This is a genomic window from Paraburkholderia tropica, from assembly GCF_014171495.1.
GTDB lineage: Bacteria > Pseudomonadota > Gammaproteobacteria > Burkholderiales > Burkholderiaceae > Paraburkholderia > Paraburkholderia tropica.
The window spans coordinates 230,220-345,562 of sequence record NZ_CP049138.1 but is presented as its reverse complement, the minus strand read 5'-3'; the positions used below and the strand labels follow the sequence as shown (position 1 = coordinate 345,562).

General features: G+C 59.9%; 99 protein-coding genes, 6 pseudogenes and 1 other annotated feature (1 of these 106 only partly in view). Of the genes and pseudogenes, 69 read left to right on the top strand and 36 right to left on the bottom strand.

The features are described 5' to 3' along the window. Positions 1 to 455 precede the first annotated feature (455 nt). On the top strand, positions 456 to 1,556 hold the full coding sequence (locus tag G5S35_RS38695) for an alcohol dehydrogenase catalytic domain-containing protein (RefSeq protein WP_183040749.1): 1,101 nt from the start codon (positions 456 to 458) through the stop codon (positions 1,554 to 1,556). Positions 1,557 to 1,695: 139 nt separating this feature from the next. Here the strand turns inward: G5S35_RS38695 and G5S35_RS38690 are convergent, their stop codons facing one another. After that, positions 1,696 to 2,130: a winged helix-turn-helix transcriptional regulator gene (locus G5S35_RS38690; RefSeq protein ID WP_011488822.1), complete on the bottom strand. Its 435-nt coding sequence runs from the start codon at positions 2,128 to 2,130 to the stop codon at positions 1,696 to 1,698. A 106-nt stretch (positions 2,131 to 2,236) separates the two neighbouring features. Here G5S35_RS38690 and G5S35_RS38685 point away from each other — a divergent pair, with 106 nt between their 5' ends. Together G5S35_RS38685 and G5S35_RS38680 are read left to right on the top strand one after the other, a co-directional pair. Beyond that, positions 2,237 to 3,016, top strand: coding sequence for an SDR family oxidoreductase (locus G5S35_RS38685; RefSeq protein WP_183040748.1), 780 nt, complete (start codon positions 2,237 to 2,239; stop codon positions 3,014 to 3,016). Between the two features lie 26 nt (positions 3,017 to 3,042). Then, complete coding sequence (locus tag G5S35_RS38680; RefSeq protein WP_116611353.1) at positions 3,043 to 3,930, top strand: alpha/beta fold hydrolase; 888 nt, start codon at positions 3,043 to 3,045, stop codon at positions 3,928 to 3,930. A 172-nt stretch (positions 3,931 to 4,102) separates the two neighbouring features. Here the strand turns inward: G5S35_RS38680 and G5S35_RS38675 are convergent, their stop codons facing one another. The 3 genes from G5S35_RS38675 to G5S35_RS38665 form a co-directional block, all read right to left on the bottom strand. Beyond that, entirely contained in the window at positions 4,103 to 5,395 is a 1,293-nt protein-coding gene (locus G5S35_RS38675) for an ATP-binding protein (RefSeq protein WP_183040746.1), read from the bottom strand. Further along, complete coding sequence (locus G5S35_RS38670; protein WP_183040745.1) at positions 5,392 to 6,159, bottom strand: response regulator; 768 nt, start codon at positions 6,157 to 6,159, stop codon at positions 5,392 to 5,394. The genes G5S35_RS38675 and G5S35_RS38670 overlap by 4 nt, the downstream gene beginning before the upstream one ends. Before the next feature lie 478 nt (positions 6,160 to 6,637). Next, positions 6,638 to 7,159: a response regulator gene (locus tag G5S35_RS38665; protein WP_183040744.1), complete on the bottom strand. Its 522-nt coding sequence runs from the start codon at positions 7,157 to 7,159 to the stop codon at positions 6,638 to 6,640. A 325-nt stretch (positions 7,160 to 7,484) separates the two neighbouring features. Here G5S35_RS38665 and G5S35_RS38660 point away from each other — a divergent pair, with 325 nt between their 5' ends. From G5S35_RS38660 to G5S35_RS38635, 6 genes are all read left to right on the top strand, one after another. Continuing rightward, the gene (locus G5S35_RS38660; RefSeq protein WP_116611350.1) at positions 7,485 to 7,826 is read left to right on the top strand and encodes a hypothetical protein; all 342 of its coding nucleotides are present in this window, start codon (positions 7,485 to 7,487) and stop codon (positions 7,824 to 7,826) included. A 46-nt stretch (positions 7,827 to 7,872) separates the two neighbouring features. Then, positions 7,873 to 9,417 (top strand): efflux transporter outer membrane subunit, encoded by a 1,545-nt coding sequence (locus G5S35_RS38655; RefSeq protein ID WP_183040743.1) that lies wholly within the window; start codon positions 7,873 to 7,875, stop codon positions 9,415 to 9,417. Positions 9,418 to 9,509: 92 nt separating this feature from the next. Continuing rightward, positions 9,510 to 10,721, top strand: coding sequence for an efflux RND transporter periplasmic adaptor subunit (locus G5S35_RS38650; RefSeq protein ID WP_183040742.1), 1,212 nt, complete (start codon positions 9,510 to 9,512; stop codon positions 10,719 to 10,721). 12 nt (positions 10,722 to 10,733) lie between these two features. Further along, positions 10,734 to 13,988, top strand: a complete 3,255-nt coding sequence (locus tag G5S35_RS38645; RefSeq protein WP_183040741.1) for an efflux RND transporter permease subunit — start codon at positions 10,734 to 10,736, stop codon at positions 13,986 to 13,988. 154 nt (positions 13,989 to 14,142) lie between these two features. Beyond that, on the top strand, positions 14,143 to 14,970 hold the full coding sequence (locus G5S35_RS38640) for an SDR family oxidoreductase (RefSeq protein ID WP_183040740.1): 828 nt from the start codon (positions 14,143 to 14,145) through the stop codon (positions 14,968 to 14,970). Positions 14,971 to 14,990: 20 nt separating this feature from the next. Continuing rightward, positions 14,991 to 15,944 carry an HTH-type transcriptional regulator ArgP gene (locus G5S35_RS38635; RefSeq protein WP_116611346.1) on the top strand — a complete coding sequence of 318 codons (954 nt, stop codon included), beginning with the start codon at positions 14,991 to 14,993 and terminating at the stop codon, positions 15,942 to 15,944. 439 nt (positions 15,945 to 16,383) lie between these two features. Here G5S35_RS38635 and G5S35_RS38630 read toward each other — a convergent pair whose 3' ends face one another. Further along, complete coding sequence (locus tag G5S35_RS38630; RefSeq protein ID WP_183040739.1) at positions 16,384 to 17,664, bottom strand: SLC5/6 family protein; 1,281 nt, start codon at positions 17,662 to 17,664, stop codon at positions 16,384 to 16,386. After that, the gene (locus G5S35_RS38625) at positions 17,657 to 18,598 is read right to left on the bottom strand and encodes a fatty acid desaturase (RefSeq protein WP_183040738.1); all 942 of its coding nucleotides are present in this window, start codon (positions 18,596 to 18,598) and stop codon (positions 17,657 to 17,659) included. Before G5S35_RS38625 ends, G5S35_RS38630 begins: the two co-directional genes overlap by 8 nt. Positions 18,599 to 18,807: 209 nt before the next feature. Between G5S35_RS38625 and G5S35_RS38620 the strand changes: the two genes are divergently transcribed. The 21 genes and pseudogenes from G5S35_RS38620 to G5S35_RS38520 all read left to right on the top strand — a co-directional run bounded on the left by G5S35_RS38620 (position 18,808) and on the right by G5S35_RS38520 (position 38,436). Continuing rightward, positions 18,808 to 19,206: an ACT domain-containing protein gene (locus tag G5S35_RS38620; RefSeq protein ID WP_309147651.1), complete on the top strand. Its 399-nt coding sequence runs from the start codon at positions 18,808 to 18,810 to the stop codon at positions 19,204 to 19,206. A 201-nt stretch (positions 19,207 to 19,407) separates the two neighbouring features. Continuing rightward, complete coding sequence (locus G5S35_RS38615) at positions 19,408 to 19,950, top strand: hypothetical protein (RefSeq protein WP_224042243.1); 543 nt, start codon at positions 19,408 to 19,410, stop codon at positions 19,948 to 19,950. Positions 19,951 to 20,065: 115 nt separating this feature from the next. Further along, on the top strand, positions 20,066 to 20,305 hold the full coding sequence (locus G5S35_RS38610; RefSeq protein WP_110329418.1) for a helix-turn-helix transcriptional regulator: 240 nt from the start codon (positions 20,066 to 20,068) through the stop codon (positions 20,303 to 20,305). Then, positions 20,298 to 20,582, top strand: a complete 285-nt coding sequence (locus G5S35_RS38605; RefSeq protein WP_110329417.1) for a hypothetical protein — start codon at positions 20,298 to 20,300, stop codon at positions 20,580 to 20,582. The genes G5S35_RS38610 and G5S35_RS38605 overlap by 8 nt, the downstream gene beginning before the upstream one ends. 443 nt (positions 20,583 to 21,025) lie before the next feature. Continuing rightward, positions 21,026 to 21,520, top strand: coding sequence for a hypothetical protein (locus tag G5S35_RS38600; RefSeq protein WP_237182013.1), 495 nt, complete (start codon positions 21,026 to 21,028; stop codon positions 21,518 to 21,520). Then, positions 21,520 to 22,173, top strand: a complete 654-nt coding sequence (locus G5S35_RS38595) for a lytic transglycosylase domain-containing protein (protein ID WP_116611343.1) — start codon at positions 21,520 to 21,522, stop codon at positions 22,171 to 22,173. The genes G5S35_RS38600 and G5S35_RS38595 overlap by 1 nt, the downstream gene beginning before the upstream one ends. A gap of 52 nt (positions 22,174 to 22,225) precedes the next feature. Continuing rightward, positions 22,226 to 22,567, top strand: coding sequence for a TrbC/VirB2 family protein (locus G5S35_RS38590; protein WP_110329414.1), 342 nt, complete (start codon positions 22,226 to 22,228; stop codon positions 22,565 to 22,567). 16 nt (positions 22,568 to 22,583) lie between these two features. Next, positions 22,584 to 22,904 carry a VirB3 family type IV secretion system protein gene (locus G5S35_RS38585; protein ID WP_183040736.1) on the top strand — a complete coding sequence of 107 codons (321 nt, stop codon included), beginning with the start codon at positions 22,584 to 22,586 and terminating at the stop codon, positions 22,902 to 22,904. A 1-nt stretch (position 22,905) separates the two neighbouring features. Beyond that, a pseudogene (locus G5S35_RS38580) lies at positions 22,906 to 25,398 on the top strand (VirB4 family type IV secretion/conjugal transfer ATPase). Next, positions 25,395 to 26,549 carry a TrbL/VirB6 family protein gene (locus tag G5S35_RS38575; protein ID WP_183040735.1) on the top strand — a complete coding sequence of 385 codons (1,155 nt, stop codon included), beginning with the start codon at positions 25,395 to 25,397 and terminating at the stop codon, positions 26,547 to 26,549. The pseudogene G5S35_RS38580 and the gene G5S35_RS38575 overlap by 4 nt, the downstream one beginning before the upstream one ends. Positions 26,550 to 26,572: 23 nt before the next feature. Next, positions 26,573 to 27,268 (top strand): P-type DNA transfer protein VirB5, encoded by a 696-nt coding sequence (gene virB5 / locus G5S35_RS38570; protein WP_116611442.1) that lies wholly within the window; start codon positions 26,573 to 26,575, stop codon positions 27,266 to 27,268. A 180-nt stretch (positions 27,269 to 27,448) separates the two neighbouring features. Beyond that, entirely contained in the window at positions 27,449 to 28,153 is a 705-nt protein-coding gene (locus G5S35_RS38565) for a VirB8 family type IV secretion system protein (RefSeq protein ID WP_116611339.1), read from the top strand. Continuing rightward, positions 28,150 to 28,974, top strand: a complete 825-nt coding sequence (locus tag G5S35_RS38560; RefSeq protein WP_116611338.1) for a TrbG/VirB9 family P-type conjugative transfer protein — start codon at positions 28,150 to 28,152, stop codon at positions 28,972 to 28,974. The genes G5S35_RS38565 and G5S35_RS38560 overlap by 4 nt, the downstream gene beginning before the upstream one ends. After that, entirely contained in the window at positions 28,967 to 30,196 is a 1,230-nt protein-coding gene (virB10, locus tag G5S35_RS38555) for a type IV secretion system protein VirB10 (RefSeq protein ID WP_116611337.1), read from the top strand. The genes G5S35_RS38560 and virB10 overlap by 8 nt, the downstream gene beginning before the upstream one ends. Continuing rightward, positions 30,193 to 31,311, top strand: a complete 1,119-nt coding sequence (virB11, locus tag G5S35_RS38550) for a P-type DNA transfer ATPase VirB11 (protein WP_116611336.1) — start codon at positions 30,193 to 30,195, stop codon at positions 31,309 to 31,311. The genes virB10 and virB11 overlap by 4 nt, the downstream gene beginning before the upstream one ends. A 9-nt stretch (positions 31,312 to 31,320) precedes the next feature. After that, entirely contained in the window at positions 31,321 to 31,695 is a 375-nt protein-coding gene (locus tag G5S35_RS38545; protein ID WP_183040734.1) for a hypothetical protein, read from the top strand. Then, on the top strand, positions 31,692 to 33,419 hold the full coding sequence (locus tag G5S35_RS38540) for a type IV secretory system conjugative DNA transfer family protein (RefSeq protein WP_116611334.1): 1,728 nt from the start codon (positions 31,692 to 31,694) through the stop codon (positions 33,417 to 33,419). Before G5S35_RS38545 ends, G5S35_RS38540 begins: the two co-directional genes overlap by 4 nt. Then, a complete protein-coding gene (locus G5S35_RS38535) occupies positions 33,416 to 35,278 on the top strand; it encodes a PriCT-2 domain-containing protein (protein ID WP_116611333.1) in 1,863 nt (620 codons plus the stop codon). Before G5S35_RS38540 ends, G5S35_RS38535 begins: the two co-directional genes overlap by 4 nt. Positions 35,279 to 35,334: 56 nt before the next feature. Continuing rightward, entirely contained in the window at positions 35,335 to 36,873 is a 1,539-nt protein-coding gene (locus tag G5S35_RS38530; protein ID WP_183040733.1) for an LPD7 domain-containing protein, read from the top strand. An 8-nt stretch (positions 36,874 to 36,881) separates the two neighbouring features. Next, entirely contained in the window at positions 36,882 to 37,421 is a 540-nt protein-coding gene (locus G5S35_RS38525) for a plasmid stabilization protein (RefSeq protein ID WP_110329402.1), read from the top strand. A gap of 1 nt (position 37,422) precedes the next feature. Next, positions 37,423 to 38,436 carry a relaxase/mobilization nuclease domain-containing protein gene (locus G5S35_RS38520; RefSeq protein ID WP_116611330.1) on the top strand — a complete coding sequence of 338 codons (1,014 nt, stop codon included), beginning with the start codon at positions 37,423 to 37,425 and terminating at the stop codon, positions 38,434 to 38,436. Between the two features lie 229 nt (positions 38,437 to 38,665). Here the strand turns inward: G5S35_RS38520 and G5S35_RS38515 are convergent, their stop codons facing one another. Continuing rightward, positions 38,666 to 39,583, bottom strand: a complete 918-nt coding sequence (locus G5S35_RS38515) for an AraC family transcriptional regulator (RefSeq protein WP_110329400.1) — start codon at positions 39,581 to 39,583, stop codon at positions 38,666 to 38,668. Between the two features lie 101 nt (positions 39,584 to 39,684). Between G5S35_RS38515 and G5S35_RS38510 the strand changes: the two genes are divergently transcribed. The 4 genes from G5S35_RS38510 to G5S35_RS38495 all read left to right on the top strand — a co-directional run bounded on the left by G5S35_RS38510 (position 39,685) and on the right by G5S35_RS38495 (position 44,025). Beyond that, positions 39,685 to 40,596 carry an SDR family oxidoreductase gene (locus G5S35_RS38510; RefSeq protein ID WP_116611329.1) on the top strand — a complete coding sequence of 304 codons (912 nt, stop codon included), beginning with the start codon at positions 39,685 to 39,687 and terminating at the stop codon, positions 40,594 to 40,596. Positions 40,597 to 40,618: 22 nt separating this feature from the next. Beyond that, complete coding sequence (locus G5S35_RS38505) at positions 40,619 to 41,584, top strand: SDR family oxidoreductase (protein ID WP_183040732.1); 966 nt, start codon at positions 40,619 to 40,621, stop codon at positions 41,582 to 41,584. An 81-nt stretch (positions 41,585 to 41,665) separates the two neighbouring features. Further along, positions 41,666 to 43,462 carry a CocE/NonD family hydrolase gene (locus G5S35_RS38500; protein ID WP_183040731.1) on the top strand — a complete coding sequence of 599 codons (1,797 nt, stop codon included), beginning with the start codon at positions 41,666 to 41,668 and terminating at the stop codon, positions 43,460 to 43,462. A gap of 2 nt (positions 43,463 to 43,464) precedes the next feature. Continuing rightward, positions 43,465 to 44,025, top strand: coding sequence for an SAM-dependent methyltransferase (locus G5S35_RS38495; protein WP_183040730.1), 561 nt, complete (start codon positions 43,465 to 43,467; stop codon positions 44,023 to 44,025). A 39-nt stretch (positions 44,026 to 44,064) separates the two neighbouring features. On the opposite strand, the gene G5S35_RS38490 is transcribed toward G5S35_RS38495, so the two are convergent. Together G5S35_RS38490 and G5S35_RS38485 are read right to left on the bottom strand one after the other, a co-directional pair. Next, entirely contained in the window at positions 44,065 to 44,580 is a 516-nt protein-coding gene (locus tag G5S35_RS38490; RefSeq protein ID WP_116611325.1) for a DUF2867 domain-containing protein, read from the bottom strand. Positions 44,581 to 44,720: 140 nt separating this feature from the next. Further along, positions 44,721 to 45,314 carry an FMN-dependent NADH-azoreductase gene (locus G5S35_RS38485; RefSeq protein ID WP_116611324.1) on the bottom strand — a complete coding sequence of 198 codons (594 nt, stop codon included), beginning with the start codon at positions 45,312 to 45,314 and terminating at the stop codon, positions 44,721 to 44,723. 90 nt (positions 45,315 to 45,404) lie between these two features. Here G5S35_RS38485 and G5S35_RS38480 point away from each other — a divergent pair, with 90 nt between their 5' ends. From G5S35_RS38480 to G5S35_RS38465, 4 genes are all read left to right on the top strand, one after another. Beyond that, the gene (locus tag G5S35_RS38480) at positions 45,405 to 45,809 is read left to right on the top strand and encodes a winged helix-turn-helix transcriptional regulator (RefSeq protein ID WP_011488778.1); all 405 of its coding nucleotides are present in this window, start codon (positions 45,405 to 45,407) and stop codon (positions 45,807 to 45,809) included. Positions 45,810 to 46,859: 1,050 nt separating this feature from the next. After that, entirely contained in the window at positions 46,860 to 47,321 is a 462-nt protein-coding gene (locus G5S35_RS38475) for a hypothetical protein (RefSeq protein ID WP_183040729.1), read from the top strand. Between the two features lie 10 nt (positions 47,322 to 47,331). Beyond that, entirely contained in the window at positions 47,332 to 48,024 is a 693-nt protein-coding gene (locus tag G5S35_RS38470; protein WP_183040728.1) for a nucleotide-binding protein, read from the top strand. Beyond that, complete coding sequence (locus G5S35_RS38465) at positions 48,017 to 48,787, top strand: hypothetical protein (RefSeq protein ID WP_183040727.1); 771 nt, start codon at positions 48,017 to 48,019, stop codon at positions 48,785 to 48,787. The genes G5S35_RS38470 and G5S35_RS38465 overlap by 8 nt, the downstream gene beginning before the upstream one ends. On the opposite strand, the gene G5S35_RS38460 is transcribed toward G5S35_RS38465, so the two are convergent. Both G5S35_RS38460 and G5S35_RS38455 read right to left on the bottom strand, forming a co-directional pair. Beyond that, positions 48,782 to 51,004, bottom strand: coding sequence for a ParB/RepB/Spo0J family partition protein (locus G5S35_RS38460; RefSeq protein ID WP_183040726.1), 2,223 nt, complete (start codon positions 51,002 to 51,004; stop codon positions 48,782 to 48,784). The genes G5S35_RS38465 and G5S35_RS38460 overlap by 6 nt on opposite strands. Before the next feature lie 124 nt (positions 51,005 to 51,128). After that, positions 51,129 to 51,962: a DUF932 domain-containing protein gene (locus G5S35_RS38455; RefSeq protein ID WP_183040725.1), complete on the bottom strand. Its 834-nt coding sequence runs from the start codon at positions 51,960 to 51,962 to the stop codon at positions 51,129 to 51,131. A gap of 440 nt (positions 51,963 to 52,402) precedes the next feature. Here G5S35_RS38455 and G5S35_RS38450 point away from each other — a divergent pair, with 440 nt between their 5' ends. The 5 genes from G5S35_RS38450 to G5S35_RS40410 all read left to right on the top strand — a co-directional run bounded on the left by G5S35_RS38450 (position 52,403) and on the right by G5S35_RS40410 (position 58,862). Then, the gene (locus G5S35_RS38450) at positions 52,403 to 53,476 is read left to right on the top strand and encodes a DUF3732 domain-containing protein (protein WP_183040724.1); all 1,074 of its coding nucleotides are present in this window, start codon (positions 52,403 to 52,405) and stop codon (positions 53,474 to 53,476) included. Positions 53,477 to 53,690: 214 nt separating this feature from the next. Further along, on the top strand, positions 53,691 to 54,926 hold the full coding sequence (locus G5S35_RS38445) for an ATP-binding protein (protein ID WP_202035070.1): 1,236 nt from the start codon (positions 53,691 to 53,693) through the stop codon (positions 54,924 to 54,926). After that, the gene (locus G5S35_RS38440) at positions 54,923 to 55,582 is read left to right on the top strand and encodes an HNH endonuclease (protein ID WP_202035069.1); all 660 of its coding nucleotides are present in this window, start codon (positions 54,923 to 54,925) and stop codon (positions 55,580 to 55,582) included. The genes G5S35_RS38445 and G5S35_RS38440 overlap by 4 nt, the downstream gene beginning before the upstream one ends. A gap of 505 nt (positions 55,583 to 56,087) precedes the next feature. Further along, positions 56,088 to 56,915 (top strand): hypothetical protein, encoded by an 828-nt coding sequence (locus tag G5S35_RS38435; RefSeq protein ID WP_183040723.1) that lies wholly within the window; start codon positions 56,088 to 56,090, stop codon positions 56,913 to 56,915. Between the two features lie 1,788 nt (positions 56,916 to 58,703). Further along, complete coding sequence (locus G5S35_RS40410) at positions 58,704 to 58,862, top strand: hypothetical protein (protein WP_183040722.1); 159 nt, start codon at positions 58,704 to 58,706, stop codon at positions 58,860 to 58,862. 211 nt (positions 58,863 to 59,073) lie between these two features. Here G5S35_RS40410 and G5S35_RS40235 read toward each other — a convergent pair. The 8 genes and pseudogenes from G5S35_RS40235 to G5S35_RS38390 all read right to left on the bottom strand — a co-directional run bounded on the left by G5S35_RS40235 (position 59,074) and on the right by G5S35_RS38390 (position 68,384). Beyond that, positions 59,074 to 59,898: pseudogene (locus G5S35_RS40235) on the bottom strand (GGDEF domain-containing protein). 815 nt (positions 59,899 to 60,713) lie between these two features. After that, positions 60,714 to 61,967, bottom strand: a complete 1,254-nt coding sequence (locus G5S35_RS38420) for an arsenic transporter (protein ID WP_183040721.1) — start codon at positions 61,965 to 61,967, stop codon at positions 60,714 to 60,716. Further along, a complete protein-coding gene (locus tag G5S35_RS38415) occupies positions 61,964 to 63,196 on the bottom strand; it encodes an MFS transporter (protein WP_183040720.1) in 1,233 nt (410 codons plus the stop codon). The genes G5S35_RS38420 and G5S35_RS38415 overlap by 4 nt, the downstream gene beginning before the upstream one ends. 15 nt (positions 63,197 to 63,211) lie before the next feature. After that, positions 63,212 to 63,763 carry a hypothetical protein gene (locus tag G5S35_RS38410; RefSeq protein WP_183040719.1) on the bottom strand — a complete coding sequence of 184 codons (552 nt, stop codon included), beginning with the start codon at positions 63,761 to 63,763 and terminating at the stop codon, positions 63,212 to 63,214. A 45-nt stretch (positions 63,764 to 63,808) separates the two neighbouring features. Further along, positions 63,809 to 64,606 carry a hypothetical protein gene (locus tag G5S35_RS38405; protein WP_183040718.1) on the bottom strand — a complete coding sequence of 266 codons (798 nt, stop codon included), beginning with the start codon at positions 64,604 to 64,606 and terminating at the stop codon, positions 63,809 to 63,811. Between the two features lie 147 nt (positions 64,607 to 64,753). Further along, positions 64,754 to 66,124 (bottom strand): sigma-54-dependent transcriptional regulator, encoded by a 1,371-nt coding sequence (locus tag G5S35_RS38400; RefSeq protein WP_183040717.1) that lies wholly within the window; start codon positions 66,122 to 66,124, stop codon positions 64,754 to 64,756. Then, positions 66,109 to 67,077, bottom strand: coding sequence for an ATP-binding protein (locus G5S35_RS38395; protein WP_237182010.1), 969 nt, complete (start codon positions 67,075 to 67,077; stop codon positions 66,109 to 66,111). The genes G5S35_RS38400 and G5S35_RS38395 overlap by 16 nt, the downstream gene beginning before the upstream one ends. Before the next feature lie 278 nt (positions 67,078 to 67,355). After that, positions 67,356 to 68,384, bottom strand: coding sequence for an IS110 family RNA-guided transposase (locus tag G5S35_RS38390; protein ID WP_110329834.1), 1,029 nt, complete (start codon positions 68,382 to 68,384; stop codon positions 67,356 to 67,358). 255 nt (positions 68,385 to 68,639) lie between these two features. Here G5S35_RS38390 and G5S35_RS38385 point away from each other — a divergent pair, with 255 nt between their 5' ends. Together G5S35_RS38385 and G5S35_RS38380 are read left to right on the top strand one after the other, a co-directional pair. Further along, positions 68,640 to 69,371, top strand: a complete 732-nt coding sequence (locus tag G5S35_RS38385; RefSeq protein ID WP_183040716.1) for a hypothetical protein — start codon at positions 68,640 to 68,642, stop codon at positions 69,369 to 69,371. A 1,119-nt stretch (positions 69,372 to 70,490) separates the two neighbouring features. Beyond that, positions 70,491 to 71,198 carry a hypothetical protein gene (locus G5S35_RS38380; protein WP_183040715.1) on the top strand — a complete coding sequence of 236 codons (708 nt, stop codon included), beginning with the start codon at positions 70,491 to 70,493 and terminating at the stop codon, positions 71,196 to 71,198. Between the two features lie 136 nt (positions 71,199 to 71,334). Here the strand turns inward: G5S35_RS38380 and G5S35_RS38375 are convergent, their stop codons facing one another. After that, entirely contained in the window at positions 71,335 to 72,510 is a 1,176-nt protein-coding gene (locus G5S35_RS38375; protein WP_183040714.1) for a hypothetical protein, read from the bottom strand. Between the two features lie 156 nt (positions 72,511 to 72,666). Further along, the gene (locus G5S35_RS38370) at positions 72,667 to 73,440 is read right to left on the bottom strand and encodes a protein NO VEIN domain-containing protein (protein WP_181441153.1); all 774 of its coding nucleotides are present in this window, start codon (positions 73,438 to 73,440) and stop codon (positions 72,667 to 72,669) included. A gap of 1,049 nt (positions 73,441 to 74,489) precedes the next feature. Here G5S35_RS38370 and chrA point away from each other — a divergent pair. From chrA to G5S35_RS38340, 6 genes are all read left to right on the top strand, one after another. After that, positions 74,490 to 75,725 (top strand): chromate efflux transporter, encoded by a 1,236-nt coding sequence (chrA, locus tag G5S35_RS38365; RefSeq protein WP_183040713.1) that lies wholly within the window; start codon positions 74,490 to 74,492, stop codon positions 75,723 to 75,725. A 391-nt stretch (positions 75,726 to 76,116) separates the two neighbouring features. Then, positions 76,117 to 77,019 (top strand): LysR substrate-binding domain-containing protein, encoded by a 903-nt coding sequence (locus G5S35_RS38360; protein WP_183040712.1) that lies wholly within the window; start codon positions 76,117 to 76,119, stop codon positions 77,017 to 77,019. Positions 77,020 to 77,128: 109 nt separating this feature from the next. Then, positions 77,129 to 77,878: an SDR family NAD(P)-dependent oxidoreductase gene (locus G5S35_RS38355; RefSeq protein ID WP_110330097.1), complete on the top strand. Its 750-nt coding sequence runs from the start codon at positions 77,129 to 77,131 to the stop codon at positions 77,876 to 77,878. A gap of 134 nt (positions 77,879 to 78,012) precedes the next feature. Then, positions 78,013 to 79,341, top strand: coding sequence for an MFS transporter (locus tag G5S35_RS38350; protein WP_110330096.1), 1,329 nt, complete (start codon positions 78,013 to 78,015; stop codon positions 79,339 to 79,341). Positions 79,342 to 79,366: 25 nt separating this feature from the next. After that, positions 79,367 to 80,218, top strand: coding sequence for a transketolase (locus tag G5S35_RS38345; protein WP_110330095.1), 852 nt, complete (start codon positions 79,367 to 79,369; stop codon positions 80,216 to 80,218). Continuing rightward, the gene (locus G5S35_RS38340) at positions 80,215 to 81,216 is read left to right on the top strand and encodes a transketolase family protein (protein WP_110330094.1); all 1,002 of its coding nucleotides are present in this window, start codon (positions 80,215 to 80,217) and stop codon (positions 81,214 to 81,216) included. The genes G5S35_RS38345 and G5S35_RS38340 overlap by 4 nt, the downstream gene beginning before the upstream one ends. A 343-nt stretch (positions 81,217 to 81,559) precedes the next feature. Here the strand turns inward: G5S35_RS38340 and G5S35_RS38335 are convergent. Together G5S35_RS38335 and G5S35_RS38330 are read right to left on the bottom strand one after the other, a co-directional pair. Then, a pseudogene (locus G5S35_RS38335) lies at positions 81,560 to 81,748 on the bottom strand (IS5/IS1182 family transposase); the annotation flags it as partial. Between the two features lie 3 nt (positions 81,749 to 81,751). Then, a pseudogene (locus G5S35_RS38330) lies at positions 81,752 to 82,517 on the bottom strand (IS3 family transposase); the annotation flags it as partial. A gap of 62 nt (positions 82,518 to 82,579) precedes the next feature. Here G5S35_RS38330 and G5S35_RS38325 point away from each other — a divergent pair. Further along, positions 82,580 to 83,703, top strand: a protein-coding gene (locus tag G5S35_RS38325) for an IS3 family transposase (protein WP_202035068.1) whose coding sequence is annotated in 2 segments (ribosomal slippage) — positions 82,580 to 82,838 and positions 82,838 to 83,703 — 1,125 coding nt in all. Because the reading frame shifts where the segments join, the coding sequence is not laid out codon by codon here. Positions 83,704 to 83,720: 17 nt separating this feature from the next. After that, the gene (locus tag G5S35_RS38320; RefSeq protein ID WP_183040866.1) at positions 83,721 to 83,924 is read left to right on the top strand and encodes a hypothetical protein; all 204 of its coding nucleotides are present in this window, start codon (positions 83,721 to 83,723) and stop codon (positions 83,922 to 83,924) included. 257 nt (positions 83,925 to 84,181) lie between these two features. Here the strand turns inward: G5S35_RS38320 and G5S35_RS38315 are convergent, their stop codons facing one another. After that, complete coding sequence (locus G5S35_RS38315; protein WP_146230156.1) at positions 84,182 to 84,532, bottom strand: hypothetical protein; 351 nt, start codon at positions 84,530 to 84,532, stop codon at positions 84,182 to 84,184. 238 nt (positions 84,533 to 84,770) lie between these two features. On the opposite strand from G5S35_RS38315, the gene G5S35_RS40230 reads away from it, so the two are divergent. From G5S35_RS40230 to G5S35_RS38290, 6 genes are all read left to right on the top strand, one after another. Next, complete coding sequence (locus G5S35_RS40230) at positions 84,771 to 85,157, top strand: hypothetical protein (protein WP_110330092.1); 387 nt, start codon at positions 84,771 to 84,773, stop codon at positions 85,155 to 85,157. Further along, complete coding sequence (locus tag G5S35_RS38310; RefSeq protein ID WP_110330091.1) at positions 85,055 to 86,161, top strand: IS5 family transposase; 1,107 nt, start codon at positions 85,055 to 85,057, stop codon at positions 86,159 to 86,161. Before G5S35_RS40230 ends, G5S35_RS38310 begins: the two co-directional genes overlap by 103 nt. Positions 86,162 to 86,405: 244 nt before the next feature. Next, on the top strand, positions 86,406 to 88,103 hold the full coding sequence (locus G5S35_RS40150) for a methyl-accepting chemotaxis protein (RefSeq protein WP_202035067.1): 1,698 nt from the start codon (positions 86,406 to 86,408) through the stop codon (positions 88,101 to 88,103). A 358-nt stretch (positions 88,104 to 88,461) separates the two neighbouring features. Then, positions 88,462 to 89,268 carry an IS5 family transposase gene (locus G5S35_RS38300; RefSeq protein ID WP_183040711.1) on the top strand — a complete coding sequence of 269 codons (807 nt, stop codon included), beginning with the start codon at positions 88,462 to 88,464 and terminating at the stop codon, positions 89,266 to 89,268. Between the two features lie 140 nt (positions 89,269 to 89,408). Then, complete coding sequence (locus tag G5S35_RS38295; RefSeq protein ID WP_146230136.1) at positions 89,409 to 89,807, top strand: hypothetical protein; 399 nt, start codon at positions 89,409 to 89,411, stop codon at positions 89,805 to 89,807. Between the two features lie 420 nt (positions 89,808 to 90,227). Continuing rightward, entirely contained in the window at positions 90,228 to 90,488 is a 261-nt protein-coding gene (locus tag G5S35_RS38290; RefSeq protein WP_146230135.1) for a hypothetical protein, read from the top strand. Here the strand turns inward: G5S35_RS38290 and G5S35_RS38285 are convergent. The 4 genes from G5S35_RS38285 to G5S35_RS38270 all read right to left on the bottom strand — a co-directional run bounded on the left by G5S35_RS38285 (position 90,485) and on the right by G5S35_RS38270 (position 94,330). After that, the gene (locus tag G5S35_RS38285; protein ID WP_110329869.1) at positions 90,485 to 91,288 is read right to left on the bottom strand and encodes a sulfite exporter TauE/SafE family protein; all 804 of its coding nucleotides are present in this window, start codon (positions 91,286 to 91,288) and stop codon (positions 90,485 to 90,487) included. The genes G5S35_RS38290 and G5S35_RS38285 overlap by 4 nt on opposite strands. 225 nt (positions 91,289 to 91,513) lie before the next feature. Then, positions 91,514 to 92,413, bottom strand: a complete 900-nt coding sequence (cysW, locus tag G5S35_RS38280) for a sulfate ABC transporter permease subunit CysW (protein WP_183040710.1) — start codon at positions 92,411 to 92,413, stop codon at positions 91,514 to 91,516. Next, positions 92,410 to 93,291: a sulfate ABC transporter permease subunit CysT gene (gene cysT, locus G5S35_RS38275; protein WP_110329876.1), complete on the bottom strand. Its 882-nt coding sequence runs from the start codon at positions 93,289 to 93,291 to the stop codon at positions 92,410 to 92,412. Before cysT ends, cysW begins: the two co-directional genes overlap by 4 nt. Positions 93,292 to 93,310: 19 nt before the next feature. Further along, entirely contained in the window at positions 93,311 to 94,330 is a 1,020-nt protein-coding gene (locus G5S35_RS38270; protein ID WP_110329867.1) for a sulfate ABC transporter substrate-binding protein, read from the bottom strand. Between the two features lie 121 nt (positions 94,331 to 94,451). On the opposite strand from G5S35_RS38270, the gene G5S35_RS38265 reads away from it, so the two are divergent. Beyond that, positions 94,452 to 94,700 (top strand): hypothetical protein, encoded by a 249-nt coding sequence (locus tag G5S35_RS38265; RefSeq protein ID WP_146230134.1) that lies wholly within the window; start codon positions 94,452 to 94,454, stop codon positions 94,698 to 94,700. A 49-nt stretch (positions 94,701 to 94,749) separates the two neighbouring features. Then, a complete protein-coding gene (locus G5S35_RS38260) occupies positions 94,750 to 95,085 on the top strand; it encodes a hypothetical protein (protein ID WP_146230133.1) in 336 nt (111 codons plus the stop codon). 11 nt (positions 95,086 to 95,096) lie between these two features. Here the strand turns inward: G5S35_RS38260 and G5S35_RS38255 are convergent, their stop codons facing one another. From G5S35_RS38255 to G5S35_RS38235, 5 genes are all read right to left on the bottom strand, one after another. Then, the gene (locus tag G5S35_RS38255; protein WP_183040709.1) at positions 95,097 to 96,812 is read right to left on the bottom strand and encodes a peptidoglycan D,D-transpeptidase FtsI family protein; all 1,716 of its coding nucleotides are present in this window, start codon (positions 96,810 to 96,812) and stop codon (positions 95,097 to 95,099) included. Between the two features lie 78 nt (positions 96,813 to 96,890). Continuing rightward, positions 96,891 to 98,183, bottom strand: coding sequence for an N-acetylmuramoyl-L-alanine amidase (locus tag G5S35_RS38250; RefSeq protein WP_272904531.1), 1,293 nt, complete (start codon positions 98,181 to 98,183; stop codon positions 96,891 to 96,893). Between the two features lie 92 nt (positions 98,184 to 98,275). Beyond that, positions 98,276 to 99,493, bottom strand: coding sequence for a D-alanyl-D-alanine carboxypeptidase family protein (locus G5S35_RS38245; RefSeq protein WP_110329864.1), 1,218 nt, complete (start codon positions 99,491 to 99,493; stop codon positions 98,276 to 98,278). Positions 99,494 to 99,581: 88 nt separating this feature from the next. Further along, complete coding sequence (locus G5S35_RS38240) at positions 99,582 to 100,610, bottom strand: sterol desaturase family protein (RefSeq protein ID WP_183040708.1); 1,029 nt, start codon at positions 100,608 to 100,610, stop codon at positions 99,582 to 99,584. 20 nt (positions 100,611 to 100,630) lie between these two features. Continuing rightward, the gene (locus G5S35_RS38235) at positions 100,631 to 101,620 is read right to left on the bottom strand and encodes a YVTN family beta-propeller repeat protein (RefSeq protein ID WP_183040707.1); all 990 of its coding nucleotides are present in this window, start codon (positions 101,618 to 101,620) and stop codon (positions 100,631 to 100,633) included. Positions 101,621 to 102,693: 1,073 nt separating this feature from the next. Here G5S35_RS38235 and G5S35_RS38230 point away from each other — a divergent pair. The 3 genes from G5S35_RS38230 to G5S35_RS38220 all read left to right on the top strand — a co-directional run bounded on the left by G5S35_RS38230 (position 102,694) and on the right by G5S35_RS38220 (position 107,211). Then, the gene (locus G5S35_RS38230) at positions 102,694 to 103,731 is read left to right on the top strand and encodes a PAS domain S-box protein (protein WP_202035065.1); all 1,038 of its coding nucleotides are present in this window, start codon (positions 102,694 to 102,696) and stop codon (positions 103,729 to 103,731) included. A gap of 92 nt (positions 103,732 to 103,823) precedes the next feature. Next, entirely contained in the window at positions 103,824 to 105,560 is a 1,737-nt protein-coding gene (locus G5S35_RS38225) for an EAL domain-containing protein (RefSeq protein WP_183040706.1), read from the top strand. A 103-nt stretch (positions 105,561 to 105,663) separates the two neighbouring features. Then, entirely contained in the window at positions 105,664 to 107,211 is a 1,548-nt protein-coding gene (locus G5S35_RS38220) for a methyl-accepting chemotaxis protein (RefSeq protein WP_110329861.1), read from the top strand. 364 nt (positions 107,212 to 107,575) lie between these two features. Here the strand turns inward: G5S35_RS38220 and G5S35_RS38215 are convergent, their stop codons facing one another. Further along, the gene (locus tag G5S35_RS38215) at positions 107,576 to 108,052 is read right to left on the bottom strand and encodes a winged helix-turn-helix transcriptional regulator (protein WP_237182003.1); all 477 of its coding nucleotides are present in this window, start codon (positions 108,050 to 108,052) and stop codon (positions 107,576 to 107,578) included. Positions 108,053 to 108,447: 395 nt separating this feature from the next. On the opposite strand from G5S35_RS38215, the gene G5S35_RS38210 reads away from it, so the two are divergent. The 4 genes and pseudogenes from G5S35_RS38210 to G5S35_RS38195 all read left to right on the top strand — a co-directional run bounded on the left by G5S35_RS38210 (position 108,448) and on the right by G5S35_RS38195 (position 113,509). Beyond that, complete coding sequence (locus G5S35_RS38210; protein WP_237182001.1) at positions 108,448 to 109,506, top strand: NmrA family NAD(P)-binding protein; 1,059 nt, start codon at positions 108,448 to 108,450, stop codon at positions 109,504 to 109,506. Positions 109,507 to 110,135: 629 nt separating this feature from the next. After that, positions 110,136 to 110,984, top strand: a complete 849-nt coding sequence (locus G5S35_RS38205; RefSeq protein ID WP_183040705.1) for a CPBP family intramembrane glutamic endopeptidase — start codon at positions 110,136 to 110,138, stop codon at positions 110,982 to 110,984. Positions 110,985 to 111,114: 130 nt separating this feature from the next. Beyond that, a pseudogene (locus tag G5S35_RS38200) lies at positions 111,115 to 111,614 on the top strand (transposase); the annotation flags it as partial. A 657-nt stretch (positions 111,615 to 112,271) separates the two neighbouring features. Next, a protein-coding gene (locus G5S35_RS38195; RefSeq protein ID WP_183040409.1) for an IS3 family transposase occupies positions 112,272 to 113,509 on the top strand; the annotation gives its coding sequence in 2 pieces (ribosomal slippage) (positions 112,272 to 112,563 and positions 112,563 to 113,509; 1,239 coding nt in all). After that, positions 112,553 to 112,669: a sequence feature (AL1L pseudoknot), on the top strand. (Overlaps the previous gene by 117 nt.) 270 nt (positions 113,510 to 113,779) lie before the next feature. Here the strand turns inward: G5S35_RS38195 and G5S35_RS38190 are convergent. Continuing rightward, positions 113,780 to 114,088: pseudogene (locus G5S35_RS38190) on the bottom strand (transposase); the annotation flags it as partial. Between the two features lie 276 nt (positions 114,089 to 114,364). Here G5S35_RS38190 and G5S35_RS38185 point away from each other — a divergent pair. Next, positions 114,365 to 114,850 (top strand): winged helix-turn-helix transcriptional regulator, encoded by a 486-nt coding sequence (locus G5S35_RS38185; RefSeq protein ID WP_146230131.1) that lies wholly within the window; start codon positions 114,365 to 114,367, stop codon positions 114,848 to 114,850. Between the two features lie 47 nt (positions 114,851 to 114,897). On the opposite strand, the gene asd is transcribed toward G5S35_RS38185, so the two are convergent. Next, positions 114,898 to 115,343 carry the final stretch of an aspartate-semialdehyde dehydrogenase gene (asd, locus tag G5S35_RS38180; RefSeq protein WP_110329857.1) on the bottom strand. 670 nt of this gene lie beyond the right edge of the window, so 446 of the gene's 1,116 nt are visible here — the last part of the coding sequence; its start codon lies beyond the right edge, outside the window; it ends in the stop codon at positions 114,898 to 114,900.

Below are 115,343 nucleotides of genomic sequence, written 5' to 3'. Positions count from 1 at the left end.
GCACGGGTGGAACGTCGATGCGCATCTCGTCGTTGAGGAAACCGCGAGACTGTTGGCAGTTGATCTGAGCGAAGCAGTCGGGATTCCGATAGTTGTGAAAGCCGGGGATATGAGCAACCCCGTGGCACGGTCGAAGATATTGGGTAAGTCATACGAAGTGGTGATGGAGGCATTGATGTCCCGCCAACTCAGGAAACTCCCGAGAACGCTGTTTCAGATGATACCCGGGCACATTGCCTGAGGTGCTGTCGAAGTCGATCGTGATGACAAATGGAGTCGTTTGCGCCGGGCACCAATCGGTGCAGTGGATTCATTTCCAGCACGAGTTTGCGTCTTGAGGCCCGACTGATTCGCGCTGTGGTGCAGAAGGCAAGCGCGAGCAGACGTATTTCCGAAATTCACGTTCAGCCTCAAACAACTCTAGTGAATTTCACCTGACATACAGCGAGGCTCCAATGAAAGCTGCTCTTCTCAATGCATTCGGTACTCCGCTCTCCATCGAAACATTACCCGATCCGGTTATTGGAACAGGCGAAGTCATCGTTGACGTCGTTGCGGCAGGAGTGGCGAGCTATGCACACGGCGTCTTCTCCGGCGCCCGGAATTACCTGCTGGAGCCGCCGCTCGTGCCGGGTGCGGGCGCTATCGGCCGGGTGCGTGCGGTGGGTCCGGATTCCACACGGCTCGCAGTTGGCGACTGGGTCTACTGCGACCCGACCATTCGCGCGCGTGACAATGCCATTAACCCGGACACGATTCTGCAAGGGTGGACCGCACGTAATCCAGCGGCCCTTTCTCTGCATCGCTTCTATCACCACGGTTCCTTTGCGACGCAGATGCTGGTGCCGACCGAGAATGTTACGCCTATTGGTGATCTGGACGAGCGCGATGCGGGGAAGTGGTGCGCGTTGAGCCAATTGCTGGTGCCGTTCGGCGGACTGCTCGCTGGAGAACTGCAGCCTGGCGATACTGTGCTTGTTAACGGGGCAACGGGGGGGTTCGGCAGCGCCGGAGTCGTCGCGGCGCTCGCTATGGGTGCAGCAAAAGTTGTGGCCGCTGGTCGAAATCAGCAGAAGCTGGATGAACTGGCTCGTCTGCTCGGTCCGCGAGTGAGTTGCGTACGCATGACAGGAGACGTGGACGATACACGACGAATCTGCGAACTCGCGGAAGGGGAGATAGACCTCGCGTTGGACATATTGCCCCGTGGGGCGTCTGCGTCGCAGGTGCTGGCGGGTGCGAAGGCGCTCAGGCGTGGTGGCCGCCTGGTGCTCATGGGGGGAGTCAGGAAGACCGGAGACGACGAGCCTGCACTGCCATATGTCTGGCTTATGCACAATGAAGTCACGCTTCGAGGTCAATGGATGTACCCGCGTGTGGCGATCCCGCAAATGGTTTCAATGATTCGTGCCGGGCTGGTCAGCCTGACGAAGTTCAACGTCACCGAATTTGCTTTGGACGATGCCAATGAAGCGGTTGCCTTCGCAGCCGATAACGCTGGTCCGCTCTCGCTGGTCGTGATAAGACCCTGCAGGCGAAAATATACTCATGGCTAGTCGAATCAGCGCTCTTACCGTGCGCCGTTAGCCCGGGACGCCGGAGTGCCGCTACCTGCCGCACCGGTCGCGTTTTCTCCGGGGCTGGACCATACGCAATGAAGCGGTGATCGATCATCGACGCGTACCGTTCATTGGTTCATTGTGTCTGTCCATCGTCAAAGGCGTTGCGTGCCCTTTCGACCGCGTCCAGATTGTTGGCGGCCCAAATCCATACGCCGCAAAACGCCGCTCCCAAAGTGATTCCCAGGTCTGTAAGCTTGTACTCCACCTTCGGTGGCACGACCGGATACACAGTACGCTCGATTAGCCCATCGCGCTCCATCGCGCGCAAGGTCTGGGTGAGCATCTTCTGACTGATACCTTCGACCCGTTCGCCGAGGCGGCTGAAACGCAGCGGCGATTCTTCCGCGAGGACGTCGAGAATCAACATCGTCCATTTGTCTGCAACGCGACCTATTAGATCTTTGACCAGGGAGCCAATCCGCGGATCGAGGTCAATCGGCGGTGTAAGGCTGGCGTAGTACTGCGCGGCTGCAACTTGTTCCTTGGTAAATGCCGGACCTCGTCTCATGGTCACACTCTCCATTTGGTAAGTATCTGACTTTCAGGTGCCTTCTTCCTCTTTGACAGTATGCACGTCAAACTACGTCAATGCTCAATTCAACTGGAGATGACGGGTGAAACTGAATGGAAGGACCGTTTTGATTACGGGAGGAAGCAGTGGAATAGGCCTCGAGCTGGCGAAGCAACTGATCGCGCGGGGTAACAGCGTGATAGTCACCGGGCGCAATCGCGCCAGGCTGGAAGCCGCACGGCAAGCCGTACTAGGCCTCCACGCTTTTCAAAGCGACGTTAGCGATCCGGCGAGCATCGAGTTGCTTTATCAAAAGGTGTCAGCCAGTTTTCCTCTGTTAGACACCCTTGTGAACAACGCGGGCGCGATGCGCAATATCAAGCTTGATCAGCAGTATCAATTGAACGATCTGACAGCCGAGATCAACGGGAATCTGAACGGCACCATTTGGATGGTCCAAACGTTTCTCCCCCTACTCTTGCGTCAGAAGGGCAGCTTGATTGTGAATGTGTCGTCTGGCCTCGCGTTTGTTCCTTTTCCGGCGGCTCCGATCTACAGCGCGTCCAAAGCTGCGATCCACGCATATACACGGTGTCTGAGGGCGCAACTGGAAGGCTCCTTCGTGTCAATCGTCGAATTGGCCCCTCCCGGCACCGAGACACCGCTGTTCAGGGGCGAGTTCGCCGAGGAAATGAAAGGGGAGAAAGGCATGGACGTCAGTGTGCTCGTTAAACACACCATCGACGGTATCGAAGCCGGGAAACAGGAAGTTCGTCCGGGCCTGAGCAATGTGCTGAAAATCGCCAGCCGCGTTGCGCCGCAATTCATGTTTCGGCAGATGGTGAAGCTCGGTCGTCCGCGATCGTCCAGTGTCCGAAGATAGCGAACTTAGTAAGCGACAGCACTGCCATGATATTGGAAACATCGATTGCAAACGGGCGGGTGACGTCGTCCGACGGTACGTCAATCGGATACGAGTCATTTGGTGATGGGCCTGGTGTTGTCCTCGTTCAGGGTGCGATGGGGACCACACGGAATTACCATCAGCTCGCTCTCGCGATGTCCCACAAATTTACCGTCCATGTGCCGGATCGGCGCGGACGTGGATTGAGCCCGCGCCCCTACGATGCTCAACATTCGATTCAAAAAGATGTCGACGACATTCGGGTCCTTCTCGAGCATACGGGCGCTCAATTCCTCTTCGGGCTAAGTTCCGGAGCGATGATAGTTCTTGAAAGCCTCCGAAGAGGCCTGCCGATCGAACGCGCGGCAGTGTACGAGCCACCGTTCTATCTGGGCAGGATGGCAACGCACCTCGTCGCGCGCTTTAATACGCAGGTTGAACGCGAACGACTGGACGACGCGCTCGCCACGGCGATGCGCATCGTCGGTCTGGGACCCCGGATTTTGCAGTTTGTGCCTCATTGGATTCTTCGGCTCGGTGCGGCACGCGCGTTGCGCGTCGATGATAGTCGGTCGACTTCGTATGCATCGTTAAGGGAGTTGATTTCCGCGATGCGTTACGACTTCAATGTCGTGTCAAGCATGAATCAGCATCTACACGATCTTCGCGCAGTGAGTACCCCTGTGCTACTGATCGGTGGAAGCAGGAGTCCGGACTATCTTAAGAAGGCACTCGTTGCATTGAAGGCGACATTACCTTATTGCGAATGTATCGAGCTCGCCGGAGCCGACCACTCGTCGCCCTGGAACGAAGATCTGAACGGAAAACCAAAGCTGGTGGGGAGCATCCTGGTTGAATTTTTTGCGACGACTCAGGCCGGCAAGACTCCGTAGACAAGAGATGCTACCTTTGATCTAACTCTTTTCTCCGATATGTTAAGTGATTGGCATGCCTGCGAATTAAGTCGTTGTGTCCCGACAGCGTCATGACGGTAATTGGCGTGCGCCGTGAAGAGGTGGCGTTCCAGCGGGTACAAAGCCCAATGGAGTCCGCCCCGGACACAGGTCATTTAAGGGGAAGACGCAGCGTCGCCGCGAGGCCACCTTCGGTTCGCAGGCTCAGATCCAGCCTACCTCCGTGCCAACGGATTATGCGCTCGGCTATCGCGAGGCCAAGTCCGGTACCGCCCGCCTTGCCCGGTGAGGCAATACGCCGGAACGGCTGTTTGAGCAATGGCAGTTGTGCTTCCGACACTCCTGGCCCCTCGTCTTCCACGCTGAGCACGACGTAACCGGGCTCTGTCCATGTGCGGACAGCGAGTCCGATCCGGCCATGGATTACCGCGTTGTGCATCAAATTCATCAGCACCCGCTGCATGCCGACGGGCCGGAAAGGGATCGATGGCAACGGCGCCAGTGATACCTGGAAGATGTATCCGAGACCGACATAGTCAGCCGCGAGTTGATCGACCAGCGCGTTAAGATCCCCTTGCGCAACTGGCTCGCTGTCCCAACTGCGTCCGAAATCAATAAATTGCTCGACAATGACGTCAATCTCTGCGACGAAGTGCTCTGCACTCGCAGACGGAGCCTCGAATGCCTCGGGCGCTGAAATCGCCATCCTCAGTTTCGTGAGCGGAGTACGGATGTCATGTGAAATGCCCGCAAGCATCTCTGTTCGGGTTGCATCCATTTCCGCGAGCGACGCGACCATCTGATTGAACGTGCTCGCTACTGTAATAAACTCGACGGGTCCGTCGACGGGCACCGGTTCGGGCCACCCACCATGTGTGACCGTTGTCGCCGCACGTGCGAGGCGTTGCAGTCGCACCACTGTGTACCGCTGGATGAGCCATGCGCCGAGTGCGGGGAATGCGGCGATGGTCAGCAGTTGCGCAATCAGACTCCACGGCAACTGGTGACTGATTTCGGCCGGGACCGGCAACATTACCCACTCGAGCCCCTCGCCGATCCGAAGCTGAATCCATATCCGGCGGCTGTCCTTGCCGCCTTCCAGGCTAACCAGCGTACCGGATGGCAAGTGCTGCGTGAGGGTCTGCAAGAACCGGTGAGCTGAAAAGCTGTGGGTATCCGTATCCGTATCCGCACTTGCCGGTGGTGCCTGTTCACCGCCGTTGATGGCTACGAGCTCGTTGTATCGGACCTGAGGTGGCAGCGCCCTCAGCAACCGCTCGACCTGTCTCGTCTGAGATGCAAACAGCGATGCGGCCTCATCGATGCGAGGAGTCTCGATGAAAACAAAAAATATCGTGAACGTTGAAATGTCGCTGGCGACGACGAGAAGCAGGAGAAGCAGGAGGTTGCGTCCTAGCAGCGAACGTGGCAACAATCCGGTCATACATCGAACCTCGCGACAAGCATATATCCGACGCCCCATACCGTGCGGATATTGCGTGGCGAAGAAACATCTGTTTCGACAATCTGACGGATTCGCCAGATCTGCATATCGACGATCCGTCCAGACGCGTCGGACCCGGCGCCCCTGGCCCGTTCAATCAGCTTCGCCCGGCTCACCGGGCGATTTGGCGTGCGCGCGAGCGCGCACAGCAGTTGCATATCACTGTTGCCGATATCGACCTGGAGGTTGTCATAGCGGGACAGAATCCGCCGTCCGATATCAAGCCTGAACGGGCCAAAGCGCAACAAGGCAACATCTTTTCCCGGCATCGCTCCGTCGGTGGCGTCCAGCTGCTGCCTCAGCATGTCCCGGCGACGCAGTAGGGCACGTACGCGAGCCAGCAACTCGTTCGGCAGAAACGGCTTCGCCAGATAATCGTCCGCGCCGAGCTCAAGGCCTATCACGCAGTCGACAGGGTCACCGCGCGCAGTCAGCATCAGGATCGGCAGTGTTTCGCCCTCTGCTCGCAGTCGCCTGCATATCGAAAGCCCGTCCTCGTCCGGCATCATCACGTCGAGAATCAGTAGATCGTACGAGTGGCGTTCGAGAGTCGTCGCGAGCTGCATGCCGTTGCGTACCGCACGCACTTCAAAGCCATGTGAGATGAGGTATCGCTGGAGCATGTTACGGATGACCGCTTCGTCGTCGAGAACGATAATGCGGCCCTGCCGGGTATCGGTGACCCTGGAAACGACATTTGGCATGATGTGGGCACTGCTGGCCGGTACATTGAAGAGCGCAGATTCAGCGTTTATTGGGGGATGCCAAGCGTGCCGCTACCGCTAGTTCCCGCCGTGATGGTACCCACCGTGAACGGCTACTACTCCTACTCTTGGGCGCGCGGCCACTACTGCTACCCGTGTGGGCGCGGCCACCACTGCGATCCGTGCTGGCGCGATCACCGGCGCCGCCACCACCACCGCGGGAGGCGGTGGTACATAAGCTGGGACCACGGCAACTGGTGCTGGGACCACGGCAGCTGGTGCACCGACGGAAACGCCGACGGCTACGCCCGCAAATGCGGGACAGTCGGCACAAACCAGTACGGTTGCTGCGGCAGACAAGGCAAAAAGCCGGATTTTCATGGGTATCGTCCTCTAGGTTGAAGCCGCGCCAAAGTAGTTTGGCCACGACAAAGCCAGTGTAAAAATGCGTCGCGTTCCTGTCTGTTTAAAAATTGTCTCAGATGTCTCGTCGCTGTCTTTCCGCGAATGAATGCCCGGGATCTGGAACATTCCGGATTGCTGACGGTTGCCGGTGGCGCGCTTCGGATGTGAATACGTGCATTGACGCGGCAGCGAAGATTTTGACCAACGCGAACTCGCGCTCAGACAGTCTGAGTAACCTGTCTTCGTGACTTAGCTTGCGCGCCAGCAGCTCGCGGGGATTGCTGGATTTGCCGAGGTAATCGTCGGCACCGGGTTCGACTCCCACGATGCTGTCCTCTACGTCCACGCGGGCGGTCAGCATAACGACAGGAATCTCATCGCCCGCTGCGAGCAGGTTACGCAGTGCCGTCAGGGTGCCTGCGCCGGGCATCATCACATCTAGCACAATGAGGTCGGGACGATTGCGCCTGAGTTGATGCTGTAAAGAACCCGCGTCGCGCAATATGGAGATCTCGAAGCCCTGGTTGGCGAGATAGCGGTTTGCCGGATCGCGCAGTCCGGCGTCAGCGTCGACGACAAGTATACGAGGGGGCATGGGACGTGCAGTTCCGTTAGCACGGCTTCAATAGACCAATCAGTTCGGTTCGGGTAACTGGACAACTCCACGACGGCCATTCAATTATCAGTTCGACAGTCTTACCCGATACTTACCGGCCTGATCTCAGTCAGACGGACTGGCATCCTGGTAAGTGAGCGGTAAGTCGAGTGCTCCTAAACTGGTGCCACTTTTCGCCCGATCTTAGGACCCACTTGAAGGCAACTCCTTCCCTGCCACACGGCATGGCGCTGGCGACTGCGTTGACGACAATGCGCCGGAGAGTCATCCCCCGTGCCATCCGTCAGTCTCTGCAGCGTTCCCGATGAAGCGGAGTCTTGCGACGAGCCTGCGCGCGCATTTCGTGCTGCTCGCTGTTTTCCTGCTGATCGCGGCCGTTCCGGGATGTGCTCTCTACGTAATGTTCGATCTGCTCGATGCAGGCGAGCCTCCGACGAACGTTCGGGCCGCGTTAGTGCTGCTCGCGCTGGCGGTCGCACTCGCGCTACGGTTGTTCGCGCTACGGGCATTCCGGGCTGCTTATGCGGTTGGTCATGTCAGGCTGCATGGCACGGGCGAAGACGGGACATCGATCGAGCTCGACTGCGAGCATAGGTGGTTCGTTCAGCTGCATCTCGAACTGATGGGTTACGACTGTATCGACTGAGCGCGATACCTTGAAGCTGCATTGCAAAGAGAGAAGGAAGCGTGACATGAGGATGCCGTTTATCGATTCCGAGGCGAGCCGCCGGGAGGTACCGTGGACAACACGGACCCTGCGGCTTGGCTGCTTGTTCGCTGCCACACTATTCGTGGCAGCCTGCGCCGTCGGCCCCGACTATCACAAGCCACCCCAGGACATCCCTGCTACCTTTAAGGAAGGCACGGACTGGCAGCGGGCTCAGGTGAACCCGCAGGGCGCCATTTCGAGCACCTGGTGGCTCGACTACCACGACGACACGCTGTCGAGCCTCGTGAATCAGGCGCTCAGGGCCAACCAGTCGATCGCCTCTGCGGAAGCCGCATACCGGCTGGCCCGGGCCACGATCGATGCAAATGTCGCGAGCCTCTTCCCGACAGTCGGGTTGGACGCCTCCGGATCGCGCGCGCGCACGGCCGCGGTCGAGAGCGTCACGGGGCAGCCGTACATGAGCAATCTCGCGAGTGTCAGCGCTTCCGCTAGCTGGGAGGTCGACCTGTGGGGCAGTGTTCGGCGCGAGATCGAGTCGGCCAAAGCCAGCGCTCAGGCAAGCGACGCCCAGCTCGCCGGCGAACGCCTCTCGATCGCCGCCAGCGTCGCGGTGGACTATTTCTCGCTGCGTCAGGCCGATGTCGACATCGCTTCACTGAAGCAGCAGCAGGGCATCGACGCGCGGATTCTGGAGATGGACCGCGCTGGCTTCGTACAGGGAACAGTGTCAAACGACGAAGTCCTCGAGGCGCAGGACACGCTCGAACTCGTGATCGCTGAGCTGCAAGCCACGGAGACTTCACGCGAGCAGGACGAGCATGCCATCGCAGTGCTGACCGGTACGCCACCGGCCAGCTTCGCCCTGCCGCCGCAGCCCGGCTATGTCTTCACGACACCCGTCGTGCCACCGGGATTCCCGTCGCAACTTCTGGAACGGCGCTATGACGTCGTGAGTGCGGAGCGCACGGCCGCCGCGGCCAACGCCAGGATCGGTGTAGCAAAGGCCGCGTTCTTCCCGACCCTGACGCTGTCGGCGCAAGGCGGCTTCGAGCATAACGCGCTGGCGAACCTGTTTTCGGTGCCGAACCGCTTCTGGACACTTGGACCGGATCTCGCCGCCACGATCTTCGACGGCGGCGCGCGCTCGGCGGCCGTCCACGAAGCCGAGGCCACCTACGACGAACAGATCGCCACATATCGCGGAACCGTGCTCTCGGCGTTCCAGAGCGTTGAGGATAGCTTATCGTCTTACAACCACCTGTGTAAGCAGGAGCAGGCGTACGCGAACATCTACGAGCGCAATCAGCGGCTCTTCTCTAGCCAGCAGGCCCAGATGCGGGCCGGCACGACAAGCGAACAAGCCCTGTTGACCCAACAGATCACGTTGCTGCGGGCCGGGCAGAGCCTGAGAGATACGCAGGCGGCATTGACTGAGAGCAGCGTCACGCTAGTCAAGAACCTTGGCGGCGGATGGCAGTGGGATGACGCCAGGGGTGCGGCAGTCAGCATCAGTGCGAACGCTGCGCAGCAATCCTCGGATCAAAAATCGGGGGAAAGGTCGCAATGAAAGATCGCCTTGAACTTAGCCGCTTTGGGGGGCGAAGCATCGAGTCCAGCGATAGCCGGTTGCGTCGGGAATTGGGAAAAACTGGAGTCTTCATGAAGTCACTACCGTTGCTGTGCGTTGTCCTTTTCATACTGTCAGCGCTTTCCGGCTGCGCAAAATCCAGTCACAGCTCGGCAGCTCCGCGGCCGCAGGTCGGCGTGATCACCGTCCAGCCGCAGAGTGTTGCCCTGACGCGCCATCTGGTCGGACGTCTTGCGCCGTATCTCAGCGCCAACGTCACGGCGCGCGTGTCCGGTGTCCTGACCAAACGGGTCTATAAGGAAGGTAGCGACGTCCAGGCCGGACAGGTGCTCTTCGAGATCGATCCTGCGTACTATCAGGCGCAGCTCAACAACGACCTCGGCATCCTCGGCGAAGATCGGGCTACCTGGATGAACGACAAGGTCAACGCGGCGCGTTATCACCAGCTGCTGCCGGTCGGCTCCGTGTCGCAACAGACAGTTGACAACGCCGATGCGACAGTGCGCAGTGACGCGGCTAAAGTCAAGGCCGATGAGGCGATGGTGGAAAGCGCGAAGGTCAACCTCGGCTATACCAAGGTGACCTCGCCGATCCGCGGCATTGCCGGTCAGCAGCTAGTGACCGTCGGCGCCCTCGTGGGTAGCGGTACCTCCGATGCTGGCTCCGGCGGCACCTTGCTTACCACCGTGAACGACATCGACCAGCTCTACGTGAACTTCACCATGAGCGCCGCGGATCTGCTGATGCTGCGAGAAGCAGGTGCCCGCGGCGACGTCGCGCTCGCCGAGCCAGACAGGACGACCGTGCAGATCACGCTGCCAGACGGCAGCGCGTACGCCAAACTGGCCACCCTCGACTTCTCCGACGTCTCCGTGAATGCCACTACGGGTGCGGTCAATCTGCGTGCACTGGTACCGAACCCTCAGCGCACGCTACTCCCGGGCATGTATGTGACGTTGAACGTGACCTTGGGCCAACAGCGCAACGTGTTCCTGGTGCCACAGGAGTCGCTTCAGCGTGACACCGTAGGCGCTTATGTATTCGTTGCCGATGCGAGCGGCAAGGTGGCGCGCGAGGATGTGGCCGCCAACGACAGCTTGGGCACCAACTGGATCGTTACCACAGGCCTTACGGCCGGCGATCAGGTGATTGTCTCCGGTCTGCAAGGCCTGCATGAGGGCGATCCTGTCAAGTCTCATCCATGGCATGCGCCGTCGGCGGCCGCGCCGCAAGACGGATCAGCATTGGCTGCAGGCAGCCGGACTGCCGTCAACGAACACTAAGGAAGCTGCCCCATGCCTCGATTTTTTATCGATCGCCCCGTCTTTGCGTGGGTGATCCCGATTCTGATCTGCATCATCGGTGTCATTTCGATGATGCATCTTGGCATCGACTCTTATCCGGACGTCGCGCCACCTCAGGTCACCGTAACGGCCACGTATCCTGGCGCGAATGCCGCGACCATGGAATCGACTGTGACCCAGGTGATCGAGCAGCAGCTCACCGGCATCGACAACCTGCTATATTTCAGTTCTACCTCGAACTCCAACGGCACCGTCACAATCACCTTGAGTTTCGAGACCGGCACAAATCCGGACATTGCGGAAGTGCAGGTTCAGAACAAGGTCAATCTGGCCCAACCGCTGCTGCCGGCCCAGGTGACACAGCAGGGTGTGGTCGTCGCCAAGGCGAGTCCGGACATCTTGATGTTCCTTTCCCTGCAGTCGAGCAATCCGGCCATCGACGCCGCGCGCCTGAACGATATCATCGCGTCGCAGATCCAGCCGGTGATCGCACGGGTCAATGGCGTTGGTAACACGCTCTCGCTGGGCTCTGAATACGCCGTGCGCATCTGGCTGAATCCGGACAAGCTACAAGGGTATGGCCTGTCGACCACCCAGGTGCTCCACGCTGTAAGCGCCCAGAACGCGCAGTTCGCAACGGGCTCGCTCGGTTCCGATCCGGCCGTGAAGGGGCAAGTGTTTACTGCTTCGGTATCAGGTGACACGCTCTTCTCTTCACTGAAGCAGTTTCGCGACATCATCCTGTTGACCAACAGCAACGGCACCGTGGTCAGGTTAAGCGATGTTGCACGCATCACTTTCGGTGCGCAAAGCTACGGCTCGGCCTCTGTCTATCAGGGCAAAGCGGCCGGCGGCATGGGCATCTATCTGCTGCCGGGCGCCAATGCGCTTGCGGTGGCCAAAGCGGTGAAGGCCGAAATGGCTACACTCGCCAAGGATCTTCCGGCTGGCGTCACCTGGAATGTGCCTTATGACACGACGCCGTTTATTTCGGCTTCGATCGCCGATGTGGTGCGCACGCTGCTGGAGGCGATTGCGCTCGTCTTTGTGGTGATGCTGATCTTCCTGCAGAACCTGCGCGCCACCATTATTCCGACCCTCGTGATCCCTGTGGCGCTGCTGGGTACCTTTATCGGCCTCTCGGCGCTGCACTTCACACTCAATCAACTGACCCTGTTCGGGATGGTGCTGGCAATCGGCATTGTGGTGGACGATGCGATCGTCGTGATCGAGAACGTCGAGCGCATCATGAGCGAGGAACATCTCGAACCCAAAGAGGCTACCCGCAAGGCGATGGGGCAGATTACCGGTGCCATTCTCGCAATCACCGTGGTGTTGGCCGCCGTGTTCATTCCGTCGGCGTTACAGCCGGGAGCCACCGGCATCATCTACGCTCAGTTTGCGTTGACTATTGCGGTTTCGATGTTGGTGTCGGCGTTCCTTGCCATGTCGTTCACGCCGGCGCTCTGCGCGGCGATTCTCAAGCCCACGCACGAAGAGAAAAAGAACTTCATTTTCCGCTGGTTCGACAAGGGGCTTGCGCGGATCAACGAGCGTTACGCGCGCCAGATCGGCGGTGCGGTACGTCACGCGCCGCGCTGGATGGTGGTGTTTGTATTGCTCTCCGTGCTGGCTGGGTTTCTATATGTGCATCTGCCGACCAGCTTCGTGCCGGATGAGGATCAGGGTTTCATGCTCGCACTCGTCAATCTGCCAACTGGCGCCACGCTCCAGCGTACCGAAGACGTCATGGACGCGATGTCGGACAGGCTCAAACATAGCCCGATTGGCAGGGACATCGCTGGTGTTTACCAGGTGGAAGGCTACAGCTTCGTGGGCAGTAGCGAAAACGTGGGGATGGCGTTTATCCAGTTGACCGACTGGGACAAGCGCTCCGAGAGCGCGATGCAGCTCATTCCGCAGGCGAACCGTATATTGCATGGACTCCAGGACGCGCGCGTCTTCGTCGTCGATCTTCCCACCATCCGCGGGTTGAGCCAATTCGGCGGAATCGACATGTACCTGCAGGCTCGTGCGGGTCAGTCGCGCGCGGAACTGGCGCAGGCCGGACGCGTTCTGCTTGGTAATGCCGCAAAAAACGCGACGCTGTATGGTGTTCGGCCCAATTCGCTTCCCGATGCGCAGCAACTTGAGATGTCCGTCGATCGCGTGCAGGCGCAAGCAATGGGGCTCTCGCTGACCGATGTCTATAACGCCATCCAGATGGAGCTGGCTCCGTACTATGTGAACCAGTTCACCTATGCGGGTCGTGTCAAGCGCGTGTATCTGCAGGCCGATGCACCGTACCGGATGGGGATCGACGCGTTCCAGCATATCTACACGCCCAGCGGGATCAGCAGCGCGTCAACCGGTGCCACCAGTACTTCTGGTGAAACCACCAACACCAGCGGGTACCTGACCCAGGTCAACCCGACGGCGACCAATAGTTCGCTGAGTCCGTACAACATGGTTCCGTTGTCGAGCGTGGTGAAAACACATTGGGATGTTGGTCCCGTCGCATTGCCGCGTTATAACGGCTATTCGGCCATTGAGATTGTGGGCAATCCCGCGCCTGGCTATTCGACCGGGCAGGCCATGCAGACACTGCAGCATATTGTCGATACTCGGCTGCCACCGGGCTTCGCCGCGGACTGGACCGGTCAGTCCTACCAGGAAGTTCTCTCTGGCAATTCGGCGACGTTGCTGATGATTCTGTCGATCGTCGTGGTATTCCTGTGCCTCGCGGCACTCTATGAGAGCTGGTCGATACCGGTGGCCGTTCTGCTCGTGGTTCCGCTCGGTATGCTCGGCATGCTGACCTTCTGTCTGCTACGTGGCATTCCAAATGACATTTACTTCAAGATTGGTCTGGTGACCGTGATTGGTCTTGCAGCAAAGAATGCGATTCTCATTGTCGAATTCGCCGTCGACGGACAGGCCAGGGGCATGACTTTATACGACGCTGTGTTGACGGCCGGAAAGTTGCGGCTGCGACCGATCCTGATGACATCGATGGCCTTCATCCTCGGGGTTTTCCCACTCGTGATTTCTACCGGAGCGGGAGCGTCATCCCGGCACGAAATCGGTACAGGGGTAATAGGCGGAATGTTGTTCGCGACCGTCCTCGGTTTGCTGCTGATCCCTGTGTTCTACGTGGTGGTGCGGCGTATTCTCGGGGACAAGCTCGATGAGATCCCTAACAGGTTGCCGCACGGTGGCAACGACCGGACAGACATCGTCGCATGACCTGGAGCCAGGCGAACGTCGATTGCTGGCATCAACGAAGAGCGAGAACGTGGGCCGCTGTCGTTCCTTCAACGGCTCATGCTAATTGACAGTGGTTCACACACCAATCACATCGCCTTAGCATGGATCGCGGACTCGTTTAACGGAGAGAGCAATGACGAAAAACTGGCTGATCACAGGTGCTTCGAGCGGGCTCGGGCGCGGACTGACCGAGCGCTTGCTGGCGCGCGGCGACGCTGTGGTGGCGACGCTGCGCAAACCCGGCGCGCTTGACGATCTGAAGACGCAACACGGCGATCGCTTGAAAATCGTCGCGTGCGACGTGGCCGATGCCGATGCGATCCGGGCTGCGGTCGCAGATGCCTTCGCGGCTCGCGAACGGATCGACGTCGTCGTCAGCAATGCGGGTTACGGCTTGTTCGGCGCGGCGGAGGAATTGAGCGACGCGCAGATCGAACGGCAAATCGCCACCAACCTGACCGGCTCGATCCAGCTGATTCGCGCCGCCGTCGCGCGTCTGCGGTTGCAGGGCGGCGGACGCATAGTACAAGTGTCGTCGGAAGGGGGGCAGATTTCCTATCCAGGCTTCAGTGTGTATCACGCGACGAAGTGGGGCATCGAGGGTTTCGTCGAAGCCGTCACGCAAGAGGTGGCAGCGTTCGGCATCGACTTCGTGATCGTGGAGCCCGGGCCCACGCGCACCAACTTCGGTGCGGGACTGGATCGAGCGGCGCCGCTCGACGCGTACGACGGCACGCCAGTGCGCGAACTGCGGCGCACGATCGACGCGGGTTATTTCGAATTGGCCGATGCGAGCAAAACGGTCGATGCGATGCTTGCAGCGATCGACAGTCCGTCTCCGCCGTTCCGGGTGGCGCTCGGCAGGTCCGCCTACGAGTCGGTCCGCACCGAGTTGGCCAAACGCCTCGCCGTGCTGGAGCCGCAGAAGACCGTCGCGCTTTCCGTGATGGAGCGCGCATAACGAGCGCGCAGAATCTGGTCATGAATTTTGATCGACAACAGTTGGAGGCATTTTCCGCCATTGTGGAGACGCGGCATTTCGGACGTGCCGCCAAGTTGTTGAGTATCACTCGTGGTGCGGTGTCTCTTCGGCTCAAGGCACTTGAGGAGGAGTTCGGTACTCCACTGGTTGTGCGAGATGGAAATGTCCCCACGCCAGCAGGCGAGGTCCTGCTGAGGCATATCCGTGTGCTCAAGATGCTCGAGGCGGAAACGCAGCAGCAGATTAAACCAACGGACGGCATGCACCCACGCGTGGCTATCGCTGTGAATGCGGATTCCCTCGCAACGTGGTTCGAGGCTGTCGCCTGGGAAATCGCGGAAAGAAACGTAGCTCTCGAACTGATCGTTGACGATCAGGATTACACCCTACCACTGCTGACCAAGGGAGAGGCGATGGGCTGTGTTTCGACCTCCAGCAATCCCCCGACTGGTTTTCTCGCTGAACCCATTGGCATGATGGAGTATGAGTGTGTCGCGAACGTGGAGTTCGCCGCAAAGTTCTTCCCGCAAGGCCTGGGGTTGCATGGCGTCCTTGCCGCGCCTGCGGTGCTCTACAACCGGAAGGATGGATTGCACACGCTGTTTCTCGAGCGACTTCTGGACCTTGAGGTACGGAACTACGCGACGCATTACTTTCCGTCACCGTCGGCATTGCTGGCTGCGATCGAGAAGGGGATAGGGTACGGACTCGTTCCCTGTCTGCAAGCCAGCTCTCTGATCGAAGCGGGCAAGCTGGTGCGCCTCGCGCCTCAGCATAAGGTGGAAGTCAACCTCTATTGGCATCATTGGGAAACTGCCCCGTCGAATGCCCAGGCGATTAGCGAACTTGTGGTGCGTCATGCGCGCCGGGCGCTCATTCAGGCGGGTGATCATGCTATGTCGTTCAGCGATGATGATGAGTCTGTTGACACTGATCATCCCAGTGAGCGTTGATGCGGTTCTGCCGGAGTTAGGCACTGAAATCTTCTCTGGCTGATTGGGGCGCGAAATCGCAGGGATGCAGCGAACGCAAGGCCATGCCGGTATTAGCGGCGTTGCTTCCGGCATGTGGATGGTGTCGGTCCACTCGGTCTGGACACGTAGTGCCGATACCCAAGCGCAAACCTGCAACGATTGCTTTGCGGCTCGGTCCTGAATCGGGTGGCCAACACCGAGTCGCCGGTATGCTTGGTGCGGCGACAGTCCTGCCCGTCTGGTGATTGTTTTTTTCTCACTGCCAAAGAAGAGCGCCACGCCGAGAACATCGCAGACCGTTTTCATTGGTCGTCCCCGGGCGGTCAACACGAGCGCGCAACTTGGTCTTCCACAAGCGGCCGTAGGCCATCATGCGATGTTATGCACCGATGGCCGGGAATCCATGGACCACCCATCCCTATGAGCGTTGATGGACTTCTCGCGCACCGACGCGGTCAGGTTTGGTCTGGATGATTGCGGCGCGCGATCGCAAGGCCGCAAATAGCGCGCAGGGCCATCCCAGTATGAGCGGTGTCGCTTCCGGTAGGTGGATAACACGTGTCCATTCAATCAGCGCACACAGGGCGGACACGCCTGCGCCGACAAACATGGATCGCCTCGCAGCCCGGTTCAGAACCGGATAGCCCAGCAACGTCAATATGAGCAACGGGACCACCGCCGCCAGATAGACGACGTTCAATGTCACCATCACGTTGATAATGCTTTGTCCATAGATCGCGATGAGTGTCGCTGCGAAGATGGGCAGCATCCGGTGGAAGCCAGGTGGAATGGAGACGCCGCGAGATACGGCGGCCGTCGCGTCGCTCATGGCGCGAAGAATCGAGCAGGCCGAACCAAGGGCCGTTATTATCAAGACGCATGTGACCGCCCGCGACATGACATGACTGGAACTGCCGATCACTCGAATGAGCAGTGTGGGGACTACTTGCGCTTGATCGGCCAGATGGCTGAGATGCCACAGATTTGCTCCGGCGATGACCGCAGTGGCGGGTAGAAATCCGATTCCCAGCACGATTGTCGCAGCAATCAGACAGCCGGATCGAGCGTGCGCCGAAGTTCGCGCCATCGCAGGAAACTGCTGATAGTCAGCGCCGCACAGGACTAGCACGGCAACGGATAGTAGTACCAACGCCGTGTGCTCAACCGGTTGCATGTGTATCGACTTCTCGAAGATCACCGGCGCGCGAAGCCATAGGATCAAGTTGTGCGTTTCCGCCAACGCAAGGACCAGCACGGCGGTGCATCCGCACATACAGAGCGCGAAGATGCCGGAGAGCCATGAGATCCTGAGAAACGAAAATGCGAGCACGAGGCAATCGACCGAGATAATCGAGGCGGCTTGCGGCATGCCCGACAGCGCCAGTATTGATGATGCTCCGCGAATCTGGGTGCTTAGCACGCCAGTCATCCAGATCAACGAAAATGCCGCGACCTGCTGGCTGATGGCGGGACCATATAGTGAGCCGAAATATGTCCAGATGGACTGCCCGGTCCTCTGGAGGCGAGCCGCTGAAAGCGCTAGTGCTAAAAGACCGATTGCTGTCGCGACAGCGTACAGGCAGGCGGCCATGCCTTGTCGCAGTGCGAGTTCGCCTGTTCCCAGGAAGAACCCGATTCCGCAACTGGTCGACACCAGCAGGCTTGCGACTTCCCAGACATTCAATGTTCGATCAGCCATGACTCACTCCCCAACCGAAGACGCTGGAGTGTTGCCCGACGAGGTACGACGGACATACGATGGCGTGCTCATTGAAGACCGGCAGGCTCATCAGCTGAGCATGTAATGCAGGCAACTGGTGATACGGCACGGCCGGGAAAAGATGGTGCGTGAGATGGTAGCCGTTGTGATGTGGGTGGATCAAAGTCGACGACACCCCGTTATCTGGAATTTCGCGCGTAGAACTGAAGATACCTCCGGGTTTGAGACCGTAATGGTCGGTCATCTCCCGGAAGGTCGTGATGGCATGGAAAACGGTGATACGCGCGCCGAGCCACAGCGCGAGGAATATCGTCCCGAGATGGGCATTGACGACGAACAGCGGCGACGTCGTCACCGTCCACCACGCCGCAATATATAGCTGCTGGCGACGGCGACAATGGCCGTTCGTCAAATGACCCATGATCGATCCACGAAGGATCGGGAATTTGACAAGATATCGGGTGTAGACGCGAAGCCAAGAGTCTCCTTCGTGTGCCAGTGGAGGCAGCAGGTCGGGGTCGCGCTGTACGTCACCCAGCCATGCGTGGTGGCGTGCGTGCAGCTCGCGGTAGACAGTCAGACTGTTCAATAGAGGAGGGGCAAGCAGGAGATGCGCAAGGGAATCGTTGATGCGACGATTCTGGCTCAGGTTGCCGTGACTGGCTTCATGCAGAAGATTGCCCAGTGCGCGCTGTCGATTCCCTATAGTGACCAATGCGATTGGAGCGATCGCCCATCCGAGTCGATATACGACGAGGACAGAGAGGGCGATTATCATCCAGTCCACGGCGATATCGGAAACGGCGCGCCACGTATCCGCTTTCGGCGATTGCCAGGCAGGATTGCAGGCAAGAAGGGACTGCCTGATTGAGATTCGGTCCATCAGGATCGACGATGTAACGCCGTGACTCATGTCGGCCTCCGTCGGAAGCGTGAACTCCCCGCGGTTCGGATTGATGGAAGTATTTAATTTTATGTATGTGGTGACCTGAGGATAGACAGGATTCAGCTCGTCATCGGGGCGGTTAATAATTTTCCGGGGTATTTAATTTTTCTGGCGGCAGGAAGCGGTAAGCGGTGGTGTAAGGTTCAGTTGAGGCACCTCAACTCATGGAGGAATCATTGAGCGAGAAAAACCTTGCGACGCTATGTGCGACGATCGAGCCGGAGATGGCTGAGCCGGTTTACGTCTACTGCTCCTTTCCCGATTTCGCGCTGCCCGAAGGCTTGTCGGCGCTTTTCACTTTCAGGGAAGTCGAAGGGTTGACCGCTGTGCTGGATTTGCGGGATGCCGACAATTACGCATTGGCGTACACATTCAAGGCGCGGCTCATTACGCTCAAAGTGCATTCGAGCCTGGAGGCGGTTGGTTTTCTGGCCGTCGTATCGGCACATCTCGCCAAGGCAGCAATTCCCTGCAACGCAATCGCCGGTTACTACCACGATCACATTCTCGTTCCCGTTGATCGCGCGGACGAGGCACTTTCGGTGTTGACGGAGATACGCGGGACTACCGTTTGAGCCCCGGGGATAGCTCGGGATTAACGCCGATGCGGTGAGTTTTGCTGATGGCCGGATAGTTAACGTGCCGGCCACTTTATCTGTCTTGCGTCCGAGCAGTTCCCTTTCTAGATTGCTTTTGTAAGATCATATATAAGAGCAATTGTGAATCGGGGATTCGTTACCGTCCTGCTGATAATGCACGGAGGGGAAGGAGGGCAGATGTGCCATTCCAGGAGTGGTGATCTTCACACCGCAGACAGCGAGGTTCTCACTGAATCGGTCGAGTACTGGCGAACCCGTTTCGAAGACGCCGAGGCTCACGCATCGCGTCTCGCATGCCGTCTGCGCGGACGTGACCAGCGAATTCTGCAGCTCGAGCGCGCCCTCGCGCGTACCGCTGCACTTCATCATGCGCTTGAGGACAGTCTCGAGCAGCGCCTCGAACAGTATTCGGGACTGCTGGAGTACACGACGGAGCGGGATCGGTCGCTCCAGGTTCCATCGGACCATGCGGGCAGCAGCGTCATCGTCCGGCTGCCGCACCTGACGCGCACGCTTTCTCTTCTCTTTGAGGTTATGTGGGAGCACTGGGCACAGTGGGACCCGGAGCGTCCACCCAAGTCGTCAACCGTTGCACGCGCCATTGATGCGAAGCTCGGGCTCAAAGGGCAGGCCGATGGGGAGGCCTCCCGCAACGCGCAGTCGTTTGCGGCTGCACTGCGCCCCGACTCCCTCGGCGATGCAGATGGCCGTCACCGTTGAAGCCAAACCCCGACGGATGATTCCGCCGGCATGACGGGATTTTCCGCTCCGTCTCCTGCTGCTTGAATCGGATCTGTGCCGGTCAGATCCGGGCAAAGCCAGGAGGACGGAAATCATGTCGGATTCGATACAGGTGGCAGGCGCGATTTTGCGTCGCAGGCAGGTCGAGCAGCTTGTCGGGTTGTCTCGTTCGACGATCTATCAGCGGATGCGGGACGGCACGTTTCCCCGGGCGATTTCACTCGGCGGGAGAATGGTTGGGTGGCGTGTATCGGAGATCGAGTTATTTCTGGCGGACCCGGCCGGATACCGGGTGTCGTCCACCACGCCCAGCGAGGGGAACGGCGATGATTGACGTATCCCGTACCTCGCTCGAATCCCGGCTGGATAACTGGGCAAACGCCGCACGCGGTCCGCATGATGCGGTCGACGCGGCGAAGATCGAGGCTGCATGGCGATGCCTCGAGCCTCATCACAAGGAGTTGCTTCGCATGGTGTACCTGTGGCACGCTGGTCGCGAGGTGGTGTGCCGTCGCCTCCGGATTCCCCGTCATCCGCGCAGCCGGTATGAGCTGGAACTGGCGTCGGCCCGGCGCGCGCTCGCACGCCAGCTCGAGAAAGGCACGACATAAACTTTTTTTCGGATCTTGCCGGATCGCCCAGGAACTCACGGGACGACGCCCCATAAAACCCGGCAATTTCGACGCTTGATTCGCCGCAGAGTCGAGTCTAGAGTGCAGTCAACAACCTGTTCCGGTCGATGCACAAACGCAAGACCGAGTACGCGTTAGCGGCCCGATGTACCGACGTATGTGCGTTGGTGTGGTGGCCGGGATGCGAATAAAGCCTGCCAACCCGATGGTCGCAGGCTTTTTTATTGTCTGGTGCTGATCCCCCTTGAACCCGCGGCGTGCCTCCCCGGCCCCGCGGGTTCCTTTTTCCGCGCACATCCGTTTCGGTACTTCGGCTTGATGGAATGGATGGAGGGTGGATCGTGAAGACGGGTCGGACTGTTCCCCGGTGTCCCGGACCGCGTGCGATACAACGTATCGCGCGCCGCTGGTCGATGGCGTTGATGCTGCTTTCCAGCACCTCGATCTTCGCACCCGGTGTGGCCCACGCAGATGACTGGGGCTGCCAGGTGCTCCTGTGCCTGTCCAATCCTGGTGGCCCGGAACAGTACGGCGAGTGCGTACCACCGATCGAGAAACTGTGGAGTGCACTGCGTCACGGCGAGCCGTTTCCGACCTGCGACTTCGGCGCCGGCGGTTCCCAGGGCACGTTTGCGACCAGCACCTTCGCAAGCGGTGGGTACTGCCGCGAAGACCTGCTGTACTGGGGCGGCTCCGAGCAGAGCGAGTTGCTGTGCCGCGCCACCGGGGCGATCAACGTCGAGATCGACAACCAGCTCTACACCCGCGTCTGGTGGGACGTGAGCGGTCAGGATCGCACGCTCACCGAATTCTACGGCGCGGGCAGCACGCAGGTCACATATGACCCGTCGCAGTCCTCCTCGAGGTTCCTGCAGCAGATGGAGCAGCAGGACGGCGCGAGCGGTGGGGGCCAGTGATGTTGCCGCTCGACTTCATCGCGCTCGCGCAGCAGTGCGCGCCGCAGGTTTCGCCGTTGACGATGGCTGCAATCGTGCGAACCGAATCGGGCTTCAACCCGTATGCGATCGGCGTTGTACATGGCCGGCTTGAGCGTCAGCCCGCAAACGAGGCCGAGGCCGCTGCAACGGTACATGCGCTGGAGCGCGGCGGCTGGAATTTCAGCGTCGGGCTCGCGCAGGTGAACCGCTCCAACTGGCCGGTCTATGGCCTGGGCGAGCGCAGCGCGTTCGACACGTGCCGCAACCTGGCCGCAGGCGCCGCGATTCTCCAGGGCTGCTTCGAACTGGCGCGGCGGGCACATGCGCGTGCATCGGCCGATGCCCAGTCGGACCTCCGCGCAGGCCTGTCCTGCTACGCCAGCGGCGATTTCTCGACCGGCTACCGGACGGGCTATGTACAGCGTGTGGTTGGCAACGCCAGCGCCGCGTCGACGCCCACGACGTCCGTCGTCGTGCCAGCCATTGCGCCGATCCCGGTCATTCCGGTCGATGTCGGTGCCCGCAGATCGCCGGAGCAATCCCAAACGGAACCGCATTCCGCATCGAAACCGGCAGATACGTCATCCCCGAGTTCCGGCGCCGATCCAGACGGTAGCGCCGTGGTGTTCTAGCCCGTCAGCCGGGCAGTAACGGAAAAGGATTCAGTGCGTAGAGGAGCCGTAAATGAAATCAGGATATCTAAGTTGTCTGACGCGTATCCGCACCAATCCAGATGGGGGACGGGGTGCTCGACTGGTAGCCCGATGGGTAATCACGGCATCTGTGGGACTGCTGGCTACGTCGCCCGCGTGGGCCCAACTCTCCCAGGTCAACACGCTGCTGACCACGATCCAGACGACGCTGCTCGGTGTCGGCGGCGTGATCTGCTCGATCTCCATCATCTGGGCCGGCTTCCGGATGATGTTCCAGCACGCCCGTTTCGGCGACATCGCCAACGTGTTCATCGGCGGGCTCTTCGTCGGCTGCGCGACCGTGATCGCCGGCATGCTGATTCCGACGAGCTGATCCGGGAGCGCGAACCATGAATCCGCTCAAGGATCCTGTCTTCAAGGGTGCCACGCGCCCCGCAATGATCTGGGGCGTGCCGCTGGTGGCCTTCCTGATGATCGGCGGCGGCATGCTGATCCCGGCCATCTGGGCGTTGCTCGCGAGTCCGCCGCTCGGCGTCGCGATCCTTTTCCTGATGATCCCGGTGTTTGTCGTGATGCGTGTGATCACGCGCCACGACGACCAGCGCCTCGCGCAGTACCTGTTGCGCCTACGTATGGTGCCGCGCCAGCGCAACCGCCGCTTCTGGGGCGGGCACGCCTACGTACCGATCCGCCTGAAGAGGAGGACGTGACATGCCGGCCGAACCGCAACTTGTGTCCGTCGCCAACCGGGAAGTGCCGCTCGCAGGCTATATCCCGTACTCGACGCACGTCACCGACTACGTCGTCAAGACACGCGAAGGCGACTACCTGCAGGTCTGGAAGATCGCCGGCATCGCGTTCGAGGCGGCAGACCCGGCCGATATTCTCGCGCGGCACGACGGCTTCAACCAGTTCGTACGGGGCCTGGCCGGCGGCCATGTGGCGCTGTGGTCGCATCGCCTGCGCCGGCGCGTGACGGACCGCTTCTCGACGGAGTACCGCAACCGCTTCTGCGAGGAACTGGCGACGCGCTACTACGCGAGCTTCGCGGGCTACCGGATGATGGCCAACGAGCTGTACCTGACGCTGGTCTACCGGCCGAACCGCACCCGGCTCGGGCGGGTTTTCAGTCGCGCCGCGCGGCGCACGCGCGACGATATCCGGCGCGACCAGCTCGATGCGCTGAAGGTCATGGCCGAGCTGGCCGCCCAGGTTGAATCGAGCCTCAAGCCCTACGATCCGGTCGCGCTCGGCGTCTATACGCGGCAAAGTCCCTTCACGCCACACCCGCGCCGCTATTCGTCGGCACTGGAACTGTTCGGTTATCTGGTGAACGGCGTCTGGGAGCGCGAGCCCGTACCGTCCGGCCCGATCCGCGAGGCGCTGCCGACCTCACGCCTGTTCGTCGGTGCCGAGAAGATCGAGATCCGTATGCCGGCCGCAACGCGCTTCGCCGCGATGCTCGACCTGAAGGACTATCCGGAAGACACCGAACCAGGGATGCTCAACGGCCTGCTGTACGGCGACTTCGAGTACATCGAGACGCAGTCGCTTACGATTCTCGACCGGCCCAGCGCGAAGGAAGCGCTGGAGCGGCAGCGCAACCAGCTGATCGCGGGCGAGGATGTCGCCGTGTCGCAGGTCGAGGCAATGGACCGCGCGCTCGATGAACTGGTCAACGGCGATTTCGTCCTCGGCGAACATCACTATTCGCTGGCCGTGCTCGGCGACACGCTGGATGACGTATCGCGCAGCGTGGCGAAGGCGCGCACGCAACTGGCCGATGCCGGCTTCCAGACCGCACTGATCGACCTCGTCTCTGATGCGGCCTAGTTCGCGCAGCTACCGGGCAACTGGCGCTACCGCCCACGCGAAGCGAAGCTCACCTCGCGCAATTTCTGCGGCCTGTCGAGCCTGCACAATTTTGCGACGGGAAAACGCGACGGCAATCCGTGGGGCGAGGCGATCACTATCGTCAAGACGCCGAGCGGCCAGCCGCTCTACCTGAATTTCCACGTCACGCCCGACAAGCAGGATTCGCTCGACGAGAAGGCGCTCGCCAATACCCAGATCATCGGCCGTGCCGGCGCGGGCAAGACTGTGCTCGAACTGTTCCTGCTCGCGATGGCGACGAAGTACGGCATCACGGCCGTGCTGTTCGACAAGGACCGCGGCACCGAGATCGCGATCCGGGCGATGGGAGGCACCTATACGGTGTTTCGTCGCGGCGAGCCGACCGGGCTGAACCCGTTCCAGATGGAACCGGGCGAACCTGTGATCGATTTCTGGGAGCGGCTGCTCCGCAAGCTCGTTGACATCGGCGTGGCACTGTCCGCGAAGGACGAACTCGACATCTCGCGCGCGGTGCGCGAGGTCGCGCGCATGGACAAGCCGCTGCGGCGTCTCTCGATGGTCCGGCAACTCCTGCCGAACGTGGGCGAGAACAGCCTGCATGCGCGGCTCGCCAAATGGTGCGCGGGCGGCCGCCTGGGCTGGGTGCTCGACAACCCGACCGACCGCATCGATCTTGCGCACGCGACGCTGTTCGGCTTCGACGATACCGAGCTGCTCGACGACGCGGAGGTCGCCACGCCTGTCACGATGTACCTGCTGCACCGGACCGAAGACCTGATCGACGGCCGGCGTTTCGTGTACGTCATGACCGAATTCTGGAAGCGCCTGGGCGATCCGGTCTTCACCGACTTTGCCCAGAACAAGCAGAAGACGATCCGCAAGCAGAACGGGCTCGGGATCTTCGACACGCAGTCGCCGGCCGATGTGCTGCGCAGCCCGATTGCCAGTGCGCTGATCGAGCAGAGCGCGACGTTCTTCTTCCTGCCGAACCCGCGCGCCGATTACGACGACTACGTACGCGGCTTCAAGCTGACCGAGGCCGAATTCAACATCGTGCGCAATCTTGGCGAGAACAGCCGCATGTTCCTCGTCAAGCAGGGACATCGCTCGGCCATTGGCCGGCTCGATCTCGCGGGTCTGGGCGACGTGCTCGACGTGTTGTCCGGCACGACCGACAACGTGGAACTGCTCGACACGATCCGCGCCCAGGTCGGCGACCTGCCGCAGAACTGGTTGCCCATCTTCCACGAGCAGCTGGCGAAGCGCCGCGCGGCGCAGTCAGAACAGGCCAGTGCGCGCCAGTCGAAGCACTGGCCAGGGCCGGAGTCAGGGCAGGGAGGTGTGCGATGAGCGGCCTCTTCACCGCTGTCGGCGGCACCCTCGAAAACGGCATGTCGACCTACGTCACGAACGTCTCGTCGGCGCTGTCCGGCGCGCTTGTGCCTGTTGTGACTACTGGCGTCACGATCTGGGTGCTCGCCTATGGTCTCGCGGTCGTGCGCGGTGAAGCACACGAAGCCGTGCCGGCGTTCGCGTGGCGCGGACTTAAAGTGGCGATCACGCTCGCGTTCGCGCTGAGCACCGGCATCTACCAGCAGCAGGTCGTGACCGCTGTTGATGGTGCGACGTCCGGGCTAGCGCAGACGATCCAGAACGCGGCGAATACCACAGGTGGCGGCAATCCGGGTTGCGGCTCAGTCAACGGCAGCAGCGTGATGGGGCAGGGTGCTGCGACCAGCATCTACCAGACGCTCGACTGTTATGACCAGCAGATCGATCTCGTGATGGACGCCTACTTCGACAAGGCGACGCATGAGGGATTCAGTCCGAGCGGCCTCGCCGCCGCCATTGGCGACTTTACGTGCGGTCTGATAGCCGCGCTCGGCGGCTCGATCTTCCTGATCGTGCTCGCGTTCGAGGTCGTGATGGCGCGGATGCTGCTCGATCTCGTACTCGGCCTGGGCCCCGTCTTCATTGCCTGCGCGGCGTTCTCTCCGACCGCCCGCTTCTTCGAGGCATGGACCGCGAAGGTCGTCAATTACGCGCTGCTGCAGGTGCTCGTTGCTGCCTTCCTCGGCATGGCGCTCACGGCGTTTTCTTCCGATCTCACCACGCTTCATGCGACTGCCTCGCCCGGCGCCGATGCGTCGGTCGTGATGCAGGGCATCTCGGCCGCGCTCGACGACGCGGCGGCGGCCGCCACGGCGCTCGGCCTGTTTGCGACCGGCGTGTTTCTCGCCATGGTCGGCTGGCAGTTGCCGTCTGTCGCGTCGGGCCTGTCAGGTGGCGCAACGCTTTCCGGTTTCGGCGCGTTCGTGGCGGGTGTTGCTTCGCGCAGCGCCATGACGGCCGTCGGCCGCGCGCTCAGGGGCAACGGACGCGGCCCGCGTTCCGGCGGCGAGATTCATGACCGGACAGGTTCCGGTGGCGGATCGGGTGGTGGAACGACGCCCGCCTATCAGCGCGCGGCGCGCGCGAACCTGGGCCAGCAGGGCGATTGAATACGGACGGTGAGGTGATGACGATGAGCGGACGAAACAGATGGATCGGTGCGGTGTTCGTACCGGCAATGTGGTGCGGCGGCGCGCACGCGCAGGGCATCCCGGTCTTTGACGCGCAGAACGTCGCGCAGGCCATCGCGACGGTCGCCCAACTGGAGCAGCAGGTGCAGCAGGAAATCCAGATCTACCAGTCGACGGTCGGCACGCGCGGTTTCGGTGCGCTGATGAGCAATCCGGTCGTGGCGAAGTCGCTGCCGTCGAACTGGCAGAGCGTCTACACGGCGGTCCAGAACGGCGGCTACGCGGGCCTGACGGGCAGTGCGCAGGCGCTGCGTTCGGCGAGCCAGATCTACAACTGCGAGGACCAGACCGGGATCGACCAGCAGGTCTGCCAGCGTGCGTTGAACAAGCCGTTCCAGGACAAGGCGTTCGGGCAGCAGGCGTACCAGACCGAGCTGCAGGAGCTGAACCAGATCCAGAGCCTCGCGCAGCAGATCGATGTGACCCAGGATCCGAAGGGCATCGCCGAACTGCAGGCACGCATCCAGGCCGAGACGACGACGGTCAACAACGAGATGACGAAGCTCCAACTGTTCCGGATGCTGTCCGACGCCGAGGACAGGCTCGTGGCCGAGCAGCAGGGTGAACTGGTACTAAGTCGCGCGGGCAAGACCAGCCGCCTGCAGGACCAGATGGTTCCCGCGTCGTTCGGGAACTGAGGAGGAAGCCATGTCCGTGCCGACTCCCCTGATCCTCGCCGGCTGCATCGTCTGGAGCTTGGCCGCGTGCAGCAGTAGTCCACCGAAACCGGTTCTGCCGGATGGCCTGCACCGTGTGCCGGTCAATCGTGTGCTGCCTGTTCCCGATGTACCGGCTGCACCTGAAACTGGAGACCGGTCATGAGCGCGCCGCACGACTACGGGCGCGTGCTCGACATCGAGGCGTCGCTGACCTGGCTGCAGGAACGCTCCGAACGGCGCGCGTGGCATGTCGCCTATGCGGCAGTCGGCGTCGCCGTGCTGAGCGTGACCGCACTCGCGGTGATGGTGCCGTTCTACCGCGTCGTGCCTTTGCCGATCGAGGTCGATCGCCTGACGGGCGAGTCCCAGGTGATCGACGTACTCGATGCGCGCCATGTGCGTACGAAGGAGATCCAGGACAAGCACTGGGTCGAGACCTACGTGCGCGAGCGCGAACGCTATGACTGGGGCCTGCTGCAGATGGACTACGACAGCGTGCTCGCGATGAGCGATGACGTGGTCGCGCGCGACTACCGCGGCATCTACAGCGGTCCCGATGCGCTCGACCGGCAGCTCGGGGCGGGTACCGAGCGGCGTGTGCGGATTCTCTCGGTCACGCTGCCGCCCGATGAACCGGGCCACGCGGTCGTGCATGTCGAGCGCACCTCGTTTAAAAACGGCCAGGCCGACGCCGAGCCGACGCAGCGTTTCGTGATCACGCTGGCCTATACCTACCGGCCACCCGTGTTTACGCGCGAGAGCGTGGCCATCGCCAATCCGTTCGGCTTCAAGGTCACGGCCTACAGCCGCGATCCCGAATATACGCCGCCAGCCTCCGCTGCGGCGGTGGGAGGCACGCCATGAGAATGCTTCTCTCCACTATGGCGATGGCGAGCCTACTGTTTTCGGGGATGGTCCACGCGGTCGATCTGCCAGGCTGGAACGACGACTCGCGCGTGCGCCAGGTGATCTATCACGCGGACGAGGTGGTACGCGTCGAGGCGCAGCGCGGTTTCGCCACGCATATCGCGCTCGATCCGCAAGAGCAGATCCAGGTGGTCGCGCCCGGTGACCGGGACGGCTGGCAGATCGTTGCGAACAGGGGCGATCACGACGTGTACCTGAAGCCGCAGCTCGCCGCGCACGACTCGAACCTCGAGATCCGCACGGACCGCCGCAGCTACAGCTTCGATCTGGTGGTGCTGCCGCTCCAGTCGAAATTCGGCAACGACCGTGTGATGTACCGCGTGACCTTCGTCTACCCGGACGAACTGGCGAAGCAGGCTCATGCGGATTCGGATGCCGGGCTGGTCGGGAAGCGACTGGCTCAACCGCCGACTGTGCGCAATGCACGGTACTCGATGCAGGTCATGCGGGATTCGGACGATATCGCAGCGACCGCCGCATGGGACGACGGGCGCTTCACCTATCTGCGCATCCCGAACAACCGTCGCATGCCGGCGGTTTTCCGGGTGGCGGACGACGGCACGGAGAGCGTGGTCGACAGGCACGTCGAGGGCGACACGATTGTCGTGCATGAGGTTGCAAAGCGGTTCGTGCTGCGGCTCGGCAAGGAAGTCGTCGGGATCTGGAACGACGCCTACGACATGGACGGCGTGCCGCCGCATGACGGCACCACGGTCAGCGGCGTGAAGCGTGTCCTGCGGAGCCACGGCGATGAATGACGATACCGGACGCAACTTGATTGAGCCTGACGATTCCGCGGGCCAGCAGCGAGCGCGGAACCCGAGTGGTGGTGCCGTGCCGATGTCCGCCGATCGCGGCATGCCGGCGCTGGGCCAGTACCGTAGCGCCCGTCCGCGAGCCTGGTGGCTGACGCCGATCGCGATCGTACTGGTGGTCGGCGCCGGTGCGGTCTGGACCGTGCATGGTTTCCTCGCGCGTCACGATGCCGAGGCGAAGGCGCGGCGTGATTCCGTGGCCGACACGTCTACGCAGGGCCGCACGTTCCGGGATGCACCTGCGTCTGCGGTCATCGCGGCATCGGCTCCGGCACCCGCGAGTACCGTTGTCGTTCATCCCGTGTCGGCGTCGGGTGTGACTGTCGCCCCGGTTAGCACCCCGCACGCGATAGCAACCCGCAGCTATTACGACGCGCCCCTGCTGGCGACGGGCGGCGGGCAGGAGGCTGCGGTCGGGCTGCCTGGCGTGCTCGAGGCCGGAAGCGTTGCCGGTGCCGCTTCATCGGTCGCCGCAGCCGTATCCGGTAGCGTGGCGGCTCCGGGCGTGAGCCAGGCGGGCGGCGCGCTCGCCCAGGCCCTGACGCCGACAGCAACGCCGCGTGTGCGCGCCGCGATGCTCGGCAATCGCAGTCTCATCCTGGCACAAGGGGCCAAGATCGACTGCGTGGGCGACACGGCCTTCGATTCGACCGAAGCCGGGATCTCGACCTGTACGGTCACAAAAAACGTGTACTCGGACGATGGGCATGTGCTGCTGATCGAACGCGGTTCGCAGATCAACAGCGAGTACCGCTCGAACCTGGCGCCGGGGAAGAAGCGCGTCTTCGTGCTGTCGGCGCGCATCAAGACCCCGAACGGCGTGACGGTCGAGATCGACTCGCCGGCCGCCGATGCGCTCGGCCGCATGGGTGTCGACGGTTACGTGAATAACCACTGGGGCCAGCGCATCGGCGCGGCGATGCTGCTCGGCATCGCGCAGGACGCGATCGGCTATCTGGCCACGCGCGGCGGCAACAGCAACGGGTCGGTGGTGTTCGAGAACACCCAGCAGCAGGGCAATGACATGGCCACGCGTGTGCTCGATAGCACGATCAACATCCCGCCGACCCTGACGCAGAACCAGGGCGCGGAATTCACGATCGTCATCGCACGCGATCTGGATTTCGGATCGGTCTATTCCCTGAAGCCGGAGGGTGCGCAATGACGTTCCGTCCTGACATGTCGGATTCGCCCCACGATCCGATGCCGGCCCGGCTGCCCGATGACGCTTCCGTACGTGAGCTGATGCGCCCGTTCGCGCCGCTGCTCGACGACGCCGATGTGACCGAACTCGTCATCAACCGGCCGCAGCGCGTGCTGACCGAGAACTCGCGCGGCTGGCACGGCCACGACTGCGTGGACCTCGATTTCGACCGGCTGATGTCGTTCGCGGTGGCGGTTGCCACGCTGACGAACCAGGAAATCTCGGCTCAGCATCCTGTCCTGTCGGCGCTGCTGCCGGGCGACGCTCGTATCCAGATCGTGGTGCCGCCGGTCGTTCCGCCGCGCACGGTGTCCGTCACGATCCGCCGGCCGTCTGCGCGCGAGAAAAGCCTCGATGCCTATCGAGAGGAGGGGCTGTTCGACGACACGGTATGGCATCGACCGGATGGGCTCGATGCGGCGCTGCCGGGGCTGCGCACAGAGGACCGCCGTCTCGTCCGGTGTCTGGAAGAGCACGACTGGGGTGCCTTCTTCGATCGTGTGGTGACGGACCGGCTCAATCTCGTGGTCGTCGGCAACACGGGGTCGGGCAAGACCAGTTTCATGAAAACCCTGTGCCGTTCGATTCCGGCGACCGAGCGGATCGTGACGATCGAGGATGTCCGCGAGCTGTTCATTCGCCACATCGAGAACTGCGTTCACCTGCTGTACAGCAAGGGTGGCCACGGCCAGGCGCGCGTCACGCCCGCCGATCTCATCGCCAGCACCATGCGTATGCGTCCCGACCGCGTGCTGCTCGCCGAGCTGCGCGGTGCCGAAGCCTACGATTTCCTGAAGCTGCTGACGACGGGGCACGCTGGCTCGATCACGAGCTACCACGCACCGAATGCCGCGGTTGCGATCGAGCGTTTCGCGCTGATGGCGAAGGAGCACCCCGAGGCTGCTGCCTGGGACGATGCCGCGCTCAAGCGCCTGCTGTTCCTCACGATCGATGTCGTCGCGCACATGGAGGCGCAGCCTATATTCGATGCCGCAGGCGAGCAGACCGGCAGGCGCTGGCGCATGACTGAAGTCTGGTTCGATCCGGTGCGCAAGGCGCGCACCGCGTTCGTATAGGGGGTGACCATGACTGGTCCATCTTCCCGTCTGCTGCAGCATGCCCGACCGGCAGCGATAACGCTGGTTGTGCTGGCCTGTCTCCTTGGCGGACTGGCTGCGTCCCTGTGGCTCGCGTCGTTCTTCCTGTACGCAAGCCTGCGGATCAATCCCCTGCACGCGGGCCTGTCGGGTTGGCTCGACGCAGCACTGGCCTGGCGGCAGGGTCTGATGCCGAACGCCGGCCGCAAGCTTGCGGGGGCTGCACTCTTTGGCGTGCTGCTGTCCTTTGGCGGCCCGGTGTTCGGGTTGCACGCATTGTGGGACCGCTCGAGCCGGCGCCGTCTCTACGGCAGCGCGCGTTTCGCGAGCGAGGCGGAAATCCGCCGGGCGGGACTGCTATGACGACGCACGCATCGCCCGCATACCCCGGTTCCCTGCCTGCGATTGTCGTGGGCGTGTGGCGTGGCCGCTATCTGCGCTTCACCGGGCAGCAGTTCGTGCTGCTGGCCGCACCCGCGCGCTCGGGCAAGGGCGTGGGCGTCGTGATTCCGAACCTGCTCAGTTTCCCCGATTCGGTCGTGGTGCTCGATGTGAAGCAGGAAAACTACGCCATCACGGCCGGCTTCCGACGCGCGCACGGACAAGAGGTGTACCTGTTCAATCCGTTCGCCGAAGACGGTCGCACGCATCGCTACAACCCGCTGTCGGCGATTTCGGATGGCCTGTTCCGGGTCGGCGACATCCTCGCGATCGGCTACGCGCTGTATCCGCCAGGCGGGCACGACGATTTCTGGAAGGACCAGGCCCGAAACCTGTTCCTCGCGATCGTGCTGCTGCTGTGCGAGTGGCGGGATGCGCGTCGCGTCGGCAAGGGTAAATCGATCCCGAATTACCGGGTCACGATGGGCGAGGTGCTGCGGCAGTCGTCGGGCAACGGCATGCCGGTCAAGACGTATCTGCAGCGTGCGCTGGTCCAGCATCGTGACCTGCTGTCGGGGCAGTGTGTCGATGCGCTGAACCGCTTCCTGTCGAACGACGACAAGGTGCTGGCGAGTGTCCTTGCCACCTTCAATGCGCCGCTGACGATCTGGGCCAATCCCGTTGTGGACGCGGCGACGAGCGCGAACGATTTCGATCCGCGCGATCTGCGGCGACGCCGCATCTCCGTCTATATCGGCGTGACGCCCGATCACCTGGCCGAAGCGGCGCTGATCGTGAACCTGCTGTTTTCGCAGGTCATCAACCTGAACACGAAGCAGTTGCCCGAGGCCGATCCTACGCTCCGGTTCCAGTGCCTGCTGCTGCTCGACGAGATGACGGCGATCGGCAAGATTCACATTCTTGCCCGCGCGGTGGCCTACATGGCGGGCTACAACCTGCGCCTGCTGTCGATCGTCCAGTCGATCGCGCAGCTCGAATCGGTCTACGGACGGGCCGATGCGCGGACCTTCATCACGAACCATGCGATGCAGATTCTCTATGCGCCGCGCGAGCAGAAAGACGCCAATGACTACTCAGAGATGCTCGGTACATTGACCGACCAGTCGCGCAGCGTGAGCCGCTCGAACGCGATCTTCGGCGGGCGGGGCGGGTCGAGCGAGAGCGTGTCCGAGCAGCGCCGGCCGCTTCTGTTGCCGCAAGAACTGAAAGAACTGGGGCGCGAGAAGGAAATCATCGTGCTCGAAAACACCAAGCCGATCCTGGCCGACAAGATCTGCTACTGGCGCGATCCCGAATTTGCCGCGCGCGTGATCACTGCACCCGAGGTGCCTGCTATGGATCTCGCGCACTTCAGCGCGGTAGCCGAACGACGGCTGCGCGACCTGCATCCCGACGAGATTGATCCGGACGGAGCGGGGCTGCTCAACCTGCCGCCCGAATACCTCGAAGTATTGCAGGATTGGGACCCGCGCGACCTGCCGCCTAACCTGGCCGATATCAGCGAGGACGATGCCGTGGCCTATGTGGAGCGGCATTTCATGCTGCTCGGCGTACCGGCGAAGAAAGTCGAGCTAGCCCGCCGCCGTCTGGTTGCCGGTGATCTCGATGTGGCGGAACTCGATTTCGTTGCGCCGGCACGGCGCGCCATGTCGAATGGTCCGCAAGCGACAGGAGCGCGGCAATGAGCACGCCCTATGTGAACGAGGCCGAGCGCGCGCGTGCCGCCCTCGCTGCGATCCCGGCCGACGACTACGGGACCTGGGTCGATATGGCATTTGCGCTCAAGCACGGATTCGGTGACGAGGGTTTCGAGATCTGGGACGCCTGGAGCCGCACGGCCGCCAACTATAACGAGCGCGCGGCGCGCACCACGTGGCGCTCGGCCAGCGCCTCGGGCGGCAAGACGCTGGCCACGCTGTTCTGGCATGCGCGCCAGCACGGTTTCGATCTCAGTCGCGCGCATTACCCCGATCAGATGACGGCGGTGCTGGCGCCGTCTGCCGAAGTGCTCGCGCGGCGCGAGCGCGAAGAGGCGCAGCGACAGGCACGCCATGCGGCCGTCGCGCGCGAGGCCGCATCGATCTGGGACTGGGCACGTCCGGTCGGGCCGGCGCATCCGTATCTCGCACGCAAGCATCTGGAACCGATGGACACGTTGCGCGAACTGGACGCGCTGGAGCTGAACGCATTGCTTGGCTATGCGCCGGCCAGCGAGGAGCAGACGCTCGCGGGCCGTGTGCTGATCGTGCCGGTGTGGAACGGCACTATCTCGACGCTGGAGTTGATCGACGAACAGGGACTCAAGTCGTCGCTGGCTGGCGGTGCGAAGAAGGGCGGTTACTGGATGACGGAACCGGCGCTGGTTCCAGACGCCGAGTCGTCGCTGATCCTGATCGCCGAGGGCATGGCGACAGCGTTGTCCGCTTCGCGTGCAACGGGCTGGTTTGCGGTGGCGGCGCTCTCCAGCGGAAACCTGTCGCTGGTGGCGACGAGCCTGCGCGAGCGCTATCCCGAAGCGGATCTGATCGTGCTCGGCGAACTGGGCCGCGGCGAAGAGCAGGCCCGGCAGGCGGCAGAAGACGCGCAGGCGCGCGTGGCCTGGCCGCAGTTTGCTGCCGACGCCCGCATCGACGACAAGGTGCCGAACGATTTCAGTGACATGGCAGTGCTCTCTGGCTTCGATGCAGTCGGCACGCATCTGCGTGGGTTGGTCCGTTCGATCGGGAAGGCGGACGGTGTGAACATGATTGAAATGGGCGAGCGTGAGGAGGGCGGAGAAATGGGCAACGTCAAGGAGAAGCTGCTATCCGACGAAGGTGGCAGTCCGCGCCGCCGGTCGTCGAAGCGAAGCACATCGAAGTCGGCTGCGCCGGATGCACCCGCAGCAGGCGAGTCGCCGGCCGCTGCTGAACCGGCAGCGGCCGCCCCGGCAGACTCTCAGGTCACCGCATCGCCGGATGCGGTTCCGCCGACGGTGCCGGCCGCCAGTCCCTCGCGCCTCCCTCCATCGCGTCCGCCCGTCGGCGAACCCCTGTTTGCTGTGGGTGATGTGCCGAACGAGATCAAGGCGCTCGCCGAACACCGGTTCGGTTCGCCGCTGAAGATGGGTACGCCGCGCGAGAACGGCGGACCGTATCGCGGCGAGGTGTTCAACACCGAGCACTACCTGATCCAGGAGGTGGCGACGCGCAGCGTCGTGTTTCATCGCAAGGATCAGATGACCTTTGTCTCCGAACGTCTGAAATGGATGAACGAGAACGCGCGACTGAATGGCTCCGAGCTGCAGGTCGGCTACGACGGCAGCGAGGCAAAGGTTTATCCGTGGGACCGCGCGCGTGATCTGCTCGACCGGGCGGTGCGTTCACTGAAGAAATCCGCCCAGGAGCTGAACTTCAGTCCGAATCTCGAAGGCATGCTCGACCAGTTGCAGGCGCGGTCGTGGGCACGCATCCAGGAATTGCGGACCGAAGCACTGGAGAAAGCGAAGGAGCCAGCGAAGGAGCCAGGCTTCTCCCGTGAGCCGGGCGCGGAGCCCGATCGATAGCACACGCGGTTCGCGACTCGCGGACAGATCCTTCCTGAAGGATATGAGGTGGCGACATGGCGCAGACAACTTCGGCTCATGAGGCCGATCCGGTCATCAACGTGATCGAGCAGGATGTGCCGGGCGGCGATGGCGGTCCGGCGCCGTCCGAGATTTATCCGGACACGCTGGATTCGGCCGCGATGGATGCGGTTTCTGCGAGGCGCCGGCGTGAGTTCGACGCCGCCCGCGCAAGGTTGCGCGACCAGGCAGTCCGGGACGATCCCGGCGCGGGAGCACACGCGGCGCAGCAGGGAGGAGCACCGGCACCGGCCGGAATGGCGTCTGCGGTCGATCGTGGTTACGTGCCGCTTGAGCGGCCGCCCGAGCGCGTGGCCAAACGCTATATGCGCTCGGGCAATCAGTATTTCCTGAAGGACGCGCCGTTCCAGCTCGCTTTCGAGGATCTGGGACCGTACCTCGTCACCGAGCACAACCGGCCGGACGTGGTCGAGTCGATGCTCGACATGGCGCATGCCAAGTCCTGGCAGCGGATCCGCGTGTCGGGACACGAAGTATTCCGTAGCGAGGTCTGGCTGCAGGCGGCATTGCTGGGGATCGAGGTGAGCGGCTACGAGCCGAAGGCGGCGGACCTCGCACGCCTCGCTGATGCGCGGCAGGCACGTCTCGACAATCGTATCGAGCTCGCGGCACCGACGACGGCGACGATGGCGGCAGCTACGGGGCAACAGAGCCGCGCGGATGCGCAGTCGCCTGTGTCTCCGGTGACGCCTTCTGCTGCCGCAGCTACCGTCAATGGAACCTCGTCGCCTGCGCGGGGACACGATGTTGTGCGGGAACCGCGCACCCCGCAGGCGGATCGGAGCGCAGCCAGCGACGAACCCGATGCGCCGAGGCGTTATGCCGGTGAACTGCGCGAGCACGGCAGCGCGCCGTATCTGCATAATCCCGCGCGCAGTGACTCCTATTACGTTGTGTTCCGCGATCCGGCAGGCGTCGATCAGGCCGTGTGGGGTGTCGATCTCGAACGCGCTGTGCGCGAGTCGGGAGCTGGCGTCGGCCAGCAGATCGTCCTCGAAAATCTCGGCAAGCGCCTCGTGACGGTGCGCGTGCCGGTCTTCGACGGCGAAGGCAATGTGGTTCGTGAGGAAGACAAGGACGTTTACCGGAATGCCTGGCAGGTCGACGTCGTGCAGCGCGACCGGGAGTCGGCCATTCCCGCGAAACCCGATCGTCCCTCGGATGACGCGCACGTCGCCGATTCCCTGGCCGCGCATGTTACGGAGGCACCTCCGCGCCGTCAGCATGATGCCCGACATCCGGAAAACGACTGGGTTATGCAGATGGCCGTGCTGGCGACGGCGATGCGGGAACAGGGTTTCGGAGAACGTTCGATCGCCCGCGTGCAGCAGCGTGCCGAACGGATGCTCGTTGCCTTCGGGAAGGAGGGCGTCTCCGTCCCGCCGCCGAAGGTATTCGATCCGAAGGCGCCGTCTGGCCGGGATCAGCGCAGGCGTTCGGCACCGGAGCGGACCCTTGCGCCTGAAATCGATCGCGAGCCGGCCGCCCCCGCACCGATGTCGCCGTCACGCTGAGGCAGATCGTGGCCGCGCGTGAGCGTCTGTGCGTCGAACTCGGTGCCGTCAGGCTGCGCTGGGACGACTGGTGTGCGCGTCGTGGTCTGACGGCCGGCGAAGGCGCCCGCCAGCTGATCATGGCCGCGGTCCATGATGATGAGGGCGATGTCCAATCCGCCACCGTCATGCGCGATCTGATCAGACCCGTGGTTGGCGAACCTCGCACCCGCATCGAGATCCGGCTGACGGCGTCTGAACTGGCTGCCGTAGATGAGCGGGCCTGGGCGGCAGGCCTGAGCGGAAACCGCTGGATTGTGTCGCTGGTCCGCGCGCAGTTGACGCGCGAGCCACAGCTCGGCGAGTACGAGATGCGCGCGCTGTCGGAATCCAGTCGGCAACTGGCTGGCATCAATCGTCTGCTGGGTCAGCTTGTCCGTTCCGGCGTGGCTGAACTGGCGACTCCAGACCGGATGCCGGACTGGGCGGATATGCGGGACCGGATCGACGCCCATCTGCGTGCCACATCGAGCGTCATTCGCGCAAACCTTGACCGATGGAGCCGCTGATATGCCCTATCCAAAAATCTACATCGACGCGATGCTCGTGAACTGGGGCGACCGGCTGTTTCAGGAGCCGCTGCGGCACGCTCGAGCTGCGCGGCTCTCGCATGTTGATATCCGGGACGAAGCCGCCCGCATGCGAGCCAAGATCGCACGCACGCTCCGGCGCACGCCCGAGGTAATGGTCAAGATCACGAACAAGGCCGCGAGCGCCCAGGGCATGGGGGCCGTGCGCCGACACCTGCGCTACATCTCGCGCAACGGCCAGGTCGAACTGGAAGACCAGAACGGCGATCGAATCGCGGGCGTCGAGGCATTGCGTGATCTGACGCGGGCCTGGCAGCTCGGCGGATGGGGCATCCCGGAGAGCAGCACGCGTCGCGAGGTATTCAATGTCCTGCTGTCGATGCCGCCGGGCACGGACAGGCGGGCCGTGCGCGATGCGGCACGCGACTTTGCGGCACAGGAGTTCGGCGATGGCCGTGCGTATGCATTTGCGGCGCACGACGATGAAGCCCATCCGCATGTGCATCTGAGCGTACAGGTTCGTGGCCCAGATGGGCGGCGCCTGAATCCGCGGCGCAAGGATCTGCAGCGGTGGCGTGAGCACTTTGCAGAGCAACTGCGCGAGCACGGCGCCGACGCCAATGCGACGCCCCGGCGTTTGCGTGGCGTGACGCAGCGTTATCCGAAACCCGCTGTCGTTCACATGATCGCGCGCGGCGAGACGCCGGGTTACTGGAAGCCGCTGCCGGCCGATACGCAGCGTGACGCAGGCTGGGTCGCGCACGGCGGGGTGTTCGCTGCCTGGCGGGAATTGGCTTATGCGATGGCGAGATCGCGTGCGCGCGAGGATCGCTCGATGGCCGTCGAGATGGCATATTTCGTCGGCGGCATGCCGGTGCAGCGGGACCGGCCCGTGGTGGAGCGAGTGCAGGACGCACGGTCCGAGCGGTCCGATTCAAAGGTTCCAGACGCCAGAGATTGGCCAGACGATGTCGGACCGGGCGTGGATCGGTGACGGCAAGAGTGCAGCGTGGCTATACCTATCGTGCCGTGGATCGGTGAGTCTGGTTTTTGCAACTATTTACTGCGTGTTCGCTTTAACCCATCCAGGCTTGCCAAGCTCGATCAAACGCCGGGAGGGCTAATCGAACTGAACGCAGCTTTGCTCGGCCGGCTCGTTATGCGTATTCCAGGCCGGACGTAAGTGTGTTCATGGTTCGAGCGGAGGCCGTCTCGGTCCCGCTTTAGCCGCCGTTGGTTTGCCGGCGACCGTACTGTCGCGGGGCGCACTTCATGATCCGTTTGAAAGCTGCGCTGAAAGACTTTTCCGAGTCATACCCGAGCGCCAGGCCGATTTCAGCAATCGAGTCGCGCGAGTGCGTCAGCCTCGCAGCGGCGAGGTTCATACGCCAGCGCGTCAGATAGTCCATCGGCGAGAGCCCGACGAGCTCCTTGAACCGAAGGGCGAAACTCGTGCGCGACATGGCAGCCTGCTCCGCCAGCGTCTGTAGGGTCCATTTTGCGCCGGGCGTCTCGTGCATGGCGTTGATCACCGCGCGCATCCGTTTATCCGCGAGCGCGTAAAGCCAGCCGACGGCTTCGTTACGCCCGCCTGTGAACTGCAGCCGCAACGCCTGGACAAGCACAAGGGTAGCCAGCTGCTGCGCGACAATGCCACCACCTGGCTGGGGCTCGCGCAATTCCTCTCTCATGCGCTCGATACACCATCGCAGCGTTGACGGGCCCGGTTCCTCCCGAATGTGGATGACCGCAGGGAGCACGTTTAAAAGCAGATCGGCCTGACCGTCGGCCAGCGTGAAATATCCGCCCACGCTGAGGAATTCGCCGCCACCCTTGTGCGTCACGATACGGCCATCCCTGATCTGCGGGACGAGTGTACCGAACGCGACCGGCTCTGCCGCAAGATTGCTCGCGATGCAAAAGGACTTGCCTCGCGCGAGCAAAAAGCATTCTCCTTCGGTGACCTCAAGGGGCTCGGGTTCGCCATCAACGCTAAGCCAGCACCTGCCCCGCAGCACCGCATGAAACTTGATTCCGTCGAAGGGCCCAAAACGCACGGCCCAGTCGCCGGCCGCATCGAAGCCGCCGGAAACGTAACTTTGCAGTTTCAGGAGGGACAACACATCCGATAGTGTATCCATGACGAAGTTCGAACGATTGAATACCAGAAACGAACTTTAAGGCATGGATCGTTCCGATTCAACGCCCTATGCTGTACCCGTAACTGAACGGGAGAGGTGCGATGAGAATATTCGTAACCGGGGCGACCGGCTGGGTCGGCTCCGCAGTTGTGAGTGAATTGCTCGGGGCAGGGCATCAGGTCACGGGCCTGGTCCGGTCAGTAGAGCGGGCCGCCGATTTGGGTACGGCCGGCGTGCGGACCCTCGTGGGATCGCTCGAAGATACCAGGCGCCTGCAGGAAGGCGCTTCCGAAGCCGATGCAGTGATACATACCGCGTTCAATCACGACTGGTCCCGCTTTGCCGAGAACAGCGTCGTAGAACGCCGGGCGATCGAAGCGATCGGTGCGGTGCTCGAAGGATCGGACCGCCCCTTCCTCGTTACCTCCGGCGTGGTCTTGTTGGCCCCGGGTCGAATCGCGACGGAGCAAGACGTCGCGCCACCGGTTTCAGAGCGATTCCCCCGGGCGTCGGAGGCGGCCGTGAGGGAATTGTCCGCGCGGGGCGTACACGCCACCACGATACGCCTCGCGCCATCGGTTCACGGTCTGGGCGACCACGGTTTTGTGCCGCGTCTCGCGGCCATTGCGCGGGAGAAGGGCGTGTCGGCCTATGTGGGCGATGGGCTCAACCGCTGGCCCGCCGTTCATCGGCTCGACGCGGCCCGTGTCTACCGTCTGGCTATCGAGAACGTGACAGCGGGGCCGTTCCATGCAATCGGCGAAATGGGCGTGGCGCTCAGGGATATCGCCGCGGCGATAGGCCGTAGCCTGGGCCTGCCGCTAGTTTCCCTTTCTGCGGAAGAAGCTGCCAAGCATTTCGGATGGTTCGCACCCTTCGTGGCGATCGACGCCCCTGCGGACAGCCGTCACACGCAATCGATACTGGGCTGGTCGCCGCAGCACCAGTGCCTCCTCGCGGATCTTGCTGATCCCGGTTACTTCCGCGTCGAACCGGCCGGCTCGTCCCATTGAAGCGGGACCGGGAGAGACAACCATGCGGATCTTCATCACTGGCGCGACGGGCTTCATCGGTTCCGCGGTCGTTCGCGAACTCATCGCGGCGGGCCACGCGGTGACAGGCCTCGTGCGTTCGGCGCATGCCGTCGCCCCGCTCGAGGCAGTGGGGGCGAGGGCATGTCGCGGAACGATCGAGGATACCGACATCTTGCGCCAGGAGGCTGCGCTCGCCGACGGTGTGATCCATACCGCCTTCTTCCACGCGCTCGCGCATGCCAGCCTGGGCATTCGCGCACGGATACTTTTCGGCGGCCCGCCGTCCCGTATCGTCGAACGCTTCGCGGCCGCGGCGGTCGCTGTGGATCAGCGCGCCATCGAGACGTTCGGCGAGGCACCCGGGGCACGAAAGGCCTCGCTGGTCATCGCCTTTCCGACCATGGCGATGGCAGCAGGGCGGCACGCGCTGGAGACCGACGATGCCGATCGCGCAGCCGTCGGCGGTGCAAGGGCGCGCTCCGAGCAGGCCGCAGTTGACCTTGTGCGGGCCGGCGTGAACGCCTCCATCGTTCGTCTGCCGCCCACGGTACATGATGAAACGAAGCTCGGGCACGTTACGCGGTTGATCGAGATTGCACGGAAAAAGCGGATGTCCGCCTGTCCCGGTGATGGGTTCAACCGATGGGCCGCCGTTCACAGGCTGGACGCATCGCGGCTGTTTCGGCTTGCGCTCGAAAACGGCGAGCCCGGGGACCGCTATCACGGCGCGGCCGAGGAAGGAATGCCGTTTCGCGATATTGCCGATGCGATTGGCCGCCATCTCGACGTCCCTGTGGTGCCTTTGCTCGCTAAAGACTGTTCAAGGCATTTCGGCTGGCTCGCGCCGTTTGTCGCTGCGGACAATCCGGTTTCCAGCCAGGTAACGCGGGAACGCCTGGGCTGGACGCCACAGCACCCGTCATTGATGAACGACCTTGCGGCCGCCTTGCGCGATCGGGGCCGCTAAAAGCCAGCTTCGCCCAGCGGCGGGTACCGCGCCGGGATGAGGCGGCGCAATTGCCACACCAATAAATCAGGAGTTCTTATCATGCATTCCAGGCGAATCGTGCTGTGGGTCACTGCCTTGCTCATCGCGTTTGCCCAGCCTTGTCTGGCCGAGCAGGTCGATAGCGGCGTTCCCGGCATGATTTTCGACCATGACGTACCGGTCACGATGACCGATGGCGTACAGTTGCGCGTCAACATCTATCGTCCCGAAAAGTCCGGTCGATATCCGGTGCTCATGTTGATGGGGCCCTACGGGAAGGATACGAGCATGGCGGATGCGCCAGCCTATAAGACATCGTGGGGCAAGCTGATCGCGAAATATCCAGACCTCTGCAGGAAATCCTCGTGCCGCTACATCCGGTTCGAGGCGCCCGATCCCGAGCGGTGGGTGGCCGACGGTTACATCGTCATCCACGCCGACGTTCGCGGGGCCGGCGCATCTCCGGGCGTGCTCGACCCCTTCTCGCCGCGGGAGACTGAAGACTACGCCACGCTGATTACCTGGGCGGCCCGGCAGGCCTGGAGTTCGGGAAAGGTCGGTCTGCTCGGCACTTCTTTCCAGGCGATCAATCAGTATCAGGTGGCCGCGTTACAGCCAGAAGGGCTTGCCGCGATACTGCCTTGGGAAGGCGCGTTCGATCAGTATCGGGAGATCGCATACTATGGTGGCATTCTGAACGTTGCATGGGAGTTCTGGTGGACCCATCAGGTGGTCCCCAATCAGAACGGCAATGCGCAGACGCCCCTGGTCGATTCGATCAATGGTGGCACGGATACGGGGGCGCCTCTTGCCCCGGACGTCTTGAAGCAAAACCGCGTCGATCCCGTTGAAGCCTTTGCGCAGCACCCGTTCGACGACACCTATTATCGGCAGCGCACGCCCGACGCCAGCCAGATCAAGGTCCCGCTGCTCGACGTTGCGAACTGGACGGACTGGAGTACCGCCGGCTATCGCTTCGCCGCCAGCAAGGGCAAATGGCTGCGGATTCAGACCGGCGACCATCTGACGCCTTTCTATTCGGACGAGGCGCTCGCGCTGCAAAAGCGCTTCTTCGATCATTTCCTGAAGGGCGTGGACAATGGCTGGGAGAAAGAGCCGCGCGTTGCGGTGCAGATCCGCCGGCCCAACGGGACAGTCTGGAGGAATGCTGGCGCCTGGCCGCTACCGGGCACACGTTGGCAACGCTACTATCTCGATGCGGCGAACGCTTCGATGGCGCCGGGCCTGGAGCATCTGGCGTCCGCCCAGAAATCGTACGCCGGACTTGGCGATGAACTCACTTTCACGACGAAGCCCTTCAGCAAGGAGACGGAATTCACCGGCCCGATCGGCGTGAGGTTGTGGGTCGGTTCGTCGACGGCGGATATGGATATCTTCGCGGCCCTCAGGCTGATTGATCCGCAGGGAAGGGACGTTACCTTTATCGGCAACAGCGATCCGAACGTGCCACTGGATCTCGGATATCTGCGCGTGTCGCACCGCGCTGTCGATCAGACGAAGTCGACCCCCTACCAGCCTTTCCACCCTCATGTCGCCTCGGAGCCGATGACACCCGGGCAGCTCTATCCCGTCGACGTCGAATTTATCGAGCCGACGAGCATCGTCATTCCAAAGGGCTATCGACTTGCGTTGAAGATCCAGGGGAAGGATTTCGGATACGGACCGCATGCGAACATTGTGCACGCCGACGACTACGCGCTTCCCGACGACCACAACTCGGGGCTCTTTTTCGCCGCTCATCCGAACCGGGACGCAAAGCTGTATGGCGGAACGAACACGGTCGCGACCGGCAGGGACCATGCGTCGTACCTCCTGCTGCCGCGCATTCCGCGTTGATCATGACGCTGCTGTCGTATGTGACCGTCGCCCTGACGCTGCTCGCGGGCCTCTCTCTCGTGATTTTCGCGGCGGTCACAGGCGTGCCGACACTTTCGTCGAGGGGCGTCGAAGCCTCCGACGTCATTGCACTGCTCAAACAGGCAAACCTCGCCCGGTCTGCCGTGATCATCGATCTGGGAAGCGGGTGGGGCGGACTGGTAGTGGCAGTCGCGCGCGCGTTTCCCGAAGCTACGGTCGAAGGGATCGAGATATCGCCATTTCCGTACCTGATTTCACGGCTCAGAGCGTCTGGATTGCCGAACGTTACGCTCAGGTGGGGCAACTTCCATCGCAGTAATCTTCGCAGCGCCCACGCGATCGTTTGCTATCTGATGCCGTCGGTTATGCCGGCGGTAACCAATCTGCTCGACAGGAACCTGAAGCCGGGCACTGTCGTGGTCTCCAATACATTCCTGTTCCGGGAACGCACGGCCTCCGCGGTTCGTCGAGCAAGCCGGCGCGGCCTCGTCGCGCTATATTTCTGGCCGGCCCTCCACTGGCTAGCCGACGACTACGAATAGGCGACGACGCCTCGTCGCAGCACCGATGTCCGCATCCGCTCAGGCGGGCCATCCGATCTTCTGAGCTTGACGAAGCGAGCCTCGCACGACCATGCGATGGAACGGCGCAATCAACGCGATATAAGCGCGGCCGAGCAGGCGGTTGTAGAAGACGAGCGTTGTCACGATTACCCGGCGAGGGTGTTCATCGGATGGTGGCTGCACGAGTATCGACACGCGGAAATTCAGATGCGTGTCGTCCTCCCCAAGCACGATCTCATTCGGATATCGCCCGAATATGCGGAAAATGTTTAGCCTGTCGCCGCCTGCGGCCGAGAGGTCCGCGGCGCGCTTTAGACCAAGCGGTCGTACCAGCAGGTCGCGCAATTTCAGCAGCGCCGCAATCCATTCGGGCTGATGGTCGAAGATGTGCCGGGCGATAGATTCCGCGTCGTGGGACGCGGCCTCCGGCAGATCGACCGAAAATGCGTCAGCAAAATCGGCTCTGCGGTAGCAGGACGTCAGTTGTGAGGATGCCGGCAAGCCGGCCTGTTCGATCTCCGCGGCTGTGTGCATATCCGATCACCGAAATGAAGTTGAGCCAGGTCCATGCGGTCGGAGCAGCGCGTCCCCGCTATCGACTGCCTGCCAGATGCAATCAATATAAACGGGGGACGTTCCCTCGTACTCGAAAATGTGCGAGGGCACCGCCGCTGTCAAGCTCCAGGGGTAGCCGGGGTGGCAGCGTTCGTAGAAACCTTGTTCGCCGCTTCAAGTGCGCTCGCGATCGAGGCGCGGCGCGCCTCCTCACCGCGCCCGAGTCCTTCCGCGACGACGAATTGGATATCGGAGACGCCTATGAACGTGAATACCGAGCGAAGCAGGGTCTCGGCGTGTTCGAACGCCTGATACGGGGAGCCCTCGCTGTAAACGTTGCCGCGCGCCAGCGCGACGATCACGCGCTTGCCCTGGGCAAGACCGATCGGTCCGTTCTCGCCGCGTGCGAAGGTCTTGCCGCGCACGACGATATGATCGATCCAGGCCTTGAGCTGGGTGGGAACCGAAAAATTGTAGAAGCCCGCCCCGATTACCACGATGTCGGTGTTGAGGAACTGCTGCACGTCGTTGCCGGTGTCGAGCGCCGTGAACGCGTCGAAGGAGAGATGGGGGAGCGGTTCGCGGGCAAGATCGCGATAGGTGACATTCACGGCGCCGTGTGTTTCGACGATCCGCTCGACAATGGCGGCGGAGAGCACGCGGCTCGCCGAGTTTGCGCCCATGATGCTGGAATCGAGATGAAGCAGGTTCACTTTTGGCCTCTGGTCTGGATTTGTGACCAGCACTATGCTATGTAAGTCGAGGCGATCCGCCAAGAACGCATATTTTTAGGACCAGGTCACATGGATATGCCTGCCTCACCGGGCGTCAGTACTCAATGCCATAAGGTTGGCAAGGTGCTCGCCATCGTTGGCGACAAATGGACGGTCATGATTGTCAGGGTACTGATTGATCGGCCACGCCGCTTCAACGAGATCAAACGGACCATCGGCGGGATCTCGCAGCAGATGCTTACGCGTACCCTGAAGGCACTCGAGCGCGACGGCATGGTGAGCCGCACGGTCTACCCGACGGTGCCTCCGCAGGTCGAATATGCCCTGACGCCGCTCGGACAATCCCTCGCCGTCCCGGTTCGTGCACTGGGTGCGTGGGCGGGAGAGCATCTCGACGAGATTGAGAGCAACCAGGCACGCTATGATCAGGACAAACATGCTCGCGCCACTCGACGCGGGACCGGGCAGGCCTGACGCCCGCAGGCGAAAGAGTAGCTCGCGTCGGTGATTAGCACACTGCGCCCTGGGAGTCAACATCGAAGGCGCCTCGTCGACCGTGACGACTGCGGCAAATGCCGACGACGGTTGCTCAACGTCAGCATTCGCCTCAGCAGCGCGCTCCCGGCGCTCTTCCAGTCGTACCCACTTGTGCAACTGGTTTACGTTCACGCAGGCCTTCAGCGCAAGGACAACCAGGTGGTTGGCGCTTCTTTTCCTCAATTTCAATCGTGCTTGGCGCCAAAAGCCGGCGGTAGCCTATCCTGCCATCCCTTGTTTTCTGTGCATTTTTGTGGTCCAGAGTAAACGCCGTGCGCAGAAGTTTCTGCGTTAGCGTAAACGGCCGATCGTGCCGTGGAGAATGGCATGCGTTGTCGTTGCGATGACGATGCGACGTTGGGTTGTGTCTGTGTCAACGCATTGCGTAAAACAATGCGTTAAGGGATGCGTAGCCAGTGCGTCTTAAACTGCGAACCAGTGGCGAACCCAATGTGTGAAGTCTGCGCGCTGCCGTGCATTGGGCGCTCACAAAAATGCGAATGGTTTGCTGGGTAAATGTGCTGATCGATGCGCTTCGCGAGGCGCATGAAATACAAAGCGAGCGAGTGTGCTGGGAGCCAATGCAACGCTCGGAACGAGTGAAAGCATGTGAAGGGTGCGATTCAAGCAGTGTCTATGGGGCGAGCATCGAACGCGCAGACGAGAGCGATACACCATGAGCAGTTCCCGGCTAGGCGTGTACAGTCTGCGTGCCTACATGTGACGCAACCGAAGCCGGAATCCGGTGTCAAGGTGATGGTCTCCGGAGCGAACGGCAAACGCTGCCGCGGCGCTCCTAGATGCGTCGGTGAAGCGTGTCGCGTGCGCACCACATACGCAAAAAAATGCGTTGTTCTCCTACATTCCCTTCGCTGCCGGTGTGTTCCTGAGCGGGCAAGTCATGCGTAAAAGCCGTGTTGACGCATGCTCAGGACGTGCGCACGATGGTGTCACAGCGATGCGTAGCCGATGTTCAGGAGGGTAACGATGCCTGTTGCGAAGGTCTATACGAAGTCGCAATGGGAGGCGTTTGGGCGCGCACTCGATGAGTTGCCAGAGAAGCCGGATACAGAACGTGGCGTGACGGTGCGCGATGCGATGAAGGAAATGCGTGTGCGTGTGCGGACTGCGCAGGCGAAAGGATATACGCTGGAGCAGATCGCGGAGCAGGCTCAGCGACAGGGTCTTGATATCACGGCTGGGACGATTCGCTACGCGCTGCGCTCAACCGGGAAAGGTGGTAGCGCAGGTGGTGTTGCGCGGCCCGCAGCGGGTGCACGCGCGCCTGGGGTTGAGAAGGTAATCACGGTGCAATCGCGCGCGCAGGATGCGACGTCTCAGACAAAGCATGTTCGCAAGGATGGGGGAAAGACGGAAGCCAGACCGCAATCCGGGCCAGTGCAGAGTGCACTCGGATTTGCGATCCGGCCCGACACCGACGATCTGTAGAGGAGTCGCGATGGATACGGCAGTCAATCCCATCTATCTCGTGGGCGGCGGCAAGGGCGGCGTTGGCAAGAGCCTCGTCGCGCTCGCGTTGGTCGATCATCTGCAGCGGAGCGGCGTCAAGCCCGTGCTGGTTGAGAATGACACGTCAAACCCTGACGTGATGAAGGCCGTGCAGGGCGAGATTGATTGCGCCGCGTTCGATCTGGACGAGGCGGACGGGTGGATCAACTTCGTGAACTATTGCGATGATCATCGCGACGCGGTTGTGGTGGTCAGCACGGCAGCCCGCAACCAGGATGGAGTCGCCCGCTACGGCGCGACGCTGGCCGGCACGCTGAGCGAGCTTGGCAGGCGGCTCGTCGTGTTCTGGGTGATCAACCGGCAGCGCGACAGTCTGGAGCTGCTGCGTCAGTTCGGTGAAACCTTCCCGGACGCGATGACGCACGTTGTGCGCAATGGCCACTACGGCACACCGGATAGGTTCGTACTGTATCAGGACTCGAAAATCCGCAAGAGTATCGAGGCGAAGGGCAAGTCGCTCGACTTTCCCGAACTCGCGGATCGCGTGGCGGACGATTTGCGTAGTCAGCGCTTGTCGGTGCGCAAGGCGGCGGAATCGTTGCCCATCGGGCAACGAGCGGAACTGCTGCGCTGGCGCGCGCTCTATGACGCGATGTTCGCCGGGGTGACCGCCAGTGCGTGAGCGGCGGGCGCGGCCCGGACGTCCTGTCGATCCGCTCGCCCGGCTCTTTTACGACGTGACCGGCGAGAAGCCGGACGACGCGAGCCTGCTGCGCATGCGACGAGTGTCGATGGCCCTGAACTTGCGCGACAACGATGCGCTGTGGTCAGTGCTGGCGGTGCTCGAATATTATGCACGGCTTTACGAAGCGATGCCGGAGCGCGTCCGGCAGGCAGGTAAGGGCAATCTGGACGCAGTGCGCGAGGAGGCGCGTGAGGCAACGGATGCGTTGATGGCGCAGCACCGTGACGCGCTCGCGCGCTGCAAGGCGACAATCGAACTCGCGGAACGCATGGCTGTTGAACACGAGGCGAGGTATCGCGCGACGCTCGCGGCACTGAATGAACAGGCGTTGGTTGCGCAGGCGGGGCGCGCGGCTGACCGGATTGCGCGCATCGCGGGAAACCGCGTGGTGGGCGCGGTAGCCGTCGCGGCTCGCGAGCACCGGCAGCAACTCGACGCAGCCGTGGCTCTGTTTGAACGGGAGATGAGCGCGGCGGCGGCGCGTGCCGCAGAAATTGACCAGATTGCCGCGCGACGGACGACGAAGGCGTTCCGCGCACTGGTGGTCGGGGCGCTGATCGTGATTCTGCTCGCGGCGATAGTGGGTGCGCTGGCGGGCCGCTACTCCGGTAGTCATACGGTGCGGGCAGAGAGTTTGCCTTCTGGCCGCACGGGTCATACCTCCTTGATGTCGCCTGTTATGAACGCGAGCGCATCATGAAGCGTGCGCGAGGCCTGCAGCGGTCGGGAAGGGCCACGGCGGCTGCTTGCCGGCTGCGGCTGGAGACCCCGGCACATCGCAAGCCGTGTTGTTGATGCCACTATGATCGCTCCCGGGCTCGGCGGCAGCGTCGTCCTCCTGCGCGTCGTTGGGACCGTTGCCAGTGTCCGGGCCGTCTTCGTCCTTTCCGGCGTCTCCGTCTTCGTCGTCGTGGGCTTCCCATGACCGCGTGACCGGGATTTCTGTATCGGTGAGGATTTCCGGGAGCCACGCGACCTTCGCCAGCCGCAGTTCAGCGGCGGCAGCGGCGTCTGCCTTCTTCATTTTCCCGAGGTCGGCCGCAACCTTGGGCGAGACGGCTGCGGACACGACTTCCCCGATGCGCGCCTTACTGACGTGATCGAAATATGTGGCGCGGGTCGGCGTCCAGTACCGGGTCATATCCAGGTGCAGCGCGCCCGCGAGCGCGTTGATCGCCTGCGGCTTTTCCTCGCCCGCGATGCCGTCGAGCAGGGTGCCGGTGCAGAAGGCGAGCAGATCGAGCAGCGTCGTGCCGGGATCCTGCTTCGCGAGCCACGGCAGCAGGTCGGTGCGTTTCGCAGGCAACTCGGCGGTCCATCGGGCACGTTGTGCCTCGACGGCGTTCCATGCAGCACTGGTGGGCAGATCGTCCGCCGCGCGTAGTAGACTGTCGTGATTGTTGTCGCCAGACAGCGCCAGATATTCGCGCGCGGACGTGTAGCCGTAGTGCTCGGGCAGCGCCTGCGGAACGAGATGCCGCAACAGGGCGGCGAGCGCGACGGCGGGCTGCGCGACCATTTCGGCGTGGATGGCGACGGTGCGGTGCGCGGTGAGTCGCTGGCACAGTTTCGTGCTGTGGACTGGTTTGGTCCTTGGTACAGGACCATCTGCCGGGTCCGCCGTTTCCGCCTGCGGCGTGCCGGTGACAGTCGCACCCGCCGCGTCCAGCGCCGCACTGTTCTCGCGCCGCACGAGACCGCGCTCGATGAGCAGTTTTCCCTGCGGATCGATGATCACGAACGCGCCCGCCTCCGCCATCTGCTGTGTATCCCACACGAGAGCGCGGCTTTCGAGTGCGACGATCGCGGCGTTGACCCGTTCGATTTCAGCATCGAGGCGGTCGGCTTCCTCATAGGCATTTTCGTCGTCCTCGGATAGTGCCTCCAACTTCCCGGCCAGCTCATCCTGTTCTGCGGTAAGCGCATCCATTTCGCGCTGCTCGTCGTCGGTAAGGAGGCGCTGGATGGGGCGCAGCTTGCCGTAGCGATTAAGCTCCAACACGTCACGCTCGACTCGGGGTTCTGTCCAGCCCCAACCCTCGGCGCGGATTTCCTCTGCGGCTGCGTCGAGTTTCTGCGCAACGAGCCGCTGCAGCAGTTCGGCATCGGCGATGTAGCCCGCATTCCCGTCGTCGCTGAAGAGATCACGGCGTACATATCCGCCTGCCGCTTCATAGCTGTCGAGGCCAATGAAGCGCACAAGGCGACTGCCGCTCGCATCGATTTCGGCACGCGTGATGGCCTGCCGCAGATAGTTGGGCTGACGCTGCCACTCGTTTGCATCGAACCAGATCTGTTCCTGCGTTTCGTGGTTGTCCGCGAGGGCGATTGCAGCAAGCTGGTCAAGCGTGATCGCGTCCTCGCGCAAAAGGGCCAACAGCCTTGGGGATACGCTGGCGAGCTTCATGCGCCGTTTGACGGTGAGCGGCGAGGCAGAAAAGAGCGCGGCGATGTAATCGACGCTTCGCCCTTCCTCGGCTAGCATCCGGTATGCGCGCAGCACGTCGAAGGGATCGAGCCCTTCGCGCTCGGTATTTTCGATCAGGGAAACGGCGAGGGCTTCGCCTTCGCTGACGATCCGTACGGGGACCGGGTAGTCGGCTGCGATGTCTTTCTGTTCGAACAGGAGGTCGAGGGCAGCCTCGCGGCGCTGACCGGCGCACACGCCGTATTTGCGCTGTCTGCTGCGCGATCCCTTTATCTCGTGGACGACAAGGTTTTGCAGCAGACCCTTCGCCCGGATATTGGCGGCAAGGCCAGGAACGCCCGACAGGGGTTTCGTGCGCGCATTGAGTGGCGAAGGCCGCAGGGTGGAATACGGGACGGTCACGATGGGCTGCTCGTTACCGAAGTGGGATTCGAGCACGGCCACGGGTTCGGCGGTATCTACCGTCAAGGTTTCGGATTGGGCTTGCATGACTGACTCCAGAATGTAGAAAAGAAAGTTCCGGGCCGGGCACTATCGGATTTCATCAGGACTCGACCCGGAGAGGAATCCTGACGGATGATGAATAGAAGCGGGTTTCTCGCCCCTGTCGTTGCTATGCCTTCATCTGGCGCATTGCGTCCGCGAGCATCCAGAGGGCGCGGTTGAGCTTCACATTCTGGTCAATGCCGGTGATGGGACGGGTGGACATCGAGCGCCCCGTGCGCGAACGTCCATGCAGGCCGCCCTTGGTGAGGTTCTCCTGGACGCGGTTGAAGACAGTCCAGAGGTCGTCGCGCCGATCCTCGAAGCGGCGCGGAGCGAGCAACTGGCTGTCGGTGACCGGGGTCGGGGCCTCCGCGTCGGTCGGGTCGTAGCGCAGCGCCAGTGCGGAGCGGGCGAACGCATGCTGTTCATCACGGTCGAGCGTGACAGCGCGCATGCCTTCCTTCTGCTCGCGGATCAGGTCGAAACCGTCGAGCACGTCGAATGCACCGTTGATCACGTTCTGGACGATGTTGCCCTTGTGCGGGACGCGGATATCGGCGACGTTGTCGCCCGCCACCATGCCGTTCTGGCAGACGAAGCGCAGCATGCCCGCGAGCATCTGGTAACTGCTGGTGCCATCGTGCGAGTTCAGCAGCACGATTTCGTTGGCTTCCTCGCCGGTAATCTGGTCGGCGTGACGAAGCCGAAGCATGTGTTTCGTGTACTCGCGACGGTCGTCGCGCCGCACGCGCGTCTGGCAGACCATGAAAGGCTGGAAACCTTCATTACGCAGGCCGCGCAGCACGTCGATGGTCGGAATGTAGGTGTAGCGTTCGGAGCGGCTTTCGTGCTTGCCGTCCGCGAAGATGGACGGGGCAACGCGGCGAATCTGATCGTCCGACAGGGGCGAGTCAGCGCGCAGCATCGGGGAGCCGTAACGGAAAGAAGAAGCGAGTTGCATGGCAATCTCCAGAGTCAAGGTTGAGGACTTGAATCGGGCGAGGGGATGTGACTTGCCGTTGCGGCTGAACACCTCCCGGTGGAACTCGGGGTTGGCCTTGCTGCCGCCAGGTTCCCGGGTTTCCGCCCGTGCGACTTGAGGAGCCGATAGCGGACAGACGTCAAGGGAAAAGGCGAGGGAGGGGTGCGGGCAACACGGTCCCTCGCCCCTTGACGTCTGTCCGCTATTGGCTACGGTCGCGGGTCGAGGGCGGAAAGCTGGGAGCCGGGTGCATGCCATGCCGCGAGTTGACCGGGCAGGGGAACAACTGGAAGGCTGGGAGATGAGCGGGGTTGACTGCTGCAACAGCGATTGATGCTCGACAGGATTGAGACGCGGGACGCGGCTCGACGCGCAGCGCGAAAGTCCGGTCCCGACGCGTGGGCGGCGGGAGGTGCTGGATGGTGAAACAACATGACAAACTGCGTATCGCCGAGCACCTGAACCTGTTGGACGTTCCGACGACCTGTCCGATCTGCCAATCGGAGACCGAGATTGGTGCGTCAGCCGCCTTGGCGCTCCGGCGCTCGCTCGAAACGATTCGGGCTGAGTCCAGTGAAGTGGGCCGGATTCGACCGCGGCTGGACGCGTCGGTCACCGAACTCGCGGAGCGAATTCAGACGCTGGACTCACAGCTTCGGGAACTGGACGCGCACATCGCCTCAGCATTGAGTCAGATCCAGGAGGGGATGCGCCTGGCTGGTCTGGCCGAGGCTCGCGCCTACTTCCGGGGCAAGGCCAGTTTCTTCCTGGAAACGCTGGATGATGAGTTGCTGAGGCCGGGTAAGGACCTGAGCTCGCTGCGCGAGGAAATTGCGGAGCTCGAGGCGCGTCTTGACAGCGACACGCGGCGGGTGCGATTGCAGCGCGCGGAGGACCATGTATCGCGTTTCGCTTCCGAAGCATTCGCGGCGCTACCGAAAGTGGAGCCGTGCGTCGATGCCGAACTGCAGTTTTCGTCCCGAGTGCCGCAGGTGAACATCGTGGAGCCGGGACCTGGAGGCGCGATCCTGTCAATGGCGGACCTAGGCTCCGATCAGAACTGGCTGGCCGTGCACGTCGCCATTGCGTTCGGGTTGCAGCGGTTCTTTGAGAAAGAAAGACGCCCGGTACCGGGGTTGCTTGTACTGGATCAACTCAGTCGTCCGTATTTTCCAAACAAGGTCGGATACGAGAATGCCGCATCGGCCAGCAGCGATCAGGACGAACGCGATTCAGAAGCCACCGCAGATCGAGGAGGGCGCGATGTTATTCCCATCAGTACAGGGGACGAGGATTACCAAGCCATGCGGCATCATATCGACTTCCTGTTCAGTCAGGTCGAGATTTGCCAGGGGCTGCAGGTATTGCTGCTGGAGCATGCATACTTCGTAGACGATCCCCGTTACGTAGCCTCGACGAAGGCCCGCTGGACCCGTGCGTCTGGCGATGCACTTATCCCGAAGCACTGGAAGCGGCGACCTAACTCTCGATGATCGTGCTGGCTGCAGGCAGAGGCGGGTCAGTTAAGGCGAGACTCGTCCGCCTTGTTAGGCATCTTTCGATCGATGAATTCCGGATGTCTGGTTGACCCGTAGGCCCGTAGGCCCACCACGCATAGCTTGACGAACCGGTCTGCCGTGTGGGGAGGCAAGCCGATATAAAAGGGGAGATTGGCTTGATGATAGTAGACGATTGGCGAGGTGCTACATGGTGATGCTGGACCACCTCGGTCTGGGTATTCACCGGCCCGCACGGGAGTCGGTTTCGATACTCGTTGGACCAAACGGATCAGGTAAGAGTTCGTTTCTTCGCGATCTGGCTGCATCTCAGTGCGGCGATCGCAATGTCGTGATCGTGTGTAACACTCCTCATGACCGGTTTGCGGGCCTGCGCGGCGCGCGGCGCATATCGGTCGGAAAGACCGCAGGTTCCCCGCGAGTCATCGTGAAGAGCGCAGTGGCACAGTCGCTGGCAGGATCCGGCGCGGCGTTCTATCAGATCAGTTCCACGCTCGAGTACTGTGGCTACCGCGCGCGCTTCGGCTTCCGGATGGACGCGGCCGCCCTCTACGGCAGGACGCTCGACGAGATAAGGCAGCACCAGTCTGGACCGTCCGGTGAGGTATTCGACAGTGTCCCAGAGAATGGTTCGCTGCTGGATGAGGTGGATGGTCCGGAGCGGGCGGATATGGAGTTGGCGTTGGCGTTTCTGCGGCGACACAATCCGTCAGAGTCTATCTGGATCGATGCATCCGAGAAGGTCCTGGACTTCAGCCGTGCGCGGGAGTTTGCATCCGTGCTGAAACTCGAATCTAGGTTGCGCGTCTGGAACGTCCTGCGTGGCATTCGCGTGTATCTGGAGCGAGTCGATGACGGCGACGCTATTGAGATACAGCATGCGAGTTCTGGACAGCTCGCGCTCATCTCATCGCTTCTGTTCGTGATCACGAATACGGGCGAGGATCCAATTGTCATCATCGATGAGCCGGAGAACAGCTTGCACCCCAAGTGGCAGCGTGAATACATCGAGAAGGTCATGACTGCCCTGAGCTACCGCAATGCGACGATCATCGTTGCCACCCATGCCCCGCTGGTAGTCACGGGCGCCCTTGCGGACAGTCCGCAACTCGTATCCGTGTTCGAGGTTCGGGACGGCCGTCCAGAGCGTTTGCAGATTGACCGCGCACGTAGCTCGCCGGGTAGCATCGAGGAGATACTATGGCGTGCCTTCGAGGTTGTGACGCCGGCGAACCACTTCGTCAGCGAGCAGATCGCCAACGAGGTCTCGCGTTTCGAAAAGGGTGAGGTAAGGAAGGACGAGGTCCTGGCGCTCATCGGGAGGATGGAGGACGAAAGTTTCGACGAACGCCAGCGGGGGTTTTTCAACGCAGTGCGCGTGCTGCTTGACAAGGTCGAGGCGGGTCGCGATGAGGGCGACCAATGATCGTCGATAGATACCTGCCGGCGCTCGATGCATTCGTGCTAACCGCCGATGAACACAGTGCTGTAACGTCCGCCCTCGCGAGCCCCGACCCGTGGGAGTGGAATCCGGGCGGCGCACAATCGATCGCGATAGCCAGCGTAAAGACGAAGATTCGCGATTATCATCTCGCGCGCCACGACAACAAATGTTGCTATTGTCGGGTCAACCTACATGGCGGCGGCCACTTCATGACCGACAGGGAGCATGTTTTGCCCAAATCGGTCGCTAACTACAGGCCTTTGTCCTATACGATGTGGAACCTGAGCATCGCTTGCAAGCGGTGCAACATGGAGTACAAGAAGAACCGGACTGATTTTGTCGTGGCTCTGAACGACGCTTCGCTGCTCCAAGAGGGGGCGAATTACCGCTTTATCCACCCCAACTTCGATTTGTACCGCGAACACCTGTCGCGCTTCGCGCAGGAGGTAGACGAGACGGTGATCGTCAAATATGCGGTCGTGGCCGGGAGTGCGAAAGGAGCGTACACCTACGACTACTTCAATCTCCGCGGGCTGGAAGTGAACAGCTTCGACAGGGCGCAGGGCCTAGACACACGGGAGGTCCCGGGCGAGGCAGCTCAAGCGGTCAGGTCGCTTGCGGCTTCGTTCGGGCAGTGAGCCTCGCAGGGCCGTCGGCTAGGTCCCACAGGGCATCGGTGAACGAAACCGGCTTGGGAACGCTGATCGCTGTCGGTTTGGGAGGATCCCGAGCGGGACCGGACCGTAGGTATGATCCCGTACGCATGCTGATACCGGGAATGCGCACTATGGCGTCGCCCGGACATCACTGCGGAAGCAGCAGTTGAACGACAGGTAACGCGGCATCAAGATTCGGTCGGTCACCCAATGGCATCAACGGTGACGCTTTCGGTTACGCGATGTTTTCACGTGGTGCACGATTAGGCTCAGAACGCGGCAGGCAAGCATGTTGCGATTAAGAGAAGCATGTCACAATGCAACGGCCGTTGAGCAAAGCGCGAGTTGTCTGTAAATATCGAGCATCAGTTATCGGTCCGTGTTGCCCGCAACGTCGCTATTGCCGAGATCGTCTGTGTCAGACGGGTGCTTTGATTCTCGTCTAGACATCTCGATCTCGGAACGATCTCCACAACACCACATTAAAATGACGGAAACACCAAAGCGGCTGGCGCCAACCAGAGAAGTTTTGCGAGAGCTCTATCTTAAATCCGGCAATCGGTGCGCGTTTCCGGCTTGCAACCGAGCACTGTTCAATGCGAAAGGAGTGTTTGTTGGGCAGGTTTGTCACATAGAAGCTGCCGAACCCGGAGGCGAAAGGTACAACGAAGATCAGACCAATGAGGACCGGCGCAAGGTCTCGAACCTGCTTTTAATGTGCTACGACCATCACATTGAAACGGACGACGTTGTCAAGTTTCCCGTAGACCGAATGCGGCGTATTAAGGCAGAGCACGAGAAGAAGTTCTCTGATGTGGTTGGCTCTATGCTTCTCACCGTGACGGACCATACGACGCTCACTGATCCCATTTTCGCGCTGAATCTTGAAGCAATGAATCGCCTGCTCAAGTGGAAATCCTCGCCATCAGAGTTGCAGGACGCGGTTTCAGAACTCAAGGAGATCGCCAAGCGGCTGGCAAAAATACCTGAACCAAGTCGTCAACTTTTTCTGATCGTTGTGAACCGCGGTCGGAACACCGAGTATGGGGATTTGCAGGTATCGCTACCCGAGATTAAGCAAGCAACCAACCTTACGTCGGGAGAGTTGCGCGATTGCTTCTCAATTCTCGACAGTCACGGCTTCACGCAGGACAACGACATTGATGATTTTGGCGTCCAGATGGTCGGCTGTTGCACAGCGCCATCCGGCTGGCCAGTCTGGAAAGACATAAAGCTATTTTGTAAAAGGATCGATGCTGACCCTGCTTTGCTGATCATGAATCTTGACTTCTCGGTGCTGGACGGTCACAGCTAGTTCGTTCCCTGAACGGACATACTGCGAATTTGTATGCGCCGAATGATCACGAATCGCGCGTTCACTATGCTGCTGAAGTTCACGCAGCGTCGACCTCCGAGCCCGTCAATTTGTACAGCGAAGATGCCGTGCCTGTCGGCGCGTGTCCGGGGATTGCCAGTGGCAGGTGCTATACGAGATGGACGCCAATTGGGGATGCCCGATAGGACCTGCCAAACCGGTCGGGCGACTACTACTACCTGGAACGCGCGCACGAAGCGAATCACCATTATGAGAATGTTTGCTGAACGATGCCGAGAGGTACTTCTGGCTCGCTACCAAGACGAACGCCTTGTCGACACTGCCGTATCAAACTTGGAGACTGTGCGTGCGCGCTTTCTCCGCAGTGGCTGTGCTGACAAGAACTTTGAGAGAGAATTGAAATCGGACGATACGGGTAAATTCGCTCAGCGCCTTGGCGAAATGCTCTTGTTCGAACGCCTTAACCATGCAGGGTTCCGGCTCACGAGTGCGGGGAGAGGCCCAGATTTTCGGACCGAAATGAAAGGGGAAGTCGCTTGGCTGGAGCTGGTCTCGCCTTCCGCAGGCGAAGATACGAGAATTGATGAATTGTTTGCATCGCACAATCCGCTTAGGCCTGATCCCAATGCCGCTACGGAACTGCGCGAACGAGTCTTGCTGAGAATTTGCACAGGAATTTCAGCGAAGCTCGAGGCTTTTGAGCGCTACCTCAGAGACGGCATCGTAAAGCCGGGCCAAGCGTGTGTCATTGTGATCAACGATGCACTGATGTGCTCTCCGACGGTTCCTTTTTTTGGTGTATCGCTGGGCGCGGAAGAAGGAATCGGAGGGGGCCGCTGGCCGAACATGCAGTGTATGGTGTCGGTCACCGTTATTGGCAGAAGAGCGAGGCGTCCAGCCAATTCGAGATTGTTTCGACTTTCCGTGAGCAGACTAACAACAGGCCGGAGCCAGCCAAGGACGGTAGTGTTCGGGAGCCTGTACCAGTAAGTTTGTTTGCACGTCCGACGTTTGAGCGCCCGAAGGAGTTTGCCAATCGGGCTCAAGTGATCTCTGCTGTCATGCAGGTGACCCTGAGAGAAGACTACGGCGTCCTAATGCAAATACGAGCCAAGGTAGAGCAGGAGGACCGTGTAGGTGAGAACCTTCTGTTTCCCGGGGCTGTAATCCGAAATCCAAACGCCTTGGTTCCGTTGGCGCCTTCTATTGAACGAGGCCTTAAGACAATGGCAAATCTACCGTCCCTGTCCGTAGAGGAAGCAATGGAGCTCGCACAACGGCGCTTCGCTATACTGACGGGTGGGCGGTATATCCCTCCCGAGACCGCTTTGAACTCGCCGTCTACTTAGGTGGTGATCACTCGATCTTACGCGATGTAAACGGCAGTCGTACCGATTGCAATTTTTATCGGGCTTGCTGAACTACGCGCTGTTGTAGGATGCGGCTCAAGATTCGATGGCGCTCCCGCCTAGGCTTGCGCCTCTTGTGGAGAGGCGGCGGGAGTAAAAAATCAAGGCGTCGAGCGGCTCTGGTAGGACCACATTGGAAACTCCCTTGCGGTATCTGTGGCGGTATCGTGCCCAGAAATGACGAAAGCCGGTGCGTATCCGCGATTTTCAAACGAAGTAGGCAATTGTCCTCCGGGTTGTTCCGGCGACAGCCGTCAACTGCTGACTATGATTTTCGGTACTATCGACGGTATCGACGCCGAGTGCGCAGGCGGGCACGCCGTTCTCACACGGCTTGAGCTATTGGATTGACAATCGAGTGGGAATCATCAACCCAGCATCCGGACTGACCTTGGCATTCCTCGCCATCTCCAAGGTCGGATACGGCCAGTGGGTACGATTCGCGATGCCGCTGGTTTTCATGCTCTCAGTCGCTGCAGTTGTCATTGTGACCCTCGCGACCATGCTCGGATATTGAGCAAACTCGGCGTAGGTGCTCTGTGTTCAAGACCTCGGCGACGACTGACGCTGAAGCGTTCAACGTCGACGTCTACGTAGGATCTCTTAGCACGTCCGTTCTTGACATCGCGCAGCGGCTCACATTTCTGGGCATTTCTGCGTACTTGTCGGCCGAACATGATGCGTTGCGTCGCCAGTCTGGTTTCGATGCGCGGCGACCGCTCCGCCTGTCAGGCACAATACGCTTGGTCGCTGATCTCCACGCAATTACGCCCCGCATCCTTGGCACGATAAAGCGCGGCGTCCGCGCAACGCGCGAGTTCTTCAAGCGTGGCATCTGCTTCGGCCATACAGGCGACACCTGCGCTGCAGGTGTAGGGGATGGCCGATGCGCCTGGACCTTGATACGAAACCATCATCCGGATTCGTTCGGCGAGGATGCAGGCCTCGTCCGCAAGCATGTCAGGTAGCAGGACGGCAAACTCCTCTCCGCCCCAGCGACACAGGTGACCTCACGTCGGGACGACGCTCGCTGCCCGTTCCGCGAAATCGACCAGAACCCTGTCGCCTGCGTCATGCCCGTGCTGGTCGTTCACCTGCTTGAAGTGATCGAGATCGATGAGTAGCATCGATAGCTCGCCGATGGTCCTTCTCGTCTGTTCCCGCTCCTTCTCGAACGCTGCCGTGAAAGCCCTTCGATTCTGTAGTCCGGTCAGCGGATCACGATAGGACTGTCCCTCAAGCTCAGTACGCAGGCGTTTCATTGCGACGAGCAGAAATCCGACCGTAATGACGAGCGAAAAGAAGGCGCCCGCCAGGAGATAGAACGTATGTAGCGGTCGAGCCTGGAAGAATCCGGAGAGGTCGCCCGGAGCGGCGATCACCGTTGCAGAGCGCATCAGCGCAATGGCACACTCAGCGACCAGCATCGCGCCAAGGGCTTTAGCCGAATGGCCTGGTCGACCGTAGCGAAGCATCACCCAGCCGTGGGCTCCATAGAGAAGCGCCAGGATACCTGTCACGCAGGCGGCGCGCGCAGCCACGGAGTCCTCCATGAGCCAGTACAACGCGGTACCTGCCGTGCCGAAAAGAAGGACGAGGGCAACAGAACGCCACATCACCCGGCGGCCAAAGAAAAGCTGTGAGCCGATCAATCCCAGGCTGGTGCCGGACATGATGCCGGCGTTGGCGACCAGGATCGAGAGCCAGTCCGGGACTTCGCCGCGCAATGCCAGCAATACGGCTGAGGCGCTCACAAGCAGGGACCCCGACGCCCATTGCCGGATGCCGCGGATGTTGACGGGAAAACTCCGCGCAAGCGAAAAGAGGGCGATGGCCATCAGGCGGGCATGACCGACGACATGAGAACGACAGTGCGCAGGTCAAAGAGTGGCATGCAGCAGCCCCGGCTGGAAAAAGGACATCTGTATAGCATCTTTCGCTTACAGGCACTACATGAGAGCGAGCGCAAACCGGTTTTGCCTGTCAGTGCTATTCAGGCTCCTGGTTTGCGCGCCCCGTTCCGGGAGGATTTTCCGCGCCACAGGGGCCGTTGATGGCCCCCCAGTCCCCGGCTCGACGTTGAAAATTAGCTACAGCAATTTATTGACATCGTGGAAAGTGATCTCGACTGCGATGTTCTGCAGGAGGACGGACTGGCGGTAGCGCGTTCGACTCTAATTCTCAACCGTCTCCCCGGCACCCTGGCTTGCGTCGAGGCAATCCTTCGGCTGGCGATTGAGGGAGTGCGAACTCGCACGCGCAGGCCGTGCTTGTGAAATGTCAGTTGGCTGGATGGCTGGTACCGGAGCGTAGAATCCACTCAGCCTGATGGCGACGTTCCTTTCGGGAGGAGGGGGACACGCCCAGGTCAAGCTCCGCAGAGGAGCCGCACGCCGAGCGCCAGCACGAGCGCGGGCAACATGACCATGAGGCCGATCCTGAGAAACTGCAGAAAGCTGACTTCCTCGCCTTCACGACGAATTGCGGTGAGCCAGAGGATGGTGGCGAGCGAGCCGGTGATCGAGAGATTGGGACCCAGATCGACGCCAATCAGCAGGGCGTCAATGACGCGCTCCGGACTGTGCGCCTGAAAGGCGCTCGCGCTTGCAATGAGTCCGGCAGGCAGGTTGTTGATCGCGTTGCTCCCTAAAGCGACGGACACGCCTGCGACGGCCGCAGTCATCGGCTCGTTTTGCCGTGTTGCCAGCGCAAGCAGATGCGAGAGTCTGCCAATGACACCCGTATGATCGAGCATCTCGACCATCACGAACAGGCCTGCGACAAGCGGGAGCACGCTCCAGGAGATTTCGCCGATAAGCCCAGCCGGAGACTGACCTTCCCGGATCAGGATAACGGCGGCGGTGGCTATGCCAAGAATCGCCGTGGGCAAACCCAGTTGCAGGTCGAGTGCCGACACGACGAGCAGGGTAACTGCCGTCACACCGATGCCGGCCAGCGTCACCTTGCCATTCGTGCTGAGTGTCTCGATGGGCAGATCGCGCGCACACTTTCCCTTGCGGTCGTCGCGCTGTGTCCAGCGCAGCGCGACAAACGTTGCGGCGATCGACAGCACAGAAGGCAGCGCAAACCGGCTGATCCACAGACTCAGGGCTGGCGTGTGATTCGCGTAGAGCACCAGGTTGGCGGGATTCGAGATTGGCAGCACAAAACTCGCCGCGTTGGCGATAAATGCGCACGCGTACAGCAGCGGTAATGGTTTTGTCTGGGCTTTTTTCGCGGCGGCGAACACCGCCGGAGTGAGGACGACAGCCGCCGCATCGTTCGACAGAAAAGTCGTCACCACGACGCCCACCAGGTACACGAGCAAAAAGAGCCGCCGCGGCGACCCGTTCGCATGGTTGACAGCGAGCACCGCGATCCAGTCGAACAGTCCTTCGCGGCGGCCAAGTTCCGAAAGCAGCATCATGCCGATGAGGAACAGGTAGACGTCGCTCCCCTTGTTGACGGCCTGCCACGCGAGGCTCGCAGGAAGCAGTCCGAGCGTGACCAGTGCGAGCGCGCCGGCGACTGCCCAGATCGCTTCAGGCCAGCGGAATGGACGCAGGATGACGCCGGCGGTCGCGGCGAAGGCAATGCTCCAGGAGAGCAGAACAGGATTCATGTTGTCAGAGGCGTATTTTTGGTGTTGTCACAGTGACGGCCGCAGGCTTTTTTCAGCGTTGAACCACAGAGCAGCCAGAGCGCGAGCGAACCCGTCGATACGGCGCCCAAGGCAAGAAAGGCGGTTGCATAGCCAAAATGCTGGGCCAGCATGCCGCCGAGTGCGGGGCTGAGGGCAGCACCCATGCCTTGCAGGGTCATGACGACACCCTGGCCGACATTGACGCGCCCCGTTCCCTGCAGCAGTCGCACGACCAATGCCGGCACCGCGACGCTTTGCAGGCCGGCGCCAATTCCGTCAAGCGCCTGAACCGGCCACACGCCCCATGCAGCGATCAACATTGCCGCAACGACTCCGCGCACGGGCAATGCGAGAAAGGTGATCAGGATGACGCCCCAGTAGCCAATGCGTTGAATAAGACGATTCGCGAAGCATGCGGCGACCAGCATGACGAGTTGTGCGATGACGATCGTCGCGGCGGTGACGGCATTCGGGTCTCCCTGATGGGCGGAGACCACGGCGAGCCCATAAAGCGGGAGCATTGCGGCATTGCCCAGATGGAATATCGCCAGCGACAAGGCAAGCAAGAGCAACGGGCGGCAGGTCAACAGCACGCGAAACCCGCTTGCAGGTTCATGCGCCGTCGGCGACGACGGTCCTGATCCGCGCGCGCTGTCATGATCGATCACATCGCGCCGGATGAGCAGCGTCGAGATGATGGTCATCACGCCAAATACGCCGGTGAGCACGAACACCGCACCGAATCCGTATTTCCATCCGAGCCAGCCCGAAAGCGCCGCGCCGACGACGTTGCCCGCATGGTTGGCCACCTGGTTGCGGCCGAACTGCCGGTCGAAGCCTGCTTCACGGACGATGCCAAGCGTCACGCCCGCGACCGCGGGCCCCAGCGCCGCGCCAGTCACGGCGGTAAAGATCTGCGAAGCAGCGACCATCCAGTAGCTGTGCGATATCCACAGCGCGAGCGCTGCAAGCGTTGTCATCACTCCGGCGACGACGATGACGCCGCGTTTGTGATGCGTCGCGTCGATCAGCGCGCCAGCGGGCGATGTCGCGAGCATGCTGGCAATGCCGCCCACCGTCATGACCGTACCAATTGCCTGCGGGTGCCAGCCCTGCGCCTGCAAAAACACGCCGAGAAACGGGCCGATGCCAGCCTGCACATCGGCCATGAAGAAGTTCAGCGCTTCAAGCGCATAGTGCGGGTTCACGGGGCCCTCACCGCGTCAGGCAGGCGACGGCGCGTCGACGAGTTCAGCGATCTCGTCGACTTCGATCGTGCGCCCATGTCTGTTCCTGACGCCGCTTCCCCACGCCTGGACATGCGCGCCGGGCGCCAGATAGCTGGCCAGTTCGGCGGCCGCGTGCGGCGGCATGCGCAACGACGTGCCATCGTCGAGCAAGGCGCCGCGCAGTTCGCCTTTCGGGCCGAACAGGGAAAGCACAACTCCACCGGATGCCTCCATGGGTTTGCGTTCAATGTGCGGCTTCGGAGGCCTCTGCCCGTCATGGTGCGGACCTTCGTCGAGAATCAGCACGCCGCTTTGGGTCAAGATAGACACTGCGACAAGCATGTTGGCGCCTCGAGGTTTCACTCCGCGGACCCGGACGACCTCGCCCGTTGCCACGTGCCGAGCCAGCTTGTTCGCGAGATGGGGAGGAAAGTGAACCTGCTGCGAATCGAGCACAAAGCCGTCGATTTCGCCGTGCGGGTTCAACAGGAAGCGCACGACTTTCCCGCGGATTTCAGGAAGGCTCTCAGGATCGATCCAATGCATTGCGTTTCTCCTTAATGGATGACAGGGATTTGTCAGATGACGCGCTCAGGGCGCGGGTGGAAGACGGTCGTAGAGCCTGGAGAGGTTGCCAGGCGAGCCGAATGCTGTTGCCTGCAAGGCCGCGCCGTACTGGTTGCGCGTTCCGTAACCTCTGGCTGCGACTGTCGCGCCCGTTCTGACCAGTGCGGGGTACTGCTGGGCGATGGGAGGCGTGAGCTTGATCACCGTGCCGTCCGAGAGGATGACGCCGTCGGGCTCGCCGCGTGGAGCGCTGGTCACATACGCAACCTGCCCCTGTGCATCCATCGGGGAAAGGCCCGCGCCACGCAGTTCGCGCGGCATCGGTCGCGCAGCCGCATCAGGTGCAGGCGGTTGATCGACGAGTTGCTCGCCGCTTCTCGTATCGGTGATGCGTTGGGCGTCAAGGCTCGCCTCTGAGTTTCGCCAGCCACTCACCTGTACGGCGTCGCCCTTGCGAACCATCGCGGCAAGCTGGGCGCCCATGTGCGGTGGAAACCGGATCAGCAGACCCTCCCGGGTCAGAAAGCCGTCGACGTCGCCGTCCGGGTTGATCAGAAAGCGCGCGACAGTGCCCTGCGCGGTGCTGCCGGTGGCAACGCCGGGCTCAGCCGGGCGACCGGGATCGGTGCCGGGCAGTGGCGCAAGCGGCGCTGCGCCCGGCGGACGTGCAATAGCTGCGCTGGGCGGCGGCGGGGGAACCGGTGTTGCTTCAGGTTGGGGCTGCGCCGCGCATCCCGCGCTCGCCAGGAGCAGGCTCGCGAGACACGTTGCGACTGTGTGGCGCAGCACGACTGCGTGCGCCGCATAGCGGGTCGATTGCATGATTCACTCCTTCGCGTGACGTGGAGTGTTCTGCAATGGTCATGCCATATCCCCGAGGTCGGTATTCCGGGCCTTTATGGCTCTGGACGGGCGGCGGCATGTCCAGAAACCGGACAGGATGTGTCCAGTTTCGTGACAGCGATGCGCTCAGGCAGACGAGTCTCCCATGCCAAGCGCCGCCATCCGCGTGTAGAGCGACTGGCGGCTGATGCCGAGCCTGCGGGCGGCTTCCGCGCGATTGTCTCCCGCCGCAGCAAGCGCATGGGCGATGAGCGCACGTTCCAGCCGGGCCACGGCTTGCGCGAGGGGAAGCTCAAGGAGGCTGGCAGGTATCGGATGATCCTTGCAGCCAATCGTCGCGCTCAGGAAGTCGAAGTCTTCGCGCGTCAGCACCAGGCCCGGCGCGAGCGCGGCTGCGCGCTCGATCGCGTTGGCAAGTTCGCGGACGTTGCCTGGCCAGCTGAACGTGGCGAGCAGGCGCTGCGCGTCCGCCGAGAGATGTTTGCGCGCGGCATCGGTAGATGTTGTCGCGAGAAAGTATTCGGCAAGCGGCAGGATATCGGCCACACGTTCGCGCAGGGGCGGCATGTGCAGCGGAATCACGTTGAGGCGAAACAGCAGATCCTGGCGAAAGTCTCCCGCATTCACCATCGATGCGAGATCACGATGGGTTGCCGCGACGAAGCGCACGTCCACATCGACGACCCGGTTGGTCCCAAGCGGCGTAATCTGCCGCTCCTGCAGCACTCGCAGGAGTTTGGCCTGCATGGTGAGCGGCATGTCGCCGATCTCATCGAGAAAGAGCGTGCCGCCGTGCGCTTCTTCGATGCGTCCGCGCCGCTCGCCCTGGGCACCCGTAAAGGCGCCTCTGGCGTGCCCAAATAGCTCGCTTTCCAGCAGCTCAGCAGGCACGGCCGCGCAGTTCACCGCAACAAAGGGGCCGCTCGCGCGCGCCGAAGCGCGATGCAACACTTGAGCCGCGACTTCCTTGCCGGTTCCGGTTTCACCCGTGATGAGCACGGTGGCGTGGGTCCCCGCCGCGCGGCCCAGGCGCTTTTGCACGTCGCGCATGGTTTCGCTTACGCCGAGCAGGCGCGGCTCATGCGTTTTCACCTCGTCCCTGAACGTGTTCGCGGCGGCCGCCCGGGCCTGGACGGTCAGGATGCGTTCGAGCAGGGCGATGATCTCGTCGCGTCCGACGGGTTTGGTCAGGTGTTCGAAAGCGCCCAGGCGCATGGCGCCGATGGTGTTGTCGCTCGTCGCGTGTGCGGTCAGCATTACGACGGGAACGGCGCGTGAGTGTGTTGCTTCGCGCAGCGTCTGCAGGACGGCGAGACCGTCCGCGCCTGGCAACCGGAAGTCGAGAAAGATGCAATCCGGCGTGGCGCGCTCGCGCAGCAAAGCAAATGCCTCTTCGCCGGAACGCGCCTCCAGCGCGTCATGGCCAAGATCCTGCACGGTTTCCGCGAGGCCTTCCCGGAAGGCGTCGTCGTCGTCGATGATCAGTATGGTCGCCATGGCAGGTCAATCACAAAGCACGTGGTATGCGGATCGTCGGCAAGGAACGCCTGGCCGCCGTGCGCTTCGGCGATCTCGCGCACGACAGCAAGGCCAAGGCCCGAGCCATCCGGGCGGCCGGTGACAAACGGCTCGAAGATGCCTTTTCTTTCACTCGCCTTCACGCCAGGGCCATTGTCTCTGACTTCGAAGCGAAGGCGCTCGCCGCCGTCCGCTTGCGTGAGCCGCGCCGCGACGTTCACGAAGCCGCCCGAAGGCGCGTGCGACAGCGCGTTGACGATGAGATTGTCGAGCGCGCGCGCCATCTGCGCCGGATCGAAAACGGGTTGTTTCGCGGCGGTATCGACCTCGACGCGCAGTTCGATCTGGTGGCTCTCCGCACGGGATTCATGCACGACAACGATTTGGTCCAGCCACGCGTCCAAATCGACTTCGCGAGGTTGAAGCGCAATGGGCTGAGTCAGCGCGAGCAGGCTTGTCACCTGCGATTCTATGCGGCCCACCTGCTCGATGATGATTTTCAACGCCGCCTCACGGCGCGCTTCGTCACCCGCGAGCGCATTCTCGGCCTTCAGGCGCATCGCGCCCGCAGGGTTGCGGATCTCATGGGCGATTTGCGCGGCCATTTTCCCGAGCACGCTGAAGCGTTCCGCGCGCGCGAGTTGAAGCGCCATATCGCTCGCTTCGCGCTTGAGCCGTTCGGCGCGCTCGACATAGCGGTTCAGCGCTACGACGATCTGGTCCAGATCGCGTTCACCGAGCAGATCTAGCCGTTTGCCCTGCTCGAACTCGCCGTTGGCCGCGAGCGCCAGTTCGAGGCGCGTCAGGTTCACGCCATGCTGGCGCGCGACCATCGAAACCGATTTCCCCGGCTCGAAGCTCTCTCGCACCATCGCCAGTTTTCGTTCCGCCGTCCAGCGCCGCCGACGCTCCGGGCCCGTCAACACATCCATCACTTCCTGCCTGGTGTTAGTCAAAATCTATGGTCGCCCCCATTTTTGCAATGCTGGGTTAACGATGTTACGGGCTTGCTCAAATCTATTCGGCGTCTTCGTTGAGGTTTTTTCCTCAGCGCCACGATGAGAGTCGCGCCTGACGATCCTAAAAAAACACATCGGCTTTTGGAGCCTTCGTGACTATCGGGTTGTTCGTTCAGGCCGGTATGCCGTTCACGTCATCAATTTCCAGCGATCGCAAAACCAGATGGTTGGTAAAACGCTATTGAGTTTGTTCAACCCTTCTTTAATTGGTATCCAGCCATTTCGAAAACCGTGTGTCGTGCAGCTATCGCCCATGCGATCCTCGCCAGTTTGTTGGCCAGCGCACAGGCCACAACACTCGAGTGTCGTCGAGCGAGTAGCGTGCGTACCCAATCAGCCAGAGGGCCAGTCCTCCTTGCGACGTCGCGCATATAAGAACGGGCACACTGTACGAGCAAGCGCCTGATGTTCTTGTCCCCTCGCTTGCTAATGCCGAGCAGATTCGCCTTTCCACCTGTACTGTGCTGACGCGGAACAAGGCCAATTGATGCAGCGAAGTCTCGACTGCTCCGGTACTGTTTCCCGTCTCCGACCTCGCTTGATAGCACGCTTGCAGTGATTGGGCCGACACCGGGTATGGTCAAAAGCCGCTGCCCGAGATCATCTTCACCCAACTGACGAGCCAGATCCTTGTCGAGTTCCGCAATCTGTTCGTCGAGATACTTGTAGTGGGCGTGAAGCCGTTCAAGCAGCAACACGAGGCGGGGAGGAAGTGAGTATTGCGCGATGATTGCTGGCAGTCGCTTCAGCACAGTGCAGCCTACCGGCAGGCTGATACCGAATTCCAAGAGAATTCCGTGAACCTGGTTTCCAGTGCATACGCGCTCACGCACGAATGATTCTCGAACTCGATGGAGTGCCGAAAGTGTCTGCTGCGGTTCGGTTCGAGGTGTAACGAATCGCATGGACGGGCGCGAGGCAGCTTCGCAGATCGCCTCGGCATCGGCGAAATCGTTTTTATTGCTTTTGACGAATGGCCGAACGAGGTGTGGCGCAATCAGCCTGACTTGATGGCCGAAACCAGCCAATGTGCGAGCCATGAAATGCGCGCCGGCGCACGCCTCCATAGCAATCGTGCACGCAGGAAAGTTTACGAACAGCTCAACGAGCTGTCGGCGTGTTACCTTCCGGCGAAAGATCTCTTTGCCCTTTCGGTCTTGGGCATGCAGGTGGAACGAATGCTTACCAAGATCGATTCCGACAAGCGTTACTTCTTCCATGATGGTTCCCCTTGGTGATTGCCTCCATAGCGTACTCTTGCCGCGGAGGCGGGGGCGACCATCCCATTAACACAGTCCTATGCCTACCCGTTAGTTTAAGCGGGAGACTGTGTCCGGAAATTCAGGGGGCCGCTCCAAGTTCACGCTCCCCGCAGATACGAGCAACTTCGTTGCGGGTCGTATCTGTGGCGAGCGTCAGAAGCAGTCTTGACTGATTAAAATGGCAAGAATTGGGGAGGAGTTATGGCAGGACCAATGGTGCAGCAAGTGGCTCAAGTGGCTCAAGCAACCCCTACAGGTTGGGTTGCGCTGGTCGCGTCGAGCGCGGTGATTGGCGCGGTGATTGGGCAAGTTATCAGCGCGATCTCCAACTGGTTGTTAAAGATTGTCGATGCGGTGCGCGAAAAAGAAAAAAAAGGGCAGGTGGTCGCCCACGTCAAGCTGGAGATCATGGATCAGCTCGAATCCTTTGCGAACCGCTGTGCCAACTTCATGTATGACATCGAAGAATGCATGGAGGAGCATTACCGCCATGTTCCAGAGGCGTTCTCGAACGTCCAGCGCAGTATCCCGTTCAAGTTCGAGCCGGCTCCAAAATGGGTGGAGCTACCAGTTCCTTTCGTCGCCCCTATAAAGGCGCTGAGCCGCGAATACGATGATACGGGGGATTGGATCAACCGCACCGGTCTGTGGGCAGACACGGCAGATCAGTATCGATACGAACTGGAGCGCCTAGCCTTTTATGGCCTGAAGGCGCTCGCGGTTGCCGACAGTATCCGCGAAGACATCAAAGCGGGGAATGGCGGGACAGTGCAGCTTGAAGCGTCACGAAGCACATTCACCAAAGAAATCGCGGCAATGCGCGAGCGCTACAAGGCGACGGGCGGCGAGATAACGGTAATACCGGAGTTGGAAGCGCTATTTGAGCGAGAAATGCCCGACTTGAAAGCGGCGACGCTTCGCGAGAAGAAAGCGGACGAGCTCTGACAAAAGCCGGCGTGACGGAGGACGCTATAAAAATGTCTACATGAACGCCCCCCTTTGCGCCAGGTCTCCAAGGTGTTGACGAACAGGATGGGCTCCAGCTCTACATTCCAATCTTTCGACACCGGCCAAGCGACCGCGTTGTGGCACGTTTATCGTCCGCACCGACATACGCCACCTGCGGACTGCGGCTAACGTAAGAATTTAGCGAGAAGGTGCAGCAGTAATAAGCTGCTCTTCGCGCCGCAACTGCGCTGTTCGTAGTTGCTCCTGCAGCGCTGCGAGGCCTTCACCTGAACGCTCCATCGAACGGCTGGTGCCGTTTTCGGAGGCGTCAAGCCAGCTTCGTAGGTGCCTGATTTCGGCGTCGATATTGAACAGGACGACTAGGCGTCCTCTGTGCGAGAAGTCATTTTCACTCCGATGAATCACGTCATTCTGAGAGCCGCTAGGCCGCGCCCGGGAAGAAGCGCAAACATGCGAACGCGTCTTTTCCTGCCCGCTACCAGGCAAGTGCAGCCCAGCCGTAGGACGCAATAAAAGTGTCACTGGCGCGATTCCTACCAGACGGCGCTTTACCCCGCAAAAGTGACACTTTTGCTTCCACTGCAAGCGCAATAAAAACGTCACTTCAGCTCAGTCCGTATTAAATTCGACACTTCGCCTCGCAGTGAGGCAGGGCGGAGTTCCGGCGGCTCGATCAGCGTGTGTGCACTTTCGTTGAAAAACGCAGCTATATCGCTAATATCCGTTAGCGACTGGTCCGCACTTTGGGGGCGATATCGACGCGTGCATGCCGCCGTGAGTGGCCGCTCTCGGACGTTCGCATTGCCACCCGAACGGCCGTTCCAAATCCTGTAGCAGACCTTTCTAGGAGGAAGTTGCGCCGACGGTTATGAAAGGCGTGGTCGGCGCGGGCAAACAGATCGAGCCTTTCCCGTACATTTTAACAGGCGATTTCAAGGTGTGTAGGTTCGACACACATTACGCATCGGCCAAGCAGCAAGCGCACAAAGGTACGTAGGCCGCGTCACACACGAAGCACTCACGCCTCCCGGAACCTCTCACCGAGCAGCGCCCACGAAGTAAACTTCGAGCATAGCGAACCGGGGGGTGAGAGACATGAAGATTTCGAAGTGGCTGCATATCCAGGAGCTTGGCAGCGACCAGTGGGTGTTGCCGATCTACACCGCATGGCATCGGGCTGCCGATCAGAAGCGCATGCCGCCACTTCCGTCCACGATTGGCGACGCTGGACTTGCCATTACCACCCGATTGAACCTGCTGCCGCGTATCACGAAGCGCCTACAGGATGATTTCGGCGCACTGGCGAAGGACATCATTGCCAACGCGAAGGACGAGCATATATTCACGTCCGACCACGAGGGCGTCGCCCTGCCAGTTAACAACGACCTGAAGTACCTGGTGATCGCAGACCTGCACACCCTTGTCTCGGAGCTCGATGCCAGCATCGACGCGATGAAGAAGTTCATGCACGCAATACACGAGCATGTTGGCAAGCCAATCACTGATGAGCAACGCAAGCGTCTGATAAACGACTGGATGCAGCAGAAGGGCATCAAGTCAGAGTGGATCGTGCAGTTGTCCAGCAGCCGAAACTTCGTGCAGCACGTGGGCGCATTCTACCTTGCCATCGACGCGAGCGACGGCAGGTACGACCTCCTGCTGGTCAAGAAAAACGTCAAGGTCTTGGATAACCCGAAGACGTATGTGCGGCTCGCGATGGTCGACCAGATCGTCACCGGATTCATGGCGTGCCGCGTGGAATTGCAGCGCCATCTGATTTCCTTGCTCGACGAAGTCGCATGACGAAGCGCACTATGTCTGCTTCGCGCGCAGGTGGTTGCGAAAAAGTAAGCTGGACAACGTTATGAAAGGTCGGATGCCGACCACTGCCATGAATTGGCCCGGCCCTCGAAATAGTGCATGTAGCGTTCGACGTATGTCACCCGCCCGCCGGGCGCGCCCGGTTAGGTGCACTTCGATCAGCAATTCGCGCCTTCCTGGATTCGTGCGCTTCGATCGGCTTAGGTAGTGGCGGGATGATTTCGTGAAAGCCTTTGTGTAGATTCCGTGCCATCTTGACCAGCGAGTTCGTTAGCCGATGGCCATCCTGCAGAGTTTCCTGGATGTGCTGCTTCAAACGCACCGTCTTGTCGCCGCTCTCGTCGAGGTACCGTTGATCCACCTCGCCGCCGTTGTGTTCGTAGACGTGTCGGCGGTGGAACATGCGCGTCGCGAACTCTATCTCGTCGCCTGGCATGCCCGCGCAGATGTCGATACCACAGAACTTGGAGAACACGTCGCGCACTTCGACTAGGTCATGGAAGCGCCCACCCGTCAGCCGCTTCTGCCGCCGCTCAATCATCGGCACCAGCATCGCCAGTGCCTTGGCGTATTGGGCGATAAATGTGTCGAGCGCAGCAACGCCATCGCGCACGCAGTCTGAAGGGAGGGCACCTGCGTTCAGCCGATCGCGCATGGCCAGTACGATACGGCCCTCGAACTCCGTGAGGTCGTTGCGCGTGCCGCAAAGTGTGCAGAACCCGAAGCGCCCGAGAATGTCATTGAACTCATCGCAAGCTGTGCACTTGAATTTGTGTTGCTGGCTCTGTTCAGAGACATAGAATGCGGGCTTCTCGCCCGTCGACTGCACTGCGTCGGCGACGGCGTCCATGTCAATCGTCACTTCACCCGGCTCGTCTGCGTTTATGGCCTCTGCGAAAACCTCACAATAGTGACGTACATAACGGAATTGAGCGTGGGACAGGAACTCGTACGGTTGCGCCTGGACTGCGCAGTAGGGGCACACGTTGGCCCACGGCCCGCTGCGCCAGTAGCCGTCACACGCAGGGCAGTGGTGGCCGAACTTTCCCTCACTATCGGACGCCACCATCACAGGCACGCAGCCGGGGAAGGGTGCGCTGTCCTTCCCAGCGATATTGTACGTCGCGACGGGCATTCCCGACTGCCCTAACGCATATACGCCGGTCAGTGCCATCGGGACGGGGCGCATCGATTGGTACGACATTTGGTAGCCCCGACGTCCGTTTGCGTCGTCGATGATGTGGATCGTTACCTTGCCGCCTGAATGAGCGATCTCTTCGAACTCGCCTGCCATATGCGCCCTCGGTTTTGATTGTTGGCAGAGTGTACGCTGTCACGCTCAACGACCGCCTCAAATCCGGAAACGACCATTGGGGCGGCACGGATTTCGATTGGCCGAGTTGGGTCGCCACCGGAAGTTCGCGCGGTATGTGCTGTCCGCCGTCGCGCCTCAGGCTGTCGGCATTTCTATCGTGCATTCCCAAGCGAGGCATTCGAACGTGAACTGATCTTCCATTTCCTCCGGTGTCAGAATGTGTAGCGTCGGAGTAGCACGCGCAGATGTAACAACCGCGAGACGCCAATTTTCATTCAGCCTTGAGCAGTTCCGCTCGTTTCGAGAGATGAAGAAGCGCGGGGAGATCGCATCTGTGCCCTTCACTTCATAGAGAAGCTCCTCCTTTCCACGTCGAGCGAGCAGATCATAACCGCAGTTCTCCCGCTGACGGTCCTCCACCGTAAAACCTCGGAGTTCCAACTCTCGTGTAACGTATTGAACCGCAGCCAGCTCAATTTCCCGTCTGGTTTGCGGGTCGGCGAACCCACCGCCGCGTACGGTTACAGAAACAGCGTCGGCGCATTCGAGAAACAAAATACCTGCGATGTCGCCGACGGTGCGCTCGCCACAGTACTGGTCGATCGCCGACCTATCGGTCCGGTAGGCCGTTGCTCTGTATTCACCGAGGTACTCCCACGCATTGGTTGCCCGCTTTACGTAAGTGGGAACAGCGTGCGGAGTACCAAGCAACAGCCTCGCGCGATGTTCGATGCGCGGCCCCTTCCCAACAACAATGACCTCAGGCGCCCCTTCGTTCAAATCAAGGCGAAGTGCAAGCCCTTTGACCGCCCCATCCTTGGTGCGGATATAGTCGTCCCCTCCAGCAGTCAAGCGCGCCAGTTCCGCCGTGTCGATCAATGGTTTTTGGTGCTTCGGCTTGTGGCTCAAAGAGCAATGCATGTTGCGGCGCAAATGTTCAAAGTGAGCCGGAGTGTGGCCGCCGCCTTCATGTGGGCGCACTGGGCGACCGCATTCTGTACATGTGAACGCTGGCATAGGCCGTCCGTCCGCGCGGGCGATCTGCCTCAGTCGAATCGCCTCCTGAACGTCGATCTCACTCTGCTCCAACTTGCACCACGTTGCTGACGCCATTCTTCCCCCGGTTTGTATGCGCATACAGCTTTCCCCGCGCCGAATTTTAACGCAGCAGTCCGTGGCGAGACGACGCCCGCTTGGTGTCCTCTCGTAGCAGCGCAGGCCAACCGGCGGCTTTCGATCGACGGACGCCTTTGATACGTTATTCGATCAACTGTCCGCTATACAGGGTCGACACCGGAAGCTCACAGGCGCCGGCGACAAAGGCTGCTGTCGCCGCATTTCAGGGCACTCCGCGCCAGTAGTTGCAATGCTCGGACGTAGGACGCAATAAATGTCACCGGCGACGGTTCGACCGTACGGCGTTCTGAGTCGCCGAAGTGACAATTTTGCTTCCACTCGAAGCGCTATAAAAACGTCACTTCGGCTCCGTCCGCATTAAATCTGCCACTCCGCATCGAAAAAGCCGCGACCGGAATTCCCGCGGCTCGATCAGCGCGAGTGCAGTTTCGTCGAAAAACGCGGCGGTATCGCTAATATCTGTTAGCGACTGAGCCGCGCTTTTGCGGCGATGTCGACCAGTGCACGCTGCTGTGTGTGGCCGGTCTCGGACGCTACGTCAGGCGCTAGCCGGCCACAAGCCGCCGCTCAGGCACACCGATATCCGGACATTCAGACGTCGGCTCCCACCTGTAAGCGTTCCGTCATTTCGCGGTGTTGATGTGTGCCGTCAGCCCTCCGGCGTGCCGGTAGAATTCTGGGCTTTGTTGTTGGGGTGATGTTATCAGACGCGGTTATCGTGCTTTCACCAGTTGTGGTGGATCGTGGAGAACCGTTCGAAGACGCCCCAACTTACGAATCATCGCTCGCGGCAAGCCGTAATCACCGAATTTCAGGATCATATGGAAACTGGCATGACCTCATCGAGCCCAGCCCGAAGCGGCACCGCGCCAGAAGTTCTTGCGGTCTTTCTCAGGCTAGGAGTGACTTGTTTCGGCGGCCCCATAGCTCACATTGGCTACTTCCGCCGAGAATTCGTCGAGCGACGTCGATGGCTTGATGATGAGACGTTTACAGACTTGGTTGGCCTATGCCAGTTCCTTCCGGGACCAGCCAGCAGCCAGGTTGGATTTTCCATTGGCCTGCTCAGGGCAGGGTGGCTCGGTGGACTTGCCGCCTGGTGCGGGTTCACGCTTCCCTCCGTCTTGCTGCTGCTCGCTTTCGCGGCAATTGCACCGAGCCTGGGCGGACCGGTCGGCGAAGGGCTGATTCATGGCCTGAAACTCGTTGCTGTCGCTGTTGTGGCGCAAGCTGTGTGGGACATGGCCCGGCGCCTGTGTCCGGATCACCGCCGCGCCACCATCGCGCTTGCTGCGCTGGCCGTTCTCAGTGTCCTAACGACCGTGTACGCACAACTCATCGTGATCGCCCTGGGCGCGGCACTCGGCTTCGTATTTTGCCAAACCACGGCCTCGACAAGCACGGTCGGCGTAAGGCAACACGCACATGAATTCCGCGTCTCGCGCGCAGCGGGGGGCATAGCGCTGGTGCTGTTCTGCGTACTGCTCTTTGGGCTTCCGGTATTGGCGCACCTGGGCGCTGGCCATGCCATCAGCGTTTTTGAAGGCTTCTATCGCTCCGGCGCGCTAGTCTTCGGCGGCGGTCATGTGGTACTGCCGCTCCTGCAGCAGCAAACGGTCACAACGGGCTGGGTATCGTCGAATGACTTTCTCGCTGGTTATGGCGCCGCGCAGGCAGTCCCAGGCCCCCTCTTCACATTCGCCGCTTTTCTGGGCTGGATTATGTCGGAGACACCGAATCACTGGGTTGGGGCACTCCTGGCCACCGCAGGCATCTTTCTGCCAGGGCTGCTGCTCGTTCTTGCCGCGCTGCCGTACTGGCAAGCGTTACGCGCCCGTCCGTCAATGGCGGCCGTCCTTTCCGGTGTGAACGCAGCGGTCGTCGGACTACTGGCAACAGCGTTTTACTCGCCCGTCTGGACCAGCGCTGTTCACTCCGAGATCGACTTCGCCATCGCAACGATTGGCTTTTTCCTGTTGACGCGCTGGAAGATTCCTCCACTTGCGGTCGTCATGATCTGTGCACTGGCTGGTGTTGCCGAAGCCGTAATGAGGTAAATCTCCGTCGCGAAAACTGCGAACGAACGTCTCCAACTGCCAGCCGCAAGAGCGGTTGGCAGCCAGTCACATTTTCTGAAGGCTTAACCGAGTAGCTGGGAATGCGCCGTGCCGAACTCGGCCATGGTCGTCCGCGCTAGCTCCGTACGGCCTTGTCGTGAAGGAGCGATTGCTTACGGGAAGGGGAAGTCAGGTAATCCATGAACGTCTCCTGAGCGGTTGCTGCACCGCGCAATATTTATATGAGGCAAGACTTTAGGCCACCAGGCGTGCCTGACACGGGTAACATTTCATCAGCTTTCGTGTCCGTATCGCTTGATGTCGAAGATGGCAGCGACCCCAGTCCGAAGGCAATGCAGTTTTGTTCAACCGCGGCTGAAAAAATTTGACCATGAGAATTCCTCCGTTGAAGGCCATCATCGCCTTCGAGAGCATCGCACGCACGAAGAGCGTTAATCGGGCAGCAGAAGAGCTTGACCTCACAGCGTCGGCCGTGAGCCATCAGCTAAGCAATCTCGAGTCAATGATTGGCCAATCCCTGTTTCAACGGACAGGGCGTGGTCTCGTCCTCACGCCAACGGGCGAACGCTATCTGGCGGATGTCACGGGCTCGCTGGCAGACCTCAGCCGGGCAACTGAGCGTGCCTCGAGTCAGAAGGAAGTCGACATCCTGCGCGTGCATTCGAGCCCGAGTTTCGGCCTGATGTGGCTATTGCCGCGGCTACCCTCATTTCAGGAAGCAAATGGCGATGTTCAGTTGAACGTCGCCTGCTCGTACGAAAACGTATCGTTTTCGAACGGGTATTACGACATCGACATTCGTCATGGCTATGGAGAATGGAGCAACCTTGAAGTGCGCACGGTCCGGGGCGAATTCATTGCCCCGCTGGCGTCGCCCGCCTATCTCGAGCGGCATCCGGTGAAGACTCCAGATGACCTGCTGGCCCAGCGGCTCGTCTATTCGGAGACACCTCTCGTTCAGTGGCGCCAATGGTTTGGGCGGGCCGGGGTTGCTGGTGCGAACAAGACGTTCGACTTCTCGTTCGACCGTTCCTACATGTCCATCGAGACAGCTTCGCTAGGGCTCGGAATTGCTCTGGAAAGCGTGATGATGGCTTCGCAAAAGATAAAGGACGGCGCACTTGTGCAGGTCTTCGACAATAGCCATTCGGTCGAGGTTGGCGCACATCATCTCGTTTACCCTAGCCAGAACGCCGAATTGCCCCGAGTTGCAAAATTTTTGACCTGGATTGAAGATGAAATTGAACGCTGCAAGGTGGGCTCGCAGGGATAACCCTAGGGGCTGAAAATTTCTCAGCTACGGTTGAGGGGAACTGCGTTGATGCAAGGTTCGCCGGCGGACAAACTTCGCCTACACCTAGTTCATCAATGGAGACACCCACATGTTGCTCGAGAATCAAGTCGTGATCGTCACGGGCGCGGCATCGGCACGCGGCATCGGTAAAGCGACGGCAAAGGCGATGGCTGCGCAAGGCGCGCGCATCGCGATTCTGGACCTGAACCTGGCGGACGCGGAAAGCGCTGCGCGTGACCTCGGGGAAGGTCATCTCGGTCTGGCGTGCGACGTCACCGACAAGGAAGCCTGCGTAGCCGCAGCAGATGCAGTCGCTGCTAAATACGGCCGAATCGACGCGTTGATAAACAACGCCGGGATTACGCAGCCCATCAAGACACTCGAAATCTCCAAGAACAACTTCGACGCGGTTGTCGGCGTCAGCCTTCTGGGCACTCTGTACATGTCGCAGGCGGTCATCCCCCACATGAAAAAGCAGCAACGGGGCAGCATCGTGTGCATGTCATCCGTATCCGCGCAACGCGGCGGCGGCATCTTCGGCGGCCCCCACTACAGCGCAGCGAAGGCTGGTGTTCTCGGGCTTGCCAAGGCGATGGCCCGTGAATTCGGAGGAGACCATATCCGCGTCAACTCCATTACGCCGGGCCTCATTCAGACGGACATCACGGGAGACAAGCTGACCCCTGAGATGCGCGCAGACATCATCAAGGGCATCCCGCTCGGGCGTCTCGGCGAGGCAAACGACATCGCCAACGCCTGCCTCTTCCTGGCGAGCGACCTCTCCACGTATCTGACCGGCATCACGCTCGACGTCAACGGCGGCATGCTCATTCACTGAAGTAGCGTTCGCTTCGGACTTTGCCGAGGCATACGACGCACTTGGATTAGCCGAGGCGTCCTGCCGCAAAAGCGGCTCAGAGACATGGCGCCGAGCCCATCACCGTGATTGGCTCGGATGACAGGAGACATTTCATGAAATCAAGACTGGCCACGCCGGGAATAGGTGCAGACCTATCCGCTTCCAGCGATGCAACGAACTTCGAGGCGAGAACCTACGCAAAGGTCGCCCGTCGTCTGATTCCATTTCTGATGCTTTGCTATCTCGGCGCATATCTCGACCGGGTGAACGTGGGTTTCGCAAAGCTGCAGATGCTCAACGACCTTCGCTTTTCAGAAACCATCTATGGCGTGGGCGCAGGCATCTTCTTTCTGGGCTACTTCCTCTTCGAAGTACCGAGCAATCTCATCCTTCACAAAGTTGGCGCAAGAAATTGGCTCGCGCGCATCATGCTGACCTGGGCGGTGATATCCGCGAGCTTTGTATTTGTGAAAACGCCCGCTACATTTTATGTTTTGCGCTTTCTGCTCGGCGTTGCTGAAGCGGGATTTGCGCCGGGCGTGATTTTGTACATGACCTACTGGTTCCCCGCAGCCAGGCGCGCAAAAGCGCTCTCGATGTTCTTCATGGCTATTCCGATGGCCGGCATCCTCGGTGGCCCGCTCTCTGGCTGGATTCTGCATTCATTCCAGGGAGCCCAGGGACTTGCAGGATGGAAGTGGCTTTTCATGCTGGAGGCACTCCCATCGTTGCTTCTTGGTATCGCAATTTTTCTGTATCTCGACAACGGCATCGCCAGTGCCAAATGGCTTTCAGACGATGAGAAGGCGTTACTCAAGCGCAACGTGGAAAGTGACCGTTCAGCGACTACGCAACACGTGTCCATCCGTGCCTTCATCCGCGACCGCCGTCTTTGGCTAATGGCTGGAATTTACTTCTGTGTGGTCCTCGGTCAATACGGACTGACGTTCTGGTTGCCGACAATTGTCCGCCGCACAGGTGTTGCCGACCCGCTGTGGGTTGGTGTGCTGACCGCGATTCCCTACCTTTGCGCCATCATCGCGTTGCCCCTTCTCGGAAGTAGCGCCGATAAGCGACGTGAGCGCCGTTTGCATCTGGCAATTCCAATGCTGGTTTCTGCCACCGCGTTTGCCACACTGCCGATGTTGGGAAGCGTAGGCGCGTCGATTGTCTGCGTAAGCATCGCTGCTGCCGGCATCCTCGCCTCATCGTCGCTATTTTGGGCGCTGCCCACAGCGGTTCTCAGCGGCATGTCCGCCGCAGCCGGAATTGCCGCGGTCAACTGTTTCGCGAATCTGGCGGGCTTCTTCTCGCCCGCCATTGTCGGATGGCTCAACGACTTTACCGGCAAGGCAACAGCAGGCCTCATCTTCATTTCGACGGCCGTCGTGCTGGGTGCGGTGTTGGTGTTCTTCGTGCCCGCAAAGACTGTCAATCGCTAACGAACTCTTTCAAGGATACGAGTAAATGAGTACAACCGTCATCGAGGATGTGTCGCTCGCTGAGCGCGCATACCGCATCCGCCGCAACGCTTTGCTGATGGGCGAAGTACAGGGCCAAGGTTATATCGGCCAGGCGCTCGACATCGCTGACGTTCTGGCCGTTTCATATTTCGGCGCGATGAACTATCGCGCGGCGGAGCCAGACTGGGAGGACCGGGACCGATTCCTGTTGTCGAACGGTCATTACGCAATCGCGCTCTACGCCGCATTGTTCGAAGCTGGCATTCTTCCCGAAGAAGAGCTGGAGACCTATGGCAGTGACGACAGTCGTCTGCCGATGTCCGGTATGGCGAGCTACACACCGGGGATGGAAATGTCCGGTGGGTCGCTTGGCCAGGGGCTAACGATTGCCGTGGGCCGGTGTCTGGGACTCAAGCGCAAAGGCTCCAGGTCGTTTGTGTACACGCTTTTCTCGGACGGCGAACTCGACGAAGGCGCCGTCTGGGAAGGCCTTCTCTCCGCGGCGCACTGGAAGCTGGACAACCTGATTGCGATGGTCGACGTCAATAACCAGCAGGCCGACGGCCCGTCGACGCAAATCATGGCCTTCGAGCCGCTCGTTCCGAAGCTTGATGCGTTCGGCTGGTACGTACAACGCGTGAACGGGAACGATATCAATGCCGTGAAGGCAGCCTTCGACAACGCTCGAAACCTGAAGGAGGCGAAGCCGAGAATCATCGTGTGCGACACGAAGATGGGCTGCGGCGTCCCGTTCCTCGAGCAACGGGAGAAGAACCACTTCATCCGGGTGGACGCACATGAATGGAAGTTGGCGCTGGAAGCACTTGATGAAACTTTTGCAAGGAGCAAAGCATGAACTCGGTCGTCGATAAAAAACCTCGTCTGAAGACCTCGGCGATGATTGCGTCCATCGCCGGCGAAGGCCAGGTGACACGCTCCGCGCCGTTCGGGCATGCACTTGTCGAACTGGCTCGCGCGAAGACGAATGTCATTGGCATGACGGCCGACCTGGGCAAGTACACCGACCTCCATATCTTCGCGAAGGAGTTTCCGGAGCGCTACTACCAGATGGGCATGGCAGAGCAACTTCTCATGGGTGCCGCCGCTGGCTTCGCCCAGGAAGGAGCGCAGCCGTTCGTCACTACCTATGCAGTATTCGCGACGCGGCGGGCGTACGACTTCATTCACCAGACCATCGCCGAAGACAACCTTGATGTCAAAATCGTTTGCGCCCTGCCAGGCCTGACGACCGGTTATGGCCCGAGCCACCAGGCTGCTGAAGACCTCGCGCTCATGCGCGCGATGCCGAACATGACGGTAATTGACCCGTGCGATGCTCTCGACATTGAACAGATGGTACCTGCCATCGCCGCGCACAAGGGTCCGGTCTATGCGCGACTTCTGCGTGGCAGCGTGCCCGTGGTGCTCGAAGAGTACAACTATCAGTTCGAACTCGGGAAAGCCAAGATGCTTCGCGATGGCAACGACGTGCTCATCATCTCGTCGGGCATCATGACAATGCGCGCGCTGGAAACTGCAAAAGCGCTGGCGTCGGACAAGGTGGACGTCGCGGTGCTGCACGTCCCGACCATCAAGCCACTCGACACGGAAACCATCATCCGCGAGGCAAAGCGAACCGGTCGCATGATCATCGTCGCCGAGAACCATACGGTTATCGGCGGTTTGGGTGAAGCTGTCGCAACCACGCTCTTGAGCGCCGGCGTTTCGTGTACGTTCAAACAGGTAGCGCTGCCCGACGAGTTTCTCGACGCTGGCGCATTGCCGACGCTCCACGACCGCTATGGTATTTCGACAAATGTCATGGCGGCCAACATCAAGCAGTGGCTGGCTTAAGAATGGGCCCGCAAGTTGGCGTTTGCTACCGACAATGCGGACGCCAGCAACTCTCCTTCGACGGGCGCTAGACACGGAGAATTCTCGACCGCGAGGTAGTGGGTAGGGAGGGAAACGGGCTTGGCAGCCCATCGCCAGCATTACCGCCTGAACAATCTACATACGCTCGCGGCGGTTGGCGAAACGGCACTGCTCGAGCAAAAACGTCCTTGCTCAAAACAAATGAAGTAATGCCGCCCGCTCGGTGTGCGACTCGGCGAACGTCTGCATTGAGTGAGGACATTCCGGATGAATGCTTTGGCCGGCCGAGTTGGGTCGATAACGGGAGTTCTTAGAGACGGATTCAAAAAGGCTGCTCCGTCCGTCTGAAGATGTTCCAGCAGACGACGGAGCAACCGAATTCGAGAAGTGCTTCGTGAATGTCGGCCCGACGTTCGAAGCGAATGCGAAGACGACGGAAGTTGTGAAGCCACGCATGAGTACGTCTGACAACCCAGCGGAATTTTGACCCTGCCTCGTTTCCACGTACAGCAGATCATGCAGCGATCAACGCGGCCTCGTAGCGACGGGAGTAAGAAATCCTATCGAGGTGTGCAGGCGCTCCCGATTGTAATAGCCCTCGATCCAGTCGACGATATCCAGACTAGGCTGCGCTCGCGTTTCGTAGTGAACCTGATAGATTCTCTCGACTTTCAGGGTCTGAAGAAGCTTTCCATCAGGGCGTTATCCCACGCATTGACACGACGGCTCATGGAGATCGTTGCCTTGAATCCGGCGGCCAGCTTTTGGTAAGCCCAGCTTGCATACTGGGCCGCTCTGTCGGAATGTAACTGTAGTCGTGGCGCCGGTTTGCGTTGCCAGCACGCGCTGCGAAGTGCCTGGCAAACCAGCTCGGCGTCGATGCGTTCGGACATTGACCAGCCCACTATGCCCCGACTCCCCAGATCGAGAATCGCCGCAAGATTCAGCCAGCCTTCGCCGGTCCTGACAAACGTGATGTCGCTGACCCACGCGCGATCAGGCTGCCAGCCGTCGAAACCACGATCGAGCAGGTTCGGCGCTACGGGAAGGCTGTGCGTCGAGTCCGTCGTGACCCGCCAGGCACGCCTGTAGACCGGGCGCAAGCCCTGGCGCTGCAAACTACGCCGCACGCGCTCTTCGCTCGCCGGCCGACCTTGGGCTCGCAATTGCCGCACGATACGCGCACGGCCGTAGGCGCCGCGATGCGCGCGATGGATGGCGGCTACCTCCGCATCCAGGGCCGCGTTCGCTTGCGTCCTCGCGCTGGGCGCACGAACGCGCTGACCTGCTCCCCGAGATTAGTACGCTGACAGTGTAGAGTCCGTTCCAACAAGGAGCGGTCATGAAGAAGCGGTTCACCGAAGAACAGATTATTGGTGTGCTGAAGGAAGGCGAGGCAGGCCTGAAGCCAGCGGAACTGTGCCGCAAACACGGCATCTCCGAGGCGACCTACTACAACTGGAAAGCGAAATTCGGCGGCATGACGGTTTCCGACGCACAGCGCCTGAAGGAGTTGGAGCAGGAGAACAACAAGCTCAAGCGTCTGTTGGCCGAATCGATGCTCGACAACTCTGCGTTGAAGGACCTGCTGTCGCGAAAATAGCAAGCCCGCAGGCCAAACGCGAGGCGGTCCAGATATTGATGACCGAACGCGCCATGGGTGTCACCCGGGCCTGCGGGCTGGTAGGGATTTCTCGTTCGCTGTTTCAATATGAATCGCGCCGCAAAGTCGCCGACGAAGAGCTGACTGGCCGGATGATGGTCATCGCGGCGCAAAAGCGTCGCTATGGCTATCGCCGGATTCACGTACTGTTACGACGCGAGGGCCGGCTGGCAAACCATAAGCGCGTCTGGCGGCTGTACAGCAAGGCGGGGCTGAGTGTGCGCAAGCGCAGACGCAAGCGCATTGCTGCTGTCGAGCGCAAACCACTGCCGGTGCCCACGGGGCCGAACCAGAGTTGGTCTATGGACTTCGTCAGCGACGGGCTGGCCTATGGTCGGCGCTTTCGTTGCCTGAACGTGGTCGACGATTACACGCGTGAGTGCCTGGCTATCGAGGTCGATACCTCGCTGCCGGGCCTGCGGGTTAAGCAGGTGCTTGACCGATTACGGGAGATGCGAGGCTTACCAGCTTCCATCACGGTGGACAACGGTCCGGAGTTCGCTGGTAAGGTGCTGGATGCATGGGCTTACGAAGTCGGTGTCACGCTCTCGTTCATCCGGCCCGGCAAGCCCGTGGAAAACGCCTACATTGAGAGCTTCAACGGGCGATTCCGTGATGAATGTTTGAACGAGCATTGGTTCGTTTCCATGCGCCACGCCAGGCGTTTGATTGAGGAATGGCGTGTGGAATACAACATCGAGCGGCCACACAGTTCGCTCGGCTATCTTGCGCCGGTGCAGTTTGCGCAGGCGCATGCGGCGAAGGAATCTTTAACCTCGGACTCTAACTGTGCTTCGCACTAAAACCGGGGGCAGGTCACATGAGGCATACGGAACGCGGGAAACGAAAGTCGGTCTGCCCGAAAATCGGTGCGCTGATGCGCTACGGGGAGCGTGTGGTGCGGGTAGTGGCCGAGGCGCGCGGTCAGCGGATGATCATCGAATCACTTGACGAAGACGGACGCTTCTTTCGGAGCACGGTGAAGTGGCACAATCTGGCGCCACTTCTGGCGCAGCTGTTCTGAGAATGTGTTTCGGATTAGCGCCCTTTCGCGTCCCGGTACAAGTCTTGCCTCCTGGACGGTTCTACTTAAACTTTGTCAGTCGGCGAGCGGCGCGAACGAGGCAGCGTAGCGTGCTCTAAAATTGGTGACCTGATGCGTTATGGAGAGCGTGTGGTGCCCGGAGCGCTGGTCGGTCGGGTGATCCAAAACACTGGATGGCAGGATTTTGCGTGACTCGATAAAGTGGGTAATTGCGGGGCACCTCAGTGTGAGGGGCCTTAATCTTCATTTTCGACCCAGGCCCGCAGTCTGGCGATTTCGATTGCGCGTCGGCGCTCTGGCACACCTCTGCGGGTCAACCACCGCTCCGAGTCTGATTGCCAGGCATCAATGTCGAACCACGTCCAGTCACCGACTTCACGTTTGACTACTCGCGTGGTTTCCACCCCCGGTGTGTCCGATTCGATGAGCAGAACGACCTTCGCCTTGGCGTTCGCGAAATTGTCTTTCTGCAGCGCGAGCGCAAACGCTGGCATTGCCCCGTGGGAGGTCGTTTCGCGCCGGGCGGGGCGCCGATCTTCGGTATATTGTCTTTCCGGCCGGTCGCCGGCTTTTTCTTGCAGAGTCATGTCAGTAGCGGGCTAGTTCGGCACGAGTGGAGCACGACACGTTTGCGCCCCCGTCCTTCGAAACAGTTGTCCTGCGTATTACGGAATCCGCGTGAAAAACTTTAACGCGGGTTGAAAACGTTGCTTGTGTAACTTGCACGATCCGGAAGCGATTTCTTTCGGCTGGCCGTCGGTCGCCGTTGGGCGCTGGCTGTAGCGCCTCAAGCATTCGAAGAGTATTTGTGTGAGCCGGATATTTATGAAGCGGCAGGATGCCATCCGCCTGTTGATCAAGAAGCCCGTGATGACCACGGACACGAAATCTCCAAGCGTACCGTCTTCCGGTAACTACATCGCTGCTCTGGATAGGCTCCTGCTTGATGTTCGGGCGGGGCGCATCGACGAATTCCATCTCGATAGCAATAGCGGCTCCCACATCATCATTACAAACTGGCAGGCTGTTGAAATATCTTCCGCGCACGTCATCCGCGCGGGACGCGTAAACGTTGAACCGAAGAGTCAGACAACACTGAGGCTGAGGCAATGCGCGCAGCGGACGGCAATACCGAGTCGATGTTCACGATGTCCCGGCTGGATGACTTCGTTGCGGCCAATCACCCGTTGCGACCGATTAGGCAATGGTTGAACGATGCGCTCACTCGCATGGACCCGGTCTTTTCGCGCATGTACGAGAGCGACGCGAAGGGCGGACGCCCAAGTATCGCGCCGGAGAAGTTGATTCGCGCGCTGCTGTTGCAAGTGCTGTATTCGATTCGCTGCGAACGCATGCTGATGGAGCAAATCTCCTACAACATGTTGTTCCGCTGGTTCGTCGGACTGGCGATGGACGATGTGGTTTGGGACCACTCCACCTTCAGGAAGAACCGCGACCGACTGATGCCCCATGATGTCATGGTCAGTCTGTTCAATGAGACGGTCGAGACTGCGCGCGTGCGTGGCCACCTGCCGGCCGAGCATTTCAGCGTCGATGGCACGCTCAGTCAGGCCTGGGCCGGACACAAGAGCTTTGTGCCGAAGGCGAACTCGGATGACGACTCGCCGCCTAACGGCGGTGCTGGCTCTCACGAGAACTGGCATGGCGAGAAGCGTAGCAACGACACGCATGAGTCCAGCACGGACAGTCGGGCCCGGCTGTTTCGCAAGAGTCGTGGCACGGGCCCGATGCTTTGCTACATGGCGTACGTGCTGACTGATAACCGGCACGGCCTCGTGGTGAACGCACAGGTGACGCAGGCGAATGGCACAGCCGAGCGCGATACAGCAGCCGGAATGCTTGCGGACGCCGCGCAATTCGCCGATACATTGGTTACGGTCGGTGCTGACAAGAACTACGACACGGCCGACTTCGTTGCAACGTGCCGCGCACACGGCGTGACGCCACATGTTGCGCAAAACAATGGCCGCGCGGATGGCTCCGCCATCGACGCACGCACAACGCGCTGGGCCGGCTATGCCATCAGTCGGCGCAAGCGCAAATGCATTGAGCAGGTTTTTGGCTGGAGCAAGACGTTTGGCAGGATTCGGCAGGCGATGTTTCGGGGCCTGCAGCGAGTTGGCCAGGTCTTCCTGTTGACTCATGAGGCCTGCAACCTGACTCGCATGCGCACGCTCGCCGCGAAAGCGGCATAGGAGCGACCAGCAGCGAGGAAAATGCCATTTTCTCCATCTGAATGAAAGGCTTCGAGCATTAAATCGACATCAACCACCCCCGTGCAGGGACTCGACGAAATTGAGTGCTCAAGGCCGGCAAGGTGTTTTTCAACAGCCTGCTAAAGAAAACTGGGATTTTGCCGTTTACTTAAAAAGTTGTTTGACATCTAGTGATCATATAAATCTGCACAAGAGAATTTAAATAAATTTAGACGAAAGACTGATGAAAAATCTGGAAAGCTTGAGGGTTGGATCACGGTTAGCACTAGGGTTTGGTGCACTTGTTGTCATGCTGCTTTCGATGGCATCACTGAGTCTATGGAAGCTCTCAGCGATGAACGATGCACTGACAGACCTCGCGACGTTTAACGCTGCGGAAACAAATTCGATTTCGCAGGCACTGACCTATGCCAATCAGGCGTCTGCTGCCGCACGAAATCTAATTATTCTGAACGATTTGCCCCGTATGCAGGAGCAACGGAGGATCTTTGACGAGCAAGTTGAAAGGTCCACCGATCTTTTCGCGAAAACACAGGAACTTTTTAACCAGGATCCGGGAACAACCGACGACGAACGGCAATTCCTGCGGCGATCGGAAGAGCTGCGGCGCGCAGCTATGCCTCTGGTGCAACAAGCAGCCAATTTGGGATTTAAGAACGATCCGGCGGCACCGGAATTCATGATCACCCAGGCTGGGCCTGCAATAGATCTCTGGTTAAAAGAACTGGGGTTGTTCCGTGATTACGAGGTGCAGCAGGTTGGGGCCTCTGCAGTGCAAGCACGCGCGACCTACCACGCTGCTCGCGTGCTCTTGCTCGTACTAGCGGTGCTTGCCGCGACCTTTGCGATTGCGATTGGGTGGGTAATAACCCGAAGCATTCTTCGGCAGCTTGGTGGTGAGCCAATGGATGCTGCAGCGCTGGCCAGCGAGATCGCGAACGGCAATCTGCGCATCGCCGCGGGACTGAAAGACGGTGACCGATCCAGTCTGATGTACTCGCTGGACACCATGAAGAAAACGCTGGCGACAATCGTGAGCGGCATCAAGGCTTCCAGCGAGGCGATTTCGGTCGCTGCGAGTCAAATTGCCCAGGGCAATACGGATCTCTCCCAACGCACGGAAGAGCAGGCCGCGTCTCTCGGGGAAACTGCATCGAGCATGGAGGAACTGACTTCCACTGTTCGCCACAATGCCGAAAATGCAACGCAGGCAACAGCACTCGCAAATACTGCTTCCGCGGTGGCACAACGGGGTGGCGAAGTAGTCGGACAGGTCGTTGAGACCATGCACGGTATCGCGGGCAGTTCCAGCAAAATGTTCGAGATCATCACAGTGATCGAAGGGATTGCGTTCCAGACTAATATTCTGGCGCTCAATGCGGCGGTGGAAGCGGCCCGCGCCGGCGAGCAGGGACGGGGCTTCGCGGTTGTAGCCGGCGAAGTTCGCACGCTCGCCCAACGCAGCGCAACGGCGGCCCGGGAAATCAAGGAAATGATCAATAACGCGACACATCAGACCGATGCGGGATCGAAACTTGTCGAAGACGCCGGCAGCACCATAAACGAAGTAGTCCAGTCGGTTAAACGCGTAGCCGACATCATCAGTGAGATCTCCGCTGCATCTGCGGAGCAGAGCACCGGCATCGGGCAGGTCAATACCGCTGTGACCCAGATGGATGAGGTCACGCAGCAGAATGCTGCGCTGGTCGAGCAAGCCGCAGCTGCAGCCCAGTCCATGGCCGAGCAGGCACAGGCACTGCGCAACGCGGTAGCGATCTTCAGGGTCGACGATGCAAGAGATCTGAATTCATTGACTGTGGGCGAAACAAAGCTGGCGCCCCAATCCGCTACGATAAAGAAGCCCTCCGGATCGCTAACGCCGAGTCGCACGGAAGCCGCAACTGACTGGAGCGCATTCTGATCGTTGCAGTTGAGCGCGGTCATGACAAACCAGCCGCGCATTCACTGCGAAAAGGTCACCGTCTGTCCTGTAGAATGGTCCCGCAGCGTCAGGACGACCGCTGCATGTTTCAGCTGTCAATCACGCGGACGCGTGACTTTGCATTCCACCCGTGTGTAGCCTGTTCATAAGGTGCGTCACTCACCATATCCAGCCAACGTGCACGATCCTGCATTGTGTTCCGACGGTACGGTAAGTACAGCGTTGTGTTGCACATAGCAAACGCCGCTACAGTTATCCCGTGCAGTGTCCTTGATATCTCGCTGACTGCGATTAGAGCGTGTTAGGCACTTGCGGCCAGACCTGGTATCCTGGCCAGATGGCAAAACGCAGACCCTACCCGACGGATGTGTCGAATGAGGAATGGAGCTTTGCGGCTCCCTATCTGACTCTGATGAACACAGACGCACCGCAGCGCAGATACGAACTGCGCGAGATGTTCAATGCGCTGCGCTGGATCGTGCGCGCGGGTGCGCCCTGGCGGATGTTGCCAAATGATTTTCCGCCGTGGGAACTGGTTTATCAGCAGACGCAACGCTGGATTCAGGCGGGTTGTTTCGAGGCCATGGTCAAAGACCTGCGTTCGATAATCCGCGTCGCGCAGGGCCGTAAGGGCCAGCCCAGCGCAGTCATTCTCGATGGGCGCACGTTGCAATCGACGTGCGAGAGTGGTCCTCGCGCCGGCTACGACGGCTATAAACGCAAGCGGGGCAGCAAGGTCCATATGGCGGTAGATACGTTGGGGCAGTTGCTTGCGGTGAACATTACTCCGGCCAACGAGCAGGAGCGAGCCCAGGTTGGCGAACTCGCTCGTCAGGTCCAGGAGGTCACAGGCCAAACGGTGAGGTTCGCGTTTGCCGATCAGGGCTATACCGGCGAGGAACCTGCTCAGGCAGCGCTGGATGAAGGAATCGAGCTTGAGGTCATCAAGCTGCCGGACGTGAAAAAAGGCTTTGTTCTGCTGCCACGCCGCTGGGTGGTCGAACGCAGCTTCGGTTGGCTGAACCGCTTCCGCCGGTTGGCCCGAGACTATGAGCGATTGCCCGAAACCCTGGCCGGTCTGCATTTCGTCGTATTCGCCGTGCTTATGCTTGTCCACTTCGCAGCCCTTAATACAAGTGCCTAACACGCTCTAGACGTGGCCGAGCAACACTGCGGATATGAGCGTTCACTACGACACCGCGAAATTGCATCAGAGACGTCGCTCCAGTATTCGCTTGCGCTTCCCCGCCTGGCAGGTTCCCCGAATTCTGCAAGACGGCGCCGATGTCCCGTAATCGTCCCAGATGGGGGATAAGGGCAATCACAAATACTTTTAACCTTCAAATGAAGAAAAATAAACTTACCGCCTCCCCTGACTCAAAGCAACAGGAAATTACAAAGGTAATGACTGTTAGCGATCTGAAGACACTGATCAAATCGAACGCGATCATGATCAGTCATCTCGGAGCACGGATTGCTGTATTTCAACGATTTGCGGAAGCTGTGCGCTCGCATACTGACACTTCAACGAAATACGAAATACTCGTTGCTTTGCGAAGTGGTGTTGAGAGCACCATGGCTCTTGTAGATGACATAGCAATGGAAGTCGAGGTTGACTCTACGTACGAGTATCACAAGGCGATGCTTGGCCAGCTTAATGAGCTGATGTCGATGCTGAAATGAATCAATTATCCGGATGCGGAGAACGAGCTCACTGGCTCGTTTCGATTACCCATCCAGCGTCTCATGGGCCATCTGAAGGAGCTTGAGAGCTATCGTTGAAAGTGGTGGTGCGACAGGTGTCGCCGTCAGCCGCGCGTCAAGCGGCAGATAGTAGGCGGTAACGTCCTGCTTGCTTGCATTGTTGCGCGTGGGGTGAGATATTGATTGTGGTGCCGCGACCTGTTGTACAACCAGCAGTTGCCTATCCGGACATGCGTGACTGGTAACGGCCGGGTGTGACGCTCTGGAGAGAACGTGCCTCTGAATCGAAGGTTCACCTCGGTAACGAGGAAGTGAAAGACAACACCAGCAAAACCGTTCAGCGACTCTGCTCAGGCGGCTCGCTGATCTGGACCGCCACTGTCAGTTGAGCTCTCCATCGTGAACGCTTCTTACCAGACCCTGACGCCGGGCAGACTGCATGTCGCGGATAGTGGAAACAAATCTGATTGGATCCATGTAGCTAAAACCTGCTCTGCAGATAAATCCGCTAGTGAGAGATTTTTAGGAAAAAATGAAGACCAAAATGTCGTTATTTTGGACTACTTTTCAACTGAGATAGCAGAAGAGGTGAAGGGAAATGGCCCAACAGACTCGCTGATATGGGGGACGTCGGCGACAACGAGGCAGGCGCGCGGCTAAAATAAGCTTCTGGCGCTTGTACAGATTAGCCTCAATCCGATCACCAGCAATACTGCGCAGGAACACCGCGTAAAAGCCGCCGAATTCAATCGTCGGTTTGCGCGAATGCCCGCGTAAGTGCCGATCAACGCAATCGGCAGCAAAAGCGCGCTCGTGGTCAACGTTGTTTCGCTGAAAAGGCCGAGCGTCGAGAAGCTCACTAGCTTGCACAGGTTGACCGCCGCGAAAAATGCAGAGGTAGTACCCGCGAAGCAGCGGTTACCCAGGCGAAACGGCAGCAGATACATTGTCAGAGCGGGCTCGCCCGCGTTCGCTAGGAAGCTGGCCAGTCCGGACAGGGTGCCCCATGCGAGGCTCGCTGTCGGGCGAGGGCGCACCGAATCGTTCGCAGCTTCTACGGCGCGCCCATGCGGCCGGCCGCGGAGCCAAGGGAACACCCCGCGGCGCAACGCGTAGTCAACAGACATCACGCCGACGCCGAGCCGCAGGCACACCGTATCGATTCGATGGATCACCAGAATGCCCACGCCCGCGCCGACAACCGCGGCCGGAATAGTGAGCCGCAGGATGGGCCAACTCCATTCGCCACGGTATTGCCAAAGCGCGACGAGGTCGGTCACGCACATGACTGGTAGCAGGATCGTCACCACTTGTGTCACCGGCAGGTAGAGCGCCATCAGCGGCACTGCGACGATGCCGAGGCCCAATCCGAGGCCGCCCTTGGAAAGGCCCGTGAGTAAAAGCGCGGGAATGCCCGCAATGTAGAACCCTACGTTGGTGACGAATACGGCGTGCGGCATGGCTTAGCGTGGTTTTGCGCGATTAAACGTAGCCGCCATGCTACGCGAGTCGGAACAACAATGTGAGCAATTGTCATTTGGGAGTTTTCCCTGAACGACGTTGGTTGAACCTCGAGAACACAACACCTCGCAGCGCGGAACCGCCGCCTGTGATTGATTTATTGCGCCCACGATAGAGAAACAGGCTGTCCTGAGCGAATGGCTCCTGCGGTTCAATGGTTGAATTCAGTGCCGGATACGACGTTCGAGCCGGTGCTTGATGGCGAGCGTTGCCATGGCGATGAACGCGAGCAGGCTCGCCGCCGCGAATGCGCCCGCGAAGTTGTAGCCGTCGTACATCACCTGCACATAGAGCGGCAGCGTGTTGGTGAGGCCCGGTACGTGCCCCGAGACCACCGACACCGCGCCGAACTCGCCCATCGCGCGGGCGTTCGTGATGACCACGCCGTACAGCAGGCCGAGGCGCACGCGCGGCAGCGTCACGCGCCAGGACATTTGCCAAGCGGTGGCGCCGAGCACGAGCGCGGCCTGTTCCTCGTCGCTGCCTTGCGCTTCCATCAGAGGAATCAGTTCGCGCGCGACGAACGAGAGCGTGACGAAGGTGGTGGCGAGCACGAGGCCGGGCAGCGCGAACACGATATCGACGTGATGCTGTTGCAGCCACGGCCAGAACGGACCTTGCGCGCCGAACACGAGCATGAACAGCAGCCCGGCGATCACGGGCGAGACCGAGAACGGCAGGTCGATCAGCGTCTTCAGCAGACTTTTGCCGAAGAAGTCGAAGTGCGCGACGAGCCACGCGACGGCGAAACCGAACACGGTATTGAGCGGCACCGAGATCAGCGCGACGATGGCCGTGAGGCGCATGGCCGATAGCGCGTCGGGATCGCGCAGCGCGTCGAGAAAGGCGCTGAGGCCAGACGAGAGCGCGGCGGAAAAGATCGCGGCGAGCGGAAGAATCAGAAATAGCCCTAGAAATACGGTGCCGATTGCAATGACGAGCGCGCGCGCGAGCCGCGGTTCGCTCGTTAAGGTGTCGTTGATGCGGCGGCGCGCGGGCGTGCGGGAAGCGTTGCGCGTGTCGTCGCGGCGCTCGAGTGTGGCTGGCGATTGCGGTGCGTTCATGGGCGTTTCTCCGAGCGATGCGCGCGCGCCGACGATCTCGGTTCGAGCCAGCGTTGCAGCAGATTCAGTGCGAACAGAATCGCAAACGACGCGAGCAGCATGACGAAAGCGATCGAGGCTGCACCATCGAAATCGAATTGTTCGAGCTTGGTCACTACGAGCAGGGACGTGATCTCCGAAACGAAAGGCCGGTTCCCTGCGATAAAGATCACCGAACCGTATTCGCCGACGCCGCGCGCGAACGCGAGGCCGAATCCGGTCATCAGCGCCGGGCGCAACGCGGGCCATACGACGCGCCGCAAGGTCGCCGCGCGCGAAGCGCCGAGCAGGCCTGCTGCTTCTTCTTCCTCGGTGCCGAGTTCTTCGATCACGGGCTGCAAGGTTCGCACGACGAAGGGCAGGCCCACGAACGTGAGCGCGATCACGATGCCGCGCGCGTTGAACGCGAGGTCGAAACCGTGCGCCGCGAACCACGTGCCGATCCAGCCGTTCGGACCGAAGATGAAGGCGAGCGTGATGCCGGCCACCGAGGTGGGCAGCGCGAAGGGCAGGTCGATCAGCGCGTCGAGCCAGCGGCGGCCCGGAAAGCGATAGCGCGCGAGCATCCACGCCACTACGATGCCGAGCACCGCATTGATGGCGGCGGCGACAAGCGCGGTGCCGAACGTGAGGCGATACGAGGCGACGAGACGCGGCGTCCAGATCGCATCGATGAAATGCCCCCAGCCGCCCGACGCCGCGCGCAGCACGAGCACCGAAATCGGCAGCAGGACGATCAGGCCGAGCCACGCCAGCGTGTAGCCGAGCGCGAGGCCGAAGCCCGGCAACGGGCTCGGCCGGCGCCACGCGGGCAAACCGGCCCAGGAAGGGATGCTCATGCGCATGACCGGAACGGGCTCAGTTGGGCTGGAAGATCTGGTCGAACACGCCGCCATCGGCGAAATGCTTCGCCTGCGCCGTGTGCCAGCCGCCGAACATCGGGTCTTCGATACCGATGAGCTTTACGGCGGGAAAGGTCTTGGCGTACTTCGCGGCGATCGAGGGATCGGCAGGGCGATAGTAGTTTTGCGCGATCAATTCCTGTGCGTCGGGCGCGTAGAGATGTTCCAGGTAAGCCTGCGCGATCTTGCGCGTGCCGCGACGGTCCACGACCGAATCGACCACGGCCACGGGCGGTTCGCAACGAATGCTGATCGACGGCACGATCACCTGATACTTGCCAGGCGCGAGCTTGTTGACCGCGAGCAGCGCGTCGTCTTCCCACGCGACCAGCACATCGCCGATGCCGCGCTCGACAAACGAATTCGTCGCGCCGCGCGCGCCCGAATCGAGCACCTTCACGTTGTGATAGAGCGACTTTTCGAAGGCCTTTGCGCTGGCCTCGTTGCCGCCTGGCTGCTGCATCGCCCAGGCCCATGCGGCGAGATAATTCCAGCGCGCGCCGCTCGATGTTTTCGGATTCGGCGTCACGACGCCCACGCCCGGTTTCGCGAGATCGCCCCAATCGTGAATGCCTTTGGGATTGCCGGCGCGCACGAGAAACACAATTGTCGACGTATAGGGCGTGCTGTTATTCGCGAGTTGTTTTTGCCAGTCCCTACGTACGAGATCGTGCGCGGCCAGCGCATCGATATCGGACGCGATGCCGAGCGTGACCACATCCGCCTGCTGGCCGTTGAGCACCTGGCGCGCCTGTGCGCCGGAACCGCCGTTGGTCGTGCGAACGGTGACCTTCGTCCCGGTGGTTTTGTCGTACCAGGTCGAAAAGAGCTTGTCGTAAGCCGTGTAGAGTTCGCGCGTGGGGTCGTAAGAGACGTTGAGCAGCGTGGTGTCGGCGAAGGCGTGCATCGAGGTGAAAAGGCTGCCGGCGAGAAGCAAGGCGCGAGCGAGAGCAGGTAGCGTGCGAGTTTTTTTCATGGATGCAACGGGCGACGTGATAGGAGCGGCGAGCTTAAGGCGCGGGTTAGACGCGCCCAAATCACGATTTGCCGATTGCTTATGACGCTGCGGAGAATCGTTACGTGTTAACGAATTCTTGATGGCGTGGGGCGTAGGATGGAAGCGCAGCGTTGTTTATGGCGTTATTGTCGTGCGCACGCTGGGTCTTTTAATGGTGCACGAATGGAACGATAAAAAGCCTCTATTTAAGGGATTTTTGTCGTTTGTTCGCCGCTATTTGGGTCATCTTCTGACTAAGCAATCAGACCTCACACGCGCCATCCAGCGCCGCTTCCAATGTTGCCCCCGCGCGACACAGGAAAATCCTCCGCGCTTAACGAAAATTTGATAAGGGCCGCCGCATACTTCGGTGTGTTTCCGTCACGGATAGCCCGAGTATGGCGCACTATCGCAAGTTCTCGCATGAACCCCGGCAGTTATCGGCGGGGATAGTGGGCATTTCGCTCACGGTCGCCGCAATCGGCTTCGTGCTGATATTCGCCAGAAGCGCGAACGCGAACGATCAATGCGTAATCAGAAGCCGATTCGCCGCGCAAACATCCGTGAATGCCTTTCTCGAACGCGCCAGACTCGACGCCTCGGGTCACGCCAGTTTCGAATTGGCTCCCTCGCGCCAGACCGCTCGACACGGCTGGAAGGTGCCGTTCGAACTCGACGGCCAAAATCTGATGGCGACGGTCAAATGCGACGGCGGCGTCAGCCTTGATCCCTGAATCACGATGTTTCACCGATGCGCGGTAACGTCCGCATCGGGTTCGACGCGTAGCCGCGTCATCGTGGGCGAGGCGATGGCCTCGAATGCCGAACCGGCGACCGCGCCGCCGAAATGCGAGCCCTTGGTCGGCGATTCGATCGACACCGCAATAATCACGCGCGGATGCTGCGCCGGAATCAGGCCGACGAACGAGGCTCGATACTGGTGATAATCATAGCCGTGCTGGGCCCAGCGATAGGCGGTCCCCGTTTTCGCGGCCACCGTGTAACCGGGCACCACCACCTGCGACGCGGTTCCACCTTTGCTCACGACGTTCTCCATCATCGCGCGCACCGACTGCGCGGTCTTCACCGAGAAAATCCGTTTGCCGGTGACCGGCGTGTGTTGCTGAAAGATCGTCGCAGGCACGAATACGCCGTCATTGGCGAAGGTCGTGTAGGCCTGCGCGAGTTGCAGCAAGGATGCGGAAAGACCGTAGCCGTAGGCCATCGTTGCCTGCTCGATGCGCCGCCAGTGATGCCAGTCGCGCACCGTGCCCCCCGCTTCGCCCGGCAAGCCCGCGTGCGGCGCGAGACCCAGACCGAGATTGCGGAAGTTGTGCCACATATCGCGCGCCGAAAGCAGCATCGATATTTTCGAGGTGCCGACATTGCTCGACTTTTGAATCACGCCCGCGACCGTGAGCGTGCCGAAATCGGCGTCGTCGTGAATGGTTTGGCCGTCGAGATTCAATTTGCCGCCGTCGGTGGTCACGATCGAATCGGGCGTCACGCGCTGCTGCTGAATGGCGAGCGCGATGGTGAGCGGCTTCATCACGGAGCCGGGTTCGAACGCATCTGTTGCAGCGCGATTGCGAATGGCTTGGGGATCGGAGCGGGTGCGGCTATTCGGGTCGTAACTCGGCCAGTTCGCCATCGCGAGAATTTCGCCCGTGTGCGGGTCGATGACGATCGCCGAACCGGATTTCGCGGCGAAGCGCGTGACGGTATCTTGCAGCGCCTGATAAGCCGCATATTGAATCGGCAGATCGATCGAGAGATGAATATCGTTGCCGTTTTGCGGCGCGAGCCGCGTGAGATTTTCGATGGCATTGCCGCGTGCGTCGTGTAGCACGTCGACGCGACCGTTGGCGCCGCGCAATAGCGGCTCCGCGGCGCGCTCGATGCCTTCCTGACCTTTACCGTCGATGCCCGAGTAGCCGACGATATTGGCGGTGATACCGGCCTCCGGATAAAAGCGCCGCGAATCGGGACGATAAAACACGCCTGGCACATTCAATTGCTGCGTAAGCGCGGCGACATCGGTGGGAATCTGGCGCGCGAGATAGACGAATTGGCGATGCGAGGCGAATGCGGCATCGATCGCGGAGGGCTCGATCTGGAGAAGATGCGCGAGCGCCTGGACCTGCGATGCTGACGCCGGTTGCGAAGTCGATGCGGCATCGACCCAAACAGTATCGGTCGGAATGCTCATTGCGAGCACGCTGCCATTGCGGTCGAGAATCCGGCCGCGCGCGGCGGGCAGTCCACGATCGCTGACCTGGCGAATCTCGCCTTGATGCTGATAAAAACTCGCGTCGTAGCACTGTACCCACGCGGCGCGCAGCGCCAGCGCAAAAAACGCTACAGCGAACACAAAACCAAGCGCACTTGAACGGCCATGGCGCGGTTTGAGCGTCAATGCCGCATGACGGGAAAGACTGAGAAACTTGCTGGGAGGCGGCATCAGTGTGTTCGGGGCTTCTCCGAGGAGCGAACTTCCGGGGTTGACCGATTGAAATGGCACGCGCATGACCGTCGTCGATTAGACGGTTACGCGGCGTTCGAGCGGCGGGTGACTTGCGAAATATTTGCGAATGCCGTCGTAAATCGCATCGGCCATTTGCTGACGGTAAGCGGGATTCTGGAGTTTCAGTTCTTCACTCGGATTGCTGATGAATGCCGTCTCCACGAGAATCGACGGAATATCGGGCGCTTTCAATACCGCAAAACCCGCTTGCTCGAGACCGTTGCCGTGAAGATGATTGATCTTGCCGATCGATTCGCGAACGAGCGCGCCATATTTGAGCGAGTCGTTTATCTGCTGTGTCGTCGACATATCGAATAGCACCGGGGCGAGCGCATGATCGGCGCTTTTGATATCGAGCCCGCCGATGACGTCGGAGGCGTTTTCGCTTTGCGCGAGCCAACGCGCCGCCGCGCTCGATGCGCCGTGTTCCGAAAGCGCGAACACCGACGAGCCCGACGCAGCGGGCGTGGTGAAAGCATCGGCGTGAATGGAGACGAACAGATCGGCGCGCGCGTGGCGAGCTTTGGTCACGCGCGTGCCGAGCGGTACGAAGAAGTCGTCGTCGCGCGTCATCATCGCGTCCATGTCGGGCGACGCGGCGATCTTCGCGCGCAGGCGCCGCGCGATATCGAGTACCACGTGCTTTTCATAGGTGCCGCCGCCGCCGATCGCGCCGGGATCCTCGCCGCCGTGGCCCGGATCTATCGCGACTATCAGCTTGCGTTGCGTGCTGCGCTCGGGCGTCGATGCGGGGGCGTTGTGCGTGGCCTGCGTGGATTCAGTGGCTCGTGCGGCGAGCGTGTCGAGTGCGTCCTGCGGTTTGCCGTCCGCCGGATAGAGATCGAGCATGAGCCGATACGCGTATTGGCCCGTAGGCGCGGTCGAAAACACTTTCGGCGTGACCGCGCCCTTGAGATCGAGCACGATGCGCACGACGTCGCGCGTGAATTGCCCGACGCGCACGGCTCGAATATACGGATCGTTGGGATGCACGTTCGAAACCAGCGCGCGCAAAGCCTGATCGAGCGTGAGTCCTTGCAGGTCGACCACGAGGCGATTCGGCGAGGCTAGCTGGTGTTCCTGCACCTGCAACGGTTGCGTGGACTCGATCGTGACGCGCGTGTAATCGGTGGCGGGCCACACGCGCACGCCGCGTATCGTCGGCCGTGTATTGGCGAGCGCGAGTCCGGGATCGATGCCGACGAGCACCAGCCAGGCGCCGAGTTTCAGCAGACGTCGCCGTGCATAGGGATGGCGATTGCGTGGGTGCGGTTGCGGCATCGCAGCGGGATTCTTATTCGATTTCATGGCGGCGTCCTGTATTGTAGGGTGAAAAGCGCGAATGCCAGAACGATGCGCGCGGGAAGGGCTGGTAATGAGGGACCAGCTAATGCGGGCGTTTAAACTTTGCTGCCGAGCATGAGCTGAAGCGAATCCCAGGCGCGGTCGAGCAAACCGGCTTGAGGCACGGCCCAAAGCGTTGCGAGCGGCACCTGCGTTAGCACCTTTCCCTGATCGAGGATGGTCACCGTGCCGACCTGTTCGCCAGCGCTCAGCGGCGCGAAGAGCGGTGTATTCACCTTGATGCTCGACGTAATCTGGGCGCGCGTTCCGGCGGGAATCGTGGCCACGACATTCTGCGTCGGCGCAACGTCGACGTTCAGACGCGTGCCTTTATAAACGCGCGCAAGCGATATCGCTTGGCCCACGCGGAAGAACGGCACCGCATCGAATGCGTGATACGCGAAATTGAGTAGCTTGAGACTGTCTGCCACGCGAGCAGGCTCCGTGGGCTCGCCCATGACGACGCTGATCACGCGTCGCGACGTGCCGGGTGCGCCTTCGACATCGCGAATCGCGCTGGCGATCAGGCAATAGCCAGCCGCCTGCGTGTGCCCGGTTTTCAGACCGTCCACGCTCGGGTCGAGCCAGAGCAGGCGGTTGCGATTCGGCTGGCGAATCCGGTCGTAGGTGAATGTCTTCGTCGAGAAGATCGGGTAATACTCGGGAAAGTCGCTGATGATATGCGCAGTCAGCGTGGCCAGGTCGCCCGCGCTCGTAAAGTGCTGCGGACTGGGCATGCCGTTGACGTCGGAGAAATGCGTATGCGCCATGCCAAGGCTGGCGGCTTCGGCATTCATCATCTGCACGAATTGCGCCTGACTGCCGCCCACGAGTTCGGCCAGCGCAATCGCGGCGTCGTTGCCCGATTGCACGATCAAGCCATAGAGCAGGTCATGCACGCTCACGGGCTTGTTCGGCTCGATGAACATGCGCGATTCGTCGGTCCCGACGCTGCGCACCGCTTCGCCCGGCAGCACGGTCTGATCCATCGTGATGCGCTTCGCGTGCAGCGCCTGAAACACGAGATAAGCGCTCATCAGTTTGGTCAACGACGCGGGTTCCGCGCGCGCATCGGCATTCGACGACGCGAGAATCTGATCCGAACCGGCGTCCATCAATACCCACGCGCGAGCCTGAAGCGCGGGCGGCGCCACTTGCGCGGACGCCTCGGTGCTCGTTAATGCTGTCAATGCAGTCAATGCGGTAATGAACGCGGCGCACACGGTACGGCGGGGAAAAGAAAACAGCGAGAGGCGGCAGGGCGTGCGGCGCATGATCGGGTGTAGATTGATTTGAATAGTGAAAAGCGGCGGCTATCGAACGAACAAACAAAAGAACGAGCGATCGAACGATGGACTCGCGTTAGCTACGCTCATAACGCGAGTCGACTGCGGCCGCCGATGCAGCCGTCATGCGTGCCTTGATACGGCAGAGCGCAAGCCATTGCTGCGCCCAGACACCCTTGCCGTAATTGCGTCCGCGCTGTTCCGGCCGATCCAGTTGATCGGTAATGCCGGTGGGTTCCACTGCGGTTTCCCAGGAAGCCGTGCGGAAAATCATGTCCCACCATGGAAATAGCACGCCGAAATTGCAGCCATAGGCCGTGCCGGTATGGCCGTATTCCATGGCGTGATGGCGTCGATGAAACGACGGGCTCACAATGACGCGTTCGAGCCACCATCCATAAGGCAGGCGCGCATTCACATGCTGGATCGCCTGCAACGTATTGCTGACCGCGACCAGCACGACGAATTGCCCCGGCTGAACGCCGATGAACAAACTGACCACGGTAAAGAAGGCCGTTTGCACGATGTCGTCGACGAAATGATTGCGGTCGTCGTTCCAGAGCGACATTTGGCGCTGGCTGTGATGAACCGCATGCAGTTCCCACCAGATGCCGAACCGGTGTTGCCAGCGGTGATACCAGTAGCCGAGAAAATCGAGCACCACGAGATAAATCGCAAATGAAACGAGCGGCTGATCGGTCAGGCCGGGCGCGATCTCATCGAGATTCACGGTCCAGATGTTTTTGACCGTCATCCACGTTTCCAGATGATTGATCGTGGGTTGGAGCCAGACGAAAAAGAGCGCATTGACGATGCCCAGTTTCGCGATCCACGTGTACCAGACGTCGGGCCACAAAGCGCGACGCTGTTCCCATTGTTCAATCGGACGCCATGCCTCAAGCGGACGCAGAATCGCGAACGTCACCGCAATTTCGAGCACGCCGACCACCGCCCAATAGAGCGCGTCGTAGGCGTCTTCGTCGTAGTCCATCAAATGAAGATGGAACAGCAAGGGCTGGACGATGTAGATATAGGCGTCGGTTTGAAGCAAACCGACGAAGTGCTCAAATTCAAGGCCCATTCCTGTTCCCATTGCATGCAGCATCGTTTTTTCCTGCCAGCCGATCAATCAGGATTGGGCGCGTAGACGGGCGCGCGGTCGCCCATGAAAATGCCGTGCGGAGAGCGGCCCACTTCGATCGTGGATACGAGCTTGCGCGTCGCAAGGTCGATCACGCCCACGTGGCGCGAGAAGCGGAAGGTCACCCAGAGATGGCGGCGATCGGCTTGCAATTCCATATCGTCGGGGCCGGGCATGAGGCCGGTGATATCGCCGGTATTGGTCAGCGTCTTGTAATCGAGAATGCTGATGGTGCTGTCGACGCGATTCGTGACAGCGACATGTGTGCCGTCGTCGAGCGAGCGGAAATTGTGCGCGCCACGTCCTGTATGAATCTTCTTGACGACGGTGTGCGTCTGCGTATCGACTACCGTCACGTTGTCTTCGCCCGTCATGCCGACCAGCAGAAAACGGTTACCGGGCACCATCCACAGGCCGGCTGGATCGTCGCCCACATGCACGCGCCACCGTATCGTCTGCGTCGGCAGGTCGATGGCCGCGATCTCACCGGATTCCTGCAACGAGACGAACACCGTCTTGTTGTCGAGCGAGAACGTCATGTGGCTGGGCATTTTGCGAATCGGCACGTGTTTCGCGAGCGAGAAATGCTGGCCGTCGTAGCGGTAGATATCGACGCGATCGAGTCGAAGCCCGTTCGTGACGAACCATTTGCCATCTGGAGAAAAGCCGAGCTGATACGGATCTTCCATGTCCTGAAGCCAGCCGCGCACGGCGCCGGTGTGCGGATCGAGGAACATGAAATTGTCGGAAATGGAATTCGCGACGATCAGCGTTTTGCCATCTGGCGTGATCATCAGATGATGCGGTTCTTTACCCGCAGGCATCACCGCGACGACCTTGCGCGTCGCTTCGTCGATCAGATTGATCTTCGCCTCGCCGGAATCCAGCACGACCACGTTCTCGGCCATCGCGCCGGGAAGAACTCCCGCGAGCGCAATCAACAGGGTGAAATTGTATAAACAGCGAAAGCGCATCGAAATAAACTGGATGACGGTTGAAAGGCGCGGATGAAGCGTGGAGAATCAAGCGGCGTGCCGCGAAGTTGAGCGCGAATGTATCGGGAAAAAGCCGTGTATTCCAATTACTCGTTTTCATGAATGAATGAGTTATTCGAATAACTGGAGAGAACTTCACCGTATATGGATGGGAGATTCAGTTCGTGAAATAAATAGTTACGTATTCGCGCACTTTTTTCTGCGTTGGACTATAAGATGTCGAAAATGTAATTGTTTGGACGGTGTGCTGTTATCGGCGACCGAAGATAATGTTCTATTACGGTGCAGGGACACTGATCGCTCCGTTCTAAAGCGGGCCGCAGCCCGGCTTTTAGCGTCAGGACGTGCCGCTAGTACGGGTTGGTGCGACGCCAACGCGTGGGGAGCTTTCACAGAGCAACTGGACACCACTGTTGCATGAAATCGCTGCCATCTAATGTTAATGCACGGTCGGTCGTTGTTTTGACACGTTGCACATCAAGCTATTCCGGCACTGGTGATGAGGTTGAGATGGCGTTAGTGTGCGACGTCAGTCGCCCAATCTCCTCGAGTAAAAAGTGAGTCTGCTTCATTCTAATGTGTCGTAATTGACGGCCAGCGACAAAAAAGGGCATAACGTCTGACTTGGAGAGTTCCTTACTATCCGCTGCTAGTAAGCCGACGGAACGGTTTTCCGCATTTTTATCCAAATTTTGTTGTGTAGCTTCGTGTAGCGTTATCTGGATAGCGATACGACAGGCAATCGTTTTCCACCAATCGTATGTACCGATTTCGTCTAATAAATATGTCGAGCTCCAGATGTGAATGCTAGTTCGTAACGCACATCCGAGATGGCCACCCATCCAAAGGTTGACCTGACACGTCAACTGCGGAACGAATGCGAATAGCCGCCTTAGCGAGCTGTTGAAGGAAGGCTATGGCGTCTCGACGGATCGAAAAAAATATGGGGCTGGAACGTAATAAATTCGTTCCGGGAAGGCAGCTTAGTGCTTTGCGCTGTATGGCGAATGCACAGCGCCTGACGTACAGAATTCTTAGTGAAGGCAGTTGGCATGTCGTTTGTCAAAAGTTCCAAATTTGGCACCCAGATTGGCGTGTCGCTTTTTGCCATGGTGGCACTTCTGGTTGTTCTCGGAACCGCGAGCCTCCATGCAATACGGGGCGAATACCAGTACGTCAGCCAATATCAGGACAGGTGGGCGAAGCGGGCGCGGATCTGTCTCCGTATGCAGGTGACCTTGCAGTCGATTCAGGCAATCGCATCCCGTCTCACGCAAGCACGGGACGAAGAAAAAGGTGAAGCGCTAAGGAATTCATTCGATAGCGCCGTGGATGAATACCGGAAAGAGGTAGAAGACTACGAGCGATACGCAGCCGAGGCGGGTGATCAGGAAAAGATCATTTGGCATGATATGTATGCGTTATCCTCACTGTATCTGCTCGCAAACCGACAGCCTCCTTTGCGGGGCGATCAGTCTGCCCAAGCTAACGCCGATCACCCCGACGTCGCATCCTTGGCGTACGTCGGGGTGATCCAGAGCGACGCGAGTGATATCGTAAAGCTAATTCTGGTCGATAGTAGAGAAAAGCTGCAAGATGCGAACGCCTTGGATGAGCGGGCGCAGCGCGCTGTTGGACTTATTCTATTGATCGCAATCTCGATCGCGATATTTTCGGCTGCGGCTCTTAGACGATCACTTTTCATACAGCTCGGAGCGGATCCAAGGGATCTGGTCGAGCGAGCGAAAGCCATCTCATTGGGAGACTTTAGCGGTCAGATCGCGTTTCGCAGCGAAAACCCGGATAGCCTTGCATTCTCTATCGCGACCATGCGGGACAAGCTTGCGTCATTTATTACGGAAAGCAGGAACGCAGCTGCCCGATATCAGGCGCTCTACGAAAAGACGCCGGTTATGCTGTTCTCAGTCGACAGCTCGGGAAAAATTCTGCATGTCAGTGACCGTTGGCTTCAATCCACGGGATACGCACGGTCCGACGTCTTGGGGAGACCCTTAGAAGAATTCTATCTTCTGAAAGGCGGCGAGTGCGCTGAAGTCGAGATCCGGCAGGTGTTTGCCGGGGGGAAGTAGGAAAGGTGACGCGCACAGTACTGTGCAACGACGGGTCGACGATCGATGTCGAGGTCGCTGCGGTTGTTTCGTCGGACGCTAACGGCGCGTCGATGTCTCTTTCGTCATGGCAGGATGTCACGGAGCGAAATCGCATTCGAGAGGCGCTTCTAGCCGAACATCGCCGGCTAAAGGTTACCCTTGACTCAATCGGCGATGGTGTAATCGCGGCTGACCGGAAAGGACGAATTGAGTATGTCAATCCGGCGGCAGAGGAACTGACAGGTTGGAAAAGTGCAGAGGTGCAAGGTAAAAGCATTTCAAGCGTGTTGAATCTATCGACAAAAGACGGCTCCTACGATGGCGTAAGGCGAGGCATAAATTCCTCCAGAAGCTTTACCGGAACTGAACATCGAACGCTAATTCACAGAACTGGTGAAGCTAAGATCGTGGAATGCATGGCATCTGCTATACCGGGTTCAGGCGATAGCGGCCCGATTGGTACGGTTTTCATTGTTCGAGATATCTCGGAAACCGTCCGACTACATGAGGAGCTGATGTATCGGGCTACGCACGATTCCCTCACAGGTGTTCTGAATCGAGATGAGTTTGAGGCGCGGGTTAGCCATGTCGTGACGGGAGCGCAAAAGGCGACGACATTGACGTACGCACTAATGAGCATAGATCTGGACCAGTTCAAGATAGTAAATGACGCCGGCGGTCACGCCGCGGGGGACCGTGTGCTCAAGCAGGTAGTGCAGATTGTATGCGGAGTCATACGAAGCGGAGATACTTTTGCCAGGGTCGGTGGCGATGAGTTCGGGTTGCTGGTTTGCCGCGACAGCACTGAATCTGTGCATTCCTTGGCCACGAAAATTTGTCGGGGGTTGGATAATTATCGCTTTCGCGTTGGAGATGTCTACGTGCACGTAGGTGTCAGTATCGGGTTGGTAGTGCTGGATGGGAGCTGGACATCAAAAGAAGCGTTACTGCGCGCCGCAGATAGCGCCTGCTACGCCGCGAAGGCATCTGGACGCAATCGGGTTCATGTCTACACCCCCACTGACGGTGTAATTGAGTCTCAGCGCAACGACATGCAGTGGGCTAGGCGTCTGGAGGCAGCACTTGATAGCGATCAATTCATTCTCTACTTTCAACGGATCGTTCCGCTGAAAGAGCGTACTGAGCAAGTACATGGTGAAGTTCTTTTGAGGCTTAGAGATACGGGCGACAAGCTTATCGGACCGGGCAAATTTCTGCCCGCTGCAGAACGTTTCAATCTTGCCAGCAAGATTGACAGATGGGTTGTACGGAGTGTCTTTCGTATCCTTAACGATCATGCCGATAATTGTGACAAAATTTCGACAATTTCTATAAATCTATCAGGTAATTCTATAAGTGATCCTGAATTCACGGAATTCCTTTCTCAGGAAATACGTATAGCAAAGTTCAAAACGGGGATAATTTGCTTCGAGATCACAGAGACTGCTGTCATCACAAATTTTTATGCGGCAAGTTTGTTCTTTTCAACAATGAAGAAGGAAGGAGTGCGCTTTGCGCTAGATGACTTCGGGAGTGGTGCATCTTCATTTGGCTATCTGAAGGCTCTGCCGATTGACTACATAAAAATAGATGGTCAATTTGTTCGAGAGCTCGAATCTGATCCTGTCAGTCAGATCGCAGTCAAGTGTATAAATGACGTGGCAAGAGTTACTGGGAAGAAAACCGTGGCAGAGTTTGTTGAGACGAAAGAAGTAGACGACATGCTAATGGACATGGGCGTGGATTACTCGCAGGGCTATTTGCACCACCGTCCGTCGCCTTTGGACGAACTTTTCGATATCGACTAATACCGACCATTTTAATCCTCTAATAATTAAATTAATTTAAAGGCGGCTCGACGATAAAATAGCGAGTTTGTCTTGTATATTTTTTGTAAAAGCGCTAGAAGAAATGTCACTTTCTAAACGACTCATAGCGATGCTCTCAATCGCATTGACTGCCATGATCTTCGTTGGTGGTGTTGGACTATTGCGACTGTATGAAGCACAGCAGCGATTCGAGTACATTCAGACTAAAATTATCCCGAGCATCAAGGAGCTAGAAGAGGCACGTTTAAATGCTGATGGCTATTCGCGTTTGGTCTTCCAGTATCTCTTGAGCACAGATGATTCGGACAAAGCGCAAGTCCAACAGCAGATGGATCGAGTTGCAGCGTTATTGGGCCAGCATCTGGCAACGTATGCGAAGGATGACCTTTCAGACGGGGCAGACCGCGAGATGCTGGAAGACGACAAGGCAAATTTTTCCACTTACCAAGCGGAGTTAGGCAGCTTCAAGGCGAAAGCCCTTGCCGGCGATATTGACGGTGCCAAAAACATGTTGGTTGATGGCGGAGTTGTGGGGGTGGCGGGTGCCAAATTGCGGAGCGGTCTTTCGGATCACATCGAATACAACGTTAGGCTGAGCCATGATTTGGGTGGCCGGAATAACGCGGACTACTCGCAAGCGTTGTGGCTGTTGCTGGCTTGTATGGCGGTGGGAGGGATCATGAGCGGTGGGCAGGGAGTGATGTTATACCGCTCAATGACTTCTGGCTTGAAGCGGATGCAAGGCGCAATGGAGCACGTCAGCGACTCACTGGATCTGACTCACAACGTAAAGATCGATCGCGAGGATGAAATCGGCTATACGGCAGTCGCGTTCAATGCGTTGCTGGCTAGCGTTTCCAAGGTCGTTGGCGAGGTGAGGCAGACGGCGAACGCTGTGAGCATTGCCTCTAAGCAGATTGCTGTCGGCAGTACGGACTTGTCCCAGCGTACGGAAGAGCAGGCGGCATCTTTAGAGGAGACAGCCTCAAGTATGGAAGAGCTTACCGCGATCGTAAGGCGAAATGCCGATAACTCAATGCAAGCGACAATGCTTGCCAAAATGGCATTGGAAGTAGCGAGGCACGGTGGCGATGCAGTTAAACGTGTCGTGGAAACTATGGGGATGATCTCCGACAGCTCGGCGAAAGTTGGCGAAATCATTGGCGTAATTGAGGGAATTGCGTTTCAAACAAATATCTTGGCGCTTAATGCGGCGGTCGAGGCTGCGCGCGCTGGGGAGCAAGGTCGCGGGTTTGCTGTTGTGGCGGGGGAGGTTCGAACACTTGCGCAAAGAAGCGCGACCGCAGCGAAGGAGATCAACGACCTGATTGGCGAGTCAATGACGCGTGTGGCCGCGGGTTCGAATTTCGTCGCAGAAGCGGGTGGCAGGATTGGCGAGATCGTGGAGTCAGTCCAACGCCTCGCCGACATGGTGGACGAAATCTTGACGGCCTCGGAAGACCAGCGCACCGGTATCGAACAGGTTAATCAAGCGGTTGCCCAGATGGATCAAGTTACGCAGCAAAATGCGGCATTGGTCGAACAAGCTTCGGCCGCCGCACAATCGATGGCGGAAGAAGCAAACAGAATGCAAAGTGCTGTTGCAAACTTCCGTATTAACGATGTGTGAGATCGGCCAGTGAGGATACTCGGGACAGAAAATGGTTGGACGAGACGGGTAGTGGCCTTATCTAGGGGCGGCCACGGCCACAGATAGGATAACTCGCTGACTGAAATGATCAACGGCATGGACGAGACGGAACTGATTCCCTGCGGGCACCATTGAGATGACCGAATTGGTTGAAGTGGCAACCACGGTAGGGGTAAGCAGGTAAAACAACAAATGGCAGCGCATGGGGCCAGTAGGCTATATCTAGCCTGCTGAAGTTGAACCAAACTACTGGGACAATATCGGAGATTTTGCTGGGCTACGTCAGCGGGGGAGGTCAACGGGTTGAACTCAACCCAAGGCACTTCATAATTCCCAGTGTGATTTAGCGACTGTGGGTATCGCTAAAATTTTTTCGAGCGCGATCCGCTTGAGATAGGCGCCAGCGCATCAGATCATCTGCTCCTCGACCAGCTTGTACTTCTACGTCTTGCGGGCGCAACTTCTTGCCGGTGCTCAGGTCGACCAAGGTCCAGCCCACATCAGCCCCAGACTTCCGGTTCACGAATTTCAGCGGAGATTCGTTCCCGTTTGAATCATTCCAACTATCGCCGATCTGAGCGAGCAGCATGAGTGCAGGTGCAATCTGCCGCCCTTTCGGCGTTAGAGTATATTCGAAGCGCTCGGGGCTGAACTGGTAGCGCTGTCGTTCGAGAAGTCCATTCGCCTCAAGATGTTTTAGGCGATCGCTAAGCGTTGCGTTAGTTACGCCGCTTGATCGGCGCAAATCCTCGTACCGCCTGAGGCCTAAAACTAGGTCTCGCAGGATCAGTAGACCCCAGCGGTCTCCGATTGCTGCCATGACAGTGGCAACCGAGCATACCATCCCATCGAAACCCTTCGAGCGCATAAACAGTACCTCTTGTATTCGCCATACCTGGTTGCGATAGATTTTATTACAAGATGCGCCGGGGTGTAAGGCTGACACTATTGAAAACTACCTGACGGTCGTGGCCGGGCGAGGGCTTTCTTGCTTGAGGCTTATGGCATTGAACAGTCACCTCGGCTCGCGCCCAAATGTCTTCGAAAGCGAACATTCAGAAGATAGGTCTTGCCCCACCGAACAGTAACTCTTATTATTGGAGTCTCTTGCCAGTCGGCGTTGACAGACCGGTGGGCACGAAATCATCATCGTCGTTGATGCGAAAATTGACCGGCAATCGGGCAGTCTGCCTGGTCCCAGACTCGGAAATAAGCATGGCATTTCAGGATCCCTCAAGAATCTTTGTCGTGGGTGGTACCGGAGCGCAAGGTTTCGCGGTCATTCGGGGCTTGGTTTCAGACAGGAAGTATTTTGTTCGAGCATTGAGTCGTGATCCTGCATCCCGGCGAGCCACAGCGCTGACAGCGCTCGGCAACGTGTCGATACTCAAGGGAACGTTTGCGGATGAGGCAGTTCTTCGCGCTGGGTTTCGAGATTGCGACGGGGCATATGTCAATATCGACGGATTCAACGCGGGCGAGAAAACTGAAATGTACTGGGCTATCCGCAGTTATGAGATAGCCATTGAAGAAGGTGTGAAATTCTTCGTGTACGGCAACCTCGATTACGGGCTTAAGCAGTCCGGCTATGACTCACGGTTCCGTACTGGGCACTATGACGGGAAAGGTCGGGTCGGCGAATGGATTCTGTTTCAGAATCAGTTCAATCGCGAACGTATGGGTGCGGCTCTGCTAACCACCGGTCCCTATATGGAAATGGCTTTCTCGGCAATGACGCCAATGACGCCCTCCATAGAATGCGGGGTCGCAACTTGGCGAGTGCCGCTCGGCATGGGCGCAGTACCCCATGCTGCATTGGAGGATTGCGGGTATTACGCAAGGTGGCTCTTTGATAACCAGAGTCGTGCCAATGGAATGGATCTGGCGGTGGCCATAGAGCACGTTGAATATGGCAAGCTTGCGGAGGCGTTCGAGCGAGTGACAGGGCATCCGGCGCGCTATATTGACACCGAGCTCGACGCGTATTGGAGCGGCCCGCTAAAGGCTGCCGCAAGCCTTCCGGCTGGATATAACGCCGATCCCCATGACAAAAGCACGATGAGTTTTCGCGATAATTTCACGGGGTTCTGGAACCTCTGGAAGTTTGGGATCGTGAAGAGAGACTATGCTTTACTTGATGAAATCCATCCAACACGAATCAGAAGCGTCGAATCGTGGCTGCGGCGAGAAGAGGAGCTGGGAAAGGTGCAGGGTAAGGGGGGCTTTGGGAGCGGATTCAGCCCGAAAACCTGTTCAAATCGCCGCCACTATTGAAATTGTCCGAGGATAGGCGGAAAGGTGGGCTGTGAGCTTTAACGCTAACTGTTTTGGTTGCATCTCAATGACGGCTGCCCTCGCCTCTTGATTTGTGGACGTAGCAACGCGCAACGCGGCTGCGCGAGCCGCTCTGGTGATGCACAGTGTGCATGGATTGATTGAGTCGAGGTAGCTTGACCGGCACCTCCGGAACGGACCGTTCAGTTCCTGCGTGAGCAACAGCAACATCGGACAGCTCAATCGAGATGGTCAATCTGTCTTGCGTCGACCGCCTTTGGTGCGATGGGGCGAACAGCAGGGTAACCGGTCTAACGGCGCTTGTAGCTGTTACTGATGGATTCGAAAGAGCATTACCGCGGGTTTTAAAGTCCAATCTGGGCATTAATTTATCCGATATGCAAGCTAGGTTTTGTCATGAAAAACGTAGGGAATTGTAGGTTTCGCTCTATTCGATTTTTTGCAAATGATTTCTCCATCATATGATGGAGCGTCTTAATATGTCATGCGGGATACAAATTGCTCAAAGATAAGCAAAATTTGCATGCGCGAGATGCCCATTACATGGCCGCGGGGCGGGGTGGAAAGCTGCGCTGGATGTTTGTCGGAAGATGTGGCATTCGCGCTGGATGGGGGCTCTGCTGTTTGTCGCTATATTCGCCATCGCGGATGTTGGTCTGGGATTTGTGGCGGGGCACTTTTTGCCCCGGCCTGACAACGCCCACGTACAGCCTCTGGCGAACGGGTTGGTGATGAACTGCATAAACCTGTTCGCTGTAGCTGTCGCTACGGCTTCCCTGGCCAAAATCGAAGGCAGGTCGTTATTCGCCTATGGGCTGCAAGGCAGCGACCGCGGACCTCGGCTCCTCTCAGGAGCGGTTTTCGGTTTCGTAGCGATCTCCATCCTGGTGTTGTCATTGTGGCAATTTGGTCTTCTTCGTCTCGACGTCTCGACGACTGAGCGCGGATTTCAGGCGTGGCGATACGCCGTCATATGGGCCATCGCATTCATCATGGCCGGAATCTCTGAGGAATCTTTGTTGCGGGGCTATCTTCAATACACCCTGTCGCGAGGTATGGGGTTCTGGCCGTCTTCGGTGCTTCTCTCTCTTGTGTTTGGTGCGATGCACTGGACTAACCCGGGCGAAACGCTGGTTGGCGTTGTGGCGGCGACGTTGATGGGACTCATTCTTTGCATGACACTCTGGTTCACCGGCTCACTCTGGTGGGCGATTGGCTTCCACGCCGCTTGGGACTGGGGTGAGTCTGCGGTATACGGGAATTCAGATAGTGGGAGGCTTATCGAACATGCAGTATTCACCTCGGAACCATTGGGAAATATGTTGCTAACCGGAGGTGGTGCCGGCCCTGAGGGTAGTCTATTGATCTTCCCGCTAATGGGGATAATCGCGCTGCTGATCTGGGTACGTTCAGGTTTGAATCCCAGTTCGTCGTTCACGCAAACTTCCCGTGAATGATGGGGCGATGTGCTTCGTCAAGCGAAAGGGGCTGGCTTTGGTTGGTAAATGGTACCGTCGTGCAGCATGAGGTTCCCCCGACTGTTGATTTGCAAGGAATCCTGACGCGGGGATCCGTGCAAATCAACAGATCGCTGTCACAGACGGCCTCAAGAGCATGCCCGAAGCGCTTGCAGCCGTGTCGCCGGCCACCACGCTGTAAGCCTGCATCCTGCATCTGATCCGCATCAGCCTCGATTATGCGAGCTAGAGAAATTGCAGATCGCTTGCCGCAGCCATTCGCCGGATCTATCCCGCTGCGAGCGCGGAAGCGGCGCAGGCCGAACTGGATGCGTTCGCCGAAGGGCCATGGGGCCAGAGATTCCCACCCTGTCGGTGTCGCTTGACGCAATGCATGGGATCGCGTGATCCCGTTCCTCGCGTTTCCACCGGGAATACGAAAGAGTATTTACACTACGAACGCCACCGAGAATATCAACTCGCAGCTAAGCAAGATCATCAAGGCCGGGGGCACTTTCCCAGCGACGATGAGGCAACAAAACTCATCTGGGTGGGGCTTCGCAACATTACTGCCGGTTGGGGGGCGCTCACGATTGGGAGGCGGCGATGAACCAATTCGCTATCCTCTATGCGATCGATTCTTCGAGCATCCGTGCGAATGTAGATCTGAGAAGCGCGGCGCGTTACCGCGGGCAACGCTGTGCAGTTGCACGGGCTTGTGGTTGCGGCTTCGTTCGCTGTTTTCATTGCACATTCCTTGCATACTTGATTCGAAAATAACTGATAAATTCAAACACTTTCGTTTGACATATTTAAAGTGCATGCTGATAATAAATAACTCGGATACGATCCAATCGAAAGGCAGATTCCACCACGCTTCGTAACTTGCGCTAGCAGCTTTCCGACTGGCGTTGCTTTTTGCTAGCTCGTGATGTTTTGTGTCGGTCCTACATATCCTTCGTTTGACGTTCTATTCTCGCTGTATGTGGGAGGCGCAGATGCTGGATGACGACGTAAGATTCGTAAATAGGTTAGCTTTCGGTTGTGGGTTACAGTTTGAAATTCGGTTGTATTTCGTTTTATATTGCGCAATCCTATTTGGAAATTGTCTGCGGCCCATAGATCTGCTGCTCCGGCACATCCGGGGCAAGTTTCGTTGTCGTTCGCGCTTCGCCCCCAAGTAGCGCGATTTGTGCCGGCCACTGTGGCCGGCATTTTTTTGGTGAACTTCCTAATTTGAACCGAGCCGGGTTTGGTGGAGGCTCCAACTCTTGAGAGAATGGAGCCATGAACAAGAAGGCAACCAAGTTTTCCCCGGAAGTCCGCGAGCGCGCAGTGCGTCTGGTGCGCGAGCAACGTAGCGAACATCCGTCGATGTGGGCGGCGGTCGAATCGATTGCACCGATGATCGGCTGTACGCCGCAGACGCTGCACGAATGGGTCAAGCGTGACCAGGTTGACCAGGGTGAGCGTGATGGCGTGAGCACCGACGAACGCGAACGGCTGAAGGCCCTGGAGCGCGAGGTCAAGGAATTGCGTCGTGCCAACGAGATTCTCAAGGTCGCGAGCGCGTTTTTCGCCCAGGCGGAGCTCGACCGCCGTTTCAAGTCCTGAAGGCCTTCGTCGATCAGTATCGCGACACCTTTGGGGTCGAGCCGATCTGCAAGGTCTTGCGGATTGCCCCGTCGGGCTACCGACGCCATGCGGCACAGCTTCGCGATCCGTCCAGACGCTGCGCCCGCGCGAAACGAGATGAGATTCTGCAACCCGAGATCAGGCGTGTCTGGCAGGCCAACATGCAGGTCTATGGTGTGCCGAAGGTCTGGAAGCAGATGAATCGCGAGGGCATTGTGGTCGCGCGCTGCACGGTCGGTCGGCTGATGAAGCTGCAAGGTCTGCGTGGTGCGGTTCGCGGCAAGCGCATTCGCACCACGATTGCCGACAAAAGCGCACCGCGTCCGCTGGACCGAGTCAACCGGCAATTCAAGGCGCAGCGGCCGAATCAGCTCTGGGTTTCGGACTTCACGTACGTTTCGACATGGCAAGGCTGGCTTTACGTGGCGTTCGTGATCGACGTGTTTGCTCGCCGTATCGTTGGCTGGCGAGTCAGTTCGTCGATGACCACGGACTTCGTTCTGGACGCACTTGAACAGGCGCTGTATGCGCGGCAACCAGGCGAGAACGGGACATTGATACACCATTCCGACAGGGGGTCCCAATACGTCAGCATTCGCTACAGCGAACGTCTGGCCGAAGCGGGCATCGAGCCTTCGGTCGGCAGCCGTGGCGATAGCTATGACAACGCGCTGGCTGAAACGATTAACGGCCTGTACAAGACGGAACTGATTCATCGGCGCGCCCCGTGGAAAACGAAGGAATCCGTCGAACTGGCAACGCTGCAATGGGTGGCCTGGTTCAATCATCATCGACTGATGGAACCGCTCGGCTATATCCCGCCCGCTGAAGCTGAGGCAAACTACTACAGGCAACTCAGAAATACTGCTGATGCGCCTGCTTTAACTTAAACCCAATAGCCTCCACGATTCCCGGCTCGGTTCAATTAGGTAGTCCTGTTTTAGTACGACGTGAAGTCGCGTGGACGATTGTTCCATTTGTGTTCGCCCGGAAGAGGAACCGATTGTTCGGTCTATCGTAACCTCCTCGTGTCCTTCATACGGAGCACGGTAGGTCCAATTGTCCGTCCTCGCCGGCGTACTGGCAAAGGCAGGTGACCCGTGAGGTGACTGTTGGAGTAGTGGATATGAAGACGCGGAGAAGGCGCATGGTGGACAGTAATATTCGACTACTTCTTTCAGGATTTCTGCCTCCTGCGTCTTCTTGCCAAGCAGACGCTGCAGTTCCCTGATTTCCTTCATCGCTGCAGCCAACTGTGAGGCTGGTACAACGGCCTCTCCAGCTTTCACCGCCGCCAGGCTGCCGTCCTCGTATTGTTTGCGCCAAACAAACACCTGGTTTGGGTTCACCCCATGCCGACGGGCAACCGCCGAAACCGTTGCTCCCGGCTCCAGGGTTTCCTGCACAATGGCCACTCTCTCTCGAACCGAACGCAGACGACGGCGCTCTGGCTCAGTCAGAACTTCAATGCTTTCCACAATTTGCGTAGGCTTGAAACTAGTCACAAGACTACCTCCTATTTTAAGAGGTGCCGCGTGTCCTGAGAATCAAGGGGCTACTCCATGGAACAGCTTCAGACGTGCAGAACAGCTATGATGAAATGGTCTCTAAGACATACATTACAATACCGACGTCCTGGAGGTTGCAGTCAGGCATAAGTATGGCTCATTCTCCACGCCTGTCAGGGCCGCTTTTCGCCCGCGTGGCAGTAGCCCTCTTTGATAGACTATTTGACGGAAATCGATATGAAGCGGAAAAGCTTTGCCGATATGGACTGCGCCGTCGCGCTGGCGTTAGAGCAGGTCGGCGAGTGGTGGAGTCTGCTGATCATACGCGATGCGTTACAAGGCTCGACACGCTTCGAACAGTTCCGCGACAGCCTGGACATTTCGCCGACCGTATTGTCGAAGCGCCTTACGTACCTGATCAGCGCCGGGCTAATGGAGCGGTATCGAGATTCGGCTGACGCCGGCCGGGATTCGTACCGCGTCACAGCAAAGGGGCGAGACTTGTCCCCGGTGCTGATCGCGCTATTTGCTTGGGGACGCCGCTATGTCAAAGGGCATCGATGGGGCATAGATTTCGTGGACCGTGAAACCGGCGAGGCCGTCGACCCCGTGCTGATCGATCGCAATACAGGAAAAGAAGTCAATCGCAACGATCACGCTTTCGTACCCGGCAGATATCCCTCCGAAGCGACGCTCAAGCGCTTAAAGCCGCTTGAGCGCTAAACGGCGTCACATGCGCACCAGCCCGAATTCTGGCGTGAAGGAGTATGTTAGGTCGTACTTAAGATAATACCCAAGACACGGCGCAGCGGTTCAGCGGCCCCCCAAAGTAACTGGTCGCCAGTAGTCAGAACGCTGTAAATTCCGTCGCCAAGGTTCATCTTCCGTAGCCTGCCGACCGCGACCTTCAACGAACCGCTAACAGCGGCAGGACTCAGGCGCCGTATCGATTCTTCTCGGGTATTCGGAACGAAATCGACCCACTCGTTCCCATTCCCGATGAGTTTCTCCAAACTTTCGACGTCCCGGTCCTCCTTCAGCTTGAGCGTGATCGCTGCAGAGTGACTTTGCAGCGCCGCAACCCGTACGCAAAGCCCGTCGACGCGGATAGTGCCTGGCGCCAGACCGAGTATCTTGTTGGCCTCGACTTCGCCCTTCCATTCTTCGCGGCTAATGCCGTTTCCGAGATCCGAATCGATCCAGGTGATAATGCTGC

Coding starts and splice junctions, on each gene's coding strand:
- G5S35_RS38540 (WP_116611334.1), top strand. CDS start 31,692: ATGACGACGCACGCATCGCCCGCATACCCCGGTTCCCTGCCTGCGATT.
- G5S35_RS38645 (WP_183040741.1), top strand. CDS start 10,734: ATGCCTCGATTTTTTATCGATCGCCCCGTCTTTGCGTGGGTGATCCCG.
- G5S35_RS38400 (WP_183040717.1), bottom strand. CDS start 66,124: ATGGCGACCATACTGATCATCGACGACGACGACGCCTTCCGGGAAGGC.
- G5S35_RS38600 (WP_237182013.1), top strand. CDS start 21,026: ATGCTGCTTTCCAGCACCTCGATCTTCGCACCCGGTGTGGCCCACGCA.
- G5S35_RS38490 (WP_116611325.1), bottom strand. CDS start 44,580: ATGCACACAGCCGCGGAGATCGAACAGGCCGGCTTGCCGGCATCCTCA.
- G5S35_RS38375 (WP_183040714.1), bottom strand. CDS start 72,510: ATGGCAGGCGAGTTCGAAGAGATCGCTCATTCAGGCGGCAAGGTAACG.
- G5S35_RS38340 (WP_110330094.1), top strand. CDS start 80,215: ATGAACTCGGTCGTCGATAAAAAACCTCGTCTGAAGACCTCGGCGATG.
- G5S35_RS38530 (WP_183040733.1), top strand. CDS start 35,335: ATGGCGCAGACAACTTCGGCTCATGAGGCCGATCCGGTCATCAACGTG.
- G5S35_RS38655 (WP_183040743.1), top strand. CDS start 7,873: ATGAGGATGCCGTTTATCGATTCCGAGGCGAGCCGCCGGGAGGTACCG.
- G5S35_RS38585 (WP_183040736.1), top strand. CDS start 22,584: ATGAATCCGCTCAAGGATCCTGTCTTCAAGGGTGCCACGCGCCCCGCA.
- G5S35_RS38575 (WP_183040735.1), top strand. CDS start 25,395: ATGAGCGGCCTCTTCACCGCTGTCGGCGGCACCCTCGAAAACGGCATG.
- G5S35_RS38515 (WP_110329400.1), bottom strand. CDS start 39,583: ATGGATACACTATCGGATGTGTTGTCCCTCCTGAAACTGCAAAGTTAC.
- G5S35_RS38345 (WP_110330095.1), top strand. CDS start 79,367: ATGAGTACAACCGTCATCGAGGATGTGTCGCTCGCTGAGCGCGCATAC.
- cysT (WP_110329876.1), bottom strand. CDS start 93,291: ATGAGCATCCCTTCCTGGGCCGGTTTGCCCGCGTGGCGCCGGCCGAGC.
- G5S35_RS38435 (WP_183040723.1), top strand. CDS start 56,088: ATGACGGAAACACCAAAGCGGCTGGCGCCAACCAGAGAAGTTTTGCGA.
- G5S35_RS38605 (WP_110329417.1), top strand. CDS start 20,298: ATGATTGACGTATCCCGTACCTCGCTCGAATCCCGGCTGGATAACTGG.
- G5S35_RS38625 (WP_183040738.1), bottom strand. CDS start 18,598: ATGAGTCACGGCGTTACATCGTCGATCCTGATGGACCGAATCTCAATC.
- G5S35_RS38545 (WP_183040734.1), top strand. CDS start 31,321: ATGACTGGTCCATCTTCCCGTCTGCTGCAGCATGCCCGACCGGCAGCG.
- G5S35_RS38565 (WP_116611339.1), top strand. CDS start 27,449: ATGAGCGCGCCGCACGACTACGGGCGCGTGCTCGACATCGAGGCGTCG.
- G5S35_RS38590 (WP_110329414.1), top strand. CDS start 22,226: ATGAAATCAGGATATCTAAGTTGTCTGACGCGTATCCGCACCAATCCA.
- G5S35_RS38385 (WP_183040716.1), top strand. CDS start 68,640: ATGGTGCAGCAAGTGGCTCAAGTGGCTCAAGCAACCCCTACAGGTTGG.
- G5S35_RS38635 (WP_116611346.1), top strand. CDS start 14,991: ATGAATTTTGATCGACAACAGTTGGAGGCATTTTCCGCCATTGTGGAG.
- G5S35_RS38615 (WP_224042243.1), top strand. CDS start 19,408: ATGTGCCATTCCAGGAGTGGTGATCTTCACACCGCAGACAGCGAGGTT.
- G5S35_RS38390 (WP_110329834.1), bottom strand. CDS start 68,384: ATGGAAGAAGTAACGCTTGTCGGAATCGATCTTGGTAAGCATTCGTTC.
- cysW (WP_183040710.1), bottom strand. CDS start 92,413: ATGAACGCACCGCAATCGCCAGCCACACTCGAGCGCCGCGACGACACG.
- G5S35_RS38270 (WP_110329867.1), bottom strand. CDS start 94,330: ATGAAAAAAACTCGCACGCTACCTGCTCTCGCTCGCGCCTTGCTTCTC.
- G5S35_RS38310 (WP_110330091.1), top strand. CDS start 85,055: ATGCGCGCAGCGGACGGCAATACCGAGTCGATGTTCACGATGTCCCGG.
- G5S35_RS38650 (WP_183040742.1), top strand. CDS start 9,510: ATGAAGTCACTACCGTTGCTGTGCGTTGTCCTTTTCATACTGTCAGCG.
- G5S35_RS38510 (WP_116611329.1), top strand. CDS start 39,685: ATGAGAATATTCGTAACCGGGGCGACCGGCTGGGTCGGCTCCGCAGTT.
- G5S35_RS38445 (WP_202035070.1), top strand. CDS start 53,691: ATGGTGATGCTGGACCACCTCGGTCTGGGTATTCACCGGCCCGCACGG.
- G5S35_RS38225 (WP_183040706.1), top strand. CDS start 103,824: ATGTCTCTTTCGTCATGGCAGGATGTCACGGAGCGAAATCGCATTCGA.
- G5S35_RS38450 (WP_183040724.1), top strand. CDS start 52,403: ATGGTGAAACAACATGACAAACTGCGTATCGCCGAGCACCTGAACCTG.
- G5S35_RS38235 (WP_183040707.1), bottom strand. CDS start 101,620: ATGCGCTTTCGCTGTTTATACAATTTCACCCTGTTGATTGCGCTCGCG.
- G5S35_RS38560 (WP_116611338.1), top strand. CDS start 28,150: ATGAGAATGCTTCTCTCCACTATGGCGATGGCGAGCCTACTGTTTTCG.
- G5S35_RS38185 (WP_146230131.1), top strand. CDS start 114,365: ATGAAGCGGAAAAGCTTTGCCGATATGGACTGCGCCGTCGCGCTGGCG.
- G5S35_RS38395 (WP_237182010.1), bottom strand. CDS start 67,077: ATGGATGTGTTGACGGGCCCGGAGCGTCGGCGGCGCTGGACGGCGGAA.
- G5S35_RS38240 (WP_183040708.1), bottom strand. CDS start 100,610: ATGCTGCATGCAATGGGAACAGGAATGGGCCTTGAATTTGAGCACTTC.
- virB10 (WP_116611337.1), top strand. CDS start 28,967: ATGAATGACGATACCGGACGCAACTTGATTGAGCCTGACGATTCCGCG.
- G5S35_RS38670 (WP_183040745.1), bottom strand. CDS start 6,159: ATGCCAAATGTCGTTTCCAGGGTCACCGATACCCGGCAGGGCCGCATT.
- G5S35_RS38320 (WP_183040866.1), top strand. CDS start 83,721: ATGAGGCATACGGAACGCGGGAAACGAAAGTCGGTCTGCCCGAAAATC.
- G5S35_RS38420 (WP_183040721.1), bottom strand. CDS start 61,967: ATGAATCCTGTTCTGCTCTCCTGGAGCATTGCCTTCGCCGCGACCGCC.
- G5S35_RS38640 (WP_183040740.1), top strand. CDS start 14,143: ATGACGAAAAACTGGCTGATCACAGGTGCTTCGAGCGGGCTCGGGCGC.
- G5S35_RS38380 (WP_183040715.1), top strand. CDS start 70,491: ATGAAGATTTCGAAGTGGCTGCATATCCAGGAGCTTGGCAGCGACCAG.
- G5S35_RS38665 (WP_183040744.1), bottom strand. CDS start 7,159: ATGCCCCCTCGTATACTTGTCGTCGACGCTGACGCCGGACTGCGCGAT.
- G5S35_RS38595 (WP_116611343.1), top strand. CDS start 21,520: ATGTTGCCGCTCGACTTCATCGCGCTCGCGCAGCAGTGCGCGCCGCAG.
- G5S35_RS38410 (WP_183040719.1), bottom strand. CDS start 63,763: ATGCATTGGATCGATCCTGAGAGCCTTCCTGAAATCCGCGGGAAAGTC.
- G5S35_RS38610 (WP_110329418.1), top strand. CDS start 20,066: ATGTCGGATTCGATACAGGTGGCAGGCGCGATTTTGCGTCGCAGGCAG.
- G5S35_RS38265 (WP_146230134.1), top strand. CDS start 94,452: ATGGCGTGGGGCGTAGGATGGAAGCGCAGCGTTGTTTATGGCGTTATT.
- G5S35_RS38300 (WP_183040711.1), top strand. CDS start 88,462: ATGGCAAAACGCAGACCCTACCCGACGGATGTGTCGAATGAGGAATGG.
- G5S35_RS38285 (WP_110329869.1), bottom strand. CDS start 91,288: ATGCCGCACGCCGTATTCGTCACCAACGTAGGGTTCTACATTGCGGGC.
- G5S35_RS38455 (WP_183040725.1), bottom strand. CDS start 51,962: ATGCAACTCGCTTCTTCTTTCCGTTACGGCTCCCCGATGCTGCGCGCT.
- G5S35_RS38230 (WP_202035065.1), top strand. CDS start 102,694: ATGTCGTTTGTCAAAAGTTCCAAATTTGGCACCCAGATTGGCGTGTCG.
- G5S35_RS38495 (WP_183040730.1), top strand. CDS start 43,465: ATGACGCTGCTGTCGTATGTGACCGTCGCCCTGACGCTGCTCGCGGGC.
- G5S35_RS40230 (WP_110330092.1), top strand. CDS start 84,771: ATGAAGCGGCAGGATGCCATCCGCCTGTTGATCAAGAAGCCCGTGATG.
- G5S35_RS38440 (WP_202035069.1), top strand. CDS start 54,923: ATGATCGTCGATAGATACCTGCCGGCGCTCGATGCATTCGTGCTAACC.
- G5S35_RS38675 (WP_183040746.1), bottom strand. CDS start 5,395: ATGACCGGATTGTTGCCACGTTCGCTGCTAGGACGCAACCTCCTGCTT.
- G5S35_RS38535 (WP_116611333.1), top strand. CDS start 33,416: ATGAGCACGCCCTATGTGAACGAGGCCGAGCGCGCGCGTGCCGCCCTC.
- G5S35_RS38500 (WP_183040731.1), top strand. CDS start 41,666: ATGCATTCCAGGCGAATCGTGCTGTGGGTCACTGCCTTGCTCATCGCG.
- G5S35_RS38690 (WP_011488822.1), bottom strand. CDS start 2,130: ATGAGACGAGGTCCGGCATTTACCAAGGAACAAGTTGCAGCCGCGCAG.
- G5S35_RS38460 (WP_183040726.1), bottom strand. CDS start 51,004: ATGCAAGCCCAATCCGAAACCTTGACGGTAGATACCGCCGAACCCGTG.
- G5S35_RS38630 (WP_183040739.1), bottom strand. CDS start 17,664: ATGGCTGATCGAACATTGAATGTCTGGGAAGTCGCAAGCCTGCTGGTG.
- G5S35_RS38475 (WP_183040729.1), top strand. CDS start 46,860: ATGCCTGTTGCGAAGGTCTATACGAAGTCGCAATGGGAGGCGTTTGGG.
- G5S35_RS38295 (WP_146230136.1), top strand. CDS start 89,409: ATGTCCCGTAATCGTCCCAGATGGGGGATAAGGGCAATCACAAATACT.
- G5S35_RS38250 (WP_272904531.1), bottom strand. CDS start 98,183: ATGAAATCGAATAAGAATCCCGCTGCGATGCCGCAACCGCACCCACGC.
- G5S35_RS38505 (WP_183040732.1), top strand. CDS start 40,619: ATGCGGATCTTCATCACTGGCGCGACGGGCTTCATCGGTTCCGCGGTC.
- G5S35_RS38660 (WP_116611350.1), top strand. CDS start 7,485: ATGAAGCGGAGTCTTGCGACGAGCCTGCGCGCGCATTTCGTGCTGCTC.
- G5S35_RS38315 (WP_146230156.1), bottom strand. CDS start 84,532: ATGACTCTGCAAGAAAAAGCCGGCGACCGGCCGGAAAGACAATATACC.
- G5S35_RS38405 (WP_183040718.1), bottom strand. CDS start 64,606: ATGCAATCGACCCGCTATGCGGCGCACGCAGTCGTGCTGCGCCACACA.
- G5S35_RS38210 (WP_237182001.1), top strand. CDS start 108,448: ATGGCATTTCAGGATCCCTCAAGAATCTTTGTCGTGGGTGGTACCGGA.
- G5S35_RS38205 (WP_183040705.1), top strand. CDS start 110,136: ATGGGGGCTCTGCTGTTTGTCGCTATATTCGCCATCGCGGATGTTGGT.
- chrA (WP_183040713.1), top strand. CDS start 74,490: ATGGAAACTGGCATGACCTCATCGAGCCCAGCCCGAAGCGGCACCGCG.
- G5S35_RS38245 (WP_110329864.1), bottom strand. CDS start 99,493: ATGCGCCGCACGCCCTGCCGCCTCTCGCTGTTTTCTTTTCCCCGCCGT.
- virB5 (WP_116611442.1), top strand. CDS start 26,573: ATGAGCGGACGAAACAGATGGATCGGTGCGGTGTTCGTACCGGCAATG.
- G5S35_RS40150 (WP_202035067.1), top strand. CDS start 86,406: ATGAAAAATCTGGAAAGCTTGAGGGTTGGATCACGGTTAGCACTAGGG.
- G5S35_RS38360 (WP_183040712.1), top strand. CDS start 76,117: ATGAGAATTCCTCCGTTGAAGGCCATCATCGCCTTCGAGAGCATCGCA.
- G5S35_RS38255 (WP_183040709.1), bottom strand. CDS start 96,812: ATGCCGCCTCCCAGCAAGTTTCTCAGTCTTTCCCGTCATGCGGCATTG.
- G5S35_RS38520 (WP_116611330.1), top strand. CDS start 37,423: ATGCCCTATCCAAAAATCTACATCGACGCGATGCTCGTGAACTGGGGC.
- G5S35_RS38260 (WP_146230133.1), top strand. CDS start 94,750: ATGGCGCACTATCGCAAGTTCTCGCATGAACCCCGGCAGTTATCGGCG.
- G5S35_RS38350 (WP_110330096.1), top strand. CDS start 78,013: ATGAAATCAAGACTGGCCACGCCGGGAATAGGTGCAGACCTATCCGCT.
- G5S35_RS38470 (WP_183040728.1), top strand. CDS start 47,332: ATGGATACGGCAGTCAATCCCATCTATCTCGTGGGCGGCGGCAAGGGC.
- G5S35_RS38215 (WP_237182003.1), bottom strand. CDS start 108,052: ATGGCAGCAATCGGAGACCGCTGGGGTCTACTGATCCTGCGAGACCTA.
- G5S35_RS38695 (WP_183040749.1), top strand. CDS start 456: ATGAAAGCTGCTCTTCTCAATGCATTCGGTACTCCGCTCTCCATCGAA.
- G5S35_RS38220 (WP_110329861.1), top strand. CDS start 105,664: ATGTCACTTTCTAAACGACTCATAGCGATGCTCTCAATCGCATTGACT.
- virB11 (WP_116611336.1), top strand. CDS start 30,193: ATGACGTTCCGTCCTGACATGTCGGATTCGCCCCACGATCCGATGCCG.
- G5S35_RS38355 (WP_110330097.1), top strand. CDS start 77,129: ATGTTGCTCGAGAATCAAGTCGTGATCGTCACGGGCGCGGCATCGGCA.
- G5S35_RS38680 (WP_116611353.1), top strand. CDS start 3,043: ATGATATTGGAAACATCGATTGCAAACGGGCGGGTGACGTCGTCCGAC.
- G5S35_RS38480 (WP_011488778.1), top strand. CDS start 45,405: ATGGATATGCCTGCCTCACCGGGCGTCAGTACTCAATGCCATAAGGTT.